Here is a 115343-nt window from a genome sequence, read left to right as displayed (position 1 = left end):
CAATCTGCTCAGGTTTTATTCCAGATTCTGAAAACACGCCTGCAATCACCGATAAAACGGAACCCCATATTTCATTGGCATTATGTTCAACCCAGCCAGGCTTTGGAAAATGCTGTGTGAACTCTTTTTGTGCGGTGTGCACAATCTCTCCTTTTTTATTAAAAAGAATGGCTCGTGAACTAGTAGTTCCCTGATCTAATGATAAAATATATTTTTCCATAATGGACTCCTCCCAATCTCAATCAATATTCTTATTTATGCAGCCACTTTAGAAGAATCAACTTCCCCCGGTTGTTTTTTGCCAAAGATATACGAAAGAATTAATACTATTATATTAACACCCAGCACTGCCCATAACATACCTGAAGCTTTGCCAGCAAACATAACTTGATAGAATGCAGATCCCATTAAGCCCCCGAGGATTGGCCCTGCTACCGGGATCCAAGCATATCCCCAGTTCGATTTCCCTTTACCTGCAATAGGAAGAAGAAAATGAGCAATTCGCGGCCCAAGATCACGGGCCGGATTAATCGCATACCCGGTTGTCCCGCCAAGAGACATGCCGATAGCTACGATAAGAAGACCTACAGCAATCGGGTTTAACCCTTCGGTAAATTGATTTGCTCCAATAAACATCAATCCCAATACAAGAATAAATGTGCCAATCATTTCACTCAATAAATTTGAAAATGTATGGGAAATCGCAGGACTGGTTGAGAATACAGCAAGCTTTGCCCCCTGGTCTTCTGTTTCTTTCCAATGCGGCAGATAGTGGAGGAACACAATAACTCCTCCCAAAAAGCCCCCCAGGACTTGGGCCAGAATATACCCCGGCACGTCAGACCATGGGAGATCCCCGCTAAGCGCAAACCCGACTGTTACAGCGGGATTCAAGTGTGCTCCGCTTATCGACCCTACAGCAAAAACCCCCATCGTTACAGCAAGCCCCCAGGCAATAGTGATAACAATCCACCCTCCATTAAAAGAGAAGGTCTTTTTTAAATTCGCCCCGGCAATAACGCCTCCTCCAAAAACAATCAGGATCATTGTTCCAATCATTTCTCCCATAAAAGCAGACATCTGAAAAAATCCCCTTTCCATTTTGGCTGGCCGGAAAACAAAAAGGAGATCCACGACAGATTAAGCCTTGAAAGGCTAAACTGTGTGAATCTCCTAATCTCCGACACATAAATTAACTTGTTAAACCTAGTATACAAATCTATGAAAACGTTGTCAAACTCTCCAATAACATTTTTATGAAAACTTCTCCCATAATTCAATTTTTGAAGTTGTAATGGCTGCGGCTCCTGCATCAAGCGCGCTCCTCACTTCTTCTTCTGAACGGATGAGTCCTCCTGCAAAAATAGGGGTATTCAAACGTTCGTTAACTTCTCTGATCATCCATGGCATGGCTCCCGGCAAAACTTCAATATAGTTCGGCCTGGTTTTCTCGATTAATTTATAACTCTTTTCGAGTGCATGCGAATCAATGAGGAAAATCCTCTGAACAGCAATTACTCCCTTTTGCTTAGCTTTCAGGATGACGCTGGATTTAGTAGAAATTAATCCATGAGGCTTATATTCCTGGCATATATATTCGACAGCATAGTCATCGCTTTTCAATCCATGAATCAGATCGACATGATAAATCATTTTTTTATTATGTGCCTTTGCCATCTGTGAAACATTCTTCAGCTGTGAAATATGCATATCAAGAAATACACCAATTTCATAAGTGCTTTTCAGGAATTTTTCAAATTCTTTCATATTGGATGAGGCCGGCAAAATTTTTTGATTCATTCTTTCCACTCCTGTTTCTGTTATTCCCCTATGTTATTAAGAATGAGTTTATTTCTCAATACCCATTATATATTTTTACGGTACTCATAATAGCGGAACCCGATGATCATAATTATAAGCCAAGCGCCACCGGCTGCAAAACCAGCAATTACATCACTTGGAAAATGAACACCTAAATAAATGCGGCTTAGTCCAATCATTATGATAAAGCAGCATAGCATAAAGGTCCATGCAGCCTTCCAGCGCTTTCTTTTTGCCAGATGAATGATTATATAGGCAAGTGAGCCATAAAAAATAAAAGATCCCATCGAGTGCCCGCTCGGGAAACTGAATCCGTGCTCTTCGATCAGAGGTTTGATATCCGGTCGCTCTCTTTTAAAAATCCATTTCAGCAGCAGGTTAAATAGTGCGCCGAATCCGGAGGAAAGAACCATGAACCAGGCAAGTGATCTCTTTTTAAACAAGAACAAACCTACAGATGCTATAAGCACAGAAAAAGCCAGCCACTTTACCGACCCTAAAAAAGTAACCACACTCATATATTCTGTGATCCTGGGAGAAATAAAAGCCTGTACGTAATCGATCACAGACTCATCGAAACGAGTTAACTCATTTTCCTTTAATTCGTCCACTATTTCTATAAAAAGCAGCAAAAACCCACCAAGTACTGCAGCTGCCAGCGCTAAATAAAAAATGCTTTTCAATGTTAAATTTTTCAATTCCATATCTTCAAATCCTTTTTCTTAAGGGATTACCACCCATTCGAGTTATATGAACATTTTTTCGAAGGTTATCCATAAATTCCCTCGATTTTTCTTTATTATGCTGTTCTGCAGTAAAAAACCGAGTTTGCATCAGCAAATTCGGTTTCCATGCATCATGCTTGCTTTTTAACTTTAGTCTTTGTAGAAGCACGCTTCTTTTTAGCTGCAGGTTTTTTTGCTGTTGCTGCATCACCGGGCTTCGTTTTATCAATTGATGCCTGCAGGGCAGCCATAAGGTCAGTAACATTTGCCGCAGGCTCTTTTTCAACAGGTGTGACTATATCTTTGCCAGTCCGTTTAGCTTCGATAAGCTCCAAAAGGGCCGTCCGGTAGTCATCATTATATTTTTCAGGTTTGAATTCTGTGGTTAATTGATCAATTAGCATGATGGCCGTATCAATTTCTTTATCTGTCACATTATCTTCTGCAGGGACATTTGGCACATCAGCAGCCTTACGTACTTCATCAGGGTAATGGATCGTTTCCATGACAAGAGTGTTTTCATATACACGGACTACAGCCAGCTGCTCTTTGGAACGGATGATGATTTTTGCCAGACCTACTTTTTCAGAAGTCTCGAGGGCTTTTCTCAGAAGAGAATAGGCTTTTCCACCACCGTCTCCAGGGGACATATAGTAAGTGCGATTGTAATAAATCGGATCAATTTCCTGGATTTTTACAAAGTCCATAATTTCTACAGCTTTATCCTCATTTTCCTGTTTCAGCTTTTCTAAATCCTCATCCTCTAAAACAACAAACTTTCCCTTTGTGTATTCATAAGCTTTTACAATATCTTCGTTCTTAATTTCCACTTCACAAACAGGGCATGTTTTCTCATACTTTATTGGCGAATGGCATTCCTTATGAAGATTTCTAAGCTTAATATCCTTATCTTCTGTAGCTGAATGCAGCTTTATTGGTATATTCACCAGCCCAAAACTGATGCTTCCTTTCCACATTGTATGCATAGTCTGACTCCCATTCATTTTGATGTAGTAGTCATAATTTGTGTATTTATAAAATCTGAGATACGCAAAAAGAATTGGAAACTGAGTAGTTTTGGCGGGAAATGCCAACACTATAATGACGAATGTAAAGGAGGCCAAATTAAATGAGACCTATGCTTCCTACATTAACTTTCGATGCTCCCAAAGAGAAAGAATGGCTGTTTGAAGCAAAATATGATGGTTTTAGAGCGATCCTGCACTGGGACAAGGAACTCAGACTGACAAGCAGGAACGATAAACCTTTATTGGATCTTTTCCCGGAGATTAAGGCTTTTTTGGAAAATCACAGGGATAAATTCGAACCGCACCTTCCGCTTGTATTAGATGGAGAACTGGTCTTGCTTGAGAATGCCTATAAAGCTCATTTTGGGTCCATTCAGGTCAGGGGCAGAATGAGATCTGAAAAAAAGATTCTTGAGAAAGCTAAAACAGCTCCCTGTCGTCTCCTTATCTTTGACATCCTAATGTTAAAAGGCAAAAAGATTCGCGATAAAGAGTACACTGCCAGGAAAGCAGAGCTTGAAGCTTTGTTTAAAGACTGCAATTTGCCTTTAAAACCTGACGAAAAGGATGGCAGATTGATACAATTAATCCCCCCATACCGCAGTTTTAAAGAACTTTGGGAAAAAATTGTCCTTCATGACGGCGAAGGAATCGTGGCAAAGCAAATCAAAAATAAATGGGAAGAAGGAAAGAGATCCTCTTTATGGCTGAAATTCAAAAACTGGAAATACGTTTCCTGTTTTATAACTGCTTATGAAAAATCAAATGGCTACTTCTATGCAGGCGTTTACCAGGGGGATTCTGTAATAGGAATCGGACAATTTCTATTTGGATTGAAGCCCGATGAAAAACAAGCTCTTTTTCAAATAATCAAAGACAATAAAACGGATGAAAACAATCAATTTATATATGTAGAACCAGCAATTTGTGTGGATGTTAAGTATCTGGAGATTTATGAGGAACAAATGAGGGAGCCGCACTTTCATCAGTTTCGTTTCGATTTGAAGCCTGATGCCTGCACTTATGATCAATTTATACAGCAGCAGAAAAATCTGCCTCCCGAGATAGAAATCACCCATCCGGAAAAGCCATTATGGGAAACACCAGCTATACAAAAGATTGATTATATTCACTTTTTAAGAGAAATTGCACCCTATATGCTGCCATTCTTAAAAAACAGGCTGCTAACCGTTATCAGGTATCCGCATGGTATTTTTGCAGAGCCCTTTTACCAAAAAAATTGCCCGGATTATGCACCGGATTTTGTGGAGACGGAAATGTCAGAAGGTATTGATTACATAGTCTGCAATAATTTAAAAACACTTTTGTGGCTTGGCAACCAGCTGGCTTTTGAATATCATATACCGTTCAAAACGAATGCAAGCACCGGGCCAAGCGAAATCGTATTTGATCTGGATCCGCCTTCCCGGGAAGCTTTTCCGGTGGCCATTAAAGCTGCTGTTTATATTAAAGAGGTGCTTGATCAGCTGAAGTTGGTAAGCTTTGTTAAAACATCCGGCAATAAAGGGCTGCAAATTTACATTCCCCTTCCGGAAAATACTTATACCTTTGATGATACACGGCTGTTCACAGAGTTCATTGCCCAGTATCTCATAAACAAAGACCCGGATTCTTTTACCATTGAAAGACTAAAGAAAAACCGGGGCGGTCGGCTTTATGTGGATTATATCCAGCATGCAGAAGGAAAGACAATCATAGCCCCCTATTCACCCAGAGGAAATCAATCAGCAACAGTTGCGGCTCCCTTGTTTTGGGAGGAAGTTAACGAAAAGCTGACTATGGAAAGATTTCAAATAACCAATATGATAAAAAGAATAAACAGTGATGGCGATCCTTTTAACACTTATTTTCAGACAAAGGAAATTCAGCCTTTTTCACCCGTGCTGGACTTTTTAAAGGAGCACAATAAAAAAGGATAAGGCTTTGGCGCCTTATCCTACAACCAATCTTTAAGTACTGACTGAGCATATTCCTGAAGTTTAGCATATTGCTTAATTTCTCCAGTATATTCCTCTTTTGGGGAAAGGGAAAACTCTGCAGGGTTTTCCATGCTGACTTCTGCTTCACAGCGGTAAACATAGCTCGCATTCCCAATTAAGTCAATGGTCTGCCTGCCATTCTTTTCATGGACTACACAGCGCACTTTTCCTCCATTATTATAAACCTCTACAGGCTCTTCTATTTTATTCAGCCCATTCATGCAAGTTACAAGTGTCGAAGCGGACATGGCCGTGCCACAGGCATTGGTAAATCCTACTCCCCGTTCAAATGTCCTTACATAAATTTGCCCTTTTTTTAACGGCTTCACAAAGCTGACATTGACTCCATCAGGAAAGAATTCATTCGGCCCGTTCAGAAATTCGCTGATATTTTTTTGAAGGTCAGATGCTATTTGCTCTTTCTCCACTAAAGATACAAAATGAGGATTAGGAACTGCTAAGGCTGTGAATTCTAAATCATCTGATATCCCGGTGACTTTTTCATTAATTACAGTGTCTTTATCGAGTACTAACGGAAGATCCTTCAGGTCAAACGAAACAGGTGAAATTTCAACCAGATACGTCGGAATGTCTTCAAAGATGTCTTCCTGCTTTTTCACCTGCAGATCAGCTTTCATGGTCTCAATGATAGCTTCTTTCAGCCCAAGAAGTTCGCAGACATAACGGGCTACGCATCGCAATCCATTACCGCACATCGAGGCCTCTGACCCATCCGGATTAAAAACACGCATCCTTGCATCTGCTTTATCGCTTTTTAATACGAAAAGAATTCCATCCGAGCCAAGCTCAGTGCTGCGGTCGCAAATAGCTCTGGCAAGCTCCGCACGATTATTTTCTGTAAAATGATACGTATTGGAAATCTCATCTATAATAAAGAAATCATTTCCTGATCCATGACATTTCAATAATTCAATATTCAATGTAATACCTCCAGACCAATAGTCATTCAACTTATAAATAAGAGTGCCATAAAAGCTTTTATTATTCAATAAGGTTTTCTGTTTAATATAGACTTTAGAATATAATTCTATAATACTTGCATCTTTAATTTGTAATCCTTTCAGGGTTTAGCAGCTGACTGGCCCAGGCTAATGCTTCTGAATAGATCTTAAAAATAGTTCTTTCATCAACGCTCAGCTTATTGCACATCTCACTGATTCTGCTCCATTGTGCTTTCTCTACTGCTATGGCAAGATCAAGTATTTCTTTAAGATTATTATTTTCTCCTTGGAGTGCTTCACAAATATCATCCTGCAGTGGAAGCTCATCAAGAATTTGCTTCATCGGGATACTAAGCAATGAATCCATCAATGAAAACATCCCAGTCATAAAATAGCTTGACGAAACGCTTTTTCCGGTTCTGAGTCTGCCAATTTCCTCACACATTTTTGCACGAGTCATGGAAAACCTGATGGTCTCTTCGGCCAATTGCGAGTCTTTTACAATATTTTCCCTTACTGCCAATACATAGATCCACTTTTCCAGTTCGATCAATCCAAGCAGAACTATTGCCTGCCGGATTGAATTTATCTTTTGCTTAGGACGATAAGCCGGTGAGTTTATCAGCTTAAGCAATTTATAGGACAGGGATATGTCACGCTCTATTAATTCGGTTATACGGTCGAGACTAGGCTCCTCCTTTGACAGGTTTTGGATCATCTCATAATAGGATTGAAAATATACCGGTACATCATGTGTCGACATAATCACAGGCTTTTCAAAAAAATAACCCTGGAAATAATCATATCCCTTACTTTTAGCTTCCTCGTATTCCTCTCTTGTCTCAACCTTTTCAGCTATTGTTTTTATTCGGAGCTGATTCACAAGCATTTCTATTTTTTCGCGCATCTCCTTTGGAGTGTTAAGAAAATCCACCTTTATGATGTCGGCATATTTTAGCAATTGCCTTGCAAAGGGATTAGTTTCATTGAATACATAATCATCCAGGGCAATCTGATAGCCAAGCTCCTTTAAATCCCTGCATATCCTTACAAGCTCCGCACTTGGCTCTACCGTTTCAAGGATTTCGACGACAATTTCCCGAGGCCTGAAATAGGCAGGCACTCTCAGCTTAAGCAATTTTTCCGTAAAATTTATAAAACATGGCTTTCCTTCAGAAAGCTGGTCGATTCCAATATTTAAAAAACTATTAATGATAACCTCAGCCGTAGCCTGATCTTCATTTATATCAGGAAAGGCATTCACCTGATTATTTCTATACAAAAGCTCATAACCAAACACTTCTTCCTTTGAGTTGAAAATTGGCTGTCTTGCAACAAACACTTCCATTGACATACCTCCGAAAAACCTATTACTATAGACTTATTTTAACTCAGGTTAGTTAATCCGCGTGTCGAAACTTGCTGAATAAATAGGAGTTTTTAAGTTTTTCGCAAGATCTTCCCTTTTTCAGATAAAGAAAAAGGATGCCTCATATAAGGGGCATCCCATTATCTATATTAACTAATCACATGAAAAACAAAGTTAAATAAAAACAAAGCAGCTATAACATATAAAGCAAAAGAAACTTCCTTTGCTTTCCCTATCGAAATCTTTAAGATTGGATAAAGAATGAACCCAATGGCAATACCGTCTGCAATACTATAAGTGAACGGAATCATGGCAATGATAAAAATTGCCGGAAAGCTTTCGCTCATATCCTTTAAATCAAGATTGCGGATGTTCTGAAGCATCAGTCCGCCAATAATGATCAGAATAGGGGCAATTGCGCTGTTGGGGATCAGCTTAATAACAGGAATAAAGAAAGCGGATAGCATAAACAGCATACCGGTTGTAACTGCTGTCAATCCTGTACGTCCTCCTGCAGCCATGCTTGCTGCACTTTCAACCGTTGCTACAGTAGGACTTGTCCCAAAAATCCCGGACAATAAAGCGGAAACAGAATTCGCCTGAAAAGCACGCTTAAACTGTTCCGGCCTGTTAATAAAACCAACATGCCCATGGACTAATCCGATATTTTCAAATACCAGAACCATTGTCAAAGAAAAAATCGCAATCCAAAAAGTGACGGAAAGCAAGTTATCAAATGACATTGCTCCAAATACTTCCATATAATCAGAGAGTGCGAATGACTTTTCATCAGTCTTTTGCACATTTATCAGCCCAAAAGCCCATGCGATCAGTGTCCCTGCAGCAACAGTAATTAAAAAGTTGCCAGGCACATTCCGCATGAATAAAATGATTGCCAGCAGGAACGTTAAAATTGTTGCAAGCACTTGCGGGTCTCCAAGTTCACCTAAAGCAATAATGGAGTTTGTCCCTTTTTCAACGATTCCGCCTTTTTCAAGTCCGATCAGCATCAGGAAAAGTCCCAGTCCCACCGTTATCGCTTCTTTAAGTGAATGAGGAATCGATTCACTTAATGTCTTAGCAAATCGTGAAAAAGCCACGAAAACAAAGATCAGACCGGATATAAACACTACAGCCAATGCTTCCTGCCAGGATAAGCCCATGGACTGAACCATCGTATATGAGAATAAAGCATTAATTCCCATACCAGGCACGAGGAGAATTGGTACATTTGCCCAAAACCCCATGATCAGACACCCGACCACCGATGTTATAATGGTTGCAAAAATAGCTGCTTCCAAAGGTATCCCTGCTTCAGAGAGAATTAGAGAGTTGACTGCGATAATATAAACAATCGTAAAAAAGCCGATTGTCCCAGCCATAACCTCCTTTTTAACAGTTGTTCCATTTGAATTCAGCTGAAAAAGCCGGTTAAACCACTTAATCATATTTACTACCTATCTATTCAATTAGCCCTCTCCCTACCCGCTCTCCCCGCGTGTAAAAATACGGGTGAGCCACAAGCAGTATTTTATCAAAAAAAAATCATTCTGCCAATAGAAAGGTCAGACGTCTGTTCAGATGAATCAAAAAAAATCAGCGAGAATGATCCCGCCGATTTTGATAGATAACAGTGCAGCATTATACGCCTGTTACGTTTAGGTGCCGCTTTGGCAAACATATGAACCACTATTCCATTTTATGTGCCACTTTAACTCATTTATGTGTATGAATCAAATTATATCTGCCACTTCTTTATAATGTATGAAATCTTATTCACCATCAGATAACTGTCTGTATAGATTGCCCATTTCAATGGCTCCGACAGCCGCTTCCCATCCTTTGTTTCCTGCTTTTGTGCCGGCACGTTCAATAGCCTGTTCAATCGTGTCAGTTGTAAGTACGCCGAAAATAACAGGAACACCGCTTTGCAATGCTATGTTCGAAACTCCTTTTGCCACTTCCCCGCTGACATAATCAAAATGCGGAGTTGCACCGCGGATCACCGTGCCAAGTGTAATGACTGCATCATATTTACCTGATTGGGACAGCTTTTTAGCTGCAAGCGGGATTTCGAATGCTCCAGGAACCCACACTACCGTCACATCTTCTTCACTCACTCCATGGCGCTTTAGGGCATCTTCCGCTCCGCTTAATAGCTTGCCAGTTATGAATTCATTAAAACGTGATACAACAATTGCCATTTTTAATCCTGTTCCTACTAAATGTCCTTCGATAACCTTTTTCAACTCTAATCGCTCCTTAAAATTGTAATAAATGCCCAAGTTTAGTTTTCTTTGTTTTTAAGTAATTCTCATTTTCTGTTTTAGCAGGCATTTGGAGAGGAACCCTTTCGGCAACCTCCAGTCCATAGCCTCCAAGTCCAGCAATTTTCCGTGGATTATTAGTCAAGAGGCGCATCTTTTTAACTCCCAGATCTCTTAGAATTTGTGCACCTACCCCATAATCACGAAGATCGTCCTTAAACCCGAGCTTATGATTTGCTTCAACAGTATCATAGCCCTCTTCCTGCAGCTTATAAGCTTTCAGCTTATTGATTAGGCCAATACCGCGTCCTTCCTGCCTCATATATAGAAGGATTCCACGGCCTTCCTTCTCAATCTGTGCGAGCGCTGCTTCAAGCTGGGGTCCGCAGTCACATCGGTTAGACCCGAATACATCTCCTGTCAGACACTCCGAGTGAACACGAAGCAATACGGGTTCGTGTTCATCGATTTCACCCTTTACTAAAGCAACATGGTCTTTTCCATCCACAGTGTTCGTATAGCCGACAGCTTTAAAATTTCCAAATTCTGTCGGAAGCTGTATTTCCACTTCCCTTTTTACAATAGAGTCGTGTTTCAGTCTATACTCGATTAGTTGTTGAATTGTGATCATTTTCAAATTAAATTTTTCTGCTACTTTTTCAAGGTCATCCACACGCGCCATTGTCCCGTCATCTTTCATGATCTCACAAATAATTCCTGCTGGAGCAGCCTCGGCAAGACGAGCCAGGTCTACTGCTGCTTCAGTATGGCCTGCTCTTCTAAGAACTCCCCCTTTTTTCGCAACGAGCGGAAAAACATGTCCCGGACGGGAGAAGTCTGAAGGTTTGGCACCATCCTCAAGCATTTCCTTGATTGTGAAAGCACGCTCAAAAGCACTGATGCCTGTAGTCGTTTTTTCATGGTCAATACTGACAGTGAAAGCTGTTCCATGACTGTCAGTGTTCACCTCTGCCATAGGATTCAGTTCCAATTTTTCAGCAAGCTCCTCTGTAATAGGTGTACAGATTAAGCCTCTGCCTTCCTTAGCCATAAAATTGATGGTATCCGGTTTCGCATATTCTGCGATTGCCAGGAAATCCCCTTCATTTTCCCTGTCTTCATCATCACAGACTATGATGACTTTTCCTGCTTTTAAATCTTCCAGTGCCTCTTTTATTTCACTGAACATCGTTTAATACCACTCCTTTTGCTTATTATAAGAAGCCGTTATCCCTAAGGAATCCTTCTGAAATGCCTCCTTTAGGCTGCGTGGTCTCCTGCTGCTGCCTGTTCACAAAGGTATACAGATACTTGGCAAGCATGTCGAATTCGAGATTAACAATGTCGCCAACTGTTTTGAAGCCCAGTACCGTTTCACTGGCTGTATGAGGAATGACCGAGACAGTAACGGTATTGTCTTCATTGCCGAATACAGTCAGGGAAATCCCGTCCACTGCGATAGAGCCTTTCATGATAAGCAAGTGGCTTAAGGCAGGAGGTACAGATATTTGAATATAAATGGCATTTTCACTCGCTGACTTTTTGAGAATCTGACCTGTTCCATCCACATGCCCTGTTACAAAGTGACCGCCAAAACGGCCATTTGCCCTCATTGCCCTTTCCAAATTGACCTTTGATCTTTCTTTAATAGCTGAAAGCGATGTGCTTTTGAACGTCTCCGGCATGACATCTGCTGAAAATCCATTTCTGGCAAATTCCGTAACAGTGAGACAAACACCATTTACAGAAATACTGTCTCCCAATTGAACATCTGATAAAATTTTGGAGGCCAGAATTGTCAGTTTCATCGCTTTTCCTTGCTGAACTACTTTTTTTACTGTTCCAAGCTCCTCGATAATTCCAGTAAACATTATTGCTTGGCCTCCCTCAGTGGTTTTGCGGTAATTTTAAGATCGCTGCCAACCCTTTTAATCTCTGTGAACACAAGCCTAGTTGCATCTTTCACAAAGTCGGCACCAACACCCCCAATAAATGGAATCGCCTGATTGCCGCCAATAATTTTGGGAGCCATATAGAGAATTATTTGCTGAAAGCAGCCTTCTTTTATAAATGAAGCATGGATCTCAGATCCGCCTTCAACAAACAAGGTCATAATGTTTCTTTCACCTAAATTTTTCAATACATCTTTAATCGGCACCTCATTTGCAGGAAAAGAAATGACTTCTGCATTTAGTTTCCTTATTTCCTCTGCTTTTGAGGCATCAATTTCGCAGCCGGTAAAGATAATGGTCTTAACAGACTGATCGCGGATGACATTTGCATCAGCCGGAATTTTTAGATTTGTATCTAAAACTACACGAATGGGATTTTTTCCGCCTTGGGGCAGCCTGGCGGTTAAAAGGGGATTATCGTGAATGATGGTATTTATGCCTGTAAGTATAGCGTCATGTTCATGCCGTAGAAGGTGTACATCCTGCCTGGATTCTGGAGAGGTAATCCATTTGCTGTCACCGGTTTTTGCAGCTGTTTTCCCATCAAAAGATGAGGCTGCTTTAATGGTTACGTATGGTGTCTTTGTTTTTATAAAATGAAAAAATGGTTCATTGAGAGCATCTGCTTCTTCCTTCAACAGGCCGGTCACCACTTCAATACCGGCATCCTGCATCCTTTCAATTCCTTTTCCTGAAACGAGAGGATTGGGATCGGCAGAAGCAATAAAGACCCTTTTAATTCCTGAATTAATAATTAAGTCTGCGCAGGGCGGAGTTCTTCCAAAGTGGCTGCATGGTTCAAGAGTGACATAAATATCAGCGCCTTTAACCCTTTCTCCAGCCGCAGCTATCGCATGGACTTCTGCATGGGGTGTTCCCGCTTTCAGGTGAGCACCCATTCCCAGAATTTCACCGTTTTTCACAACAACTGCACCCACCTGCGGATTCGGACTGGTTTGGCCTTTAGCTGCCGCTGCCAGACTGATGGCTAACTTCATATATTCCTGATGGATCAAATTTTCTGCATCCTCCCTTCCTTACTATTTCTCCAAATTAAGTATAAAACGGCAAAACCCCGTACACCAGATAGGTGAAACGGGGCAAAAACACATGACGAAATAAGCGTTTAAAAAGACTTTTTTTAACGCATCATTATAATCATTCCTTCTCCCATCCAGACTTTCACTGTCGGCTTTGGAGTTTCACCAAATCCACCGGGTTTATAAGAAAAGCTCAAGCGCCTCGTTCACCCCCGACAAGCACAAGACGAGCCTCCCAGAAAAGGCGTCTTTTGCCTTTTTGAGAGGATTGGCTTGTGACCTCGAGGGGGTAGGCGCTGCTAGACAATAATTAGAAAAGCTCAAGCGCCTTGCCTTATAAAGCCGGGTCACGGACTAAGAGGGCGTACCCTCATCACCGCCGGTTGGGAATTTCACCCTGCCCCGAAGGAAATCCTATTCTATTATAGAAATCTTACCATGAATTATCACATTATACAAAGAGAATTGTTTTTGAAAGAATTGAAACCTTTACTTCGATACGCCGTATAGTTAATTATAGAAAAAGGAGAGGACTTTTATAATGGAGGAACCAAGAGAACATCTTATCAGCGAGTTAAGAAAATGTGAAGAATGGGAAAAAGAACAAGGTGATTTATGGTTTTGGGAGAAGCTGGGCAGACTCCCTTTTAAGCTTATTGATAGATTTACACCTGAGTTCATACATAAAAAGGTTGGAGTGATCCTTGATGAGCTTGGGACATATATTCAATCAGGAGGAAGATATTTAAGTTCAGCTTCCGCGTTAAAGAATTATTATCCTGGACAAAACATTCATACCTTGCAGGATGTAGAAGCCCTGCCCCTATCAATAATGGATGTAGCCGCTGAAAGGCTAAGCTCTAACCGTAAAAGAGCAGCAGCATTGCAGGGTGCGGGTACTGGTGTCGGAGGGATTTTTACCCTGACCATTGATATCCCCCTGCTTCTTGGCATTCAGCTGAAAACTCTGCAGGATATCGCGATTTGCTATGGCTTCGATCCTGCTGATAAAAACGAAAGAATGTTCATTGTAAAGATTCTTCAATTTGTTTCCAGTGACATTGTTGGAAAAAAAGCCATTCTGCAGCAGCTTTCCATGTTCGGTTCTAAAGAATCAGGGCCAAAAAGGGAAGTCGTTTCCGAACTTCAGGGATGGAGAGAGGTTGTGTTTTCTTACAGAGATCAAATTGGCTGGAAAAAACTTTTCCAACTGATCCCGATAGCCGGACTGTTGTTTGGGGCTTTCATCAATCGATCAGCCGTTAATGATATTGCCGAAGCAGGTATTATGCTATACAGAAAAAGAGTAATCGTTAACCGCCTTTACCAGAATAGGATGACAGAAATAAAACCGGAGAGCTGAATGGCTCACCGGTTTTATTTAAGGAAGCTTTTTGATTTCCTTCTCCATATATTCTTCATTTAAAGCTCCCAATACTTTTTCTCTGATAACACCATCGGAATCAATAAAATAGCTTGTAGGATAAGCCATTATATTATAGTCAGAACCCACAATTCCCTTTACATCCATAGGAATTGTAAAAGTCAGACCCAGCTCTTTCACGAACTTCTCAGCGTCTCCATTATTCTTTTCTGTGTTTGTAAGATTTACGGCTAAAATATCAAATTTATCATCTTTGTACTTTTGATAAAGCTTCTCCATATGCGGCATTTCTGCACGGCAGGGAGGACACCAGCTAGCCCAGAAGTTTAAAAGGATTGCTTTGCCCCTGTAGTCGCTGAGCTTTACCGGATTTCCTTCCATATCTGTCAGTTCAAAATCCGGAGCAAGATTTCCTTTTTCCAGACCAATAGGCAAATCCTCTGGATCTTTTATTTTATCGTATTTTTGCATTTGTCCGGCCTGCTCTACTACTCCCTTTTCTTTAAGAATGGTTTTGTCTACAATAAACAGCAAAAGAACAATAACTGCAGCAGCCAGTAAAAACTTTTTCATTCCAACACCTCAATACTGATTTCCCTGTAAGCTGAATTTATCATACTATATGGGGAATACAGAATCTACATATGTGCACTGGATTTTAGTGATTGTGATATAGAAAAAGAGCCGCAAAAATGGCATAAATTCTGCATTTTTCTTTTGGAGCCAGACTCTCTTTAAAAGAGAGCACCGGTGTATTTGGATCCTTAAAACGCTCTCCCCACTCAAGTGGCATCCACCCTTTGCGAAGGCGGGCAGCTCTATGCGATTGTTCATCCAGAACCTGCAAATCCGTGTGTAAATAGGTTTTAGGAACTGTATAATGAATAGCTCCATTTTGAAACACGACAGTGGTTCCAATTTTTCTTATTTCGATTGTTTCCCTGTATTCATCATTTGAGGAGATAATTTCGATGCCACTCCTGCGGATTAAGATGGAAACTTCAAGATTTTCTGCTTGGTCATAGATCCCCAGCCTCGTTGGAAAGATACGGTCAAGAAAATAAGGCAGAAACCAGCGGATCTTTCGCATTTTCATATCCCTGATTTCGCCTATTTGACTTCCATCAGGATCAAACAAAACCATCCTGAGAGAAGGGGCAGGCAAAAAAGCGATCAGCACATTTGAGTACTGCAAAATAGGCAGAAGGGCTTGTCCTTGGTAATAGTACTTACTTAACACTGCCTCATCCGCCCTTTGCTTATTCAGCAAATACATTTGATGGCATAAAAAACTATAAAAAATAAAAGGGATTAATAGAATAATGAAATGTGTGCCCTGAAATTTATTCATAAACAACAACAAGAAAAAAAATGGGGGCACTAGTGCTGTGAGGCTTGCATTTAAAGAGATATCGGCTGTTTTTTGGTAATAGTGCTGGATATTCATCAGTATGTCTCCCCTGCTATATTTGTTTCTCTTCTTTATTCTATTAATCAGGTCCTATAAAAATGAATTCTGAAAGGATTTTATTGTCGGAAGCTCTTTTTATTTGCAAAATTCCCTCAAAAATAAAGCTGACGGAAAGTTTCCGCCAGCTTTATTAATTGAATTATTTTAACGCATTAACTGCATTTATTAGCCCGTGGCCTGACTGCTCATCATACCCAGGCTTAAAGATATCTTCTGATGAAGTTTGAATGATGTGCTTAACTTGTGCGGGAGAGATTTTGTCTTTTCCATGTTTTGCGATGATCACACCAGCAAGTGCCGCAACTTTCGGGGCAGCCATTGAAGTTCCTCCCTTATAGCCATAGCCTCCGCCAGGGATTGTCGCTAATGCCAAGTAGGTACTATCCCTGCCAGCTCCGGTATTTGGATCATAGTTTGGTCCCAAGTCCCCGCCTGGAGCCATAACATCAATTTTGCCGACACCATAGTTGGAATAGAAAGCAAGATTCTTTAAAGCTCCGCCTGCAGACACCCGAATCATCAGCTGACTGCTTGGACTTCTGTGTGTGGCACCATTATCAGAACCAGAAAGTTTCCCCGGACTTTTTAAATCAACACTATCATTCCCTGCTGAACCAACTACAGTTACACCTTTTTGAATCGCATATTTAATAGCTCTGTTAAACATTTGCACGTCTGCTACAATATCCTTCGTTGCATACTCAGGATTCTGGAACCAGTCATATCCGCCAAGGGACATGTTGACAACATCGACATTATCATCTGCAGCTGTCATTAAAGCTTCGGCAATATGTGAAGTAGCTGCTCCCCCTTCAGGACCGAATACACGGTAAGCCGCTACCTTTAAGTCTGGTCCAACACCCATTGTTCTTCCTTTTGCTGCAATGGATCCCGCAACATGTGTACCATGGCTGTTTTCATCCATTGGATCTGGATAGCCGGGAACAAATGATTTACCATATGCATAATTTTCTTTCAGGTCAGGGTGATTATAGTCAATACCTGTATCGATTACCCCAACAACGATATCTTTGCCATCAGCAGACTTTCCTGTTCCTCCTGGAAGATTCCAGGATACACCATCATTTGTTACTTGTTTGATATCCCACTGCAGACTGTTATATAAATCCGCACCATCTAATGGAAGATCTGCTTCCACTGCAGGAGCTTCTGGATATATGACATTTTCAGTGCCAGCAGCCGATACAATAGAAGACTTTCTGATTTCATAAAGAAAATTAGGATTAGATGAAGAAACTTCAACTGCTCCTAATTTATTCAGCTTATTCTCTACTTGCCCTCCAGCCTTTTTCACTAAATCAGCATACCCTGAAGGAAGCTTAGCTTCATCTTTAAAAACAACCAAATAGTTCTTTTCAGCAGCTTGGGCTTGTCCTGCGCCTGCAGAACACGCAAAAACAGCTGAAGCACATAACGCAAAACTTAACGCACCCGTTACGATTCCCTTTTTCATGTTCATTTTGTGTATTGACCCCCTTATAATTTCTAATTTTCATTATATTCAATATAAATTAACCAGCAAATCTTTGTTATTCGACACACTCCTGTGCAGAATAAGCAAAAGACACAACATAAAACTCATGTTATTAATATTAAATTCCATATATTCACACCAATTTAGGTATATTAGCACTATATACAACAATACCCTTATATTTTTCTATTTCCTCAATGTCGAAAAGATAAGTGTTTTGTCCTAAAACATAAAAAACCGCATCGTGATCGATACGGTTAAAATGAGATGATTCTTTCAAATGATTTTCTTGCATCTTCGTAACCTTGAAGATACAACTTTTCCAGTTTTTGAGGATTTCGTTCCATCCTTCCCACTGTTAATGGTTCCTGCGGCTGGACGACAAGGACTGTCCCCTTCTTTTCTTCCTCTTCTACATAGCGCAGGGTCTCGTTATAGGTTCGATACCGATTTGCCAGTGCTTTCTGCAGCCCTGTGTAATGCGGGTATTTCCTTTTTACCATAAAAGCAAATTTCGAAGGTCTCTTTGAGTATCCCCTGTTTCTTGTTAAAATCACTATATTTTTTTTGAAACCATCCTGCTGTGCTTTTTTGATTGGTATTGGATCACTGATCCCTCCATCCAGGAGGACCTTGTTTTTATAATCTACCTCAGGAGCAATAAATGGAAGGGAACTGGATGCTTTTAAAACCTGGAGCATATCTTTCCCATAGTCTTGTTTACTAAAATAGACAGGTTTGCCTGTATGGCAATCTGTTGTTCCAATTATAAATTCAGACTGGTTATTATAAAACACTTCGTAATGATATGGGACAAGTTTATTCGGTATTTCATCAAAAATAAAATCCATTCCGAAAAACTGACGCGATTTAAAGTAATTGCGCCATGAGATATATCTGGGATCTGTTACATAATCCACATTAACAATTCTATTCCTGCCCTTTTGTTTGGACAAATAAGAGGCTGCATTACATGCCCCTGCAGAAACACCGATAACATAAGGAAAGCTAAGATCCTGTTCAAGAAAATATTCGAGAACCCCGGCTGTATATACTCCCCGCATTCCTCCCCCTTCAAGCACAAGACCCGTTTCACTAATCACCCTGCATCTTCCTTTCTGTCTTTTAAAGCTATACTACCAAAATATCAGCCTCTCAAATACAAATTTGCCCAAAAGGAAGGAACTTGCATGAATTCATGCAAGTTCCCTTCGTTTAAAAATCGCAATCGATGCAAACATCGAAAATATAATGATAATGACAGATACAATGATACTCGGCAATAATTCATCGGGGAAATGACCGCCTATGAAAAAGGAATTTGTATAAGCAAAAAGCAGGGCCGGACTCCACTCCAGCACGTGAGAAAGCGAATTGCTTACAAGAGTTAAAATGACTATTGCCCCAATAGTAAAAAATCCAACCGCTCCAGGCGATTTAATAAAAGTGTTGAAGAGAATTACTATAGTGATAATAAGGGTAAGCCAAATGCCATAAACAAAAAAGGATTGCAGAAAATCGGAAAAAGGAATAAATTCAAATAATACGCCCACATAGTACCAGGAGAGGAAGTAACCTAAAAAATATGATAACCATATTAGGATCATTAAACTGGCCCACTTAGCTGTTACAAACCCGGTGTATGACACAGGCTTTACAAGGATTAGCCCTGCAACACCGCTTTTCCTTTCACCGGCAATGGTTCCCATTGCAATGAAAACAATAATTAGCACACCAAGCGTATTATACTGGCTGAGAGCAGCAGCAAGTGCTTCACCTGCTGAAGGAACAGGAAGCTCGATAACTGCCCCTTCAGGCAGCCCGCCAATTGAATCAATGATTTGAGGCAAATAGTATAAGGTCAGAGGCTCTTTTACAGCTATTAAAATAAAAGTCAGCGGCACCCACACCCATTTGAAGTTTCTGGCAAGCTCCAGCATTTCTTTTTTTAATAAAGTCACCCATTGCTTCATTTCTTCACCACCTTCATGAAAACATCTTCAAGGCTCGTTCTGCTGATTTCAAACTTAACCAGTGGCCATTTCCGATTGGTTATTTCAAATAAAAATAAAGCCCTTGCTTCTTCAATATCCTTTACACAAAAGCTTGCACGATCTCCGTCCAATTCCATTGAAGTTACTTGCGGAAGCAGTGACAGTTCTTCAGCATATTCCCGGGCATCTTCTTTAAAAACCAAGTCAATCTTGGCTTGCTGATGTTTGGTTCTAAGGTCTGTCAATGTTCCAGACTCAACCAGTTCACCATCATGGAGGAATAAAATTTCATCGCATATTTCTTCTGCATCGTTTAGAATATGGGTGGAAAACAGGATTGCAGTTTCTTTTTTCAGCCTGTTCAACAGCTCCAGCACTTCCCTGCGCCCAAAAGGATCAAGGGCAGAAACCGGTTCATCGAGCATGACTAGCTTAGGGCGGTGAATAATCGCCTGAGCGATGCCAAGACGCTGCTTCATTCCTCCCGAGTATTTTCCAATCCGGCGGTTTTTAGCTTCGGATATACCGGTAAGTTCAAGAAGGTCCGCTGCTCTGGCTTTGGCTTCTGCTTTGGAAAGGCCAGCAAGCTGACCCGCGTATTCAAGAAATTCTTTTCCTGTCATCCAGTCATAAAAAACAGGGAATTGAGGAAGATAGCCTATTAATCTGCGAAAATCCGATTTTTCTCCCCCTTCATACACGATCGAACCGGAATCGGGCTTCATCAGACCTGCAAGCATATTTAGTGAAGTTGTTTTTCCTGCTCCATTTGCTCCAAGGAGGGCAATACACTTTCCTTCCGATAATTGGAAGTCCAGGCCTTTTATGACTTCCTGATTTCTGAACCGCTTTTTAAGATTTGTTACCCTAACAACCGGCATAGTCAGCTTCTCCTTCCGAAAATAAAGTAAATGATAGGCCCAATCAGATTAATAAATAAAATGACGAGAGCCCATACCCACTTTGGTCCATTTGCTTTTTCTATTTTTATCAGGTCTATGATGGCAACCGCCATTATAATAAGCTGAATGAAGACAATCGGAGCAAAAATTGCCCAATTAATACTTTCAAATAATTCCATTATGATTTCCTCCTTAAGTGTTTTGTCATTCATATGACGTTCAAGTGCATAAATCGTTCAGTTATTTTTTCAAATAAAAAAACACTCCAGTAAAGGGGTGCTTCAAAAGTTAATTGACGGCTTAATCCGTTTCTTTTTCATAAACAGCCATCATCTGTTTGATTTCGTTTGTTACCTGATCAAGGAGTGAGGATGGTGAAAGCACTTTAGCCTGGCTGCCCCAGTTAAGAAGCCATTTGACAAGCCCATCTCTCACTTAAAGCATTGAGCTATATCGTCGAGCGTATATTCGTTTTCTTAATCGGTCTGCTCCCTCAAAACTTCCATTAGATTGAGCATGCGCTGTTTATCGAGTCTATTCATTACATCATCCCATCCCCTTATAATTATCCATTATAAAGAGCCCAGCGGCAACAGCCCTGGACTCTGTTTTTGGCATCCAGCCCCAGCGCCTCCCCTTCATGGTCACAAGCAGGTCCGCCCAGAAAAGCAATGACACCTTTCGGTACAAACCGACTTGCGCTTGAGGCACAAAGGACAAGGAAGGCTTCGTCAGCTTAACATAGCACCACCACAGCTTTTGGGAAGACGTACGTTCCTCTGTAACCATGGGGCTTCTGCTAACGCATTACTTTATTAGCCTAAAAACTAAAGGTATTCGGTATTCCTTCCCTTCATATGCCTTAACTGCAGCTACTATCGTAAAGATAAACACAAGAATCCCCACGATCCAAATCGTAATGATTCCAATTAATACGATCATTAACACTACGCTGATTGCACTGTAAATCGAATAGGAAATTAAAAAATTAAAATATTCCTTTCCATGGTAATCTACAAACTCCGAGTCATTCTTTTTCAAAAGCCAAATGATCAGCGGTCCGATAAAAATGGTAAAGAAGCTGGTCACATAGATAGCGGCTGCTATAAGCCTTTCATCATTGGAAGGCATCTTATAGTCATTCATTGTGTTTCCTCCTAAATTTCTTCAATATAATTGGATGATTCTTTTATATTATTTACGATATTCATTCAAAAAGGTTTCATGTATTTTTATTTTCCAATCCCCCTGCAGCTCAATTTCCTGTTCTCGATTAGGACAACTTGAATACACATGTTAAAGACAGGCATTGCGCATAGCTTTGCCTATTCTTATACCTGCCTAGGAAGGTGATATACACATGATGTCAAAGCTGGAGGCTTTCATTCTGGGAATCATCCAGGGGCTTACCGAGTTCCTGCCTATTTCCAGTACAGGGCATTTATATTTGGGGAGACATCTTTTCGGGCTTGATGAAGCTGGCCTCTTCCTTGATACAATGCTGCATATAGGAACTTTACTGGCCGTTCTTGTCGTTTACAAAAATGAATTGCTTCAAATAGTAAAGAATCCATTCTGCAAGCTATCGATGCTGCTGATTATAGGGACGATTCCAGCTGTCATTGTCGGACTGCTTCTGAGTGACATGTTCGATTCAATTTCTAAATCCGGAGTTACTATAGGCTGGGAGTTTCTATTTACAGGGTTTATCCTCTGGATTGCTGATAGTGTTAAAAAAGGCGCAAAAAAGATGGACAGCATTAGCTACGGAGATGCCTTATTTATTGGGACTTTCCAGGCAGCTGCCATTTTTCCGGCAGTCTCCAGATCCGGCTTAACAATTGCAGCAGGTCTCTTTAGAAAGCTTGACAGGGAAACAGCTGCCTATTTTTCCTTCCTGCTCTCCATTCCAGCCATCGCGGGCGGCATTGTCATGCAATTTGGCGAACTGTTATCGGGCCACACAGAAGCCATAACCCTTAGCAGCATGTTAATGGCGACATTGTCATCGGCTATATTCGGCTATGCAGCAGTCGTTTGGATGATTAACTTTCTAAAACGGAAATCATTGAAGATATTTGCTGTATACGTTTGGATTTTAGGGTTCTCCATAATCTTTCTGCAAATGACCGGGATTTTTTAATTTCTAAGGGGCGATATCAAAATGGAAGGAATCATTTCGAGCATTTTTGAAATACTTTCCCAGCTGGGTTATGCCGGCATAGCACTTGGCTTAATGGTTGAGATAATACCAAGCGAGATAGTCCTAAGTTATGGCGGCTTCTTAGTCAGCACCGGTGATATCCATTTTACAGGGGCACTGCTTGCAGGAATTGCAGGGGGAACATTTGCCCAGCTGTTTCTATACTGGCTGGGGGCATATGGCGGAAGGCCAGTTCTTGATAAATACGGGAAATACTTGCTGATTCAGAAAAAGCATTTGGATGCATCAGAGAAATGGTTCGAAAAGTATGGAACAGGAGTCATCTTTACAGCCCGATTTATTCCAGTCATCCGGCACGCCATATCAATCCCTGCCGGAATAGCCAAAATGCCGTTATCCATTTTTACAATCTATACAATTGCAGCCATGGTGCCTTGGACGGTTCTCTTTTTATTATTGGGAATGGAGCTGGGTGACCACTGGAGAGACATCAAGGAATATGCAAAACCACTTATATTGCCGATCATAATCATCGCTTTGAGTTCCGGGATGTTCTATTTTTTATATAAGAAGCGGAAAAGTTAAATCAGTATATCCACCAAAAGTGTAGAATGCTAATTTTACACTTTTTTATTGGCTCATTTTTTAGAAATTGTGTTTTTCCCCTAATAATGTTGTGTGTTAATTTCCGCTCAAGACTGACAGTAACTCCGAAAGTAGCTTTTTAATTTTTTCAATTTAAAAACTGTTCACACTTCCTTTCCATTTTTGTAAAATAAAGCAAATATCTAGAATCAAAGGAAGATATTATTTATGAAAATTCTATTAAAAAATGCACTCATTTATCCTGTCACATCCCCCACCTTCCATGGGGATTTAATAGTTGAAAAAGGAAAAATCCTAAAAACAGGCAAGAACTTAAAGTCTGATTCAAATGTAAAAATTATTGACTGCCACAGCCACCACCTGCTTCCCGGTTTCATTGATGTCCATACCCATTTGGGTCTATATGATGAAGGCACAGGCTGGGCAGGCAACGATGCCAATGAAACAATTGAACCTTTAAGCCCTCATATCCGGGCGATGGATGGAGTATACCCTTTAGATCCCGCTTTTGCTGATGCAGTGAAGTACGGCATAACAACTGCCCACATCATGCCGGGAAGTGCTAATGTTATTGGAGGAACAACTTCTGTTATTAAGACTTCAGGGAAAAATATTAGCAAGATGATTATTCAGGAAACAGCAGGGCTTAAGATTGCCCTTGGTGAAAATCCAAAACGGATTCACAGTCATGGCAACAAGGATTCCATTACAAGAATGGGGATAATGGGGATGCTGAGGGAAGCCTTTTATGAGGCTTTACAATGTGATAATCCTGACTCTTTAAGATTTGCACCGCTTGTTAAAGCACTTAAAAGAGAAATTCCTGTAAGAATACATGCACACAGGGCCGATGATATCATTTCTGCCATCCGCTTTGCAGAAGAATTCAATCTCGACCTTCGAATCGAACATTGTACAGAAGGCCATTTAATTGCGGACGAATTAGAAGGGTTGAATTTAAAGGTCTCAGTGGGCCCTACTCTGACAAGAAGATCGAAGGTTGAATTGAAAAACAAAACCTGGAAAACGTATCAGCAGCTGACCGAGCATGGAGTGGAAGTCTCCATCACTACAGATCATCCATACACCCCTGTACAATATTTAAATATGTGTGCAGCTATTGCAGTCCGGGAAGGTCTTTCCGAGCAAAAAGCCTTAGAAGGAATCACCATTCTGCCGGCAAGAAACCTAAGAATTGATCATCAGCTGGGAAGCATCGAGGAAGGAAAAGACGCTGATTTAGTTTTATGGAATCATCACCCATTCCACTTTCTTGCCAAGCCAAAATGGACCATGATAGGCGGCCATTTTGTGTACAGAGAATCGTAGAATATTGTCGAATATCGCTGGTGTTTTTTGGCTTTAAATCGTAAAAAAAATAATTAAAAAACCTATTTCCTTTTTGAATTTTTTTTAGTATTATACCTAAAGTGAAGTGAAAATTTTTGCTTCTTTAGGATTACAATCAAATATCGGAAACGATAGAATAGGGAAGGCAAATGGTGCGCCACCAGTTATCTGGTTCTAGTGGGTTCGATTCCCACCCCGAAATTTTTTAGCAGCATAATAAAAAATTTCGAGGGTGGACCGAAGGCTCTATTTGGCATGGAGTAGGACTGCCCTCAATTGGAGGGATAACCTATGCTCAAGAAACGTGATCTTCACGACTGCCATGCTTTATTTGATTTGATGACGCACCCTGATGTCTTCCCTTTTGTTCGCCAAAAAGCCAATTGTTATGATGAATTTATTTTTGTTACAAAGCAGACAATCGAATCCGAAGAGCGCGGTGAATTGATTTCACGAACAATTCTTGATGAATGGGGCGCTCCGATTGGGACGATTAATTTGTATGACATCCAGGACAATGCCGGCTTCCTCGGCACATGGCTTGGAAAGCCTTATCATGGCAAGGGGTATAACAAGTTAGCAAAAGATTCTTTCTTTGAAGAGCTCTTTTTCGAAACTGGCATTGAAACGATCTTTATGCGGATCCGCAAGGAAAATATCCGTTCGCAAAAAGCTGCAGAAAAACTTCCTTATGTCATTCTTGCAAATGAAACAAGAAAGTCTGTTTATGATCAGCTGAATGCTAATGGTGATATTTATAATTTATATGAGATCCCAAAAGATTTATATACTCTTCATGTGATGCGCCATGGAGCAGCAGCCCAAGAATCGTCCCAATTACTGGAGGCTTAACAGAAAGTGCAAGCATCTTGCCCACCCACGGCACCTCAATGGAACTGGCTGCAGGAGCTGGATACTGACGAAGTAAAAATTTTGAACTCTATAATAAATACGCAAAGCACTTGCATTCAAGCAGGTGCTTTTTTTCAATTGATAAGATTTGATTCCGGTTCATCTGTTTTTTCTCTGATTCCATGCTGTGCCAGCAATTGTTCCAGTTCTTCGTTGGTAAGGGTTTCAAAACGCCCGTCTTTGAATGAAACTTGAGTTTGATTCGGATTTATCCTATTTGTATTAAAACTCATGGTTATGCCTCCTTCAAGCCGAGTATAAATTGGCTGTCTTTAACTTCTATACTCGCCTATGGAAGGATTTTTATTCCTTATTATACAAAAGTTCACATAATTGAAAAATATCGTCCTGCAATATGCAGGAACAAGCCGGGAATGCGCCCCATTTCTTTCAATATGATATAATTCTTTAGTCACTTTAAAGAAAGAGGAAATAATACATGAATCAAACGTATAGCAAAAAACAAAAGCTGCATATGCTGCTGGTGATTTTAATCCCTATTTTAATAACCCAGCTGGCAATGTACTCCATGACTTTTCTTGATACATTAATGACTGGCCGCTATAATTCTGAGGACCTGGCAGGTGTAGCGATTGGCTCCTCCCTTTGGGTACCTGTGTTCACAGGTCTCAGCGGCATTCTCCTTGCTGTTACACCGATCGTGTCCCATCTCGTGGGAGCAAAGAAACAAAGTGAGGAAGTTGCATTTTCTGTTATTCAGGGTGTTTATCTTTCCATTATTATGGCTGTCATTGTATTTGCCGGGGGAGCACTCTCCTTAAATCCAATCTTAAGTGGAATGAATTTAGAAAACAGGGTTCAGGATACAGCTTTTAACTACCTGGCAGCCTTAAGCACAGGGTTGATTCCCCTGTTTGTCTACAATGTTTTGCGTTCATTTATTGATGCTCTTGGAAAGACCAGGGTCAGCATGATCATTACGCTTCTTTCATTGCCGATCAATGCTGTGTTTAACTATATCCTTATTTATGGCGAATTTGGATTCCCGGAACTTGGAGGAGCAGGTGCAGGGTATGCTTCAGCTATTACTTACTGGCTGATCATGCTCATTTCGTTTTATATTATTCATAAACATTCACCATTCTCGACTTATGGAGTTTTCAGGAAAATACATGCTGTTTCTTTCGGCAAATGGAAGGAAATCCTGCTAATCGGGATTCCCATCGGCTTATCTATTTTTTTCGAAACAAGCATTTTCTCAGCAGTGACTTTATTAATGAGCACTTTCGAAACAGCTGTTATCGCAGCTCACCAGATTGCCCTAAATTTCGCATCACTTCTTTATATGATTCCTCTCAGCATCTCAATGGCATTAACAATAGTTGTGGGCTTTGAAGCAGGGGCTTCCAGATTCAGGGATGCTAAGGAGTACAGCTGGATTGGTGTCGGCATTGCTGTTTTTATGGCTTTAATTTGTGCAGCTATCCTTCTGGCTTTCCCAAGGGAAGTGGCATCTATTTACACAAAAGACGAAAAAGTATTACAATTAACAGCTGCTTTTCTTGTATATGCTATGTTCTTTCAGCTGTCAGATGCTATTCAGGCACCTGTCCAGGGGGCGCTGCGCGGGTATAAGGACGTAAATGTCACCTTTATGATGTCCCTTATTTCTTATTGGATCATCGGGCTGCCATTTGGCTATTATCTGGCCAATCATACAGACTGGGGAGCATATGGATATTGGATCGGCTTAATTACGGGGCTTGCAGCCGGAGCCATAACTTTAACAGCCCGCCTGATCAATCTGCAAAAGAGGAAATACCCGGCATATATGAAAGCGAAGTAATATAAAAAGGCGGAAGAACACGGTTCTTCTGCCTTTTCATTTTCATTCCTGATAAATTTTGCCGAGAACGTCTTTCCCTCCTGTAACCGGGATTATACTGCCAGTGATAAAGTCGGATTTTTCATCGGTTAAAAAGCTGATTACACGGGCAATATCTTCACCAGTTCCCGGCCTTCCGACTGGTGATGCACTTTCATAAGCACCTGCCGCTTCTTCGATATTTTTTTCCTTCCATTCACCCGTAATATCTCCTGGGCAAACCATATTAGCGGTAATGCCATTCCCGGACTCTTCCAATGCAATCGATTTCGTTAATGACGCAGCACCTGTTTTGGCAGCGGCAAAAGCAGAACGATATACCCATCCTGAAGAATATTCTACGCGATCAAACCCAATCGTTATGATTCTTCCCCATCCAGTTTCCCGCATTTTCGGGATAAACAACTTTGACAAATAAAATACCGCATTTAAATTGCCATTAATCAGGTAATTCCATTGTTCGAAGGTGTAATCCAGCATCTCTTTTCGTTCATGTACGTAAGGTCCGGCATTATGAATGAGGATATCGATGACCGGAAATTCATTTAAAGCAGCTTCAGCCATCATTACACAATCATCCGTTATAGAAATATCTCCCTGCAAAGCAATGTTCCTGGTTCCATATTTGCCGGACAGTTCCCCGCATAATGAGACAGCTTCCTTTTGACTGCTGCGGTAATTAATCACCAGATCAATGCCTTTAGCGGCAAGCATGAACGCGGTTCTTTTTCCGATTCCTGTTGCTCCTCCCGTGATTAAAGCTGCTTTATTTCTCACAAAATTACCCCTCAGTATTTAATAATTTTTATATACTCCAATACCAATATAGTAGTAATTACATTGAATTATTGCAAATAATAAGAAGTTATTTCCTCTTCTGCCAAAGGCGGAACATTAACGGATAGGCAATTATCTGCATAGAATATATGGCTTAGTGATGAACCATCAGCTTCATTGGCAGTTTTTCAGGAAAGGATGAGAAGGATGTTTCCATGGAACCTTTTTCCATTTAATAAAGATATGAAAAATCCTCCCCATCAAATGAAACCGGAGGATATTGATAAATATGTAAGAAGTATTATGGGGCAGATGTTCCCTCAAAGTATGCATGGGATGAACGGAACTCATGATTTTATGAAAGGTTTTCATACAGCAGCCCCTGGAGCTGGCCAGCCAGGTTCTGAACCGCTGAATGCATCCGTCTTTGAAACTCATGATTACGTTTTTGTAAGATTCCCTGTAAAAAATGATGATTGGTTAAAAGAAATGAAACTTTACCACACATCTAACCAAATGATCATTGAACACATTCCCGGTAAAGACGATAAGCATATCATAACCCTCCCTGCAATTGTCAGGAAAAAAGGATCATCAGCCAGCTGTAAGGAAGGGTATATGGAGATAAAAATTCCTAAAAACATTGACATGCAGTTTTCAGAAATTGATGTAACAGAAATATTATAAAGGAGGGCTCATTTTGGAACTGGAAAAATGGAAAGAGTTAATCAAAATGTCCGCACAATATCAAGATCAGGATTTCTGGGAAAAACTTATCTCACCTGAAGTTTCCAATCATAATAAAAAACTTTCTTTGTCAGGGCTGGAGCAGGAAAAAATCAATCGTTTTCTATCCAGTCAGGACATTTATCCGCGTTGTGATGTATATGAGTATAACGGAAATATCATAATTGAAGCAGAACTCCCCGGTGCATGTAAAAATGACATTAAAGTATCTCTCGTGCAAAATGAACTTATCATTAAAGGAACATGCTCAGCATTTCAGCAGCACTTGCGCTATTTTCTGAAAGAAAGACATAGCAGAGCTTTTGAAAAAGTGCTGACCCTCCCGATGCCTGTTGATAAAAATTCGATAAAATCATCGTTTGAGAATGGGATTCTTTCTATCTCTCTCCCCATCTTATTTGAAGAAGAAGAAAAAATACCTATTAAGGTACAGAGTTGAATAATACCCTTAATCAAGCAGCTTATCATAGCAGTAAAATGGGTTGTCCCGATCCATCCAGATTGTGCCTGTTTTGACATAGCCGTTCTTTTCAAATAATTTTTGAGCCTTTTTATTCAGCGAGTATGTATCTGTTCTCATATACGGAATCCCGTTCTTAACTGCATGTTTTTCAGCAAATTCAATTAATCTGCTCGCTATCCCTTCCCCTCTGATTTCCGGATCTACGGCCAGACGGTGAAAAACGAAGCAAGGCTCATCTTTTCTCCAGGAGGCATTTTTATATTCCTCCGCCTGGATTTGATCGACAGTAATGGAACCTGCGACATTTCCTTCATAGATGGCAGTGTATAGACTGCCTGCTTCCACATCAGACAGAAAATCCTGTTCACGGGGATAAGTACGGTTCCATTGATCATTCCCCTCAGATTCCATAATGCTGACTGTTTTTTGGACAATTTTCATTATCTCCGTTAAATCGTCTTTTGTTCCTTTTCTAATTTCCATTTACATCACCTGTTGTTTTTCATTTTTAACAGCCATTACTAATGTTCCATTGAATGATTGAATACATACATGGACCGGAAGTAAATACTATAATGAAAATTAACTCGGGCGAGTGGCAAAAAATCACAAAAAAAGACAGCCTAAAAAGGCTGCCTTTATTCATTCAAATATTATTTCCCGATGAACATTTGTGTCCAGTAGTTACCGTCAGCAACATGGCCAACACCAAGGTGAGTAAAGTTGGCATTCATGATGTTTTTACGGTGGCCTTCACTATTCATCCAAGCTTGTACAACTTCTTCAGGAGATTTTTGCCCCATAGCAATATTTTCGCCCGCTGTAGTGTATGAGATGCCGAATTGCTTCATCATATCAAATGGTGAACCGTAAGTTGGGCTGTTATGGTCAAAATATCCTTTTGATTGCATATCACGTGATTTTTCACGAGCTACTTTGCTTAGTTCTTCGTCCAATTTAAGTGCAGGCACTCCTGCTTTCGCACGTTCCTGGTTAGTTAATTCAAGTACTTTTTTCTCGTAAGCACTTACTTCAGAAGATGCAGGTGCAGCTTCTTTTGTTTGTTCTGCAGGTGCTTTTGCTGTTTCTTGTGCTTTTGCCGGCTGCTGTGCTGGAGCTTGTGCTGGCTGCTGTGCTTGTGCTGGTGCTGCCGGTTTTTGCTCTGCTGGTTTTTGTGCTTCCTGTTTATTTACTTGGACATTATCCCAGTTAATATTGTAGTTTTTAAGGTATTTTTGAAGAATATTATTAATTTGCTCCTGGCTTAGGTTACCAGATTGAGAAACTACCATTTTTTTAGCTTGTTCAGGAGTAGGACAATTTGAAGCTGCGTCCGCCTGGTTAGCTCCTGGTGCTGATACTAGTAAAGCTGCTGCCGCTGCTACTGAGTAAATAACTTTCTTATTCATGTATAAAAATCCTCCCTGTGTTTGTTTTCTTTGTTGTGTGGTGCTGTGTGACTTGCACAATCATCATAACACAGGGTTTTTCGTAATATTTATGGACAGATTTTACAAATTCTTGAATCCTGCACAACCGATCGACTTAGAAACTAGTAAAATCAGCTTAGAAATTTTCATATATCCCTATTTAAAAGGGTTTATACTTGCTTAAGATGGGTATATAACTTTCTGTCTATTTTTGTCTTTATTGGCAGACGCATTACCCAAATACCATTTATATACTAATAGATCACTATTGACAGGTTTTTAGCCTGATAGTATTCATTACTTTTATTACACTGGTGTAACAAATATGATAGGTATATGTACCCCTTAATGGGTATATATGCCCCCAAAGGAAAAATTCCAGCAGGATTAACCGATCCAAAACAAAAAAAGCAGCCAATGCTGCTTTTTAATGGCTGCCATGATCATTGTCATCCATATCTTCTTCCTGGCTGCCTGATTCTTTTTCAGGTGCACTGGGCTGACCAATAACAAATTCTTTTTTAGGCATATTATGCATTCTTCGTGCCGTTACATGTGAGTATATATAGTAGGTTCCTTCTTCTTCAAAGGTTTTCTTGAGCCGATAAATTCCATGACCAGCATGTTCAACAAGAACTTTTTCATGCTCTGTTGCATTTGCTCTCCAGATTTCAAACTTTACCTCGTCTGCATCTGTGACCTCTTCTTCTCCATATGTAACTTTTGCTTCAAAAACTACAGGTTCATTTGCTTCTGCTTTTTCAGGATTAATGGATAACTCGACATCCAGGAATTGCGGTTCTTCCTCTGTTGTTTGATTACCATTGCTGCAGGCTGCCAGGGTAACCATGAGCATTAGCGGGAGCCAGATATTTAGTAGCTTCTTCATCTTAAATCTCCTTTATCCTATCTTATTTCGAACAGCGGCAGCACAATTTTAACCGTTGTTCCTTTATTTAAATCACTTATAACAGTCAGCTCACCATGATGGAGTTTAACCAGCTTTTCTGCAATGGCAAGTCCAAGGCCTGTACCGCCATCAGATCTTGTTCTGCCTTTATTCACTCTATAAAACCTTTGTTTAATCTTGCTTAAATGTTCTTCAGAAATCCCAATCCCTGTATCTTCTATTTCAATCACACATTTATCTTTCTCTTGATATAAACGGATGCTAATACCGCCTTCGTCTGTATAACGAATTGAATTGTCCATAATATTTTGGATAATCTGTTCAACCCTGCCTTCGTCACCGTTAATGATGACTTCGGGATCCAGGCAGTATTGTAAATCCAAATGTTTTTCACGAAGGACATGCTTATATTTTTCAATAGCATCCTCTATTAGCTGCCCCAAAGGCAGCGCCATTTTTTCGAGTTTATATTCGTCAGATTCAAGCTTCGACAAATCAAGCAGATCTCCCACCAAACGTTCCATCCTTTTAGACTCCCTATGCATTAGCTGCAAATATTTTTGTCTGTCTTCCTCAGTTTTTGCCATACCGGACAGAAGTGCTTCACTGTAGCCCTTTACATAGCTGATGGGAGTTCGCAGTTCATGGGAAACGTTTGCGAGAAAATCCTTTTTCTTTTCGTCTTCTTTTTGTATAGATGAAGACATATGATTAAATGCATTTGCCAGCTGGCCAATTTCGTCCTTCGAATCAATATTCAAATGAATATCATAGTGTCCCTTTGAAACATGATCAGCTGCAACTTTCATATCCAATAGAGGCTTTGTCAGCTTTTTAACCAGCATGGTACCTAAAATAATGCTGATGAACGTAAAAATCATCGCAGCAGCCAGCCATAGGTAGGCAAAATCATGGGTAATCTCTGAAATTTTTGCAAGGGGAACATATAAATATATGATACCCTCCAGCCGATTACCATCGAGAAGGGGAATAATAACACCCATTATTTTCCGGTCAAACCTTTTTTCATAGCCCAATTTTTCAACCGCTCTGCCTTTAAGAAGCTCTTCCCGTTCTTTTTCACCTATTAGTGTCTGGTAGTCAATTTCAAACGGCAGACAGGCACTAAGCTCTCTTGGATTGTTAACAATAAAAACCTCTGTTTCTGATTTTGAATTATACCAATCGATTTTTTCCCTTAGACTCTCTGTCAAAGGCCCTCCCTCGTACTCTGACGAGAGGTTTCGCCCTTCAGTCAGCAGGGAATCTCTTACATCTTCCACATATATTTTTTCATAAAATAAATAAGATAAAAAATAGGAATATAAGATCGTAATGATAATCGCTGCTGTCACGGTCAGCCACATTTTTTTTGCCAGGCTATTGGTCAAAAATTTCATTCACATGGCACCTCTAATTTATAGCCTACTCCCCAGACTGTTTGGATATAGTCCCCAACCCCCAGTTTCATTCTCAAGGTTTTTATATGAGTATCCACCGTTCTTAAGCTTCCTGTATAATCTATACCCCATATGTATTCAAGAAGCTGCTCCCGCCTTAATGCCTGGTTTTTATGTTCGTAAAAAAATAGAAGCAATTCATATTCTTTAAGAGTGAGCGTGACCTGCTTCCCCTCTACTGTTACCTTGCGTGCTTTTTTGTCAATTGTGATTTGCCCAATCTGCACAGAATCCAAGTCATCTTTTAATCCGCCAGTTCTTCGGAGTACTGCATTTATTCTGGCAATAAGTTCTCCAGGACTGAATGGCTTGACGATATAGTCATCCCCTCCTAACTGGAGTGCTTTCACTTTATCCCATTCCTCTCCCTTGGCAGAGAGAAATATAATAGGTACATTTGATTTTTTCCTGATCTGAGAACACACTTCAAATCCATCTTCATCCGGCATCATTATATCTAGAATAACCAAGTCTATCATATTATTTCCAAGTATGCCGTATGCCTCAACGCCGCTTTCTGCTAAAAAGCATGTAAATCCTGAATTCCCCAGGTACATCTCAATCAAATGCCCCATATCAGCTTCATCATCAATTATCAGGATATTCAGCATGTCATTCACCACTTTCCCTAATCACTATCTTAAACGGGCCCTCTCCAACCTTAATTTTACTAAGCGTTTTTAAGCTTTTCGGCTCCAGTAAATGTAAATCATTGCTGTCATAACCGGCGACTAGAAGAATATCTTTGGCAATAGCTAATTCAAAGGGATTTGCCCCAACAGAAACTGAGGCAGCTTCCTCCCCGGAATCATTAATTTTGTATAACATATTTGAACCATGGCTTAAGACATATACATGATTTTCTTGTCCTAGGAAATTAACCGGCATCGAAGCAGCTGGAATTTTCTTTTTTAACTTACCGGTATCAGTGTCATACACATGGATATTTTGTTCAATCTCTGCACCTTCTCCATGTCCGCCAATCCATATTTCACCGTTTCTCTCATTAAGCCACGCACCGGATGCTGAAGGATGAATTGTAAATTCTCCGCTTCCTGCTTTTGATTTAAGATCAATAATTCCCAGTTTTTCATGATTAAAGCTAAGGACAAATAACTTATTTTCCGCAGCAGATTCGAGGAGGGTAAGCGGATCTCTTTCCGTCTTGACCTGTTTTTCCTCTTCTCCATTTAGATTAAAGAACCGAATTTTGTTTAAATTTTGATCTGCAAAAGCTATGTCATTAGTATCAAGCATGATGCCATTAACGATACCTTCTCCTGTTTCCCAGCTATCAATCAATTTACCTTCCTTTAAGGAATAAAGATCAGCCGTTTCAAGCTGTTTTCCATATAGCAGGATGGAGTCATTGTCCGGGAGAATCAAAGCGCCTGTATAAGGTTTTTCCATAGCCCACTCTGCTGCCTGCTCTTTTTTTTCCAGGTCCACAAAAGATATGGTCATATCTTTTATATTCACTGTAGCAGCAAAGCTGACATCCTCAGGGATTTCAGGCAGTCTCTTTTCTGAGCAGGAAGAAAGGAGGGCCGTTGTGATCCATAAAAAGACAAGCCAATATATTTTTTTTGACATATCATTTCTCCTAATTACTATCTTAACTTTATCTTACATTAATATTGTGAGATAAATGTGAAAGGATCCTGAAATCTGCAATAAACCTACACATTAAAAAAAGGAGGCATGAACCTCCCTATTTCAACCCTTCCGCTTCATGGATATGCATCTGGATAAGTGCGGCTTTGGATGTGTCATCCATGTCTGAATGAGTAATTCTCTTAACCGCAAGGAAAAATTTTTCATAGACAGACTTACGGACTCTTGGATGTGAATTTTCATCCTTTAGTTCCCTGGAGATTGCTTCTTTCAAAATGATTTCTGCATTAGTGTCCTCTTCTAGTTTCCGGTTGTTCCAAAGCTTCCGGTATTCATTCAGAAGCTTTTCATATTTTGGACTCATAACTTGCCACATCCCTTCCAAAACAGGAAACAATTAAATTTCCTTAGATGTATTTTTACATAAATAATTTTGTAAATGCAAAAAATACAGCTAATATGCGAGAAAGGAGAATGAGTTATGAATTCACCTTATCGGTGTCCAAACTGTAAAACCAACAGAAGCCGATTCAATATTATTAAACAGGTGCCTCAATCCATTAAAATGGATCCTCAGACAGGGAATGTTATGGAAGAGTACAGCAGTGAACAGCTGTCCCCCTTCCATATGCCATATAAGGGCCCTGATAAAAGGGTGCAATGTGCGGCTTGCGGACTTGTTGAAGACGAGCGGACATTCATCAAATTTGGCGAAAAACAGTGAAATAAATAAAAGCCTGAGATTCTGTTCTCGGGCTTTTATTCATTCACTAATTTATTTTCCATTAAGAATCTTTTATTATCCACTTTCCATGGATCTGCCTGTGAAAAGCGCACAAGATAAATCTTGCCCCGAAAATGCTGTCTGCCGCGTTTTTTTATGAACCAATCTGCTTCCACTGGAACTTCCATGCTCAGCTCATCTGCCAAATCCTCCGCCGGAAGAACGGGCATCGCACTTAACCTGACATTCTCAATTTTGGGCAGGAGTTTATTCCAGTCTATGGGTTGAAGTGAAATCGGCTGGACTATCCTTGCATCTTGCTGTTTAAGTCCGGCCATGAATGCGCTGATTATTTCATATGGATTGGCATTATAGAGATATCCATCAAGCTTTCCTGCCGCTTTCAGGATCATCAGCTTGTGTGATAAATCCATAAAGTTAGTTCGATGTGTCGTACTGCCATAAAAATGAATGCAGAAATGACCTGGAAAATTATTTTTCAGTGCACCTCCGCCATGGGGCATACCATGCATGGAAGCCGCTATCCATTGATTTCCATTAATAACTATAATGGCGCGCCTCTTCCAGCTCCATTTTCCGCCATAAATACTTTTCATTATTTTAGTTTCTTCAGCATTTAATGGCTGGACATCTGCATGATGGCTGCCCGCACGCCTCTGAACCTTAAACTTCTTTCCCGTTTCCACATCCAGAACGGTAAATTTACTGTATTTCGGCAATATCCCATTCACTTTCTCCCATGGCAGCATCTCAATCCGCCAGCCAATCCCCTCTTTACTCGCAGTTGTGTGCGTTCCCCCTGCAAAAAGAAGAAAGATGAATATAATGACTATGTTTAATGTTTTCATAAATTCCACTCATTTATATGTTTTTTTCGGTAAGGCATTATATAATGAGTTTCCCAAAAAAAGGTTTTATTCATTCATTCAAGCAAGAAAAAAATCGCACCCATTGAATGCGATTCCCTTTAAATTCCCGGATTAATCAGATGCTTCTAAGATTTTTAACCTTTGTTCGATTTCTGCCCAATCAAGATTTTCTCCAATAAACACCATATTAAGAGGCATGTTTATGTTTTCCTGCATATAGAGCGGCATCCCATAAGAGAACTGAAAAAGAAACGGATACTGTGATGAATGCAGCTTCATATACCCTTTTATTCTGTACACAGTGTCTGGAAGCCCTCTAAGAAAATCCTCAAAATCAGTCTGATTGACAGGTTTTTGAAACTGATAAACGAACGTGCTAAGCTTAAGATCAGTAAAAACATGTGACTTGGAAGCCTTGCTCTTTTTCGCGGAGGACATGCCTCTTACCTGCTTCACAGCGATCTTTGAGTATGAAGTTAAGATGGTGTATGCCTGGCTGTTCAGACCCTGAACCTCCATTGTAAGCCGGGCCTGTTGCGCCTCAGAAAGTTCGTCTGCTTTATTTAAGAGAATTAAGTCCGCATGCCGAACCTGCTCAATTAAAAGCTGCTGCACCTGAGGGCTTAACATATTTCGATTAAGCCACCTTGGACCGTCAACAACAGAAATAATACCTTTTACCTGCATCCTGTCAGCAAAGAGTGGGGAAAGGATGCTATCGAGAACTTCAATTGGATGAGCAGCCCCCGTAGTTTCAATATAGATCGCCTCCGGCTTTTCAACCATCAACAATTCCTGAAGCTGGGCTTCCAGCTTATCTGAGATAGTACAGCATATGCAGCCATCAAGCAGCTCTTTTAATGGCAAATCCTCATCAATTGCGTCCGAGTCAATTGAAACTTTCCCTAGCTCGTTCATCATCACTGCCACTTTTCTGCCTTGCTTTTTTTCATCCTGCAGCAGCTGCTTTAAAAGCGTCGTTTTCCCGCTTCCCAGAAATCCTGATAATATATATATTTCTGTTTTATTCATACATTTCCCCTTCTTCACAATCTGACAGCATTTCTTCAATCATAAGAATCATTTTCTTTTCTATTGAATCTATATCCAGATTAGTTAAATAGCCAACGGAATGAAACATTTCCTGCTTGCATTTCCAAATGGGAATATAAGCATTTGGAAAAAATTCATCCTCTGTCTCAATTCCCAGTTCCAAAATAGACTCATAATCAACTTCAAACACATCGTCCTCTGATGCACGCCGGCCTTTTATTGTCCGAACCAAGTCCACCACCAGATTTCCCTCTTCAGTTTGAAAGTCTGTTTTGTACGTATTAAGAAGTTTTTCTGCAAGCTTTTCACATTTTTGTTCAATATCTGATATTTGCCTGCGGATCTCTTCATTAAGCTTCACTACCTGCTTCAAAGGATCACCTCTTTATAGCTGTCCTGTCTAATGACCCATTTTATATGATTTTACCAGTCCATACAAACCATATGCCATATTTGCTATAATTTCTATTAAGGGTGGTGGAGTAAAAATGCTGGAAAATACCGGAGAAAGGATCATACCCGAGCAAATGCCGGTTACTAACGGAATGCTTCTGGAACATTTGGCACGTTATTATTTTGCCCTTTATTATGCTAAAGGGAGAGTGCTTGATATTGCCTGCGGAACAGGGTACGGTTCAAAAATAATGGCAAAAGCCAAGAAAAAAGAAATCAATGGAATTGTAGCAGTGGACATTGATGAGGAAACACTGAAGTATGCCAGACAGCATCATTATCATCCTCTCGTGCAATATGTAAAAGCAAATGCGGAAGATGAAACCCTCCCAGAAGAATTAGGATCCTTTGATGTGATAACGAGCTTTGAAACCCTTGAACACGTGGCATCAGAAGAAATATTTCTTAACAATCTTTTTAAAATGCTGAAGCCAGGCGGCACTCTCATTTTATCCACGCCATTCGGAGCCGGGAGAGGAAAGCCAACAAACGAGCCTTTCCATTTTCACCAGCTTACTGAAGATGAATTTATTGATCTGTTCAAGTCTTACGGTGAGACTGAATTTTATTACCAGAGAAGTGTTCTCGTTGAACCAAAAAGAGAAGGCAAACACTATCCTTTTGGGATTGCAGTTTGCAGTAAAAGTAAATAGGAGCCCATTGGCTCCTATTTGCTTTTAAAAGTGCCTTCTTTTTCCGCTATCTCTTTTCAGCATCGTCCAAAAATTGCTTAAGCGCTTCCGAATTCTCTTCAAAATCAAGCTGTAGAACCGAACCGGCATGTTCATATGTTTTATTTTCATAACTATCTTCAACAGGTAACCTAAGTGTTTCAATATCAGTAACAGGATTCCTTAAAAACTTCACACCCAGTGATAATGCTTCTTCAGGTTTCAAGTCGGTATCAACGTATTTCATTGCCTGGCTGATAACTTCCGGAAACCTTGCTAAACCGGCAGGTGATGCGAATTGGTTCATCACTTCATCTTTAAGAGCAATCAAAATCTCCTGCTGCCGGTCTACTCTCCCAAAATCACTTTGTCCATCATGGCGAAATCTCACATATGATAATAAGTCGCTTCCTTTAAGCTTCTGTTTCCCCGGCTCCAGATCAAGTCCCATATCTTCAATCATGGCGGAACTGACTTCAGCTTCGATTCCGTCCGGTGCAATGGCATCAAGCATTGCAGGAAATCCCTTAAAATCAATTATAGCAGTATGATCGATATGGACTCCGAAGTTTTGTTCTATTGTATTCTTTAATAAATCCTTGCCGCCTATATAATAAGCATGATTCAATTTGCTGTACATATATTGATAATCCGGTATTTTTACATAGCTGTCCCTCATTAGAGAAACCAATTTAATGGACTCTCCTGAAGGATCATAGCTGGCCAGCAGAATGGCATCCGAACGTGATTCCTCTTCACCTCTGCTGTCAACACCAATCAGCAAAAAGTTTTTCGTTCCATTTTCACTCGCTGAAGGCTCTTTATTCTCCTTGTCGGACTCACCGATCTCTGTCTCCTGCCCTGTATTATTGTTATCTTTTTGCTGAAAAGATGTGCAGCCGGAAAGTATAGCTGCAGCAAGTAAAAATAATATGATTATTTTTTTCAAGAAAATCACCCCTGCGCTGCTTTATAGAAAAGTTTACTACCATTGTGGGAAAGAGAAACGCTTTATATACCCTTTTTCTGGAGCATCATTACTTAAACTATCCCCACCTGCTAGTGTTAGCCTGAAGAAGGAATTTCTCCGATTGACAATGACAGAAAAAGCTCTCCGAATCGGAGAGCTTTTGAAATTAAGACCCTATTTGTTTCTTCAGCACTTCAGCTGCTTTTTGAATTTGCGTATCATTTTGATCAATTTTTTCACGAAGTTTCTCCATCAGTCTAAGAGTAGACTGCCCTGATAATACTCCATTTTGATCAAGCTTTTCAGCGGCCTGGAATGTCTTGACAGCATCTTCTGTCTTATCATCAAAGAAGCCGTCTACTCTTCCAGGATCATATCCTAAAGCTTTTAGCATTTGCTGTGCTGCTTTAACCTGAGCTGAAGAAGCAGAAAGCTTTAATTCAGTGTCAGGATTAATAAATGGCAGTGTAGCATATTCCGGCAATGCCACTTTGTGGTCAGGCGTTATTCCCTTTTTGTGAATCCAATTTCCCTCCGGTGTCAGCCATTTTTCAGTAGTGAACTTCATGTTTGACCCATCGGAGAAGTCCTGTGCACGCTGGACAGTGCCTTTTCCAAATGATTTTTCACCGATTAACGGGACATCTGCTGATTCATGTACGGCCGCAGCAAGAATTTCTGAAGCACTGGCACTTCCTTTATCAATCACAACCACTAATGGTATATTAGGATTTTCTTCTTTCTTTGATTTTATTTCTTCTCTATTTCCATTGCGATCTTCAATTTGGAACAATATCTCGCCATCCGGGACAAACAGGCTCGAGATTTCCACTGCCTGATCGAGAAGGCCGCCAGGATTTTGGCGAAGGTCAAGGACCAAACCTTTCATGCCCTGTTTTTGCAGTTCATTTAAAGTTTCCACCAATTCTTTAGAAGTATTTTCTGAGAAGGTAGTAATCTGAACTTTTGCAATACCATCTTCAAGCATTTCCCCATAGACGGTTTCAAGCGGAATAGTGTCGCGTGTAATGGAAATATTCATAGGCTCATCTGTGCCGGGACGCTGAATTGCCAGTTCTACTTTAGTTCCTTTTTCCCCTCTGATCAGCATAACAGCCTCTGTTGAGCTCATCCCTTGAAGGCTTTTTCCATCAACTGAAAGCACCTTGTCATTAGGCCTAAGCCCGGCTTTTTCAGCAGGTGAACCCTTCAATGGGGATACTATGACTATGTAGCCTTCCTGTTCCTGGATTTCAGCTCCGATTCCTTCAAAAGAAGATGAAATACTTTGATGAAAACTTTCGGCTTCTTCTTCATTCATATAGTCCGAATATGGATCATCCAGCGCTTCAAGCATACCGTTAATTGCACCATTAATAAGTTTATTCTGATCCACTTCCTGGAAATAGTTTGCTTTAAGGGTATCATAAGCTGTATATAGCTTATCAAATTCCCTTCTCTCGCTTGTTCCCACATCTACTGCCTTTTCGTCTCCAAAGGCAAGTGCAAAGGTAGTAATTCCTGCTGAAAGGAACACAATAAAAAACAGCAGCATAACAAAATGAAACTTTTTCATGCGGATAAAACCTGAATGGTTATTATCTGGTGCTTCAGAAGTTTCTTTGTTTAAATCTTCATTTTGCAAACTTTTCACCACTTTCGTCACCGTAAAATAACTATGTACAATCCTTATTGATTAGAATAACATTTATCGAAAAAATAACAAAGAAAAATGTGTGTAAAGCTTGAAAGAGCGCCAGCATAATCTGCTTGGCGCTCTTTCTTTTGTCAGGCTACTCCATAGCCCTGGTCTTCTATCGCTTGTTTTAAATTTTCCATATCAGATTTTTCAGGGTCATATTCGATTTCTGCATAGTCATCGTGAAAGGCAATCGCGACGCTTGCCACGCCATCGATGGATAGAAGGGCATTTTTGACGGCCTCTTCACAATGGCTGCAGGTCATGCCTACCACTTTAAGTGAAACTTTTTCCAAAGCATATGCCTCCTTTTTACGAGTAACCTTAGTTTTATTAATACCTCATTTAAATAGGCTTATAAACATCAGGTAAACAGACAGCCCGCCATGCCATACTTAACCACATTGTAAAGGCGTTTGCTCAGTAAAATAAAAGGTTAATGTTTTGCAGGCATAAACATATTTTATTATATGGTGATTCAAAAAACTCTCCAAATCCTGTTCCAGACCTTTGCTCTCCCATCACTTTCTTAAGGGGTGATTTATGATGTTAACAGCCGCAATATTGTGGATAAGCTTCTCATTTTCTCTAATCAGCATAATAGCCGGAATCTTGAATCAGTCATGGAAACTTGCTCTATTAAGTTTTTTTCTCCTGCTGCCATTGGGATATGTCTTAACAGGGGAAGAAAATGTGCTTCGTATTCTGTCAGCCCTCCCCGCTGTACCCATTATTTTAGCAGTTATATTTTATTTTCAATCAAGAAATTTAAAGGAGAAAGGCAAATAAAAGAGGCCATCTTGGCCCCTTTTATATTTTTTTGACAATATCAAAATACTCTTCCAAAGTCCATTTCTTTTCATAAATGACCTTCGCAGCCTCATGGCCCACATAGCGGAAATGCCAAGGCTCATATTTATAGCCTGTGATGGCTTCCTTCCCTTTCGGATAACGGAGAATAAATCCATAGCGATGTGCGTTTTCAGCAAGCCACTTTCCTTCTTTTGTTTCCCCGAATTCTTCAGAAAGCTCAAGGCTTGCACTTCTGCTTGAGATATCCATTGTAAGTCCTGTCTGATGTTCACTGCTTCCGGGAATAGCCACAGCCTGCACAGCTTTTTCTTTGCCAACTCTGCTTACTTCTGCATCAAAAACTTCCGATTGACGTGTAAATGAGCGATAGCCGGATACAGCAAATAATTCCACACCTTCATTCAAAGCTCCAGTAAACATCTTCTCCAATTCTTTAGCTGCGTCCTGGCGCATATAGCTCTTTTCCAAATCTAATTTCCCGTAAGAAAATGCAACATCCGGGATTATTAGCTGGGATGGCTCATAGCCATCCGGAAGGCTGAATTGTTTATTAACCAGTACCATCACATTATCAGGATTCTGGATTATATTTCTTCCATCGACAGTTTTTATATCATTAAAATATGAAGCTTCCAATGAAAGAGGATCCTTTTGTATATCTTCTTTGTCTTCATTGCCTTCTTTTCCGGCACTGTTTTCTTCTTTGTTTTCTGGTTCGGTTTCTTGAGTAGGTTCCTCAATGCTTTCATCTTTCCCAAGGAAAGGAATTTTTTCAATAAGAGGCTTTGCTTTATCCAAATACGGATCTAGCTGGCTGCAGCCGGAAAGCAGAAGGCTGAGAGTCCCTGCCATAATTAAGATCTTCTTCATTCAAACTCACCTGTCTTTTTATTTGGCTATTTCGTATAAATTGTTGTTTTCGCATATCAATATTGTCCGTTGATTGCAGCGAAGGGATGCTCAAGCGTTCTGTGGAGCGGGCGCCTGAGCCTTCTCGACGCTTTGCGTCTGCGGGGTCTTACCTCTCCGCTTCTCCCGAAGGAAGTTGGATCCTAGCCTGCACACCATGCATTTTCGAGTATCTCGCAGTTTCCGCTACAATCAAGCCAGTAAAATAATACAATTAGCAATAAACTTTACGAAAACAGCCTTTTATTTCTTTGCAACATTACTATTTTAACACTACTCGTCAACTAGTCCAAAATTGTGTTAAAAACAGGACAAACGGCACAAAACATCCATTTTACGATTAAAACACAGCAAAAAAATAAAACTGGCTCAATGAACCAGTTCCATTAATATTATTACTTAACAGCAGCCTCAAGTGCCACTTCGATCATTTCATTGAAGGTGGTTTGTCTTTCTTCAGCAGTTGTTTCCTCACCTGTCAGGATATGATCGCTGACAGTTAAAACAGATAGTGCTTTGCGGTCAAATTTCGCTGCAAGAGTATATAGAGCCGCCGTTTCCATCTCGATCGCCAAAATTTGATACTTTGCCCATTTTTCAAGTTCCGCATTGTCATTATAGAACATATCAGCTGTAAAGACATTTCCGACTTTAAGGTTTAATCCTTTTTCAACACCTGCATCATAAGCTTTTTTCAATAAATCAAAGTTCGCTGTTGGCGCAAAGTCAACCCCTCCGAAAGTGAGCCTGTTCATTTGAGAATCTGTAGAAGAGCTCATCGCCAGGATTACATCGCGAACCTTTACATCTTTTTGAATCGCGCCGCACGTTCCTACTCTAATCAGGTTTTGAACATTATAGCTTTGCATCAGTTCATTAATATAGATGGAAATGGATGGCACTCCCATGCCGGTACCCTGAACTGATATGCGCTTCCCTTTGTATGTTCCTGTATATCCAAACATGTTGCGGACTTCATTGTAGCACTCCGCATTTTCTAAAAATGTTTCTGCAATATATTTTGCACGCAGAGGGTCTCCGGGAAGCAGGACCGTTTCCGCAATTTCATTCTCTTTAGCACCTATATGTACGCTCATAAATCTAACCTCCAAATTAGTTCTGAATCCTCTGTAAATGCTTCCATGTCACACTATACCATATGTGCCATCAGTTAGAAACTAATAAACAGGCATGTTTTTTCTTAATGCGGGAAAGATAATTTTAGCTTTTCCAAAGGAGGTTGTAATCATGCCGCAAAAAGGAATGAGCAAAAAACTCAGGCAGGCAGTCCAGCATGCCAATGAAACCAATCCATCTTCCAGAGCTAACACAGAGCCTCATACATCCAAAACAGTTAAAACAAAAAGCAACCGATAAGCGGAGGGATATAAGATGGGCAAAAAGCACCGCAACCGTATAAATTCTCCAAAGAAAAATAATCACATTCCTGCAGAAGCCATTGCTGCAGAGCAGGAAGCGCACGGCAAGGAGTTCACAGCCAATAAACGCAAAAACAGCCCGGGATCACACATAACTGAATAAAGTATTTAATAAAATAAAACAGGAGAGCTGCAGGCCCTCCTGTTTATTATTTAGCGTATATGTATCCGATTAATTTCTTCCCAGCCGCCCGGCTTAAGCTGATAATAAAATTGACCTCTTCTTCCTTCATCAATATAGAGTATATCTCCTGTGGATATAAATCTGCCGTCAAAATCTCCGGGTATCCGGTCATGCACATTAAACTTTCTAAAAACAGATTCAAGGCATTCCTCATGAGTTAAAGCTTGGACATTTAGGCGATATACTTGCTGAAAGCCTTTTTTGCCCCTGAATTCAGGTGTTTGAAAGATCGTAACATCGTACTCTCTTCTTTTTATTCTTGTTAATTCCTTCAGCATATGGCATCCCCCTCTTATTTCAGCATCTGTTATTTTGGATGAAAACAATACATCAAGTGACTAGTCATCTATCCACTAAGTTCTTAAAATCGTATTCCTGCCAGTTGCCTATTTTCTGCAAACCATTTTTTATTACTATTAAATTAGCCATTTTTCTTGTCGTTTCCTCCATCAAAGAAATACTATTTTTGTCGATTAACAGCGTTCCCCCCTATGAAAACGCTTACAAAAATCTTTGTACTGCATATAATGTATAAAAATCTTTTCTGGAGGTGAAAGAAATTGCTGGTAACGAAAAAGCCCGTGTTGCTTTCAATCCTAATTGGATTATTATTAATGACTTTTTCCTATTTTTTTCAGCCTCTCATGCCATTTAAATCTATTGCACACAGAGGCGCATCTGCACATGCACCGGAAAACACGCTTGCATCTTTTGAAAAAGCTATTGAAATGGGATTTGACTATATCGAGTTAGATGTAAGGCTGAGCAAAGATAAACAGCTGGTTGTTATTCATGATGCGAATGTTCAGCGTACTACAGATGGTGAAGGGCTAATTGAGGAGTTGACAGTTAATGACTTAAAAAAACTGGATGCAGGCTCCTGGTTTTCTCCTGAATTTGAGGGTGAAAAAATCCCATTATTGACGGAAGTATTAAACCAAACGAGCGGAAAAATAGGAATTATCATTGAAATGAAAGCACCTGAAAATCAGCCGGACATGACAGGAATTCTCGCAGACATACTAAACACTCACAAATCCGACAGTCAGATAAAAGTCCAATCCTTCCATATTAATGAAATGAAAAGGTTTCACGAGCTGGCTCCCGAAATTCCTGCAGGGCTGGTGCTGAGCAAACACCTGGACTTGTTTCATTTGGCATCCTACCGCGATTTTACCTCTTTTCTATCTGTTCACCATCTCCTGCTTTCCAAGTCCTTCATTAATCAAGCTGAATTATTCGATTATGAGATATATTCGTGGACCATCAGCAAACAATACCAATATGCAGACATGCAGAGGCTCGGTGTTCACGGCATTATTTCCGGAGATGAGAAGAGGATTCCGGATTCTATTATGTACGCACTTATTACTCCCTTTTTAAAAGGACAGGATTTAATTAAAACACTTTTGACATAAAAGCTATAGCATTCCCAGCCACCAAAGAAAAAACGATGGGTGATGCCCATCGTTTTCGCAATGAATTAAGCATATTTTGCAATAGCCGACAGAAGCTTTTGCTGCATATAAGGAATATCCGCATTTGAAACAGTGATACGGACAAATGTTTCATCCATTTCCATTGCTTCTGCAAGAAATCCCCCTAATCCTCTTGCCTTACGGTCAACTTGCATCATAACCTCAATCTCTCCGTTTGACTGTGGAAAAAATACAATTTCCAATTCATCAAGCTTTCCTCTGAAGGGACCGGAGACTGGAACAAATTCAAACTCCTGGATAAACGGCAGCCTTCTGCGCAGCCGGTGAGGAGCCTGTTCGCATTCTGCTTCCCGCAACCTGAATCCCATGCTTGAAACAGCGTTCAATACAGAATCCATCAGCGGAGTTGGAGCTACACGAATATAATCCTTATCTGCAGGATCCACCGCGTTTTTTATATCCAGTCCTGTCGCCACCCATATTTTCGTTTTGCCAAAAGACAAAGGTGTATCAGCTGGAAGGTTAAAGGTAAAAGGAATTTGCTTACGTTCATTCGCAGCCAGGATAAAGGATTGAGCGAGCCTGAAACGGTCAATCAGACCGGAGACCGTATATTTTTTATCATCTGATTCTTTAATGTAAGTAGTATTCACTGAAAGGTAAATATCATCGATTTTCTGTTCGGCGCTTCCCCCTGTTATCTCAACCACGCCTCTGAGGGCTTCGCCCGGTACTGCTGAATCCTTTTCAAGTTTCGTATCCACTTTTGCTGATCCAATTCCCACACTTGCCAGGACCTTATTAAAAAATGACATATGCTTCTCTCCCTGTTTCTTATTTTAGGCTCTTTTTTTAAAGTTTGTTGTTGTTTTTTAATAGTGATTCCACCCGCTGATTGCAGCGAAAAACGCGCAGTGAAGATCCACTCAGCAAATTTAACTTACTTATGAAAAAGCAACAAACTTTACGAAAACAGCCTTATTATTTTAAGTTCTTTACCTTATGGAAGATTGCCTTCCTGCCGATATTTTAACACTGCCGGAGGTCTTAGCCATAAATAAAGCAAAGCACTTATTTTACTTAGATATACGTACTTATAACAAGAAGGTTTCATTTTCAGATGAGGCAGCTTATATTTTTTTGGGAATTGCTGTATCCGCTGTACTTACAATCAATGCTGAGCGGCTTGTTATAGCATGCTTAAATTATGTAATATACATATTCTGCTGCTCCGCAAAAAAATGACGAGCACCATTCCTCGTCATTTTTCTATATCAGTCATCTTCAATTTCTTCATCAATGATGCACTTTTGAAGCAGGTATTCAAACGTGATATCAGCAAGTTCATCCAATTCTCCTTCAGTAGGCACATATCCCCTTTTTGCCAGCTCATGAAAGAAAAACTCAGCAATTTCTTCTGTGTCTATTACAACTTCTATTTCCTTCACAGCAACGCCCCCTTTGTACAAAATGTATGAAGCACTCCCTGGATTCATGCAGAACAACTTACGAAAAGTCAGATTCTTTATTTTAGGCAGCTCTTTTCTAAGACATTGTTGTTTTTTGATTATGAATTCTGCCCGTTGATTGCAGCGAAAGGCACGCAGCGAACCCGCGGGGAGGAATGCGAGCCTCCTCGGCCTCGCCTGCGGGGTCACACTTCCCTCTCCTACCGCAGGACATTGAATTAGCTCCTCGATTGGACACCGCACGAAGGAAATGCGTCAGCATTTTCGAGGATCAAGTGCCCTCAGCGAAGATCAGCATATTAAACTAGGTTATGAAAAAGCAACAAACTTTACGAAAACAGCCTTATTTTATTTTCGATGCATTTTTCTTCAGTTAGGACATACATATAGGATAAACAGCCTGCAGCAATACATTTTATAAAGAAATTGAGGAGGCAGCGACATGTCAAGTATATCCAGACTGGTCCTACTAATTAAAGAAGATGTCAATAGTGAAAAAAGCTCCCTTATAAATCTTTATAGCAATCTATTAAATGCCTGGTTTAAGGTCATTATATGGTTTGGAATCCCATTTTTACTGTATCTCCTGGTCACCTGGCTATAATAAGCCCTAATACTTCCTTGCCTGCTTTTCACACCGTGCTCTTATCATCATTGTTGGCGATATGCTTCAGCTTTCTGAGTATAACCCGCATGATATGCTTATACTCTTCATCCTGAAACATCTCATAGAGAATGCGATAATCATTATAGATATCAAGCAAACCATCAATCAGCACTTTTCTTTCTTTTATTCCTTCAAGCAATTCCTTTTCTGCCTTGCGGAATGAATGTGCTGATTCCTTTAAATCAGGTAGCTTTTCTTTTTTGTTAATCATATAAAGGAGCCCCAGCTTTTGAATAAAAGCATCAGCACTTTCAGCATCCGCAACAAGTGTCAGCTCTTCTTCCCCTGCTTCCAGCCATTCCCCGTCATTAATTCTCGAAAGCTCATAAATAACATCTTCCCATGCATCTTCTTTGTATCTCCAAATTTCCGTCCTGAAGCCTACGATTTTAAAAAGATCCGAACCATACCCCTTGACTTGGACAAGGTCGCCAAAAAAGTATTTATATTCGATGTCAATATGCTCCTTTTCCATAATCTCACCTTCATACTCAGACAGCATTTGAAGGCTGGATTCCATATATAGACCTTCACTTTTATTGACTTCATAGACGTACATATCATCTAGCCACTTTACATCTGTTACTTTTCCGACTGTACCATAAATAGTGATCACGACTGTATCACCGACTTTGTACTTGGGTTTTTTCTTTTTGCTCATTTCCTCCATCCTCTCAATGACTGAGTCGTGAGTAGTGAATACAATAGTATATGCACTTTTTATGAAAATCGTCCGTACGTTCATCACAATCAATCAAAAAGCAAAGATGCAGTTTTTTATAACTGCAGGTCTTAAATTCATAGATTATTGTTTTATTAATGAATACAGCCCGTTGCTTTCTGCAGAAAGTGGCGCCCCGGCCTAGCCGAAGATTCCCCTTCTGCTCATGTCTTGTGCCCACAGAGAAGAATAACTCAGTAAAAGCAGCATTATACGAAAAGGGTCAATAAAAAAAGGCTCTTTTCTAAACCATTGATGTTTTTTGATTATGAATTCTGCCCGTTGATTGCAGCGAAAGGCACGCAGCGAACCCGCGGGGAGGAATGCGAGCCTCCTCGGCTTCGCCTGCGGGGTCTCACACTTCCCTCTCCTCCCGCAGGACATTGAATAAGCTTCCTTGAATAGACACCACACGAAGAAAATGCGTCAGCATTTTCGAGGATCAAGTACCCACAGCGAAGATCAACTCAGCATATTAAACTAGCTTATGAAAAAGCAACAAACTTTACGAAAAGCAAAAAAAAAACACTCCAGAACCGGAGTATTTTTAAGGAATCATTCAACTTTCGATAAGAACATACAATTGCCAGGCTTCATCAAATACAGACATGCTTTCCATGTACGAACCGTTCAACTCCAGATAAGAGCTGATTTCTTCATAATCATATGACGTTTTCGGAAAGCTGTGGTCCTCGTATGCGTCATTGGCAAAACGGCTGATACTATCTTTTGGTGCGGGATGTCTGTATTTCATTAAAAAGTGATAGAAAGTTTTTGACATACTAACCTCTTCCCTTTTATTTTGTCGTTCATTAATGTATTACCTACTATAATCGAATTGTGCTAAGTTCGTCTACTTATACATATTAAAAACAGCCCGCATTTCTGCAGGCTGCCATTTTTTTCACTTAACTTAGGAAGAGAAATCAAAGTAATTTCGCTTGAGCAGCCTTGGCTGCTCCATCAATTTTTCATAATTTATTTCTTTTCCGATCTTCTTCACATCGATCAAAAACAGCTGGTCCTCAATGGACTTAACAAGCTCATCTGACTGATAGACCATATTACAATCCCTGCAGGTAACAGAAGGCGTCTCATGTATTTGGATGGCCCTAGTTCCATCAGGGAGTTCCCAATAAACCGTTTCACTGCTTGCATTTATATTTTGGCTTTCACACCAGGCACATTTACTTCCCATTCCTCTCCTCCTATTCCTTGGCAGCTGCAGTTTGCGAATTCGCTTCTGCTGCAGGGCTCTGCTTTTTCTGCTGAGCATTGAATTTCTTTTCCTTTAATTCATCCCGTTTATCACGTTTATCTTTCAAGGAACTGTGCTCAGGATCGCTGTCATATTTTTCGCGGCGGTCCAGTCTTGCCAGGTCTTCAGGCACCAGATTGAATTGCTGGTCATTCATTAGAGCGGCAATACCCACATTTGATCTTTTCTCTTCCATATCTGGATAAATTTCTTTAAAGTAGTCTTCTGCACGGCCTGGAACATAGTTTTCAGGCTCAGGATAAGTGGTGATTACACCTTCGAAATTACGAAGTACTACTTTGTCAGCACTTTGGGAGATTAAATAATTCGGCTGCAGTGAAATCTTTCCGCCTCCGCCAGGCGCATCGACCACAAAAGTCGGAACAGCATAGCCGGATGTGTGTCCCCTTAACCCTTCAATAATTTCAAGCCCTTTGGAAACGGGAGCGCGAAAATGACCAATGCCTTCAGAAAGATCACATTGATAAATATAGTAAGGACGGACCCGGATCTTAACAAGGTCATGCATTAGTTTTTTCATAATTGGAACACTGTCGTTTATGCCAGCCAAGATAACGGACTGATTACCCACAGGCACACCTGCATTGGCCAGCATCTCACAAGCTCTCTTGGAGTCTTCGGTAATTTCAATGGATGTGTTAAAATGTGTATTTAGCCACACCGGATGATACTTTTTCAGGATATTGCATAGATTCTCGGTAATCCGCTGAGGAAACACAACCGGAGCCCTCGTTCCGATTCTGATGATCTCAACATGATCGATGTCACGCAAATTTTTTAGAATGTATTCAAGAATATTGTCATTGATTAAAAGGCCATCACCGCCTGAAATGAGAACATCTCTTACCTGAGGAGTATTCCTGATATAGCTTATTGCCGCATCCAGCTGTTTTTTCGGAACACCCATGCCGATTTGTCCGGAAAATCTTCTTCTTGTACAATAACGGCAATACATTGAACATTGATTTGTTACCAAAAATAAGACCCGGTCAGGGTAGCGGTGAGTTAATCCCGGAACTGGCGAGTCTTCATCCTCGTGCAGCGGATCTTCAAGATCATATTTAGTTTTATAGATTTCGTTTGAAATAGGGACGGATTGCATTCTCACTGGACAGCGCGGGTCATCCGGATTCATAAGTGAAGCATAATAAGGTGTTATATTTAAAGGGATCGTTTTTACAGAAATTCTTACTCCTTCCTCCTCATCAGGAGTAAGATTAATCACCTTTTTCAAATCATCAACTGTCCGAATGGTGTTCGTCAGCTGCCAGAGCCAGTCATTCCATTGTTCTTCTGTGACATCCTTCCAAAGCTCAATATCTTTCCAATGCCGATCCGGTTTATATAAAAAGTTCTTCATCTGAATTCCCCCTTTAAGAATTTCTATAACATAGACATTGCAATTTTTATGCCAATTCAGAATATTTAGTACTATTATATGAAACCCTTTCGGATTGGCGATTATTAGCAGCAGTTTGGAATTTTTCATTTTCTTCAACAAAAAAGGTGCCGGTTATTTGGCACCTTTTTGAGTGTTACTGACTGGGATTCTGTGATTTATCACAATATCATACTTAGCCAGTTTATATTGCAGCGTCTGACGAGGCACCTCCAGCAGCTTTGCGGCTTTTTTTATATTTCCGTTTGTCTTTTGCAGAGCTTTTTCGATTAATGCCTTTTCCTGCTTTTCCATACTCGCCTTTAACGGCTGAACTTTTATTGGAAAATCCTGTTTATACCTTCGAAGCTGCTGTTTCATAATAACCGGCAAATCCTCAGCTTTAAGATAGTCTTCCTCACAGACATTCATCATGTATTCGATTGTATGCTTTAATTCCCTGACATTTCCAGGCCAATGATATTGCCTGAAAAACTCCAGCACTTCGTCCCCGATGCCTGAAAGGCTTTTGTTTAATACTTGATTAAATTGTTTAATAAAATGATATGCCAGATATTCAATATCTTCTTTTCTCTCCCTTAGAGGCAGGAGGCCGAAAGTGAGAACGTTCAGGCGGTAAAATAAATCCTTTCTCATTTGGTTCTTCTCAAGTGCCTCCACTGGATGAATATTCATAGCTGCAATCACCCGTACATTGACCCGAGAGCTCTTTGGACTTCCAACTCTTCGGACAATGCCATCCTCGAGCACCCTGAGCAGTTTAGCCTGCAGCTCAATCGGCATGGCATGTATTTCATCCAGAAAGAGTGTCCCGCCATCGGCTAATTCAAAAAGCCCCGGCCTGTCTACCGCTCCTGTATAGCTCCCTTTAGCAGTCCCAAAGAGAATACTTTCAAGCAAAGACTCCGGAATAGCTGCACAGTTCTGGGCAATAAAAGGCCCTTCCGTTCTTGAAGAAGCATGATGAAGCCCCTGAACAAAGAGCTCCTTTCCGCACCCGCTTTCCCCAAAAACAAGAATGGAAGAATCGGACTTTGCCAGTTTAGCTGCTTCCTTTTTAATATTTTTCATTTCATTATTTACAGTTAAAAGGCTATCGAGTGTATATTGAACATTTTTGGCAGCAGTCTTTTTTTTGACCGGCTGTTTGATTCTTTTTCGTAAATCCAGAAGACTTTCGGAAAGAAGCTTCAGCCTGGAATAGTCCTTAGCGATCTCGACAGCTCCCGCTAACTGCCCATTTACAGTTATCGGGAGAGTTGTATTAATGGTTTCTATCTGAACACCATGAAAGTTTACATAGGACTGAGTCTGATTATATATCGGAGTTTTGGTTTTCATTACTTTTAGTAAAGTGCTTGTCTCTTCATTCAAGGAAGGAAATACTTTCAGAACGGGTTTTCCGATAACCTCGGAAACCGCCAGGCCATCGTGCCTTGCTGCTATTTCATTATAAAAAATAGTAATTCCATTCAGATCCACAACATGTATTCCCTCATCAATGCCCTTTAATATGGCTGCCAGAACCTCTTTTGAGATACTTTGAGTTTCATTCATTAAATCCCCCCAGTTTATGTATATGACAAGGTGCCGAAAACTTGTCAGGATAGTGCTGAAAATTCGGCACTTCTTTTTGGTTAATCAGAATATGCCAAATTCTTAACCCAAACATTCATATTTTCCAGTTTATCAAAAATGTAACAGTTGTTGAGCAGCCTGCCCCGATAGGAGTATCCCAGCTGATGCAGAACAGCATTCATGCCAAATGACAGCGCCCTCGCAATGGAATAGGCACAAAATATACCCTGCGACATTAACTCTTTTTCTAATCTTTCAAGGAGTATTTTCATTAAACCATGTTTACGATGTGACGAAAGCGTTGCACAATCTGTCAATTCTGCGTTTTTATAAAATAAGTTGATTTCCGCCGAAGCAGCACTGACAAGGTCTTCCTTATAGAGAAATGCGTAATAAATGGTGCCTTCCCGGATTGTCTTTTTAATATATGAGGGATCATGAAGAGGTGTTGGATAAATCTTAAATACTTGACGGTATAGTTCAGCCAGTTTTTCTGCTTCCTGCTCCGTTATTTTAATAAGCGTATATTCAGAAGGAGGCATACTGACATCTGGATTTTTCTCAAGCGCGGTTACATTTTTTACGATGCTGTCCTCAGAAATCCATTGTCCACTTGTCCTTCTTTCATCAGTAAAATACTTGCAAAAAAAGTATTGATCAGAGCCCCGAAAATATCCGTCAATAACAGCTTCGCACTGATAGCCCAATGAGAGCAGATCTATATAATTTTCAGCTCTTCCCCTAAATATTAATTTCTCAAACTGAAAATCTTTTGCTGCTTTCTCTGCTTCGTTGACGGTTTCTGCCAGGCTCCCTGCATAATCATCTACCCTTAATCGCTTATTGAATGGATCAAGATAGAACTCAGCCACTAAGTTTTCATTTTTTATAGTTTTTACTGAAGCAGTATGATTCATAGCTAAGACTCCCTTCTATTAATAAAACTGCCCGGCCAGGCGGCCAGGCATTGTGGTGGCATAAAGAATTCACGGTAATACAGCCAATAAATGAATCACCCGTCAAACACATTCATTTACCGGCTGAATCAGTAAATCAAATTTCTGTCCCTCACCTTAATCGATTTTAAAACTGATCAGCTTTAACTCTGTCATTTCTTCAACAGCATATTTGATTCCTTCCCGTCCCATTCCGCTCATTTTTACTCCGCCATACGGCATATGGTCTACACGGAAGGTTGGGAAATCGTTTACCATTACCCCGCCCACCTGCAGCTCCTTTGCTGCTTTAAAAGCTTTGTTCACATCATTAGTGAAAACCCCGGCCTGGAGGCCAAATTCTGAATCATTCACTTGTGCAAGAGCCTCTTCAAAGCTGCTGAATGAATTAATATGAACAACTGGTGCAAATGCTTCCTCACATGAAATTCTTTCGGATTTGCCGACATTCAGCAGGACGGTTGGATACAAGGTATTCCCTGTCGAATTCCCTCCGATAGCAAGCTCTGCTCCGTTTTCAACGGCACTCCTGATCCAGCTTTCTGCGCGTTCAGTGTCACTTCGGGAGATCATCGCTGATATATCAGTATCCTCATTGAGCGGATCGCCGATCTTCAGCTTCCTGGCTTCCTCAACAAAACGCTCGGTAAATGTCTGGTACAGGGATTCATGTACATAAATGCGCTGCACGGAGATACATACCTGACCCTGGAAGGCAAATGCTCCAGCAGCAATGCGCGGGACAATTTTCTCCAAGTCTGCATTCTCATCCACTACAACTGCCGAATTGGAACCCAATTCAAGAGTTACTCTCTTTAATCCTGCATGTTCGCGGATCTGCCGGCCTACTGCGGGGCTCCCTGTAAAAGTAATCATGGATATGCGGCTGTCTTCAACAAGTACATCCCCTACCGTTCCGCCGCTTCCGGTTACCACATTCAGCGCTCCGGCAGGAAGCCCTGCTCTGTGAAAAATATCAGCGATTTTATATGCGGACAATGGCGTTTGAGAAGCAGGCTTTAAAACAACCGTGTTGCCGGCAGCAATAGCCGGTCCCACTTTATGGGCAACCAGGTTCATTGGAAAATTGAATGGCGTGATCGCGCCAATAATCCCTAGTGGCTCCCGTACCGTATACGAAACTCTGCCTTCGCCTCCCGGGGCAGCATCCATCGGAATCGTTTCTCCATAAAGCCTGCGCGCTTCCTGTGCAGCGAAGGTATAGGTCATGATGGTGCGGTCAACTTCGCCTCTTGCAGCCTTTATCGGCTTTGAAGCTTCGAGCGAAATAATCTTGGCGCACTCCTCTTTTTCCTCCTTCAAGAGGGCAACAGCATTTTCCAGTATTTCAGCCCGTTTATGGGCAGGCATCTCTGCCATTGTTTTTCTGGATTGATCTGCTGCATCGATGGCTGACTTCACATCGGAAGGAGCTGCCATGGCAACTTCTGCAATTACCTCCCCGCTAAAGGGGCTTTTTACTGCTTTGTAGTTTTCTGTTTTCTTGAACTTTCCGCTGATCCATAAATGTTGTTTCAATGGAATTCCTCCTTATTTGCAGCATTCACCTATTACTTCTTCTAGTACGGAAAATCCTTCATTTAGCTGCTCATTAGTTATAATAAGCGGACTGAGCAAACGAATAATATTGCCATATAAGCCGGCGCTCATTATGATTAAGCCGCGCTTGTGTGCCTTCGACAGGATTTCCTGAACAATTTCTTTATTTGGCTCCTTTGTTTCCTGGTCTTTAACAAATTCAATGGCACACATTGCTCCTAAAGAACGCACTTCACCCACTTGTTTATATTTTAAAGGAAAATCAGAAAATTTTTCAGTGAAAAGACTTCCGATTTCAGTGGCCCTTTCTAATAACCCTTCTTCTTCAATTGTTCGAATTACCTCTAAAGCGGCCATACACCCGAGCGGACTGCCTCCATAAGTTCCGCCTATTTCACCGATATTCGGTGAGTCCATTATGTCAGCCCTGCCAGTAACCGCGCTGATCGGCAACCCGGCACCGATCGATTTAGACATCGTCATAAGATCGGGCACAACATCATAGTGCTCCATTGCAAACATTTTGCCTGTCCTGCCAAATCCCGTCTGTACCTCATCAGCGATAAAAAGGATTCCGTGCTTTTCACAAACCTGTTTTACACCCTTAACAAAACGAGATGACGGCATTACGAAGCCTCCTTCGCCCTGAACAGGCTCCATAATGACAGCAGCGATTTCTTCAGGCGGCACCTCGCTCAAAAAAAACGTTTCAAATCTACTAAGTAAGGCATTGTCATGGTCCATTTCCTTCAGGCCCTCACTCCGGTAATAATAAGGATATGGCCATTTATACGTTTCCGGAGCAAATGGCCCAAATTCATATTTATAAGGTTTTACTTTGCTCGTTAAACTCATGGACATATAGGTCCGCCCATGAAAGCCCCGTTCAAATGATATAATTCCTTTTCTGCCGGTATATTTCCTTGCTATTTTGACTGCATTTTCCACAGCCTCTGCTCCGGTGCTTAAAAAGAAGGTTTTCTTGCTATGATTGCCAGGGGTAATGCTGTTGAGCTTCTCTGCCAGCTTGATATAAGGCTCATACATCATGACATGGAAGCATGGGTGAAGGTATTGATCAATTTGGGCATGAAGGGCTTCAACAACCCTTGGCGGGCAGTGTCCAACATTCAGTGTCCCAATTGCCCCTGCAAAATCAAGAAAAGTATTTCCATCGATATCTGTCAGAAGTGCTCCATCCCCTTTAGCTGCAAAGGTCTGCATCGTGTTAAATGGACCCTTTGGAACATTTTGCTCTTTTTTAGCCAATAACTCCTTCGCTTTTGGCCCCGGTATCGCTGTTCTTATATTAATCGATCCCATCTTTATTTCTCCTCTCCCTGATTAGTGCCGCACCATTCCAGTATGGCCAGAGCAATAATTTCAGCCGCTTCAAAAACCTCATGTAATGAAATAAATTCGTTAACATCATGTGCGGCCTCCGTCACGCCAGGACCGAAGACTACAACAGGTGTATTACCCACTTTGGATAATATACCTCCATCCGTGCCCCATGGTGATGCTTCAACAGCCGGCTGCCTTCCTTTTACAGCTTCAAAGGATTCCGATAGTACAGTCATTAAAGGATGATCCTGCTCCAAGTCACCAGGCTGCCACCGTCCCCCAAACCATTCAACTTGAGGAGGATTCATTTTAAGCCACTTATCATTTTTTGCTGCTTCCTTCAGGCAATCCTCCAGCTCTATTTCGGCTGATTTCATCTCTTCATCCGGTGCTACCCCCATCCTTCCCTCTATAACCGCAATATCCGGTACTGAGGAAGGCCATTCTCCGCTGTATAGTTTTCCAATATTAATAGGAATCGGAATAGGAATCTTTGAAAAGAGCGGGTCATCAATTCTAAGATTTCTAACCTTCTCAAGCTCCTGTATCTTTGTAATCATATACATTGCTTTTTCAATGGCATTGATGCCTTCATATCGGGTTCCCCCATGTGCTGAACGCCCTTTGACGGTTATCCGGAACCACATCGAGCCCTGCTGTTTTGGGAAGATCTTCATATTTGTCGGCTCCGGAATGATTGCCCCATCAGCTGAATACCCCCTTAGGACTGCAGCCAATGTACCTGCCCCGCCGCTTTCTTCCTCTATGACACTTTGAAAAATCACATCGCCTTTTAGCTTAATTCCAAGCGCCATAATGGCTTCCATAGCAAGCAGGAGCGAAACTGTACCGCCTTTCATATCGGTTGAACCCCTGCCAAATAGCTTTCCATCTTCAATTCTGCCGCTAAATGGATCATGCTCCCAATCATTTCGGTCTCCCTCTGGAACAACATCAATATGACCATTTAAGATGATGGATTTCCCTCCGCCGGTCCCTTTCAAAACAGCGACCACATTCGGATTCCCGGAAAAATCCTTTCGATCTGAACAAAAGGCAGGATGTTTGATTAAATCCTCCTTGCCTATTTCCCAAATATCAAGAGTTAGTCCAAGTTTGCGGCATTTTTCAATGATGACGGCCTGTGCACTGCTTTCATGTCCGCGGATGCTCCCTTCCTGTACCAGCTGCTGAAGAAGTCTTGTTCCTCTTTGCTTATTTTCTTCCAGCCATTGTTTAATCTTTGCATGAGTATTCATGTTCTCACTCCTTTTTTGAGACCAAAGCATATAAATCTATCAATTAATCACTCTCACATTCTCAGCAATTGCAAAGCTGCATCCGGTTTTTTCCCTTACCTCATCTATAGAATGCGGCGCAAACAAGTCAGCCAATGTGAGTCCATGAGCTGATATTTGAAAGACAGCCATCTCTGTAATAATCATGTCCACACACCGGGCAGATGTAAGAGGCAGGGTGCACTCTTCCACAATTTTTGAGTTTCCGTATTTGTCAGTCTGGTTCATAAGAACAATGACTTTTTTTGCCTTTTGGGCAAGCTCCATGGCACCTCCCATGCCAGGGACTTTTTTTCCCGGCACAATCCAATTGGCCAGATCCCCTTTTCCGCTAACCTCCAGAGAGCCCAGAATCGTCAAATCAACCCTTCCTCTGCGTATCATCCCGAAAGCAACCGTGCTGTCGCAATACGAAGCACCTTTTACAACGGAAACTGGAAAACCTCCTGCATTACAGAGGTTTTCATCTTCCTTCCCTTTCTCCGGACTTGGCCCCATTCCTGTAATGCCATTTTCCGCATGAAACATTACATTTGTCCCTTCAGGCAAATGATTGGGAACAAGCGAAGGAATGCCAATGCCGAGATTGACAATCATCCCGTTTTTTATTTCCTCTGCGGCACGTTTGGCTATACGATTTCTGCTTTCTACTCCCAGGCCCATTTCCAATTCACTCCTTTCGAAGGTACAATATAATCGACGAATACACCGGGTGTTATAATTTCATCAGGGTCCAGACTGCCAAGCGGGACAATTTCCTCCACTTCCGCAATTGTCATATCACCAGCCATGGCAACAAGCGGATTTGTATTTCTGGCACTTTTGTCATATATCAAGTTCCCGTAAGGATCAGCTTTTTTAGCAAAGACAATCGATATCTCTGCAGTAAGAGCCGGCTCGACAAGATACTTTTTACCGCCAAGACTGCACGTTTGTTTATTGCCGGCAACAATGTCATTATCCAAGCCAATATCGGAAAGGATAGCAGGTATGCCCACTCCGCCGGCACGTATTCTTTCTGCCAATATCCCCTGCGGTGAAAATTCCACTTCCATCTTTCCATCTGTCATTAGCTGGCCGGCAACGGGATTTGAGCCAATATGAGAAGCAATCATTTTTTTTGCCCTTCCCTGGCTGACCACCTTCCCGATCCCAATATGGGGAAAGCCTGAATCATTGCCAATGAGCGTTAGATCTTTGAATTCTTTATCCAAAATGCCGTCAATAAGGGAAGGAGGGGTTCCAATACCGCCAAAGCCGCCAAACATAATAACCATTCCGTCCCGAAAATGCTTCATTGCGTCATCAAGTTCAATGATTTTATTAAATGTGTTCTCCATTGTTTTCAGCCTCTTCCTCACCAGAAATCAAATGATTTTCTGAGAAAATCTGCAAAGTCTTATCAAATCGCTTTATCAGATCGTCGATTTCCCTTTTAGTTATAGTCAGCGGGGGTGCGATCAGTACGGCATCCCCATCTATCCCATTTGTGCCTGCACCTGCAGGGTAAATAAGCAGACCCTGTTCCTGTGCTTCCTTTATCAACCTCTGAGTCAGACCAAAGTTCTTTGTAAAAGGCTGTTTTGTCACGGGATCCATAACAAATTCAAGCCCTGCCATGAGCCCTTTTCCCCTTACATCACCAATAAAGGGAAATTTGGATTGCAGCTTAGTCAACTTATTTCTTAAATACACTCCTTTGCTTTCAACTTCCGGGATAATATTATTTTTTTCAATATATTCAAGCACTGCCAGGGAAACTGCACATGACTGCGGATTGGCACTCAAAGTATGACCGCTCATTATGCTTTTTGAACCTGCCAATATGGGCTCCATAACTTCATCACTTACAAGAGCAGCTGCAATGGGAGCATACCCGGCTCCCATTCCTTTACCAAGGGCGACAATATCAGGCTTTACATTCCAATGCTCACAGGCAAGCATTGTGCCTGTTCTGCCAAATCCAGTCATAACCTCATCAGCAATAAATAATATGCCATACCGATCACAAATTTCTTTAATGATCCGGTAATAATCCTTTGGAGGTGTTATTGCACCCCCTGCAGCCCCAATGACCGGCTCTGCGATAAACGCAGCAATGTTCTCTTGCCCTATCCGTTTAATGATGGTTTCAAGTTCATGGGCACACAGATAACCGCATTCAGGCGCTTCCAGATTGTAGGGGCACCTATAGCAATATGGCGGATGAATGACTGGGAAATCCTCCAGCAATGGTATAAAGCGAGCCCTTCTGCCCGTATGTCCTGACATTGATAAAGCTCCCAGTGTAATGCCGTGATAGCTCATCCACCTCGAGAGCACCTTTGTTTTTGTCATAATGCCTTTTTCCTGCCAATACTGAATAGCTATTTTCATAGCCGTTTCAGTGGCCTCAGACCCGCTGTTCACAAAAAAGCTCCAATTCAAATCTCCAATCGCAGCCTCCGCTATTTTTTTAGCAAGCTTTTCAGCACTTTCGCTTGTAAATTGCGATCGATAAACAAAGGAAACTTTTTTGGCCTGTTCATGCATTGCCTCAATAATTTCCTCCACACCATGGCCAATATTAGCTGTTATCGCGCCTGATGATGCATCCAGGTATTCCTTTCCGTACGTATCATATAAATAGACGCCTCTTCCATAATCAATGATCGGGTACTGTGCATCAAGCATCGGCTTAATTAAGTTCGACTGGTTCATCAGCTTGCTCCCTCCACCTGTAATTGCGAAATTTGCCTGCGGCTAATCTATATCCGCCGATGGCTTCATGAGCTTTCACAGCAAATCTTCAATTCTGCAATCCAAATATCTCTACCATTTGGCAATATAGTAAATTGTATGAAGTCACTTTAGAAATCTTTCATAAAAGAATTTTACAGAGTAATCTATTTTTCGCTGAAAAAAAGCAGCCGCACACTAGCGGCTGCTCAAAATTTTTTCCTATTTCTGTTCAATCCAAATTTCACTTTCAGAACCCTGTGCTTTTATAACTGCTTTACCTCCAATTGGAATAGTAGCGTAAGGCTGTACATGGCCGATGTTCACATTTGCTATTACAGGAATGCCTTGCAGCTCTTTTTTGGATTCAATAATTTTCTTCAGTGCTTCTTCTGTCACTTGAGAATTTTTCTGAAACCTTCCAATGAGAATTCCTTTAATATCACGGGCATCAGGCTGATGCAGAAGAGATTGGAGATCCCGATCGAAGGTAAGAGCATGTGATTCCTCATCATCTTCAATAAATAATATTGAATCCTTTAAAGATGGCATGAACTCTGTCCCTTGCAGCAGGTTAAGCGTACATAAATTCCCTCCGATTAATCTGCCTTCTGAATCCCCTTCCTGGATTGCGATATACCCATTATTTCTGATGAAATGCCTGTCTTCCTGGTCGAGATACCATGGATCATCACTCCAATGCGTTGATGCAGTAATTTCATATGGTGCTTCATTTGTGACTGCATGAATAAAAGACTCCAAAGTGAACTCAAACCCATGCTTCACACCGAAGCTTGAAAAATGAGGCCCTGAATATGTGATCAATCCCGTTTTTTTATAAATAGCCCCCTGCAGTGCTGTGATATCACTAAATCCGCAAAATACTTTTGGATTGCTTTTTATTAACCCAAAGTCTATGTAATTCAAAAGCTGGTTGGCGTTATAGCCGCCGATCACGGTCAAAATCCCCTTTACATTAGGATCAGTGAAAGCATCATGCAGCTCTTCAATTCTTTCTTCAATAGACGTACTGAAGAACTCATCATGCTCTTGTGCGTTTTTGCCGTATGTCACTGTGAACCCAAGCTGATTCAGCTCTCCTGGGCATTTCGCAATTGTTCGCCTTTTATAATGGCCATACTTCTGGATGGTGCAATAACCCGGATCTCATCACCGGGCTTCAATCGCTCTGCAAGCATCGTGTCCTCTCCTCTTTCGCTTTCAGACTTGTAGATTGTTTTACATTTTATCAGATGGACGATTGTTTGGAGCTAACTGTTTGTATGTATTGAAAAGCATATTAAAAAAAGGCCAGCTTTTCAGCTAGGCCTTCTGCTCTTATACTAATGCAGGTTCTCTTCTTGGTGCATTACTTGCCTTTTCGATAATATCCCTTGCAATCCAGACACCGCAGGCACCTGCCTGTGCAAGTCCTCTGGTAATGCCGGCACCATCCCCGCCAACATAAAGTCCGCTGATTTCCGTTTCGAAACGGTCATTCAATTTCGGACGTGCAGAGTAGAATTTCGCCTCCACCCCATAGAATAAAGTATGTTCTGATGCAAGGCCTGGAGATACATGGTTTAAAGCCTCAGTCATTTCAATCAGGCTTTTCATTGTATTATACGGAAGAACAAGTCCCAGATCGCCAGGGACCGCTTCCTTTAACGTTGGCTCAAGAAAGCCTTCCTTAATCCTCTTCTCAGTAGATCTTCTGCCTTTTAATATATCTCCATACTTTTGAACGATGATTCCGCCGCTTGAAAGGCTGTTGGCAAGCCTGGAAATTTCATGCGCATATTCATTTGGCTTATCAAACGGTTCAGAGAATGTATGGGATACAAGCAGCGCAAAATTAGTATTAGTGCTTCCAAGCTTAGGGTCTTTGTAAGCATGGCCATTCGCAAGCATGATTCCTGAGTGGTTTTCTACTACAACATGGCCGGAAGGATTGCTGCAGAATGTCCGCACTCTTGTACCGACAGATGTATTAAATGTGAACTTTCCTTCGTAAAGGTGTTTATTGATCTCTTCCATGACAATATCAGAAGTTTCAACCCGCACACCAATATCGACCTGATTATTGATGATTTTCAGGCGGCGTGATTTGAGGAGGTTTGCCAGCCAGACTGATCCATCTCTGCCTGGTGCTACAACCACCTTATCAGCATGAATTTCATTTCCGGACTTAAGCTTAACACCCATAATGCGATGGCCTTCGGAGGTTTTTTCAGTAATGAGATCTTCAACCTCTGTCTTATAGGACATATCAATTTTTTCTTGCAAATACTCATATATGCTCTTCAGGATTTCAAGATTCTGCTCGGTACCCAAATGTCTAACCTGCGCACGAAGCAATTTTAGTCCTGCTGCATATCCGCGGCGCTCAATATCCCTCACTTCATCAGTCATTGGATCTGTAATGCTTTCAGTAGCACCGTGCTTCAAATTAATTTCGTCTACATATTTTATTAATTCTACAACTTGTGAGTCAGGAAGATAATCGGTCATCCAGCCGCCAAACTCACTAGTAATATTGAATTTTCCATCTGAATAAGCCCCTGCTCCGCCAAATCCGTTCGTGATGGAGCAAGCAGGCAAGCAGCCGGCAAATTCTTTTCTTCCTGCTGCCGGCGGGCACTTAGCTATCTTTTTCTGTAAAATCGGACAATTTCTTTTATAAATATCATGGCCTTTATCAATTAATAAAATTCTTGCTTCAGGCATCTTCAATGTTAATTCATAACAAGTAAAAATTCCAGCCGGCCCAGCACCGACAACAATAACATCATAATTTGTATTCATCGTCCTTTTCCTCCAGACGCATTATTCGTTAATTTCATCAACCAAAGGTAACTATATCAAATACAGAAGTGGAGGTCAATATTTTTACGAACTATTAAATATATAAATTTACATAATGTTCGTCTTTAGAATAATTTATGTAAAATTCGCGAAATACACTCTGCCCCAAAAACAAAGGCTGCTCATTACGAGCAGCCTTCACAAGTTCCATTTATTTTACCAATTTCCGCAGCAGCATGCTCCGATAATAATTAATAGAATGAACAATACGACGATCAGGGCAAATCCGCCATATCCCCCACTTTGAGCACCAGCAACAGGATAGCCATATCCAGGATAACATTGGTCGTAGCCGGCACCAGCAACTGCACCTTTATACATAAATAATCACTCCTCAACAAGATTTCTTGGGCATTTTCAATATAATGTATGTATGGTGAACTTGACCCGCATGTGCATATGCCTATTTTTATAAAAAAACGCTCCAACTCCATTTTAAAACCTTCCCCCTTAGCCATTATTAGGGTACGATAATTATATGGGAATCAGAAAAGAAGCGGAGGATTCAAACCAATGAAGAAAAGAAAGATTGGCATATATTTTTTTATCATCACTTTTATATATGGTTTGTATCATTTGTTTGATAGCCTGTCTAAAGTTGAAGGGGCAAACCCCACTAACGTGTATCAAAAGCTTTCGTCAAAAGAGAATATCAATTACCTGATAATCGGGGATAGCATCGGCAGAGGGTCAGGTGCGACATCCAAATCATCAGCATGGTTTACAAGGCTTGAGAAACATCTTCATAGTGATTTCGGGATTAAAGCCAAAAGACATTCCATCGTCCAAAGTGGTGCCACTGCCTTCGAGGGTTTATACAAGCTGCAGCAATCCGAACATTTAGGGGAAATTGATTTAACTTTTATCGTATTCGGGGAGAATGACCGCAAATATATGGATGATAAGCAATTTTCATATTTCTATGAAGGGCTTATCCGGAAAACGAAACAGCTCTACCCTGATACTGAGATCATAACTATTACAGAAAACCCGCTTGATAATAATGCGTTCGCTCAGGCGATTTCTCATATTTCCAACCATTATGGCGCAAAAAATATTGATATGAGAAAGCCTTTTGAACAATCGGGATTACCTGCAGAGGAACTGACAAAGGATCTGGTCCATCCAAATGATGACGGCTATAAAATATATGCAGATACTTTGATAAAGAAAATAAGCGAGTTAGCCGGCAGTCATGCAGAAATTGCAGAGCTTTCTGCTCCGATACATGAAAATACGGACATCGAAATAGCATCCATCCCACATGTCACAGATATTTACGGATCATTTATTCACAAAGACGGCATTTGGGAAAGCCGCAAGGCGGGTGACAGTCTTGAATATCAATTTACTGGCCCTTTCCTTGGGGTTGATATGATTCGAAGCGAAAAAGGCGGGATGATGGATGTTTTCATAGATGATGTGTATATTACATCCTTATCCTCCTGGTGGCCGCTGACTAAAGAAAGATATCAATATATTGCCAGTGATCTCGAAGACGGACAGCATTTAGTGAAATTTATTGTAACAAACGAAAAATCACTGAATAACAGCACTGACGATGCCGTTATTCAAATTTCCTCCATCCTAACCAGAGCAGACCAGTAAAGAAAAAAACATCTGAGCTGTTAACGCCAATCGTAATGAATGACACGAAAAAAGCCGCTAAATAATAAGCGGCTTTTTCTCATTATTTTGCAGTAACTGTCATTACTGCAGATGTACCTCTTGTTACGGCTCCTGATGCATTTGTCTCAAGAGAAGCGACCTGGTCACCATTGGTGATTATCATTGGCGTTACTGTGCTCTTTGCTTTTTCTTTAACCAGCTCTAAATCAAATGTGACAAGCTTATCACCTTCACTGACCTTTGAACCCTCGGAAATATGGGTCTCGAATCCTTCTCCTTTCATGGAGACCGTTTCAAGGCCAATATGGATCAAAATCTCGGCACCATTCTCAGCACGAATGCCAATTGCATGCTTGGTAGGGAACACTTGAACTACTTCTCCATTTACCGGGGAAACAACCACCCCTTCTGAAGGTTCAATTGCAATTCCATCCCCCATCATTCTTTCTGCAAATACTGGATCAGGCACCTCTTCCAGATTAACTGCTGTACCCGTTAAAGCAGCCTTAACCTCAATTGATTTTACTGTTTCCTTTTTGCCAAATAATTTCTTAAACATAGGAGCACCTTCCAATTCTTAGTTTTCGTTATTAAATAGCTTCAGATATTTTTTATAGCCTTCTTCCTCGAGTTTTTCCTTAGGAATAAACCTGAGTGCAGCAGAATTGATGCAATATCGGAGTCCCTCGGGACCCGGACCATCATCAAATACATGACCAAGATGGGAATCGGCTGATTTGCTTCTCACTTCCGTTCTGACCATAAAGTGACTGCGGTCTTCTTTTTCCACAACTTCTTCATCCTGAATGGGTTTAGTAAAGCTTGGCCATCCGCACCCTGCGTCATATTTGTCTTTTGAGCTGAAGAGTGGCTTGCCGGAAACGACATCGACATAAATGCCGTCTTTAAATTCATTCCAATATTCATTGCGGAAAGGCGGCTCTGTGCCATTATTCTGAGTTACTTCATATTGCATGGGATTAAGTTTCTGCTTTAAATCTTCTCTATTTTTCGCCATTATTTTTCACCCCAATGGTTCTTAATAAATGCCTTTCTTCCAGAGCCGGTTTGATAGGCATCGTATCTTTCCGGGTTTTTTTTGTAATAATGCTGATGATAATCTTCCGCGGGATAAAAGTCTGAAGCAGGCAATATCCTCGTAACTATCGGTTTTTTAAATGGACCGGTTTCTTCGAGCTTTTGTTTTGATTCTTCTGCCAACTGCTTTTGTTTCTCATTGTGATAGAAAATCGCAGTCTGATAGGATTGGCCGCGATCATAGAACTGCCCGCCTTCATCTGTTGGGTCAATCTGCTGCCAATACAAATCAAGCAGCTTCTCATATGGGAAGACCACAGGGTCAAATGTAATTTGAACCGCTTCATAATGGCCAGTCGATTCCGAACAGACTTGCTGGTAAGTCGGATTCTCTACATGCCCTCCGGTATATCCGGATAGTACTTCTTTTATTCCAGGCTGTTCATCGAAAGGCTTTACCATGCACCAAAAGCAGCCTCCTGCAAAGGTTGCCTTTTCGTATTGTTTTTCTGTCACTCTGCTCCACCTCTTTCCGGCACTTTTCTATTCTTTTCTATTCTTTACTTTTTCCCTTAAAAAGATGATTTAAAGCTATATACATAAGATTAATGAAAAGATTCATTATATGCAAAAGAAACCCCTTCACAGAAGAGGTTTCTGAATCTTTAAATTCTTTTACTCCGTGCTCCAGCACTTATTTTTTTCCAGCGTTTACGTTCTTCTGATTGTGCGCGTTTATCCTGCTTTCTATCCAGATAGGCGAGTTCCTTAAGAAGCTTCTTATAGCTGTTAAGACGTGCCCCTGATATGCCGCCTTCTTCTATTTGCCTGCGCACGGCACATCCCGGCTCATTTTCATGTGTACAGTCCCTGAATCTGCAATTTTCTGCCGCTTGTTCAATGTCTGTAAAGCTTTCTGAAAGTCCGCTTTCGCTTTCCCACAGCTGAAGCTCTCTCATTCCTGGAGTATCAATTAGAATAGCACCATCTGGAAGAAGGATGAGTTCCCTGTGAGTAGTTGTATGCTTTCCTTTGTCATCACTAATTCGGATATCCTGTACCTTTTGCTTTTCCTCGCCAAGAAGGTAATTTGTCAGTGTGGACTTCCCAACACCTGAAGAGCCTAGCAATGCGATTGTTCTTCCAGGCTCTAAAAACGGTTTAAGCAGGTCTATTCCCTTCTCTTCCATCACACTGACTGTGATCACAGGAACACCCATGGCAACGGTGGCCACTTCCGCAAGCTTTTCCTCCAGATTCTCACATAGGTCAGCTTTGGTAAGAACAATGACAGGAGCTGCCCCGCTTTCCCATGTTAAAAGCAAATAACGTTCTATTCTCCTTAAGTTTAGATCCTCATTAAGAGAATTAACCAGGAAAATAGTGTCTACATTTGCAGCTACAATTTGCTCTTCCGTATTCAACCCTGCTGTCTTTCTTGAAAACTTGCTTTTTCTAGGAAGGACAGCATGAATTGTCCCCCGCTGTTCATTTGCTCTTTCTTTGATGACAACCCAATCACCTACAGCAGGATAATCCTCCCTTGAAGAGGCATCGAAAGAAAATTTCCCTGATACTTCACAGAGGATTTCTCCGTTATCTGTCCATACACGATACATTCTTTTATGCTCTAATGCCACCCGGCCTATCTGATATTCTTTATTTTCATACGCTGAAAAAGCTTCTTTAAAAAAGGCATTAAACCCAAGTTTATTAATTTTCAATGTTTGTTCCTCCATGCTTTTTGAAATTTTTTTTACATACAAAAAACCATAGGCAATCAGCCCATGGTTTGATCATGCAAAGTTCAATAAGCAGAAAAAAAACAAACTGGTCCGCTCGATTAAACGAATTCCATTTGGGCTGTGCCTGAATTATTTACAATGAGCGTATTAGCATAAAGTTCTCTTGTCATAGCACATCACCCGCTTTCGTTTATTTGTTTATATTATATGGAATATTGCACCAGAAGTAAAGCCCTATTATTCTCAATGTGTCATTCGACCGGAGATGAGCATAAGTTATTTAAGCTGTTTAGGAGGGAAAGTTATGCCTATTGGGAGAGACCATCATTGGTACTTACTAAAAGCGGCAAAGTATGACCCAATGGCACAGTATTTTAAATACATTGATCCAGTACAGCATATTGCTTATTACCAAAAATATTTACTTTGCCTTAATCAGGCTTTTCAAATGATGCGTACAAATAACCAGGTGCCTTCTGCTGCTCGTAACGGAAAGCAGGCTAAAATACGGCTATTCCACGGTTCGCCTGATGCTGGCCCGAAACAAAAAAGGAACCCCTCCAAAGCTGTGAAGGGTTCCCTTTTTCTCAATTCACGGGCACAAGAAGGGTAAAACGAATATCATCCTGCTTTAAATTGAACTCATCCACTTTTACTTTCACATCACTCTTCAGTTTCATTTCCTGCAGTGACACATAAATTCTTTCTTTCTTAGGCTGAATGGTAACACCTTCCGGAAGTTTGTAGCGGTCTTTTACCAGCTTCAGAACATGTGAAACAGGAAGATTCAGCTGCCCGACAGATATAGACTTTTGCTGGAGTACAACATCCCCATTCTCCAAAGCCTCAGGTTCAAATGACAGTTTCATCTGCAAATCCTGGCTGAAGAAAGGGATTGTGCCATATAAATCCACTTCATCATTTAGAAGGACCTTGTAATCTATTGCTCCTGTCAGTCCTTCTTTTTCAAGATAGTGGTTAATGACTCTATTCAAATCCTCTTTATTTGCTTTTATATTAAAAGGAACGTAATTATCACTATTCAGGGTAACTGCTGTGTAGTCTTCATCATCTGCCGGCATACTGATAATAATAAACAGCGCAGCCAAAACAAGTGCATTAATGGCCAGCAGACCAATAAATAGCTTTTTCCATTTTCTATCTTTCAATCAGCTTCTCTCCATTTCTTTCGGCTTTCCTTTTATATGGAATATCTTTCAGCACTTCCTCTGTAAGGATTTGATGGACCCGGCCAGCTATTAATTCATATCCTTTATCATTTGGATGAAAATAGTCAGTATATAAAAGGTTATCATCGGTATTTTCAAATATATCAGCTATTTCAACAAAATAAGTCCCTGGATAATTTTTCAGAATATCCTGGCTTGTATCATTCCAATCTCCAAGGATGGAATTAATTTCCGTTATTTCTGAAAACCATTTTAAAAAGGGATTATATAATCCTATTAAAATTATTTTACTATCTGGGTTTACCTCTTTTATTGACTCTAAAACCTCAGTGAGATTTTGTTTATAGATTTTTTTTTCCTTGGCAAAGGCCCTCAGCTTCAGGTTTGAAAAATTATCACGGACCACTTTCATAACGTCATTGCCGCCAATGGTTATAATCACCGCGTCTGCATTCTTCACAACATCTTTTACTTCATCTGTCTCCAGCTTTTTCAATAATTGATCGGAACGATTGCCTTTAACACCGAAATTATAAAAAACAGCGTCTTGAACACTTTTGTCTTTTTCCAGTGACATTTCAAGATAAGGTACGTAACCTCCACGTTCAGTACTGTCTCCAACCCCCTGTGTTAAAGAGTCCCCTACTGCGGCAACAGTAAGGTTTCGGGGAAAGAAATCCACAGGTATTTCTTTTTTAACTGCCAGGCGGGTTTCTTTTTCAGAATGAATTAAATCACTATGGTTAACAGAACTGCAGGAGGCGAGAAGCAGCATAATCAAAAAGATGAAGGTGAATTTTTTTATCATACTATCACCTGCCCATTTTTCTCATTCATATTATAACATGTAGCTTAAATATAAAAAGAATCAGCATTTTCCCTGCAGCAGCATGGAAAAAGAAAAATAGACCTCGTACAAGGTCTATTGCAATGCTTTAATATCATTAATAATTTCATCTAATGGAATTTCATTAAGGCCAGTATAATATTTCATTACTTTTCCATTCTGGTCTACAAGATAAAAATCTGTTCCATGGATAACCTGATCACCGGTTTGCGGCTTTTTCACAATGGCTTTAAAGTACTCCATAGCATATTTTTCAATTTCTTCCTGTTCATACCCGGTTAGAAAATGCCAATTGCTGAAATCCGCATTGTATGTAGATGCAAATTCCTTTAAAACTTCAGGTGTGTCAACTTTTGGGTCCACACTGAATGAAACAAATTCAATATTTTTAATGCCTTTCTTCTCAGCTAAATCCTGAAGCTTTTTCATATTAGCTGTCATGGGCATACATACATCTTCGCAATTGGTAAAAATAAAGTCCGCTACCCAAACCTTGCCTTTAAGATCCTTCAAACCAAATTCTTTATTGTCCTGATTTGTATACGTGAAATCGGCCAGTTCCCAATTTAACGCATCTTTTATGCCGCTCTGCCCGCATGCGGAAAGGACAATAAGCATAATAGCAGAAACCATTATAGCAAAGACTCTTTTTCTCATAAATTCACCTGCTTTTATTAGTTACGATGCTAATTGTAGCAAATATTCATGAAAGAAGAAAGAAGTACATATGACAAACTTGTGAAAAGGAGACTCTCATTCTATTAAAGGGAATTCGTACAGATAAAAAGTCCTAAGAAGGGGCTGTTTTATGATTTGTCATAATCTCATAAAATGTTCTGATGAAATTTGAATAATTAAATTGCACAGCTATTCGATGGATCGGGTATTTCATCTTGTCTTTGGAAAGGAAATTTCTAAAGTCTCCGATGCTCTGGCCAAAAGCCTCCCCTTTAGCAGTAATGATCTTCACGGGCACATCCTGATATTGTACGTCAGCCCCATCAAGCAAAGCCCACAATGTAACGAGATCGTGCAAGGGACTTCCGCTTATGCCGGGGTAGGCTTGCTTATAAAAATTGTAATAATAGTCAACCATCGGCTTAAGGATTAGTCCTACTTTATTTTGCACTTTCTGATAATAGGCATCTAGAGTGTCGATAAGTGCAGGAGTAACAATTGCAGACATCGTTACATCCAAAGGAAAGACATGAATTTTCTTAGGTGCATTGGCAAACACTACATTAGCTGCATACGGGTCGCCATAAAAATTTGCCTCAGCCACTGGTGTCACATTGCCTGGAGCATTGAATGCCCCGCCCATAATATAGAAGTCACTAACTTTATTCATTAGTGAAGGATATAGGATAAATGCTGCTGCCAATGAGGAAAGTCTCCCAACATTTACTATTAAAATATCATTTTCAAACTTCTCGATCAGTTTCTTAAATTCATCAAAGTTTTCAAACATGTCATTGGAATTCTCCAGGGCTGGAATAATCGGCCCCAGCCCTTCTACCCCGTGGACATCCGGATAAAACACCGGAACATCCCCGGTTAAAGGCAATACGGCTCCGCTGAATATAGGAGGATCTTCTCCGGTTAATTCACTAAGGTAAGCTGCATTTCGGACGGCATCTTCCCTGGAAACATTCCCATAATCAGCAACAATCCCTACGATATTGATATCCTCTGAGAAAAAAGCAAATATAACTGCAACAAAATCGTCAATTCCAAAGTCACTAAAAAGCAATACATTTTTTCTCTTCAAACTTACACCCCCATAATTCATTTTATTCCGGGGATAATTGAGAATGGCAAATATTTTCAATTAGTCTAGAAGTTTTAAATTTAATTATTGCCAGCTGCGGATGCCAAAAAATTAACTCCGCAAAAAAACGCATAGCTCGGTTAGCTATGCGTCCTTTTTATTTATCTTCCAGATGATACATAAACCCAATTGCACCTGGTCCTGTATGTGTACTAATAATTGGAGTTGTGTCTTCTACTTCAATCTCTGCACTTATATCCAGCTCTTCGATCATTGTTCTCAGTTTAGAAGCCAGCTCAAGGCCTTCTGCATGCACCAGGCCTATCCCCTTAATGGTTTTCCCTTTTATATCCCCGGCAAATTGCCTGGCCAGATACTTGGCAACCTGAGTATGGCTTCTTACTTTAGCAACAGGTGTGTAAACCCCGCCTTCGAGCGATGCAATAGGTTTAATATTCAGCAAAGATCCAATCATGGCTTTGCCTTTGCCGATTCTCCCGCCTTTAACGAGATTTTCCAAAGTATCTACTACAACAAACAATTTAGTGTTAGCACGAACCGTTTCCAGGCGGTTGACAATTTCCTGAACAGCTTTTCCTTCCCTGGCCATTTTTGCTGCCTCTATTACCTGGAAAGCCAGTGCTTTGGAGATATACCTTGAATCTACTACTGTAACATTTGCATGTGACATAGCTGCCGCACTTTCAGCTGATTGGACAGTTCCGCTCATTCCTCCGGTCATATGGATGGAAAGAATTTCATAGCCCTGGTCGCCAAATTTGTCATACACCTCTGCGAAGACTCCCGCTGGAGGCTGTGAGCTTTTTGGCAGTTCGTCAGATTCTTTCATCTTTTTCATGAATTCAGCCGGAGTAATATTTACCCGATCCAAATATGTATCTCCTTCAATGTGAATGGATAGAGGAACAACTTCAATATCGAATTCTTCAATCAATTCTCCTGATAGATCCGCAGTTGAATCAGTAACAATTTTTATCTTAGCCATTATGCCTTCACTTCCCTGCATTTACAATTAGTTCATATTATACATTTTAGCAAAATACAAATAAAGCAATAAATATAAAGGTTTCTTGGTTCTCCTCAAGCAGACAAAAAAATACCGGCTTACTGCCGGCATCAATGTTGTTAAGCGTTATTTTTCAATTCAGGAGCCTTAAAAATCTCTTCATAGACCGGCCATTTCAGGACTCTTTTTAAATATTCCCTAAAGGAATGATTCTTTAAAGTCCTTTTATTGGCGTTAGTGGCCGCAATAAAGGTTTTCAAACGGACTTGGATCATAAAATAATAAGGGCTATCTTTTGCCAACACAGGAATTTCAGTAATTTTTACCTTCTGTCCAACATCATTTTTGAACTCTAGGCTTTTAAATAGCAAAATATCAATCCTCTTTTTCACCCGTTTGTTTATATTATACCCCAATTAAAGCTCGAAATGTGTCTGATTCTGCTATCTCATTAATTTTTTTATGATGCTATTTCGTTTGGTTCTCTTCTAAATGATTGTTATTTTTGTTTGAGTATTCTGCCCGTTGATTTCTGCTCCAGGCATTTGCTTTCCGAGGGGAGGAATGCAGCCTCCGCTACAATCAACTCGGTAAATATTAAGAAGAGGCCTCTCCTGAACTCTCCTGCTTTTTCAGCTTTCTTTTATAGACAATTTTTGATAAGTTGATGCTTATCTCATAAAGCAGCAGCAAAGGAATGGTTACAAGAATATCAGACATAAAGTCTGGTGGTGATATAATGACCGAAATTACAACAAGAACAAAATAAGCATACTTCCTGATTTTTGTAAGGACATACGGATTAAGGATCCCAAGCGAAGTCAGGAACATGATGACGACAGGGAGCTCAAATAAAACTCCAAAAGGCAAAGTCATATTCATGACAAAGCGAAAATATTTATCCGCAGTAAAATTGGCCTCAAACATTTCTCCCCCAAGCTCCACAAGAAAGCTTAATACGGTTGGAAAAATGACAAAATATCCAAAGCAAAGGCCTGTAATAAACAGAATAAACAATGCAGGGACATAAGAAAGAGAAATCTTCCGCTCAGCAGCTGTCAGGGCAGGCTTGACAAACAGCCAAATCTGTATTGCCAAAACAGGTATCGTCCCTGCAACAGCAATAACTGTAGCAAGCATAAAATAAACCCAGATAATATCACTTGGGCCCAGAACGATCAATTTAACGTCCAGGTCTCTTACCAGCCACTTATATATATCCTCCACAAACACGAAACCTGCAATAAAAAAAAGGATAAATGCTGATGCCGTAATGATGAGTCTTTTTCTTAATTCATCCAGATGTTCGACTAAATTTAATTCTTTTTCTTCCATACAAATCTCCTGGTCATTTTATAAAAAGCCGGGCTTTGGCCCAGCCAGTTTTTTATAGCCAAAACAAAAAGGTGCAAGAGTATATCCTTACACCTTATTTAACCGTTTTTTTCTTAGTATCCTGTTCAAGTTCATCCATCACGTCACTTGTCAGGTCTCTGGTAGATTTTTTAAATTCTCTTAGTGTTTCACCAAAAGCCCGGCCAATTTCCGGCAATTTTTTTGGACCAAATATGATTAACGCCAAAACAAGGATTAAAATTAATCCTGGAACACCGATATTTGAAAGCATATTCACATCTCCTTTAAATTACTTCCCTTTGGAATCTAATACGATTATAGTACTTTTTAAAGGAAATGTCACAGATATCATAAAAATTCATATTTCAGTCACATATCTTTAATATGGATCTGCCAGTCATCCTGGAATTATACAAGCAGATGAAAAAGGTTGCTGTCTTTGTTTATCTCTTTGTAAGAAAATCCCTTTTTATTCATTCTCACAATAAGGTCGCTGTAGTCCTCCCTATGCTTCAGCTCAATTCCTACTAGGGCCGGACCATTTTCTTTATTATTTTTTTTCGTATATTCAAAACGTGTAATATCGTCCGTCGGGCCAAGCACTTCGTCAAGGAACTCTCTTAATGCCCCAGCCCTTTGTGGAAAATTCACTATGAAATGGTAAAGCAGTCCTTCATAAAGCAGGGAACGTTCTTTAATTTCCTGCATGCGTCCTATATCATTATTGCCGCCGCTGATCACACAAACAACATTCTTTCCCTTAATTTGATCCCTGCACATATCCAATGCAGCAATCGGCAAGGCTCCGGCAGGCTCTGCCACAATCGCATGCTCGTTATATAGTTCAAGGATTGTCGTGCATACCTTCCCTTCAGGAACCATGAAAATATCATCAATAAGCTCATTGCAGATGTCAAAGGTTTTTTCACCTACACATTTTACTGCCGCCCCATCTACAAACTTATCAATTTCCCCAAGGGGTGCCACTGTTTGTACCCTGATGGCTTCGCTCATAGAGGGTGCTCCTTCAGGTTCAACTCCAATCATCTGCGTTCCCGGCGAGATGCTTTTTATGTAAGTGCTGAGTCCGGCCATCAATCCGCCTCCGCCAATGCTTGCAATAACAAAATCCACTTGTTCTTCACAATCGTTAAGCATCTCAACTGCTACTGTTCCCTGTCCTGCAATCACCATTTCATCATCAAATGGATGAATGAAAGCCCTGCCCTCTTCCGTTGCACACTTATGAGCTTCGTGATAGGAATCATCAAAAGTGTCACCTACAAGGATGATCTCCACTGAATCTCTCCCAAAAAGCTCTACCTGACTCACCTTCTGTCTCGGTGTAGTCGCCGGCATGAAGATCTTCCCCTGAACTCCAAGGTGTCTGCATGCATAGGCAACTCCCTGTGCATGATTCCCTGCACTTGCACAGACAACCCCATTTTCAAGCTCCGCTTCAGTTAATGATTTCACTTTATAGTAGGCGCCTCTTAATTTAAATGAGCGGACATGCTGAAGGTCTTCTCTTTTTAAATAAACATTGCACTCATACTTCTCTGACAGGCGTTCATTTTTCTGTAAAGGTGTATGGGCAACAATATCCTTTAGCTGCTGGTATGCAATCAAAATATCTTCCAACTGCACCCATTTTTTTGTCATTACTTTCTGTTCCATTTTGCCACCCTCTTCTTTACAAGTTATTAATTTGTACATTATACCATGACAAATCATGATTTCAATCCGGTTTTTATAAAATTTACATTTTTCCAATTATTTTATGGGTAGAAACGGATCAATCTGACATATAATAAGCAAACGTTATTTTTATAACTCAAAGGGGTGCAAGAATGGAGTTTTCTTTATGCAGTCTGGATAGCGCTTTGCCTGTGGAGGTTACAGTGGATGAAGATAACGGAAGGTATATGATTCGGAAGAGCGATACGAGTGGAGAGTACTTCAACAGTGCAGATGAATTAATAGAGTGGGTGAAAGCTAACTTTACCGCAGAAGAGTTTTGTGATCCCGGAGAATATCACGGAATGATTCAGAAGCTCACAGATTATTTAGTGGATCCGAATTTTTAACTTACCGGCTAAAAAGGCCCTGACTAAACGGGGCCTTCTTCTTATGAAGCGATTTTTCTGTCCGAAAGACTGCTGCAGATTATTGCTCTTACTTCCTGTGCGAGGAACCTTGCATCCATCTCTTTAACGAGCTTGGCATTCACAGGCCTGCACACTCTGATTTCTATTTTAGCCGGCTTTATTACTCTGCCATTCTTTTCAAAGGCATCTGCTGTCCCTTTAATGGATATTGGCACAATTGGAACACCTGCATCCTGTGCAAGCCTGAATCCGCCTAATTTAAAAGGCGCTACCTGTCCTCCCCTGCTTCTCGTTCCTTCCGGAAAAATCAGGAGTGTATGCCCCTTTTTTAAAAGCATCGCAGCATTCTTTAAAGAATTGATGGCACTGGTGCGATTGCTGCGATCAATAAAGACACAGTTCATGACTTTCATCCATGAAGAAATGATGGGTGCTTTCCTCACTTCAACTTTCGATATAAAACCAAAAGGTTTATTAATAGTTGCCAGAAGGGCTGGAATATCAAAATCCCCTTCATGGTTGCAAACAATGACGACCGGCCCTTCCGGAATGAACTCCTGCCCTGTAATTTTCACTTGGGAGCCTGATATTTTCAATACTGTCCTAGACCACTTTTGTGGCACATTATGGATGATTCGGTCGCGTTCCTCAACAGGGTAAGTTGAATTCAGGTTTCTCATCCGTGATAGTGCAGGAAGGCTATAAAGTAAATATCCTCCCGTATAAAGAAAAAAGGTTATTAATCGAAGCATACATACCTCCGTGTGTTGGGATGGTTTACATTATATAATATAATAATCATTTCCCTCTTACTATATGTCAGCAGTTTAATTGGTCAAAAAAGCAGCCCGCAAGTGCGGACTGCTTTAAAGGTTATTTTCTTTTATAGATAAGGAATTCAAAATCATACGGATTTTTCTCATCCCTTGTACCCTTCTCCCTTGAAAGGAGTTCCCATTCTGACATATCCAATTCAGGAAAGTAGGTATCCCCTTGAAACTGGTCATAAATCATAGTCAGATATAGACGATCAGCTGCAGGAAGAATGGCTTTAAAAATCTCTGCACCGCCAATGACAAAAATTTCATCTTCCTTCTCACCGCTGTACTTCAACAGTTCTTCAATTGTATTAACTACAGTGCATCCTTCGCAGGAGAAGGACGTATTCCGGGTTATAACAATATTTTCTCTTCCGGGCAGAGGTCTCCCGATTGAATCCCAAGTTTTGCGTCCCATGGCGATCGGATGCCCCATTGTAGTTCTCTTGAAAAATTTTAAATCCTCCGGCAAATGCCAGGGAAGTTTATTGTCCCTGCCGATCACACGATTCTCATCCATTGCCCACATTAAAGAAATCATACACTCACAACTCCTTTAATATGAGGGTGCGGATCATAGTCTTCAAGCTGGAAATCATCAAACTTAAAGCTGAAAATATCTTTCACCTCAGGATTAATCTTCATTTTTGGAAGCTTTCGGGGCTCACGGCTCAGCTGAAGGTTTACCTGTTCAAGATGATTCTGGTAAATATGAACATCACCGAAAGTATGGACAAATTCACCAGGCTCCAGATCGCATACCTGCGCAACCATCATAGTCAATAAAGCATAGGAAGCAATATTAAACGGCACGCCGAGAAAGACATCTGCAGATCTCTGATAGAGCTGGCAGGATAACTTTCCATCTGCAGCGTAAAACTGGAACATGCAGTGGCAAGGCGGTAAAGCCATCTTTTCAATTTCCCCGACATTCCACGCATTTACAATCAGACGGCGGGAATCAGGATTTGTCTTTATTTGTTCAATCAAGCTGGAAATCTGATCAACTGTGTTTCCATCAGCACCAGTCCAGGATCTCCACTGATGTCCATAAACAGGCCCGAGATTCCCTTCTTCGTCTGCCCACTCATTCCATATCCGAACACCATTTTCCTGAAGGTATTTTACATTGGTATCTCCATTTAAAAACCATAAGAGCTCGTGGATAATAGATTTCAGATGCAATTTCTTAGTAGTAACAAGCGGGAAGCCCTCCTGCAAGTTAAAGCGCATCTGATACCCGAACGTACTTATTGTACCTGTGCCTGTACGGTCCTCTTTTTTAGTGCCATTTTCCAGAACATGCCTGCAAAGATCCAAATATTGTTTCATTTCAACCCAACCTTTTTTATATACTCATTGCTATTGTACACAATTTCCGTTCATTTCACAGGTAAAATCAGTTTAAATCTTTTATAAAATCATAGGTTTTCGGAGCATTTTCTCTTAATAACTCCCTTGATTCCCCTTCTGCAAAGTACATGGCAAAAGCCTCAGCAAAATATTCTTCAGGGAAGGAAAGAAGATAATTCTGGCCCGGGAACAATTTTGCTTTTTCAGCTTTCCATACAGAAAGAAACTTCTGATTAAATCGAATGCCATTGTAAACATAACGATCCACAGAATGGGCAAGTTCATGAAGCTCCAGATTAACGGATCCATGACCTTTTCCTCTCTCACTGAAGCCTATTTTCACAAGGACTGTTTTTGACCCGCCAATCCCAGGGACATCATCCCAGGTGGTATTCCCCGTATAGCCGCGGGGGATTACCCCTTCGAGATGCTGGGCTGTAGGATTATCCGTAAGTTTTCCGACGAATAATTTCACCCTGATATCTTCATCCTCAATTTTGGAGAGCAGGGATGCGGGCAGATGATCCACCCTGGAAATCATTTCTGCAGCCTCTTTCTCATCAAAAGGTTCAAGAGGCACAATGAAGATCTCACCAAGCTGGCGGGGAGATTTCAAACTGAGAAACTCTTTAAGCTGGGAGGAGTGAGGGTAATCCTTTAATTTCATGCCGCCCATGGCAGCCTGAGAATTCCCAAGCAGCGCAAGGGAAACGATCATTATTGTTAATGTAAGTGCCATTTTGCGCATGTTAAAAGCCCCTTCTGCTAATCTATGTTGTATAATTTGCGGGCAATAGAGCTATTTGAAGTTTATAAGCTGCGGAACTGCCTGAATGGAGAAAAAATCTTTAACCGTTCTGATAATCTATTAAAATTATAACATATGAAGGGAGGTTTAGAAGGAAACAAATGATGGGAAAATTAAATGAAAATTCAAAAAGGACCCGAGTTGGTTCGGGTCCCTGCCAAGCTTAATCTTTATTAAGAATATGAACGTACAACGTCTGACAGGCCTGGTGAAGCTGTTCCAGTGCCTATTGCAGCGAACTTCCAATCGCTTCCATGTCGATAAATCTCTCCAACTATTAAGCTGGTACTGCCGCTGTAGTTGTCTGTCAGATTGTAATGAATCAGTTCCTGATTGTTGCCGGAGTTTACCACTCTGATGAATGCATTTTGGATCATACCGAAATGCTGTTTTCTTTTAACGCTGTCATAAATGTTTACAACGAATACCATTTTGTGAATGTGTGCAGGCACTCTGCTTAAATCAATCAGCACCTGCTCGTCGTCTCCATCTCCCGCACCTGTCAGATTATCCCCAGTATGCTGGACACTTCCATCACTGCTTTTTAAGTTGCCGAAATAAATGACATCTTTATTGCTCTTAAGTTTCCCATTTTCACCAAGCATGATAACAGAAGCATCACAGTCGATATTTGCTCCGCCGCCCCCGCCGAATAAAGATCCAAGGAGACCGCCGCCCCCGCTTTTTTGTACTGGATCCCAGCCTAATCCTACCATAATTTTTGATAATCCCGGATTTCCTTTAGTTAAGTCGACACGCTGGCCTTTTTGAAGATTTATTGCCATATCAATTCCACCTCATTATTATAAATATTTTATTTAAAAATGATCAGCTGCCTAACCCTGCTGCTTCATTTTTTTAAAATTGTCCTGCAGATGTTCCAGTCTCCTGGTTCCTTCTTCACGCAGACGCTTGTTTTCTTCTTCTATTGATTTTGTCTCCTGCATACCTTTCATGATGATATTCCAGGATTCCTCAATCGTTTCAATCTTAATGCTTGGACCGCCTGCCAATCTTGCAATGTCGGCACTTTGGTTTGAAATATTCTGTGCATTGCGCACCAGCATTTCATTTGTCCGTCTGTCCAGCTCGCTCATAGAATCAGCAACAAGCTTTTGCCTTTTGGCTGCAACTGCCTGAATCAGACCGTTTTTAAAGATTGGGATGGTGGTTACAAATGCAGAATTGATTTTGCCGATCAGCTTAGTATTACCTCTCTGAAGCAGCCGGATTTGCGGTGCTGTCTGAAGAGCAACCATTTTAGCCATTTCAAGATCATACACTCTTTGCTCCAGTAAATCGATGGCATTTCTTAATGTATCAAGCTGCATTGAAGCCATTTGATCCCCCTGAGCTGCCCGCGCTTCCAGCTGGGGAAGCTGATTGGCTTTTAAATCATCGGCTTTCATTTGTCCTGCAACAGCATATTTTTCGAGTGTCAGATAGTACTGGTAGTTTTGCTCATACATTTGTTCAAGCATGGTTGTGGAATCGACCATTTCACTTTGGTATTTGGAGATTTCAACATACACTTTATCAATTTCCGAACCCATTGTCTGATATTTTCCGAAAAGCTTTTCAATCATTTTTTCTCCGCGCTTGAAAAGCTTGCCAAAAATGCCTTTTGGCCCCTGCTCAAAATCCTTCTTGTCAAATTTGTCCATAATTCTGCCGAGCTGCTTTAAAAGTTCACCTGAATCTTCAACCTTCGTAGTTCTCATGTTATTCAATATCTGGTCAGAGAAACGGGAAATCTGTACAGCAGGCTCTTTGCCGAATTCAAGTATTTGAATTTGGTCCTTCTCATCAATGGACCTGGCCAGGTTTTGCACCTCAGGCTCCTGCCTTAAAGCAAGCTTAATTTCTGATACCTTATTTTCAGATAATTTATCATCCTGCAGCTGGGCAGTTAAATTTATATCTGTTGATTTGGTCGGATTCATTTTCAATCACCCTTTAAATTTTTTAATAATCCTTGAAATAGAACCTTTTTTAGAAAGGATGGTTCCTTAAATTCCTGTTCAAAAACAACATCTTCGAGCCAATGAACATCATATAAATCTTCCTCAATAAAGTTTTCAATGTCATTATGGCCCGGCGGGTTATACAATACAATGTCTATGCCAAACTGATTAAGCAGCAATAGGAGTGCAGCATCTGTTCTTACCATCGTCCCGTTCAGCTCGTTGTTGTACAGAATGATCTTAGGGACTTCCTGAGAATAATCGAATTGCTGCATCAATTTCAGGATACTTGGAGGGATTTGCAGGCTTTGGCTGAAGAGATAAATTTTCAATTCTTCTTCCGATTCTCCCGGCAGCGGCTTTAAGCGCGGACGTGCACACATATTCCTAATGGCCTTTGCAATCCCATTTTGAAGGCCGCCAGGAAGCTGCTGATACCTCCAATAATGCCCTGAAATGATTTTTTCAGGGTCAAGCTTCCCTTCTCTACCCAGTGCATTGCGGTAATGGAACCGAAAATCATTATTGACACTGTTTGTAAAGGGAAATCTTCTTATCAGCAGACTTTCTTCATATTGGCTGATCGTTTGAATGCGATCCCAGTATTCCTTGCGGTTCCTGCTTACTCCCTGAATCTTTGAAAAAATGGATGGTATCATGACCCTGCCATCTTTCACCTCGAAGTTTGGGCGGATCATGGCTTTCTCTTTTATTAAAATAAAAAGTTCATCATAAGTGGTTTTTAAGGTCACAGAGGAAGGAATATACTCCCTGAGCTGCCATGGTTTATAAAGGCCTGAACCCTCATGGTTAAGAATGGTCTCTATTTCCCTGGATGCTCTATAGGCAACTGTAGCACTCCTTCTCCTTTTTTCCTGCGGGAAGGGTTCCGGCTTTTTCTTTTCAGGATAATGATGTACAAAAGAATCCTGAACTTCCGGGCCCATCTCTGCAAAAAGGTCTTCACCTGAAGGGGAAAAATAAAGAATATCGCATCCCATTTGATATAAGTAATTCAAAAAATAATAATGGCTCTTTTTCGCATTACCGTACCACAGAACTTTCGGCATACCCAATTTCGGGTCAATATCTTTAAGTTCTGTGTCTAAATGATTAGCAGACCACTTAATCACATCTACAAGCACTCTTCTTATATCCTGGTTTTTTAAACCGCCTGCTTCCTTTTCAGAAAAAAGGTTCAGCATACTGATCATCGCTTCCCTTATTTTCCTGTGCATAGAAGGAGAGGAAGATTTAAGCAGCAGCTGTTCGCCATCCAGAAAAGCAGCAAATCGGTTTATGGATAAATTCTGTTCCCGGTTAATATTCAGGACTTTTTGTATCGCCTGGAACTGCTGGTTATTAATGGTTTTATCCAGATGTTCTTCACTGAGGAGGAGAAGCCCGGAATTCTCAGTGTGAATTAGATCAAAAAGACGATTATAATATTCATCTTCATCGGGAGGAACTCCAAGAAACCTGGCAACAATTTGGCCAACATGCAGCGTTTGCTGTTCCTCTCTGTAACTTTCACGTTCATAATTAAGCTTTTTTAACTGAGAGCTCCAGTTCTCATATGTAACCTCTAAAATGTGAGTTTTAATTTGACTGTACGACAAGTTCAATTATTATCCCTTCCCTCTATGAGCGAAAGATGCATTCTTATCATTTCATTCAAAAATTGCGCTTCAGATCCCGGATAATGGCACGGGGCTATTATGTAAACTTATTACTATCATATCATAGGATTAGAACCTATTTCTAAAATGGTTTACTTTCTTTACGAATTAACAGGAAGAAAGTTTCATTTCAGCATTATTTTTTTCATAACTGATCCGCCTCTAAAGGACTTTTTCACCTTTATCCCTGTCCCCGCATAAAGTGGAGTACTCTGTAAGAGGAAGGTGAAACAGTATGAGGCTGCTTTTTCGAAGAGTAAGATATCGTGGGATTGAGCATGATCTCGATATAATCAGGGATACTTTATGTTCAAGTTCCTTTGTTTTTATAGACATCTTTTTCTTGTCAATAATTCTTGCCGTCTTCTCTTTTGCCCATAACCAGTCTATTTCCATCAGCAGTTTAATCTTTTCAGGGAGCTATACCTTTTGCGTCTGTTTATTTATCGTTTTAAAAAAATGGCTGAGGGACCAGCCGGACTAAACTCTTTCTTTGATACTTTTTAAAATATTATTTAAAATTTCTTCCCCTGCCGCGGTCCCTATATTTGCAGAAATCAAGTAAGGAGATGAGATGGGCTTCTCAGCAGCCAGTTCACCATGGGCTGGGACGTATGCATAGTCGCAATACTTTAAAAAGTCATGGTCAAGCATGGAGTCTCCTGCTCCATATACCATACTTACACCTTCCCGTTCCTGTATAAACTTCACAGCCTCTCCCTTACAGATGGGATTTGGCATAAAATACAGCTTTCTGCCCTGATGAGATATTCTCCATCCAAAGGATTCCGCCAGATCAGCAATTGTTTTTTTGGCCGCATCTGTCAGTTTCTCTTCAAGAATATAATAAAAGAAAAGATTTTCCGCCATTTTTATTTTCCCATTCAGTTCCAGGCTTTTTGATTTGTCCATCATTTCCTCAAGCAAAGCACACTCTGCCTTCAGCCGCTTTCGAACTCTATCCGACCATTCTTTGAGAGCTTTTCCATGATAATGGATATTTGCGCCATTGGATGTAACAGTGTACGGAATGTTAACGTCATCCTGAAAAATAAAAATACGCTTATATTGTTCATACGTTCTCGTTGTAACAGGCACAAAGAGCATTTGAGCAGATACCGCTTTCAGTAATTGCCGAGCTTCGTCTGTCATAAAGGCAATTTCCCTGCCATCTTTACGCTCTGCACTTATTAGACCTTCTCCTGACTCCCTAAAATCAGCAAGTGCTTTATTTGAGTAAATGAGTGTCCTGTCTAAATCTGATGCAAACATCCTCATGAGTTTTCTCCTGCCTTTTTAATTAATCCGCAGCAGGTATAACTCATATCCGGATAGTGAATAATCTCGACATTCCTCTCCCTGGCCAGCATGACAATATGGCCAACATATGGACTTTCCGGATCTCTCATCAGAATTTTCCACGGAAGCCTTCTCAGAAGAACTCTGGTAGTTTCACCAACTCCCGGTTTTACAAAGTTAATATTTTCAATATTAAATTCTTCCTTTATTCTCTGAATCTCTTCCATCCCTTTAAAACTTGCTTCCCCTGGGTTTTCCATGATCCTTTTCGCAAGATCGAAAGCTTCCTGCTTAATTGCCGGGAACTCTTCTGCTATAGCTGAGAGATATAGGTTTGAAACATCTGCTTCCTCCAGCTCACTGTAATATTTGGCTCCATGGAAATCTTCCGGTCCAATTAGGGATTTATTTAATACTGTTCTGCTGACCAATCCTGAAACAGTTGAATTGAGGCAGGCACTTGGAATTAGAAAATCTTCCCTCGTTCCATATAAAGTGGTGCAATAACCAGGATCAGCGAGAACGGCCAGCGTATCATCGAGGGGAACACCATAAGCTTCATGGAATTTTCTGCAAGCCTTTGTTAATTCAATGGAAATAGCCCCTTTTCCTGTCCATCCATCCACAAACTGAATTTCGCAGCCGGGATGTGACTTTAAAATATGTTTTATCGCATTTTCGTCAATCCCCCGATCCCTGATAATAGAAATGCTGTAGTGCGGCAAATTTACACCATATACTTCAAAAAGATACCTCTTAATCAGGATTCCTACAGGTGTCCCTGCCCTTGCGAGGGAAACCAGCACAGTATTCCTGCCTTTTTGCTTCCAAATCTGCTCAGAGACCGCTCCTGCAGACAAAGCGGTTTTCCGTTTGTAACCATCAAGTGTTTGCCAAAACAGGGTAAGATATTGTTCAGGCGGCTGGTACTCAATAGGAAGTGTTTCACTGTAATGCTGGCCAGACTGAATGTTTTTTTCTCTTTGCTCAACCGAGCCTTCAAGTGAATATCCGCTTAAATCCTTCAGTAAAAATACAACATCATCTTTACTATATGAACCAAATTTATCAGCAATTCTATTCATTTCTTCCACCCCCGTTAAAGCAGACAACTTTAATGTTTTGTATATATTTACTTAATTGATTAATAAAAGGCATTAGCGAATCTTTCTCCGGTTCTCTTTCAAAAAACAGGAATGCTTCTTCATAATAATCCTCTGGAATGTTATAAACAAATTGTGCCATTTCAAGGTCTTCAGGATTTTGAAAGGATATCCCGTATTGCGCTCCATAGTCTTCATCATTTCTTACAAAAATAGGACTGCGTGTTGTTGAGTGAAATTTTATTCCTTCACCCATTAATGAGGCTAGCTTCATCGGGATATACATGAATTCCCCGGTTCCAAGACATAGCGTTTTCCTTCCATCCCGTCTTTGGGATAGGGATTGGCCGATCTCGGCTAATGACACTTCCAGTTCAGCCTGGCTTTTTGCATCCAGTCCGAAACGGCCAGAATCTTTTAAATAAGGAGCATTTCTGATTTCACCATTTAAAGTAACCGATGGTTCATTGACCCTGCTTAATAGTTCGGGGAATTCTTTGTTTATATGAATATTGGAAATCTGTCCAGTATGTCCTCTCGGTTCGTCCTCTGACTGGCCTATATGCACTTCTGGAGACCCCTTAACATCGATCTCCCCTTTTAGAAGAGACACATTGTTAATAATAATGTCCAGTTCTTTTTCCAAATCATCAAACTGCAGCTGATTTCTTTCGGAACGCCAGTCGAGAATGGAGACGACAGTATATACTCTTCTGGGAAAGCGTTCATGAATGGAGCGGATGATATTAATGGCTGTTTTTCCTGTAGTCATTTCATCATCAACAAGAATGATCTCTCTCTTATTATTCAAAAGATCTGCATCAGCATAGCATCTGTGTGATGTAGCATGAGAATGTTCTTCTTCAAATGTTATGACTGAATTCTGATTTGCCAGCTGTTCTCTTGTAGTATGAAAATAATCTGCACGTTTAAAAGATTGAAAGAAAGCATGTCCCAAAGCAGTCGCAGTTTCTGCGAATCCGATAATTACCGGGTTATCATCTTCTGTAATAAAAGGACTGCTGCTCATTATGCCTGAGCCGGTTTTATATGCGGATAAAAGATCTGCGGCCGTTCCGGTCTCCACCTTCTTAACCTTCTCCATATAACGGCTGGCAAGCAGTTCTCCTGTCAGAAGTCCTATCTTCGGGTCAATAGGTATGTGTTTCCCGAGTACCTTGCTGACAAATAAGAAAGATCTTTTCTTATTTATTCTTGCAGCCATGACAAATAAATCCTCAGGGAGCAGATTATAAGGATTCTCGGTTATATAAATATCAACAGTTAATGAGTTGAGTATCTGAATGGAATGTTTCGTTTTTGAGTAGGTCAATGTATGTGATCTCATCCTGCAGCACCCCGTATACTTCTGATTTTAATAATATTTTTTTAGCCCAATATAAATGGGGTTTAATTTCATTCATTTTGTTCTGGTAATCGCTTTTCATAACCCCTTTTTTCCCTCCGGCCTGACCCGCGATGCTCTGTGCATCCAGATACTCTTCAAGCGTAACAGTATTCAATGCCTGTACAGGCCTGATATGGGTTGGATGGATGATGGTTTTCCCAGTTAAACCATTTGAAATATCCATGGCGATTTCTCTAATGAAACCATCCATATGCCGGTCGATTAATTCCGTTCTCATTCTCAGGCCATCCTGTCCCAGACGCTCCCTGAATGGCGTTTGTCTGATCTGTGGCTTAAGAAGGCGCTCTTTTGAAGAAAAATATTCCCAGACCGGACCTGAGATGACATAAGGCCTGTCAGCACGAAGGAAAATATTAATAATATCTGATATACAATCTCTAATCACAGCAATATCGTAAACGGTCGTATCAGAATTTCTTCGTATCCCGTAGAGTCCGCTAAAATCCGTTGCCCCAATTCTCACATTTAAAATCAGCTCAAAATTTTGATCCAGTACTTTTTTTATGTGGATTAACTCTTCAAGCCTTGTTTCTTTATGAATAATTTCTACTGTCTCAAGAATCGGCATGGCATATAAACAATAACCAAGAGAATTGAGGTCTTTAATTGCCGCTAAAATTTTGCTTCCTTCAGCAGGTGAAAACTTAGGCAGGACAAAACCAGTCAGAAGATGCATCCCATTTGGAATTCTGCTCCTAAGTCTCATAAGCTGATCATAGCTTCTGATTCGCACGAAGATCAGAGGGAGATCTTCCTCTTCACAAAGGCCCTTCGCAAGGTCAAAGCTCAAATTTTCCAATTCCCGACAAAGCAGATCTTCTGCCATTTCCACTTCATCATCACCAATTGCATCTTCAAGGCATATGACCATCGATGAAAGTCCTGAATGCTTTTTAGACAGCAGATCCTGGTGTATATTTGGCCTTGTTGCCGGCATATATAATGTTGCTCCAAGTGCATATGCTAAAAGCTCCCTGTCGGATCTCTTGTTAAAAAAGCCAGGCTTTTTATAGAACATTTTATTTATTTTTTCATCCGGAAGATCGGAAAATAGTCTCATTTTCGCAGCTCCATTCCTTCATTAAATTACTACTTTCTTCCTTTTTCACCCAAAAAAAGATAAAAATAAAAGGGAGCGGACAAGTGTCTGTTCCCTTCTAAATCTATGCAATTACCTATTTAGTTTGATCCCTGATCGGCAGCTTCTTTCTTTGCGTTCCTCGCATGGACAATGAAAGTAATAGCAAACACGATAACCAATACGATAAAGAAGTAAATATGGTCAATGTGAATACCAGCAGCACTCGCAAGCATTTTAGCTGCAATAAGGAGGATCAGAATATATGAGCTTGTTTCCAGTTCCGGAACCCTGTCAATCAGCTTCAAAAATACTCCTGCAACACCACGCATCATGATAATACCAAGCATACCGCCTATTAACAGCACCCAGATTTCCTGGCTGACTCCGAGTGCAGCCAAAATACTGTCGATTGAAAATGCAATATCCATCAATTCAACTGCAATGACAGTTCCCCAGAAAGTACCGAAAAGGCGGATTAATAACCCCCGCTGGTTAATCCCTTCTATTGCCTCTTCATCACCGGCTTGCTCGGCATTCCGCTTGTCTATAAAATACTTGATAGCAAGCCAAGCCAGATAGGCAGCACCTAAGACCTTGATGTACCAGAATTCAATTAAAAATACACCGATGCCGATTGCAATAAATCTGAAGAAATAAGCACCTAAAAGACCGTAAAATAGAGCTTTCTTACGCTGTTTTAGAGGCAGATGTTTTACCATTACAGCTAGAACAAGCGCATTATCAGCAGATAATAAGCCTTCCAGAATGACAAGTGTACCTATCAGTGCCCAGCTTTCTGGCTTTGATAAAGCTTCCACCCACATTTCCCAGTTAAAAAACTGAGAATATGTATGTAAAATAGATTCTATTATTTCCATACTATATAATTCCCCCCGCTGATGATGAATGCTTTTTCATATAAAAGACCCGGCATTGCCGAGCCTTATTATGCAAATATACCTCTTATTTATCCAACCTGTAAACCAAAATCTTTTGCCAGTGCAGCCAATCCGCCCTGATATCCGCTTCCAATTGCACTGAATTTCCATTCTCCGTTATGTCTGTATAATTCTCCAACTACAAGTGCAGTTTCAATGGAGAAGTCCTCCCCAAGGTCATAACGGATCAATTCTTCGCCAGTGTCTTCATTCAGAATTCTTGCATAAGCATTTGAAACCTGTCCAAAGTTCTGGTTGCGGGCTTCCCCGTCATGGATGGTGATTGTAAATGTAATGCGCTGAATATTAGCAGGCACACTCGACAGATCAATTTTCACCTGCTCATCATCGCCATCCCCTTCACCTGTACGGTTATCTCCAGTATGTACAACAGCCCCATTGGCACCTGTTGTATTGTTGTAGAAAACAAAGTCGCTTTCAGAAGTTACTTTTCCAGTATCTCCAAGCAAGAATACGGAAGAATCCAAATCAAAGTCATTTCCGCCATCATATTTGTTTGTATCCCATCCAAGCCCCACCACTACCTTACTCATTCCAGGATTTGTTTTTGTTAAGTCAACTTTTTGTCCTTTTGATAAGCTTACTGCCATTTCAACTAACCTCCATTATGTAGAATACATGTATTTACGGTATAAATCATAAAAAGATTCGTAAACCACAAAAATATTTTTTCATATTCGCAAGTTTATTTCAATCTTTTAACTCATCCATTTTGGCGGGGTGTTTTTATTCCAATAAATCGACCCTAACTCATGATGAGCCTGAAAACTGTCATGGTGTGTGTGATAATGAAAATTAAACCAGTATCCCTGCTGAGGAGGATGGTCCCTTCTCACATGGAAGCGAATGACATCTTCGTTTGTCCTGCTGTTAGTTATGTGGAAGATTTTTTCCGATAACCCGCCTCCCGGAGTCTCAGTAACCTTTAGTTCTGCAAGGCTCTCTTCCGGGAATTGCACTGCCACCTCCTGGATGGCTTTCTCAATTTCAGGAAGGATGACCTGGTTAAACTCATCTTCAATAACAGGGCCTATCTTTGCTCCAAATTTCTCATACGATTGTGTCTCAGCTTCGGCAAGCATTTGCCTGATAAAGTCATTTTTATCAAAACTGCTATCTTCCTCTTCAGCAAGTTCTGTGCCCTTTTCTGAGTTTTCCACATCTGAAGCTCTGGAGGCTTTTAACTGATTCGTATTTTCATAAAGAAATGCCTGAGAAGGAGTGACGAGGCCAAACGTTAAAATGGTAACAAGTACAACAAAGGATTTTCTCAGCCAATTCGGCATCTTTTTCACCTTCCTTTCTCCTAAGCAAGGATTTTTTTAAATATGCCGCTGCCTTCAATATTAAGGGCAGCTTGCCTTAAAACGTCTTCGGGCTGTACAAGAGCAATTCGAACGTATCCCTCACCCCCTGGTCCAAATGCACTTCCAGGAGTTACGACTACACCGGCCCGGTTCATTAAGTCAATAGCAAAATCCTTGGAGCAGCTGTACCCGGAAGGGACCTCGGCCCACAAGAACATTGACCCCTCAGGTCTGCTGATATCCCAGCCGATAGTTTCAAGATCTTTTATTAATACATCTCTTCTTTTTCTATATGTCTCTCTCAATTCCTGCAAAAAACCGGACTGATCATTCAATGCTTTCACCGCAGCTGCCTGTACCGGCAGAAATACCCCATAATCCAAATTGGATTTGAAGTTGGCCAGCAGCGCAATAAGCTGCTGATTACCTGCGGCATATGCCACCCTGCAGCCAGCCATATTAAAGCTTTTTGAAAGTGAATTCATTTCAATCCCTACATCAGCAGCACCTTCAACAGCCAAAAAACTTAAAGGCTTCTTTTCATAATAAAGTTCTGAATATGCAAAATCATGCAATACAGCAAAACGGTATTTCTTTGCAAGCCGGACCGCTTGAAGAAAAAGTTCCTCTGTCGCCATTGCCGGAACAGGGTTGCCAGGGAAATTCAAAATCATTAATTTCGTGTTTGCAAGGATTTCTTCAGGGATCTCATTAAAATCCGGGAGGAAGCTGTTCTCCTTTTTTAAAGGCATTCCGTACATTTGCGCACCTGCCATTGCTGCACCTGCTGAATATGCAGTGTATCCGGGATCAGGAACAAGGATATAATCACCCGGATCACATAGAACCATCGGCAAATGAACCAGCCCATCCTGAGATCCCATTAAAAGCTGCACCTCTGAAACAGGATCGAGATCCACTTCAAAATTTCGTTTATAATAGCCGCTGACTGCGGTATTAAATTCATTTGTACCTGCTAAAGAGTACCCGTATAGCTGTGGTTCACGGGTTCCTCTTGACAATTCCTCCATAACAAAAGCAGGAGGGGGCAAATCAGGACTGCCAATACTCAAATCAATTACCGAAAGACCGTCTGAAAGTTTCGAATTTTTAAGCTGGGCCAATTCGGTAAACACGCTCTCTGTGAAAGAAGCCATTCTTTTTGAAATAGGAAATTCCATTGTATCCTTCCTCGCTATGTATCTCGACTCTATTTTTCTATTATACTTCTTTTTGAACTAAATTTAAATTGATTTCATGATTTGGCAAGAAGAACAATAGAAATGTAGTAATACATTAATTGCGGATTAATTTGCAGCAAAGCGGGGAATAATAAAACAAACCATGTTCTTCAAGTCCGGAAGAATGAATAAGGGGGAATTTATCATGGATTGGTCGGTATTTTTTGTCATTGCCAGTCTTTTGCTGATGGCTTATTTTGTTTATCTGGCTATTGCAGATTAAATAAGAAGGTGCCTGGTATTAACTGGCACCTTTTCTTATTTTTCAATTATGCCAAAATGAAATTTCGATGACTTTCTTTCAATTACTTTGAAGCCATATTGAGCAAACCTCGAACTTCTAAAGTGATCTTTCAGGACCACCCTTTGCCTCGCTGCTCTTTTTGCATGAAAAATAACTTCCTCTGTCAGATCCTCGTAAACTGCAAAGTTCCTTAAAGCTTTAATTCCCTCTGACTCAAGAATTTCTTCTTCAAACATTGGATCAAAATAGACAACATCATAACTCTCCGGCGGCAGTTTTTTTAAATAAGGCAGGGCCATTGTTGCTTCAACATTTATTCTTCCCATAGCCTGATTCATAATCTCAAGTCCGGAGTTCCACTGCCTGAGCCCGTTCTCCACAAGGAAAGAAAGGTGTTTATTTCCTTCAAGTCCTGTAACTTTACCTTTACTCCCCGCAGCATAACTGGCTGTAATGCTGTCAGAGGCGAGCCCCAGGGTACAATCAAGAATACTGCTGCCTTCTTTAATGCAGGCAGCTTCAAGGAAAGGATCACTCCCTCCTTTTAGGAGGCGCTTAACTCTGAACATTGCTGAACTGGGATGAAAGAAGAAAGGCTGGGTTTCGCCGATCGGATAAAGTTCCAGGCGCTCTTTTCCAACTACCATGCAATCTTCAGGCACCTGTTTCTGAATGTCTTTTACTGACCTTTTATTCCTGTCGATGTATTCAGATCCCAAGAGTTCTGCAATGTTTCTTGCTTTTTCCTTCATAGCTTCATTGGTGCGTCCGGAAGTAGTAATTATCATATATGTTCACCTGATTTTCCTAAACTCTCTATAAAAAAAGGGTGCCATAAGACACCCCCTTTGTTTTATTCTCAGCAGTTCGCCTCAAAAGCCGCAAGAAGATTCTCCATGATTGCTTCCATGGAATGATCTTCAATATCATAACGGTGGATGAAGTGTACAACTTCCTTCCCTTTTAAAAGAGCCATAGAAGGCGATGATGGCTCATATCCTTCAAAGTACTCGCGCATTTTGGCTGTTGCTTCTTTGTCCTGTCCTGCAAAAACCGTCACTAGATGCTCAGGCTTCTTTTCACTTCTTAAAACTGCCTGTGTTGCTGCGGGGCGGGCAAGACCAGCTGCACAGCCGCAAACGGAATTCACGACAACAAGAGCTGTTCCTTCAAGATTTTCCATGAATTGCTCTACATCTTCTGATTCCGTTAGCTCTTTAAAGCCTGCCTGGACAAGCTCCTCACGCATCGGTTTAACCATTTGTTTCATATATTCTTCATATGCCATTGACATAATAATAGACTCCTCCTTAACATGCACTTTGTAAAGTAAGCATACTATATCACACGATCTTTATGCAATTTTTCTATGCCGGATATTATTTGATACTGCTAATACAACATTTTCAACAAGAAAGCCGGCCCAAAAAGGACCGGCTTTCTTAATATAATTAAATTTTCATAACGCCGCCTGTGCTGGCATTTGTGACTAGCTTTGAATAACGGGCAAGATACCCTTTTTTGACCTTTGGCTCGAAGCCTTTCCAATTAGCTTTGCGCTTTTCGAATTCTTCATCTGAAATTTCCAGATTGATGGTACGATTATTTAAATCCAATTCAATGATGTCTCCATTTTCCACAAATGCAATGGGTCCGCCTTCAGCAGCCTCCGGTGAGATGTGCCCAATGCTTATGCCGCGGGAAGCACCCGAGAAACGTCCATCTGTAATAAGCCCAACTTTTGCACCCAGGCCACGGCCGACAATCTGTGAAGTCGGTGCAAGCATCTCCGGCATTCCAGGGCCTCCTTTAGGACCCTCATAACGAATAACAACAACATGCCCTTCCTTCACTTTCCCAGTAATGATTCCGGACAGTGCATCTTCCTGCGAATCAAAGCAGATAGCTGGTCCTCTATGGTATCCGCCTACTGACTCATCTACTGCCCCCACTTTTATAATTGACCCTTCAGGAGCAAGATTTCCAAACAAAACTGCAAGGCCGCCGCGCTCAGAATGCGGATTCTCCAAAGTTCGGATTACCTTTTTATCCAGAATCTCACTGCCAGCTACATTTTCTCTTAGCGGCTTTCCGGTAACTGTCAGACACTCTCCATTCAGCGCGTCCGGCTTTTTAAGCAATTCATTGATGATTGCACTGACTCCGCCAGCATTATGAACATCTTCAATATGATAATCTGACGCTGGAGCGATTTTGGCTAAATGCGGTACCCGATTGGCGATCTCATTGATACGTTCAATCGGATAGTCAATTTCTGCTTCGTGAGCAAGCGCCAATGTGTGAAGAACTGTATTAGTTGACCCGCCCATTGCCATATCCAGGGCAAATGCATTGTCAATGGCGTCAATGGTTACAATATCACGCGGTTTGATGTCTTTTTCAATTAATTCCATCAGCTGCTTGGCTGAACGTTTAACGAATTCCTTTCTTTCTTCTGATACGGCCAGAATCGTGCCATTGCCAGGAAGTGCAAGTCCCAGCCCTTCTGCCAGGCAGTTCATGGAATTTGCAGTGAACATCCCGGAACAGGAACCGCAGGTCGGACATGCTACCTGCTCAATTTCCAAGAGCTTTTGTTCATTTATTTGGCCCGATTCAAAGGCACCTACCCCCTCAAACACCGAACTTAAGGATAATGGCTTACCGCTTGAATCAACGCCTGCTTTCATTGGACCTCCGCTGACAAAAAGGGTTGGAATATTGACCCTCAATGCTCCCATCATCATTCCAGGTGTGATTTTATCGCAGTTCGGGATACAGACCATTCCATCAAACCAATGGGCAGAAACAACTGTTTCAAGTGAGTCTGCAATGATCTCACGGCTTGGCAGAGAATAGCGCATGCCGATATGGCCCATTGCAATGCCATCATCCACACCAATGGTATTAAATTCAAATGGAACTCCGCCTGCTTCACGGATTGCTTCTTTTACAATTTTACCGAATTCCTGCAAATGCACATGCCCAGGAACGATATCAATATAGGAATTGCACACAGCAATAAATGGTTTTCCGAAATCTTCTTCCTTAACACCTGCAGCACGAAGCAGGCTTCGATGCGGCGCCCGGTCTGTCCCTTTTTTGATCATATCACTTCTCATCTGTGAGCCAGTCATAGTATGTACCTCCCGTTTTACCCTAGATTCATAATCTCTTATTCTATGGAAAAAATTAACTAACCTTCTGCCCCCTAAATATTTTCTTTCCAATATAGACCCTTTTTCGGATAATTTCAATAATTATTGCAAATTTAATAAATTTTTTCGCTTTAAATAAATAAAACTGTAATGCGTGTGAGTATTATAGGCATTAAATCCAATCAAAAAACCGCTCAGATCTAATATCTCCTGAGCGGTTTTTACATAAATTATTTCTCATCTTTATTCCGTGATTCAGTCATTTGTTTCCAAACTGAACCCTTTGCTTCTTCTCCATGCTCAATTCTCTCAATAGCCAGCTTGATCTGCAGACTGACTTCGAATTCCGGGTCGTCTTCTGCCGCCTTTAGAGCAGGGAGCGCACTTTCATCTCCCACTTCGTAAAGGAACATCGCTGCACGCCAGCGTACAAGCTTGCTGTCATCCTGCAATGCTTCCTTCATGGCGTCCATGGCTTCTGCAAAACCCAGGTCTGATAAACAGTCCCCTGCTGTGCGTCTTACAGTGACCGTTTTATCCTTCAACGCTTTGTAGAGGAGGGGAAGAACACTCTTATCCTCAATCATGCCAAGATAAACCGTTGCAAGTCTTCTGATTGACGCCTTCTCATCTTTAAGCGCTTTTTCCAGAACAGGCAGGTCCTCAAGGTCAGGGTCATCCATCTGCTCGAGTTTTTGATAGCGCTCCCGCCAATCCGGGGAGTTCAAATCTTCGACTGTGAGTTTAAGACGGGAACGCACATGCTTATCCTCAGTTTTATCCGGATTTTTAGCCATTTTCACAAGGGTCTGGAGTCTTTCCCCCGGATAGGCAGCCATTAATTCCTCTACAATATCATGGCCAACCTGATCGAAGTCTCCATAGCGGACTCCGAATTCCTTCCACTTGCGGACCATGACAACATTATCAGCAGGATCCTGCGCCTCTGAAACAGCTTTGATAAAGTTTTCAGGGAGTCCGAAGCGCTTTTCTTCCGTGCCGTCAGTCAATTTTACCTGCATGGGAATTCCTTTATACATTTGGACTAACACTTGGACTTCCCCAAAATGTTCATCGATTCTATTGTCTTCTGTGCCTTTATCTTCCACATCCTCGCCAAAAGCAGATCTTACTTGAGGCAGAAGCTCTTTCCAGTCGTATTTCGCATTTCTTTCAACAGCCAGGAAATCGGCAACATGGTAAACCCCTTTGACTCCTTCAATTCCCAGGATATCCAGAATAATCTTCGGAGCTCCTTCTTTTTTATCCTTTTTATAGTTATTGGCTTTCCCCATCGGAAGCTCTTCATCAAGAATAACCTTCATTGTATTTGGACTTGGTGTTGGTTCGATTGCTTTTATTCTCAAATGTATCACCCTTTTTTATATATTCACGTTGGTAACTGGTTTTATTTTACCATAAGGAGAATTTCGAGGCATTTTAGCTGTTTTAATATAGGTTCTTACTTCAAAGATTGTTGCTTTTCGCCAATTCACCGCTGCAGGATGCGTGCGCTTATCCTCGACGCTTTGCGTCTGCGGCGTCTCACACTTAAGTTCCCATAGCGAAGATCAGCTCAGCAAATTAAACTAAGTTATAAAAAAGCAGCAAACTTTACGAAAATAGCCTGCATATAAAATTAACCCGGAGATTCCCCCCGGGCATGTCACTATTCATTTTCAGCTGCTTCTGATAGATAGCTCCATCTCTCTATCAGATACTCCAGTTCTTCATTCAGTTTCGTTTCTTCGTCTACTAATGCCTGGCCTTTTTCAAAGTCACTGCCAATATTGGCCATCTCTGAGGCAATCTCTTCGAGACGGGCTTCAGCAGCCTCAATTTTTCCCTCTATTTCTTCCCATTCCTTTTTCTCTTTGTAGCTCATTCTCTTTTTCTTCGGTTTTGCTTCCCTCGTTTTTTTAGGGGCATAGTCAATTTCCTGAACCGGTTTGGCACTTTCGCTTTCTAGAAATTCACTGTAGTTTCCGTAGTAGAATTCGATCTCGCCCTCTCCTTTTAACACAAGCAGCTGCTCAGCCACTTTATCCAGGAAGTAGCGGTCATGGGAAACAGTAATGACTACGCCTGGAAAATCATCAAGGTAATCCTCGAGAACTGTCAGTGTTTGAGTATCAAGGTTATTGGTCGGCTCGTCAAGAAGAAGAACATTAGGCTCAGACATTAAAATCTTGAGTAAATAAAGTCTCCGTTTTTCCCCGCCGGAAAGCTTGCGGATAGGCGTGCCATGAGTATACGGCGGAAAAAGGAAACGCTCCAGCATTTGAGCCGCTGAAATAGTTTTTCCATCTGAAGTTTCAACTACTTCAGCTGTTTCTTTGAGGTATTCGATCATGCGATTACTCTCATCCATATCTTCGCTTTCCTGGGTATAGTAAGAGATTTTTACTGTCTGCCCTATAATACGCTCACCTGAGTCCAGCGGAATTCTGCCTGCCAGTATGTTAAGAAGAGTGGATTTTCCTGTTCCATTTCTTCCAATAATCCCTATTCTGTCCCCCGGTTTCACGAGAAGATCAAAATGATCCAGAATAGTTTGTGAGCGATACTTTTTTGTAGCAGCTTCAAGTTCAAATACTTGTTTACCAAGACGGCTGCCGCTTAAGGACATATCCAATTTTTCTGAGGATTTAACAGAAGAGAGCTGGCTGTCAAGAGTTTCAAACCGCTGGATTCTTGCTTTTTGTTTAGTGGTGCGGGCTTTTGCACCTCTCCTGATCCACTCAAGTTCCCTTCTGAAGAGATTTTTCTGCTTTTCGATAGTGGCTGTTTCATTTTCCTCTCTAATCGCCTTTGCTTCAAGGAATGCAGCATAATTCCCTTTATAGCTATAGAGATTTCCGCCCTCAAGCTCAAACATTTTATTTGTCACCTTATCCAGAAAATAACGGTCATGTGTCACCAGAAGCAGTGCGCCCCTATATCTGCCAAGATATTCTTCCAGCCATTTAACTGATTCAAAATCAAGATGATTCGTCGGCTCGTCAAGAATCAGCAAGTCTGGTGACTGGATCAAAGTCTGTGCCAGCGCAACCCGCTTTTTCTGTCCTCCCGAAAGCTCTCCGATTTTTCTGCTGAAGTCCTTAATTCCCAGTTTTGTGAGAATCGTTTTGGCGTCGGTATTTACTTCCCAGGCGTTAAGTGTATCCATTCTTTTTTGCAGTTCAAAAAGACGGTCTTGGATGGCTGGATCTTCAGGGTGCCGGTTAAGCTCCAGCAGTGCTTGTTCATATTCCCGCTGCAGCACAAGAATTGGCGCATCTCCTGCAAAAACCTGCTCAAGAACGGTTAAATCATAATTCAGCTCAGGCTGCTGTGCTGAATAGGAAATAGTGTAGTCTTTCGGTTTGACTATTTCGCCGGAGTCCGGCAGGTCAACCCCCGCGATTACTTTCAGCAGGGAGGATTTTCCCGTTCCGTTTACACCGATCAGACCCGCCCTTTCCTTTTCAGCGATTGTAAAGGATATATTGTTAAAAAGTTCTTTCTCCCCGTAGGTTTTTGTCACATTTTCCACAGAAATCATCTTCATGCTTGACCATTCCATTCTTTAAAAAATTGATGCAGAAACTGTTCGATAAATTCATGCCGCTCTTCGGCCATTTCCATAGCAGCGTCAGTATTCAGCAGATCTCTCAGCTTTAAAAGCTTTTCGTAAAAATGATTGATGGAGGATGACCTTCCATTCCGGTATTCCTCTTCAGACATTTCCTTTCTGATAACAAGGGAAGGATCATAAATCAGCTGCCCTTTTTTGCCTCCGTAGGCAAATGCTCTTGCAATTCCCACTGCACCTATCGCATCCAATCTGTCCGCATCCTGGACTATCTGGGCTTCTGCACTTAAGACCCTTATGTTATGGCCGCCCTTAAAAGATACTGAATCAATAATTGCCTTAATGCTGCTGGATGCTTCCTCGGAGATCTCGAGTTGCTCAAGAAAGTCAGATAGCTTCCTTTCCCCTGCTTCTCCGGAGGTGTTCAGCTTGGCATCCGGTATATCATGGAGCAAGGCTGCCATTTCGATTAAAAAAGAATCTCCTTTTTGTTCCTTTTTCGCTATGTAAAGGGCATTTCTGCGCACCCTTTCAATATGATGCCAGTCATGCCCGGTTGTATCATCACCGAGAGTATTCCGGACAAATTCCTCTGTTTTATGTATAATTCCCCGATTCATTATTCCACCTGCTTTCAAATCCACATTCCATTTTAACATTAGTCATAAAAAGAAACGATGGCAAGGAATTCCCTATCAACGCTGTTCGTTGATTTCCGCTCAAATTGCTGGCTTTTATTGTAGGCTGGGCCATCTTCTGACCCTAAAGGGCGCCTTTCGGTAGGTGTCTGTCGAAACCTGGGCCAGCTTCGGACACATAAGGAGCAAATCGGTTGGTCTGTGTCAGAACCCGAGCCATCATTTGACACAAATAGGTCCTATCCGGTGTTCTGTGTCGGAACCTATGCCATCTTCTGACTCAAATGGAGCTATTCCAGTATTCTTTGTCAGAACTTTGGCCAACTACGGACACAAATAGGCCCTTACCAGTGTTCTGTGTCAGAACTCGGGCCATCTTCTGACTCAAATGGAGCAAACCCAGTGGTCTGTGTCGGAACCGGGCCATCTACGAACACAAAAGGGAACATACCGGTATTCTAAGCCGGAATCTAACGAAAACCGTCATGTTAAAAGATAAAAAAGTGCAGAAAACCAGTATTTTTGATTTCCTGCACCTGAGCTTATATTATATTATTTCAGGCCATTCAGCCAGCTGATGCCTAGTGTATGCTCTCCAGCATGGACTCCAATGGTGGCTCCTAAGGAATAGCATCCAAATTTGATGCCCGCAAATTCTCCCTGAAGTTCCTTCTTCCATATCTCCGCTTCTTCCGGATGCAAACCGTACAAGATGAATACTTCCTTCAGCGGGTTTCTCTCATGTGCGCTCCTCAGCAGCTTCACTATTTTATCTTTTGCCTTTCTCTCGCTCCTGGCCTTCTCTCTTACGCTTAATTCTCCATCGTGAACTGAAATAATCGGCTTTACATTAAGCATACTTCCCAAAAAGAATTGAACCCCGGACATCCTGCCGCTCCTATGAAGCTGTTCAAGACTGCCAATGAGGACATAGGTTTCTCCCGTATCGCGGAGCATCTTAAGCTCGCTGATAATGTCTTTAGTATCAAGTCCTGCCATTGCCAGTTCCATTCCTTTTAGGATCAATCTTGTTAAAGGATATGATAATATCTTGGAATCCAGGCTGTATACCGGTATATCAACCATCTGGGCGGCCTGTTCACTTGAAGAAACCGTCCCGCTGAGCTTTGCCGATACAAGCACAGCGATGATACAATCATAATCCTTCTGCAGATTTTCATATAAGTCCCTGAAAGCACCGATGGATGGCTGGGAAGTTTTAGCCGGGGTTTCCAGGTTTTTTAACGTTGCATATAGTTCTTCAGGTGTTAGATCAACACCGTCTGTATATTCTCTTCCATCCATAATGATCGTCATTGGAATCTGGTACAGATCAGGATGGTTTCTTAACTCATCATTCAAAAAAGCCGTGCTGTCTGTTACCCATGCAATTTTGACCATTTAAGCCCCCCCTTTTAAGATATTTATACGTGTATGTATGTAAATAAGACTATTAAAGGGCTGGAAGTGAAAGATATCTCTTCCAGCCGCTCTCTCTATGGCAGAAAAGGCTTGATTTTAGGAAAAACCTTTACAGCGGTATTATAGAAAACATCTGCATGATGCTCTTCAGGTATGAGTTCTTTTATAAATTTAATATAAGGACCCACAGGCGCCAGCGGCCAATCCGTTCCAAAAAGCAATTTATCGTAAGAATCCGCAAATACTAAAGCATGCCTCAGATGGTCCAAAAATCTGCCTTCACTGCGCTTCTTCAATTCTTCTTTTGTCCCAACAATAATGCCTGAAAGATCGGCATAGACATTCCGGTTCTTGTATATGATCTCAGCCCCGGTCAGAGTCCACGGATCTCCAAAATGGGCCATCATAAAATTGATATTCCGGTGTTTAACAGCTACCTCGTCAATAGCCAGGGGATGAGAATACTTAAGCAATCCCCTTTCGGAATAGGTATCACCTGTATGAAATACAACTGGAGCCCCATATTTTTCAGCGAGTGCATACACGGGTTCATATACCTCATCATAGGCGTAGAAAGGATAATATCCCAGGTAAATCTTAATGCCTGCAACAGCAGGCTTCTGGAGTTCATCCTCAAGCCTTTTCAGAGCATCTTCTCCGAGATCATATGGATTGATTCCGGCGCAATAAACGATATTGGCAGGCACCTTGTCTTCCAGGTCAATCCCCATGGGTGTTCTGGCTTCATAATCCGGAAACCCCATATTATCTGTTTCAGTAAGTCCCATCGCGATGCTCAGAACTACATTGGCATTTTGGAACTCCTTCTGGTGCCCGTTATATGAATAATCAACAAATGAGATTTCATCTGCTGTCTGATGGAATGATTTAATATCTGAAAAGTGAATATGTGCATCTATGACTTTCATAATCTCTCCTTTAGCGGAATTCCAGATAATGCAGGTTATTAAGGATTTTGCCCTTAAAGCTTCTTTCATCAAAGACAATAAAGCCCGGTTTGGTTAATGGCACTGCATTCCTTTCCAAAATAACTTCGAAAGCTTCTTTATTCATATATGCCCCCAGGAATTCAGCATCTATACTTTTCATTAAATACATTTTTTCGGGAGAGCGGGAGCTGCTAACACAGGATCCTTCAATATTAACAAAGGATTGCTCCTCAACTCCAGCCTGGTAGGCTGATTCAGCATTTTTTCCAGTTAATTCAAGAGTAAGATCCTTTAAGGGGCCACCTGATATAAATATATCTGTTATCCATTTTTCATTTAACAGATACTTCCCTCCTGCATCGGTTACCTTTACCCAATAAGCAAGGATTGGCACGCCCGGCAATAACGCGAAATATTGTGTATAATCGAGTCCTTTCCAGATGGTATGCTCGGCAATTTTAGTATGAATGGCCAATACAGACCAATCGTTTTCATACGAATCTTTTACATTGATAAATTCTGCAGAAGATTTCTCCTTCAATAGCGAAAACCCACTCATTTGGGATGGAAGAGTTTTCATGCCTCCGGCCCACGGGTTCCACCATCCCTTGGCAACCAGTTCAGGAAAAGAAGAATCAAGCCATTCATTTTCTTTATACGCTAATGAGAATAATCCAGGATAAAAATCAGGTGCTGCTTTTAAGCTAATAATGCCGTTATCCATTTTATATACCGTCTTGCCGCTTTGCTCTTCAGTTGATATACTGACTTTCCCCCTGGGCATCAGCAGAAAATCTTTTACATCCATCTTACCGCTGTCAAGTGAAATCTCGGCTTTCACAAGAGATAAGGGTTTCATGCCATCAATAGGAAAATTCGCTTTAAATACCTTTAGTTCCTGTTCCTGGCTGAAATTTGCGGATAGTTTTTTATTTTCATTTAAATAAACATCTATCGTGCCGTTGAGATAACTCGATCGATGAGTTTTAAGAGTAAACTCTGCTTTCTGTTCCTTTGCCACCGGATTTCCCCTATTGATAATGAGCGCTTTTTCAAGCTTTACTATTTTATCAGGTTCAGCGGCCGCTCCTGAGAATTGCTGCATTTCTTCCCAAGTCCGGAAGGCTCCAATGGATAAATAGCCAGGGGCCAATACCACTTTCTGCCCCGGTTCAAAACAGCCAGTCTCCTGCTGATAATAAAATTGCCACCCATCCGGACTTGAATGAGCACTATTTGGCCAGCAGAATCCAATCGGCTCGCCATTATGTTTGTCGAAAAACCAATTTCCGGTTATGCTTTCAGCTGGTATTTCCATAAACCCCAATTCTTTAACATTAGAAAACTCTATCACTTCATTCTCCAGCGGAAAATATGGATGCTGCATTTCATGATATAACGGCTGGCTTATAAACAGGTTTTCAAACTTTTTATTCCCTTCATTTATCAGTTCAGACCAAATTTTCACAAGGCCTTCACCATAAAGTGAGGTATACAAGTTTACAAGAATCCCTGGAAAAGCTTCAGACTTGAAAACCAATTTAAAAGTAATAGCCGTATCATCTATGAACCAATCTGCTGCCAGAGGCTTTGCCTTTGAAAATTCAGTTGAAAAGGGCTTGCCAAGCTTAGGGACAAAAAACGCAAAAGGCTGGTTTACACTTTCGTTCCTGCCGGCTGTGATTTTATAATCCATTTTCCGAATATTCACCTGGCAAATCCCATTGCAGATATGCCAGTATTCTTTTGACTCTCCTCCAAATTTCCGGCCGAAGTTTTTAAGGGGGATGCCAACCGTGCTGCATGTGAAAGAATGATCTTGCCCATCCTCCCTTATTGCTGAAACCGATATTTCAGGCTGATAAAAGCCATGTTTCTTTACAATAAAAGGCACCTTCAGCAGCTTACGCTCTTTTTTGTGGAGCTGTATCTCATACTCCTGCTTCTCCAATTCAACCAAATCGCTTTCAGGAAAAGAAAGGTGAAATACTGCATCCTCATCCAGGCTGTTTTCTACTTCCATTTCGAATTCTGCTTCCTGATTCAAACCCCTGAGATTTCCTTTAGAAGCTCCTGTTATTTTGGCAGGCTGCTTTGGAAGAAGTCCAAGACGTAATTCGCCTCCTTCATCATTTACCCAAACCTTCACATCCAATGAAGGATGAGTTTTCCAGACACTGGGCTCTTCCCCTTCATGCACAATGAATTGTCCGCTAATAACAGCGTCGCTTTCGACTGTCAAATCGTGCTCGAACATTGATTCGACTCTTCCATGATTTTTCCCTTGAGCCTTAAACGAAACAGGATTTCCGGTTTTATTCACAAGTTTGAGCTGAAAGTTATGAACCTCATTTTCAATTACTTCATGATGGCTCATGCATAGTTCTATAAGATATTCATTCGTTTCGATTAAACTTATTCCTCTGCCGGTCCTTTCTAATCTGACTCTTGCAGACACTTCCCCGCTTTGCCATTTATACTCATAAAATGTAAATCCATTTTCTTTGATTCCATCTGGCTTCACATCGATGTCTCTCAGGCTGCTGTCATACCAATCAAGCTTCTCCAGTACAGGCTTTAAAAGCGGAGTCTGGTGAACTGCGGGAATAAAATTCATTAAATGGGTTGTGTCATCCCTGTCTTCCCAGAAGAAGCCGCATTTCTTATACAGCGGGACAGCTTTCACATTTCCCGGCCATGTATAGAGATCAAGGCGCGGCCAGCCCAATTCAATTGTCTTTTGCAGAGCTTTAAGTACCAGCATTTTTCCAATTTTCCGCCCATGGTAATCCGGCCTTACATTTAAAAGAGGGATATACAGGGATCCCGTATCCTCTTTGTATTCTGACAGCCCGCAATAGCCTACTACTTCTTCACCATCAAGGGCCAAGTATAAAGTAATATTGCCATTATTCGCTTCCTTCGTTTTTACTTGCTCTTCAGTCATTACACTGGTATCTCCGCCCCAGCTGTCTCTGCTCAAGTTCCACATTTTTGCGATTCCTGCAGCAAATCCCTCATGGTACTCTGCAATGATTAATTTGTCTGTACCTTGAATCATCCCTTTGTCCTCCTGACTAGGTTACGCATTGTCTACCCTTCTCCAATCCCTTTTGCGCAAAGATTTCCTTAATCATTTGCCTCTCCTCCTTTTTTAGTATTCGGAATGTTTTTCCATTCCTTCTTAATCGTATTATCAGAGAGGTTAATTGTAAATATAATTTTGAATCTTCCGTAAAAAATATCACAAAAAAAACGCCTTGCTTTTAATAGCAAGGCGAGCAGGTTCTACAAGTAAATTTTTCTCAAAGCACCCATAGAAGCTGTCATATAAGTAATCATTTCATTCAGGTCATCAATCTGCTCTTCCTGGACCAGGCGGTTAAAAGAAATGATGGTTTCGATTTCGGCCAGCTCCTGCCTATTTTCGGGTCTGTATTTCACAGTCTGTTCGATATTCCGTCCACTGCCCCATATTCCTCGCAGAACTTCCCGGATTTCCTGAAATTTTTTATGATCCTTCAGATGTTTAATTATAAAATTCACTAATATACGGCATCCTGCCTGCATTTCGGATTTACGTTGAGGCAGTAGCTCAGCTGCAAGATTATCAAGTCCCGCTTCCATTATAAAGGTACAGTAAATCTCCGCCATGCCGTCAGCATGATCTGTAAAAGTAATGTCATATCTGCGGCACATTTTCGCTGAGTTCATAATATCATTCCGGTCAACTATTCTAATTTCTCCGCCAAGGTCCCGGTCATAAAATCCGCCTTCCATTACAACCTTCATATTTTCAAAGGCCGTTGGGTCAAACATGGTAACCCTCCTTAAAACAGGCCTACTGCATTTCCATCTTCGTCTACATCCATATTCATGGCTGAAGGGGCTTTAGGCAAACCAGGCATTGTCATTACATCACCTGTGAGTGCTACAATAAATCCTGCACCAATGGATGGCTTCAGCTCACGTATTGTAATGGTAAAATCTGATGGTCTTCCCAGCTTTGAAGGATCATCAGATAAAGAATATTGTGTTTTAGCCATACAAACCGGCAGGACACCCCAGCCAAAACTTTCAAAGTCTTTTAGCTGTTTTTTGGCTTTGGTTGAGTATTCAACATTATCTGCGCCATATACCTTCTGGGCCACAGTTAGAATTTTATCTTCAAGCGGCAGCGATAAATCATACAGATGATTAAACTTCACTGCGTTTTGATCCAAAATGTCAAAAAGTTTCTCTGCGAGCTCAATTCCGCCCTGTCCGCCTTTTTCCCAAACTTCTGTCAGGGCTACCGGCATGCCTTCCTTACTGCAAAGGTCTGTGAGGGTCGCAATTTCATTCTCGCTATCGGTAATAAAACGGTTAATGGCCACTACATACGGAAGCCCGAAGCTTTCAACTGTTTCAACGTGCTTCTTTAAATTAGCAAAGCCCCTGGTGAGTGCTTCGGTATCTTCTTTGCCTAATTCATCCTTTGACAAGCCGCCATGCATTTTTAAAGCTCGGATTGTAGCTACGATTACCACTGCTTCAGGGTCAATGCCTTCGTTCCTGGCTTTAATATTCAGGAACTTTTCAGCGCCAAGATCCGCACCAAAGCCTGCTTCTGTCACTACATAATCAGCGAGCTTGGAAGCTGCAGAAGTTGCAATCACACTGTTGCAGCCATGCGCAATATTGGCAAACGGGCCGCCATGAACCAATGCCGGTGTATGCTCAATAGTCTGTACCAAATTAGGTTTAACTGCTTCTTTAAGCAGCAGAGTAAGAGCACCTTCCACCCCTAGATCGCTCACTGTTACAGGCTGCTTATCATAATTGTAGGCTATAACCATTTTACCCAGTCTTTCCTTCAGGTTCTGCAGATCTGATGCAAGACATAAAACGGCCATAATTTCTGAAGCCACAGTAATATCAAAGCCATCCTCTCTTGGAACACCTTGCAAAGGACCACCCAAGCCAATCACTATTTTCCTTAATGCACGGTCGTTCAAATCCAGAGCACGCTTCCAGACAATTCTTCTTTGGTCGATATTTAACAAATTCCCCTGCTGAAGGTGATTATCAATCAAGGCCGCCAATGCATTATTGGCTGTTGTAATTGCGTGAAGATCACCTGTAAAATGCAGATTGATGTCTTCCATCGGGAGAACCTGTGCGTAACCCCCGCCTGTTGCACCGCCTTTAATTCCCATAGTTGGCCCCAGGGAAGGTTCCCTCATTGCAACCATAGCCTTCTTGCCAAGTCTGTTAAACGCATCTGCCAGTCCGACGGTTACCGTGGACTTTCCTTCCCCTGCAGGTGTTGGATTAATGGAAGTGACAAGAATTATTTTACCGCTGTCATTCGTACTTAATTTTTTTAAGGCTGCTGCGGATATTTTTGCTTTATACTTGCCGAATAGCTCCAGATCATCCTCAATGAGTCCCAGTTTTTCTGCAATTTCCTTAATGGGCTTCATGGCTGACGCCTGAGCAATTTCTATGTCTGATTTCACGATCGGTTTCACATTCACTGATATCCCCCCAGAATCCGTTATGTATAGGTTCCTACAGCTTTATTGTACCATCTCTGAAACAAAATATTGTCATTTACTTTTGATATTTTTGCATTTTCACACAGTAAAGCATTGATACAATTTTGAATCGTCTTTATAATGAGTTTAATTGAATTTTTGTACAGGGAGATGATCACTTGCCGATAAAAATTCCTAAGCTGCTTCCTGCCAGGGAGATCTTAGAGGAAGAGAATATATTTATCATGGATGAGGACCGTGCCAAACAGCAGGATATACGCCCATTAAATATCCTTATCCTGAATTTGATGCCTGAGAAAGAAAAAACAGAAGCCCATCTTTTAAGACTACTTGGAAATACGCCTTTACAGGTAAACATCTCATTTTTAAAAACTGCCACTCATCAATCAAAAAATACCAGTCCCATGCATCTCGAACAATTCTATACTGCGTTTGAGCAGGTTCGAAATAGAAAATTTGACGGGATGATTATAACCGGCGCTCCTGTAGAGCTTCTTAATTTTAATGAGGTTGACTATTGGGAGGAGCTGACTGCAATCATGGAGTGGACAAAAACAAATGTTACCTCCACCCTGCATATATGCTGGGGAGCACAGGCAGCATTATTCTATCACTTTGGGATCGGAAAATATGAGCTGCCTGAGAAATGTTCCGGTGTTTTTCTTCATGAAGTACATGACAGAAGGGAAAAACTGCTGAGGGGCTTTGACGATATCTTTTTTGCTCCGCATTCCAGAAATACAGATGTTTATGAGGAGCAGCTGCTGAAACATCCGGAAGTAAAGCTTCTGTCCTCTTCTGAGGAGGCTGGTCCTTTCATCATGAGCGCGAACGGCGGCAGACAAATTATGGTAACTGGCCATCTGGAATATGAAGCCTGCACACTCGCAGAAGAATATACAAGAGACAAAAGCAGAGGGCTGCAGGTTCCTATACCCAAACACTATTTTCCGAATGATAATCCTGACAGGAAACCTCATAATAAATGGCGCTCACATGCCCATTTAATGTTTTCTAATTGGCTGAACTACTATGTGTATCAGGAGACTCCTTACGAGTGGGATTGATAATCCAGCAAGCGGAATAACTTAATATGCAGTTAAAAACATGAAAAAGCCGGTTTTTTAATAAACCGGCTTTTCTTAGCAAAGCGCTTATGCTATTCCTTATGATTGCTGAGCATAATACACTTCTTCAAATGGCTGGACCACTACAAAGCCGCTGCCTGAAAACTTCATTTGTATCGACTCTCCACTCCCTCTTCCAAGGAACGTTTTAAAAGAGATATCTGTAACAAATTCCGGCTGCAGTGACCCTGACCAAGCAACTGTCGCATTCGGATCAGTATATACGGGGTTATCAGGAGTAACCAAAAGTGTCAGCGGCTCATAGTGGGAAGTAATAGCTACCATTCCCGTCCCTTCTAAATGGACATTGAACAAGCCTCCTGCCAGCATGCCTGCCATTCTCTTCATTAATTTAATATCCCAGCTGATGGAAGGCTCGAAAGCAAGGAGATCATTTCCATTTACAAAAATGGAATCCCCAGCCAGATTCAGAATTGAGATCTTTTTGCCCTGGTCTGCAAGGTATAGCTTTCCGTTGCCTGTTGCTTTCATTAAAGCGGTTCCCTCTCCGGTGAGTGCCTTTTTGAACATCTTTCCTAAGCCATGCTCGAGAATACCTTCGCGCTCAAACTTTATCTGGCCGCGGTAGGAGACCATTCCGCCCGCCTTAGCCCAAACCTGGCTGGTTAGATTAATTTCGAGCATCCTTGGTGTCTCCAGTTCAAAAAGCCCTTCACCTTTATCCTGCTGTTTCGTCTGGTTTACAAACTCTTCAATTGAATATCTGCTCATTCTTTTGTCATCCTTTCCTTTTTCTGCTTTCAAGCATAAAGATCCACATAAAAGATAATGATTGCTTTAACTCATCAGTCAGCGAGCCTTTTGAAAGCTGCTCTGATGCTTTTTTATATACGCCCAGTTCATCAATCTTTGACCATCCATTTTCATGTGCAAGCTGTTCAAATTCCCACGGCATCATGGTATTGCAAATAACTTCATCCTTATAAAGCCTGCGGTAGCTGTTAGCCCGCGGTGCGGCCGTGGGGCCAAGAATCCCTATACAAGCCCTTCCGCCCGGCTTAACAATTCGCCGAATTTCCTGTAAAACATCAAGCGGGCTCTCGGTCCATTCCAGTGAATTAATCGCAAGAACCGCATCAATTGCATTTTCCTCGAGCGAAAGCTCTGAAATGTCTTCCTTCCTGAAAACCGCATCCGTTTCAGCGTTTAATTTTTCAGCTTTATGTATCATCTCTTCTGAGACGTCAATCCCGGTAACCTTATAGCCAGCCAAAGCAAGCTTGTAGGAGCCGTAACCATCTCCGCACCCAAGATCACAAACAGCAGATTCTTTTTTGACATGTTTTTCGAAGAAGGAGATGATATCCTTTCGGCTTCCTTCCTCCCACATTGCCCTGCTCTTTGCATTCCATGATTCTGAATTTTTATCCCACAGCTTCTCTGCTTCTGCAGACCAATTGAAAGTACTCATTCTATCCCTCCGTCTAAGCATACGATTGTTTATAAAAAAAGTTCCCAATATTTTTAATTCGCTAAGATTCTCAAAAATACCTCTGATTATATAATGATAAAAACGTCAACAATATTGGTAGAAAATGAATAAGGAGCGTTTTGTATGAACGGCGAGCAGCTGACAGCAGTCTACCGTAACAATAGTGGTGAAATCATTTCATTCCAAACATCCGGAGGACGAATCATTTCTTATCGCAAAGCACTGATGGAGGCAGAACAAGGTATTATTGAAGGTATCCATATTTATGAAAGCGAAGATGGCTCTATACAGCTAAATCCTTCCGAAGCATCATCTTTTGATGATTTTCCAAGCCTCTATTAATTATTAGCCCTATATGAAAAAACCTGACTCAAAGCAGTCAGGTTTTTACTGTTCTTCTTCATTTTTACGCTGGATTTCCCTCAGCACTCCGATGCGGCTATCATCCTCCTCAAAAAATTGAACCAAGTCGCCCACCCGGTCGATGGCATCCCAGCTCAGATGATGTTCAATGCCTTCCACATCTTCATAAATATTTTCTTCTTTGACTCCAATAATACGCAGGAGCTGTTCTAAAAGTTCATGCCGGTATACAAGCCTCTTGCCGATTTTTTTCCCTTTTGGTGTTAATACAAGCCCTCTGTATTTTTCATATACAAGATACTCATCCTTATCAAGCTTCTGGACCATTTTTGTCACAGAAGATGGATGTACTGAGAGAGCCTCTGCAATATCAGAAACCCTTGCATAACCTTTGTCTTCAATTAACATATATATTTGTTCAATGTAATCTTCCATACTTGGTGTTGGCATTACGCAACCTCCTGCCACTTAGAAAAGCGCAGAGCGCCTGCCGATGGGCGCTCGGAGCTAGACAATCTATTTTAGAAAAGCGCAGAGCGCATGTTCATTTAATATCTCCATAAATAAATATAGGACTTAGACGATTTTACTACAGTTGGAAAATGGAGACAAGGAATTATGCTAAATCCGGTAAATTCAGGTTTTTTGCGGGAAAAGAAATTTGACTCTGTTTTCTTTTTGATCCCAGGATAATTTAGCTGAAAATGTTTTATCTTTTCCTTTGCTCGTAAATCCTTCAACTAATTCTGTTTCTCCGTCCTTTAATAGCTGTTTGAGCAGTTTTTGAGTCATTGTCTTACCCATAATGCTTTTGGAGATAGTGAAAGTGCATTTGGTCTTATTATAATTGGAACAGCCATAAAAGCTTCCCTTATCCACAACTTTACCATCACATAGCATGCATTTTCCCAGATTCGCTGACCTTTTTTGCTTGAATTTGCCGGGAGTGAATCCCTCTTTATCTTCTTCTGAGAATATCCACTTTCCTGCATGTTCAATAGAGGCAGAGATTAAATGCCCTACCATTTTATTGGTCTGCTCCATGAATTGTTTCGGGGATGCCTGACCATCTGAAATGTCCTTTAGCCGCTGTTCCCATTTTGCCGTCATTTCAGGAGAAGCAAGTATTTGTGTTCCTATTGCTTCTATAAGGATTTTTGCTTTTGAGTTTGCATATACAAGATTTTTCTTTATATCGATGTATTTGCGCTCCTTCAGCATTGTAATGATTCCCGCTCTTGTGGCTTCTGTTCCCAGGCCTTCTGTCTTCATCAGAACCTTCTCAAGTTCCTTATCCTCAATATGCTTCCCCGCCGATTTCATTAGTGTAATCAGCTGGCCTTCAGTATACCTTTTAGGCGGCTGGGTTTTGCTTTCTTTTACATCAGCCTTCAACACTGTTCCCTGATCGCCAGCCTGCAGTAAAGGCAGTGCCGGATCCTTTTCCTTCTCCTGCTGAGGAATCACTTTTCGCCAGCCTTCCTCAAGCTGGACTTTCCCCTTGGATAGAAACAATGCTCTTCCATCCACAAGAGTCTTAATCGTTGTATATTCTGATACAGCTTTTCCATAATGAGCAGCGATTAAGCTCCTCACGACCAGATCATAGAGAATTTTTTCTTCCGAAGATAATCTTCCCAGGTCCGGCACCTGTTCCGTCGGAATGATGGCATAGTGATCAGTTACCTTCTTGTCATTCACATACCGTTTATTCTGCAAAATCGAGCTTATAGGCAAAGGGAAAAATTCCTTATACTCCTCTTTTGCTTCCATTTTTCTGAGGATTTCCGGAAACATTTCAGCTTCTCCTGCGGTTACATGACGGGAGTCTGAACGAGGATATGAAACGATTCCTTTTTGATAAAGCTTTTGCAGAACATCCAGTGTTTTTTTAGGAGGGAATTTGAACCTGCGGTTGGCTTCTGCCTGCAATGCCGAAAGATTATACAGCATAGGCGGAAGGAATTCTTTTTTTTCAGCCTGCACATCTTCTACCTTTGCATCTTTATCTCTGCAAAATGCCGCAATCTTTTCGGCAAGCTCTTTAGTCTTAATTCTGGCCTCTCCATCTTTTTCCCACTTACCGGTATATTTTTTCCCGTTTACTTTAAATTGTGCGTTTACCTCCCAAAAAGGTTCGGAAACAAAGTTCTGAATTTCATTTTCTCTTTTTACGATTAAAGCAAGTGTGGGTGTCTGAACCCTTCCTACTGAAAAAACATCCGAGAAACCTTTCTGCTGCAGAAGAAGACTGTATAAACGCGAAGCATTCATCCCAACGACCCAGTCGGCACATGCTCTCGTATAGGCTTCATAGTATAAATTTCCTGTGTCGCTTTCATCCAGCAGGGCGAGAAAACCTTCCTTTATGGCTTTTGGAGTCAAAGAAGAGATCCATAGCCTTTTCATAGGAACTCTAGATCCGGTAAGCCTTAGTATGTTCCGGATAATAAGCTCTCCTTCTCTCCCTGCATCCCCTGCATGGATAATTTCTGTTAAATCGGGATTAGAAGCAAGCTGTTTGATTATATTAAATTGCTTTGCTTTATCCTTTGTCACTTCATATTGAAATTGCTCTGGAATGATTGGCAATGTGTCCAAAGACCATTTTTTCCAATCCTTTTTATATTTTTCAGGGGCAGACAGCTGGCATAGGTGGCCTATAGCCCAGGTAACATGAGCCCCCTGGGGGAATATATCATTTGGAAAGATTTCAATATATCCCTGGTGTTTCTTCATTTTAAAAATAGAAGCCAGCGTCATACCCTGATCGGGTTTTTCCGCGATAATCAGTTTCATACTTTAGCTCCCTTTGTGTTGTAAGAACAAAATATAGATATCTATTTTAATATTAACCTAAAAATTTAGCAAAGGGAGTTAAAATACCATTATAGATATGAAATTTTAAAAAACACTTGTGTTCCAATATGCAAACAAAAGAAGAACCCTCTGACAGGATTCTCCTCTGCTTTTTATCTTTTCAGAATAAAACTTGTTTGTGCCGGTACTTCAATTGTTTTTGACTGATATATCTTTAAGGTTCCTAACCCAGCCTGCTTTCCGTCTGCAAGCAAATGCCAAGGGCTATTGGCTGGAAGTGATATCTTGACTGGTTCTGTATTTGCATTATGGATTACTACAATCTCTTTGGCTCTATCTTTTAGGCCTTTAGCATCCAGTCTGTATGCAACTGTATTATCTGGAGCATCAATAAATTCAAGCTTTGACTGAATATCCTCTGCTGTAGTCATTCTGAAGGATTTATAGTGCTTTCTCAGCTTTATCAAACCTTTGAAGTAGTCTACTTCCCTGCTGAATTCAGTTCGGCGGTCCCAGTCTAACTGATTGACACTATCAGGGGATTTATAGCTGTTGTGATCCCCATATTTTGTCCGCATGAATTCCTGGCCGGCATGAACAAAGCTGACACCCTGGGATGTCAAAATGATGGAAGAAGCCAGCTTATGCATTTTCTTTTTGGATTCTTCTGATGCATCCGGATTGGTCAGTTCAAGCTTATCCCAAAGAGTATGGTTGTCATGGGCCTCAGCATATGTCACCACCTGTTCAGGATCCTTGTATGTGGCCATTGTGGCCGGATACTCCAATCCTGCTGCAATTCCTTGCTGAACAAAGCTTTCCAAGCCTTGCTTGCCATTTACAAAACCTTTATCCCGTTCATCAAACACACTGCCTTTTAAACCATCCCGGATGCCATCATTGAAATGGCCTATACCAGGCATATCTTCGGCATTTTTCTGATTGGCTTTTCTTTCTGCAGCCAGTGGTGTGTTTAAATCCCAGCCTTCTCCAATCATAATGATAGAAGGATCAATTTTATTCAATGCCTTTCTTACTTTATTCATAGTTTGAGTGTCATGAATCCCCATCAAGTCAAAGCGGAATCCGTCAAGATTATATTCTTCAGCCCAATAGGCAACAGAGTCGATAATAAATTTCTGAACCATTTTCCTTTCTGAAGCTGTATCATTGCCTACCCCTGTGCCATTGGCAAGTGTTCCATCTTCGTTATAGCGGAAAAAGTAGCCTGGTACAAGCTTGTGGAAACTGGATTCATTTACTGCAAAAACATGATTATATACAACATCCATTACAACCCTCAGCTGCTCATTATGGTATTCCTGAATCATTGTCTTCAATTCTGTAATTCTTGCAGATGGATTATATGGATCAGTAGAATACGAACCTTCCGGCACATTATAGTTTTTAGGATCATAGCCCCAGTTATACTGTGGCTGGTCCAGTTTTGTTTCATCAACTGTCCGGTAGTCATAAACCGGAAGAAACTGAACATGTGTGACTCCAAGATCTTTTATATGATTTAAACCTGTTTTTTCTCCTGTAGAATTTGTGGTGCCTTTCTCAGCAGCCCCAAGATACTTCCCCTTATGCTTTATGCCGCTGTCCTCGTGAATGGAAAGGTCCCGGACATGAACTTCATAGATAATAGAGTCCTCTGGATTCTTTAACTTTGGCTTCTGTTTATTCCACTTTTTAGGATCGGTTGAATCCATGTCCATTACTACGCCCCTGTCGCCATTTACCGTTACAGCCCGCACATAAGGATCGGTGGCTTCTGTCCATTCTTCTCCAATTTTGACTCTATAATTGTAAATCAGCCCATTTTGATCTCCTTTAAGAATTGTTGACCAGGTGCCTTTTTCACCTCTTTCAAGAGAAATTTCTTCGGCGGTCTGATCATTCCAGCTGTCATAAAGCACTATCGATGCTTCACTTGCTGTAGGGGCCCAAACCCTAAAGGCGGTGTGTTTTTTAGTATACTGATTCCCCAGCTTTCCATCATAATAGAAAGCATCATCAAATTCCTCCGATCTGACAATATTCCCGATCTTCACCACTGCCTCTCCAAATGAAACTGCAGAGATTTTATATGATTGCCTGAAATCCAATTTATCTTCCGTTATTACTCTTACTTTATTTGTAAAATCCTTTTCCTCATCCCCGTCAAAAGGGACCACTTCTTTAATTTTGGCATTGTCAATTTTAATTATGGATTCCCAAGCTCTCCATTCGAATGGAAAATTAGTTTCAAGTGTAATTTGATTAAAGGTATCCATAGAAGCATTCACAATTTTAGGATCTTTTTCAATATAAGCTGGATTGTAATAAATTCTTTCTGTTCCCTGAACAATCCATACTTCTGCATTCCCCATATCATCAAACTTTGTAATAAAGCGATCACCAAACTCCTTAACGGCCCAATCATCTCCTTGCATGCTCTTCCTGACTATAAATCCAGCCTTTGTCATACCTTCCGGGTTTTCAAGTTCAAATTCAGCAACTTTCCCAAAATCAT

The 115343-nt window shown here is 41.0% G+C and carries 120 protein-coding genes, 1 pseudogene and 1 riboswitch (2 of these 122 running past the window's edge); of the genes and pseudogenes, 20 read left to right on the top strand and 101 right to left on the bottom strand.

Annotated elements, in window-relative coordinates:
* The 5 genes from glpK to ku all read right to left on the bottom strand — a co-directional run.
* On the bottom strand, nucleotides 1-220 hold the 5' end (the start) of the coding sequence (glpK, locus tag NSQ49_RS21085) for a glycerol kinase GlpK (protein ID WP_159870316.1). It extends 1271 nt beyond the left edge of the window; 220 of the gene's 1491 nt are visible here — the first part of the coding sequence; the start codon lies at nucleotides 218-220; its stop codon lies off the left edge, out of view.
* Between the two features lie 35 nt (nucleotides 221-255).
* Nucleotides 256-1080, bottom strand: coding sequence for an MIP/aquaporin family protein (locus NSQ49_RS21080; RefSeq protein WP_159870314.1), 825 nt, complete (start codon nucleotides 1078-1080; stop codon nucleotides 256-258).
* 174 nt (nucleotides 1081-1254) lie between these two features.
* Nucleotides 1255-1800: a glycerol-3-phosphate responsive antiterminator gene (locus NSQ49_RS21075; protein ID WP_159870312.1), complete on the bottom strand. Its 546-nt coding sequence runs from the start codon at nucleotides 1798-1800 to the stop codon at nucleotides 1255-1257.
* 65 nt (nucleotides 1801-1865) lie between these two features.
* Nucleotides 1866-2525 (bottom strand): phosphatase PAP2 family protein, encoded by a 660-nt coding sequence (locus tag NSQ49_RS21070; RefSeq protein ID WP_159870309.1) that lies wholly within the window; start codon nucleotides 2523-2525, stop codon nucleotides 1866-1868.
* Nucleotides 2526-2677: 152 nt separating this feature from the next.
* A complete protein-coding gene (gene ku, locus NSQ49_RS21065; RefSeq protein ID WP_159870306.1) occupies nucleotides 2678-3532 on the bottom strand; it encodes a non-homologous end joining protein Ku in 855 nt (284 codons plus the stop codon).
* A gap of 143 nt (nucleotides 3533-3675) precedes the next feature.
* Here ku and NSQ49_RS21060 point away from each other — a divergent pair, with 143 nt between their 5' ends.
* Nucleotides 3676-5514 carry a DNA ligase D gene (locus NSQ49_RS21060; protein WP_159870303.1) on the top strand — a complete coding sequence of 613 codons (1839 nt, stop codon included), beginning with the start codon at nucleotides 3676-3678 and terminating at the stop codon, nucleotides 5512-5514.
* 17 nt (nucleotides 5515-5531) lie between these two features.
* On the opposite strand, the gene dapF is transcribed toward NSQ49_RS21060, so the two are convergent.
* From dapF to ribD, 7 genes are all read right to left on the bottom strand, one after another.
* Nucleotides 5532-6515, bottom strand: coding sequence for a diaminopimelate epimerase (dapF, locus tag NSQ49_RS21055; protein WP_159870300.1), 984 nt, complete (start codon nucleotides 6513-6515; stop codon nucleotides 5532-5534).
* 124 nt (nucleotides 6516-6639) lie between these two features.
* Nucleotides 6640-7884 (bottom strand): EAL and HDOD domain-containing protein, encoded by a 1245-nt coding sequence (locus NSQ49_RS21050; protein ID WP_159870297.1) that lies wholly within the window; start codon nucleotides 7882-7884, stop codon nucleotides 6640-6642.
* 170 nt (nucleotides 7885-8054) lie between these two features.
* Nucleotides 8055-9353, bottom strand: a complete 1299-nt coding sequence (locus NSQ49_RS21045) for an NCS2 family permease (RefSeq protein ID WP_159870294.1) — start codon at nucleotides 9351-9353, stop codon at nucleotides 8055-8057.
* A gap of 324 nt (nucleotides 9354-9677) precedes the next feature.
* Nucleotides 9678-10154, bottom strand: a complete 477-nt coding sequence (gene ribH / locus NSQ49_RS21040; RefSeq protein ID WP_159870291.1) for a 6,7-dimethyl-8-ribityllumazine synthase — start codon at nucleotides 10152-10154, stop codon at nucleotides 9678-9680.
* 13 nt (nucleotides 10155-10167) lie between these two features.
* Nucleotides 10168-11361 (bottom strand): bifunctional 3,4-dihydroxy-2-butanone-4-phosphate synthase/GTP cyclohydrolase II, encoded by a 1194-nt coding sequence (locus NSQ49_RS21035; RefSeq protein WP_159870288.1) that lies wholly within the window; start codon nucleotides 11359-11361, stop codon nucleotides 10168-10170.
* Nucleotides 11362-11386: 25 nt separating this feature from the next.
* Entirely contained in the window at nucleotides 11387-12043 is a 657-nt protein-coding gene (gene ribE / locus NSQ49_RS21030) for a riboflavin synthase (RefSeq protein ID WP_159870285.1), read from the bottom strand.
* The gene (ribD, locus tag NSQ49_RS21025; RefSeq protein WP_159870282.1) at nucleotides 12043-13140 is read right to left on the bottom strand and encodes a bifunctional diaminohydroxyphosphoribosylaminopyrimidine deaminase/5-amino-6-(5-phosphoribosylamino)uracil reductase RibD; all 1098 of its coding nucleotides are present in this window, start codon (nucleotides 13138-13140) and stop codon (nucleotides 12043-12045) included. The genes ribE and ribD overlap by 1 nt, the downstream gene beginning before the upstream one ends.
* Nucleotides 13141-13282: 142 nt before the next feature.
* Nucleotides 13283-13578, bottom strand: a riboswitch (FMN riboswitch).
* Nucleotides 13579-13705: 127 nt separating this feature from the next.
* Between ribD and NSQ49_RS21020 the strand changes: the two genes are divergently transcribed.
* Complete coding sequence (locus tag NSQ49_RS21020) at nucleotides 13706-14527, top strand: EcsC family protein (RefSeq protein ID WP_159870279.1); 822 nt, start codon at nucleotides 13706-13708, stop codon at nucleotides 14525-14527.
* Nucleotides 14528-14545: 18 nt separating this feature from the next.
* On the opposite strand, the gene NSQ49_RS21015 is transcribed toward NSQ49_RS21020, so the two are convergent.
* The 10 genes from NSQ49_RS21015 to NSQ49_RS20975 all read right to left on the bottom strand — a co-directional run bounded on the left by NSQ49_RS21015 (nucleotide 14546) and on the right by NSQ49_RS20975 (nucleotide 21556).
* Complete coding sequence (locus NSQ49_RS21015) at nucleotides 14546-15121, bottom strand: TlpA disulfide reductase family protein (RefSeq protein ID WP_159870276.1); 576 nt, start codon at nucleotides 15119-15121, stop codon at nucleotides 14546-14548.
* Between the two features lie 85 nt (nucleotides 15122-15206).
* Entirely contained in the window at nucleotides 15207-15788 is a 582-nt protein-coding gene (locus NSQ49_RS21010; protein WP_236566326.1) for a hypothetical protein, read from the bottom strand.
* Nucleotides 15789-16158: 370 nt separating this feature from the next.
* Nucleotides 16159-17499, bottom strand: coding sequence for a S8 family peptidase (locus NSQ49_RS21005; RefSeq protein WP_159870270.1), 1341 nt, complete (start codon nucleotides 17497-17499; stop codon nucleotides 16159-16161).
* A gap of 272 nt (nucleotides 17500-17771) precedes the next feature.
* Nucleotides 17772-18617, bottom strand: a complete 846-nt coding sequence (locus NSQ49_RS21000) for a patatin-like phospholipase family protein (protein WP_159870267.1) — start codon at nucleotides 18615-18617, stop codon at nucleotides 17772-17774.
* Nucleotides 18618-18710: 93 nt separating this feature from the next.
* Nucleotides 18711-19487 carry an ABC transporter permease gene (locus NSQ49_RS20995; RefSeq protein ID WP_159870264.1) on the bottom strand — a complete coding sequence of 259 codons (777 nt, stop codon included), beginning with the start codon at nucleotides 19485-19487 and terminating at the stop codon, nucleotides 18711-18713.
* The gene (locus NSQ49_RS20990; RefSeq protein ID WP_159870261.1) at nucleotides 19484-20389 is read right to left on the bottom strand and encodes an ABC transporter ATP-binding protein; all 906 of its coding nucleotides are present in this window, start codon (nucleotides 20387-20389) and stop codon (nucleotides 19484-19486) included. The genes NSQ49_RS20995 and NSQ49_RS20990 overlap by 4 nt, the downstream gene beginning before the upstream one ends.
* Nucleotides 20390-20391: 2 nt before the next feature.
* A complete protein-coding gene (locus NSQ49_RS20985; RefSeq protein ID WP_159870258.1) occupies nucleotides 20392-20589 on the bottom strand; it encodes a PLDc N-terminal domain-containing protein in 198 nt (65 codons plus the stop codon).
* A 121-nt stretch (nucleotides 20590-20710) separates the two neighbouring features.
* Nucleotides 20711-20845 carry a WYL domain-containing protein gene (locus NSQ49_RS26740; RefSeq protein ID WP_251283595.1) on the bottom strand — a complete coding sequence of 45 codons (135 nt, stop codon included), beginning with the start codon at nucleotides 20843-20845 and terminating at the stop codon, nucleotides 20711-20713.
* 111 nt (nucleotides 20846-20956) lie between these two features.
* Nucleotides 20957-21199, bottom strand: a complete 243-nt coding sequence (locus NSQ49_RS20980; RefSeq protein ID WP_159870255.1) for a hypothetical protein — start codon at nucleotides 21197-21199, stop codon at nucleotides 20957-20959.
* An 18-nt stretch (nucleotides 21200-21217) separates the two neighbouring features.
* Nucleotides 21218-21556 (bottom strand): DUF4870 domain-containing protein, encoded by a 339-nt coding sequence (locus NSQ49_RS20975; protein ID WP_159870252.1) that lies wholly within the window; start codon nucleotides 21554-21556, stop codon nucleotides 21218-21220.
* A gap of 217 nt (nucleotides 21557-21773) precedes the next feature.
* Here NSQ49_RS20975 and NSQ49_RS20970 point away from each other — a divergent pair, with 217 nt between their 5' ends.
* The 4 genes from NSQ49_RS20970 to NSQ49_RS20955 all read left to right on the top strand — a co-directional run bounded on the left by NSQ49_RS20970 (nucleotide 21774) and on the right by NSQ49_RS20955 (nucleotide 25382).
* Entirely contained in the window at nucleotides 21774-22553 is a 780-nt protein-coding gene (locus NSQ49_RS20970) for an undecaprenyl-diphosphate phosphatase (protein WP_201306610.1), read from the top strand.
* Between the two features lie 21 nt (nucleotides 22554-22574).
* Nucleotides 22575-23159 carry a DedA family protein gene (locus NSQ49_RS20965; protein WP_159870246.1) on the top strand — a complete coding sequence of 195 codons (585 nt, stop codon included), beginning with the start codon at nucleotides 22575-22577 and terminating at the stop codon, nucleotides 23157-23159.
* A 228-nt stretch (nucleotides 23160-23387) separates the two neighbouring features.
* Nucleotides 23388-24509 carry an amidohydrolase gene (locus NSQ49_RS20960; protein WP_159870243.1) on the top strand — a complete coding sequence of 374 codons (1122 nt, stop codon included), beginning with the start codon at nucleotides 23388-23390 and terminating at the stop codon, nucleotides 24507-24509.
* Between the two features lie 312 nt (nucleotides 24510-24821).
* Nucleotides 24822-25382, top strand: coding sequence for a GNAT family N-acetyltransferase (locus NSQ49_RS20955; protein WP_159870240.1), 561 nt, complete (start codon nucleotides 24822-24824; stop codon nucleotides 25380-25382).
* A 134-nt stretch (nucleotides 25383-25516) separates the two neighbouring features.
* Here NSQ49_RS20955 and NSQ49_RS20950 read toward each other — a convergent pair whose 3' ends face one another.
* Nucleotides 25517-25675 (bottom strand): hypothetical protein, encoded by a 159-nt coding sequence (locus NSQ49_RS20950; protein ID WP_201306607.1) that lies wholly within the window; start codon nucleotides 25673-25675, stop codon nucleotides 25517-25519.
* A 206-nt stretch (nucleotides 25676-25881) separates the two neighbouring features.
* Here NSQ49_RS20950 and NSQ49_RS20945 point away from each other — a divergent pair, with 206 nt between their 5' ends.
* Complete coding sequence (locus NSQ49_RS20945) at nucleotides 25882-27249, top strand: MATE family efflux transporter (RefSeq protein WP_159870237.1); 1368 nt, start codon at nucleotides 25882-25884, stop codon at nucleotides 27247-27249.
* A 42-nt stretch (nucleotides 27250-27291) separates the two neighbouring features.
* Here the strand turns inward: NSQ49_RS20945 and NSQ49_RS20940 are convergent, their stop codons facing one another.
* Entirely contained in the window at nucleotides 27292-28065 is a 774-nt protein-coding gene (locus tag NSQ49_RS20940; protein WP_159870234.1) for an SDR family oxidoreductase, read from the bottom strand.
* A gap of 207 nt (nucleotides 28066-28272) precedes the next feature.
* On the opposite strand from NSQ49_RS20940, the gene NSQ49_RS20935 reads away from it, so the two are divergent.
* Complete coding sequence (locus NSQ49_RS20935) at nucleotides 28273-28752, top strand: Hsp20/alpha crystallin family protein (protein WP_159870231.1); 480 nt, start codon at nucleotides 28273-28275, stop codon at nucleotides 28750-28752.
* A 13-nt stretch (nucleotides 28753-28765) separates the two neighbouring features.
* Nucleotides 28766-29251, top strand: coding sequence for an Hsp20/alpha crystallin family protein (locus tag NSQ49_RS20930; RefSeq protein ID WP_159870228.1), 486 nt, complete (start codon nucleotides 28766-28768; stop codon nucleotides 29249-29251).
* A gap of 9 nt (nucleotides 29252-29260) precedes the next feature.
* Here NSQ49_RS20930 and NSQ49_RS20925 read toward each other — a convergent pair whose 3' ends face one another.
* From NSQ49_RS20925 to NSQ49_RS20895, 7 genes are all read right to left on the bottom strand, one after another.
* A complete protein-coding gene (locus NSQ49_RS20925) occupies nucleotides 29261-29758 on the bottom strand; it encodes a GNAT family N-acetyltransferase (protein WP_159870225.1) in 498 nt (165 codons plus the stop codon).
* A 170-nt stretch (nucleotides 29759-29928) separates the two neighbouring features.
* On the bottom strand, nucleotides 29929-30684 hold the full coding sequence (locus NSQ49_RS20920; protein ID WP_159870222.1) for a CAP domain-containing protein: 756 nt from the start codon (nucleotides 30682-30684) through the stop codon (nucleotides 29929-29931).
* A 448-nt stretch (nucleotides 30685-31132) separates the two neighbouring features.
* Nucleotides 31133-31594, bottom strand: a complete 462-nt coding sequence (locus NSQ49_RS20915; protein WP_159870219.1) for a FixH family protein — start codon at nucleotides 31592-31594, stop codon at nucleotides 31133-31135.
* Nucleotides 31595-31611: 17 nt separating this feature from the next.
* On the bottom strand, nucleotides 31612-33015 hold the full coding sequence (locus NSQ49_RS20910; protein WP_159870216.1) for a sensor histidine kinase: 1404 nt from the start codon (nucleotides 33013-33015) through the stop codon (nucleotides 31612-31614).
* Nucleotides 33012-33686, bottom strand: coding sequence for a response regulator transcription factor (locus NSQ49_RS20905; protein ID WP_159870213.1), 675 nt, complete (start codon nucleotides 33684-33686; stop codon nucleotides 33012-33014). Before NSQ49_RS20905 ends, NSQ49_RS20910 begins: the two co-directional genes overlap by 4 nt.
* 1 nt (nucleotide 33687) lies before the next feature.
* Nucleotides 33688-34668: a WD40 repeat domain-containing protein gene (locus NSQ49_RS20900; protein ID WP_159870210.1), complete on the bottom strand. Its 981-nt coding sequence runs from the start codon at nucleotides 34666-34668 to the stop codon at nucleotides 33688-33690.
* Between the two features lie 118 nt (nucleotides 34669-34786).
* Nucleotides 34787-35053, bottom strand: a complete 267-nt coding sequence (locus NSQ49_RS20895) for a hypothetical protein (RefSeq protein ID WP_159870207.1) — start codon at nucleotides 35051-35053, stop codon at nucleotides 34787-34789.
* 117 nt (nucleotides 35054-35170) lie between these two features.
* On the opposite strand from NSQ49_RS20895, the gene NSQ49_RS20890 reads away from it, so the two are divergent.
* Nucleotides 35171-35413 (top strand): DNA alkylation repair protein, encoded by a 243-nt coding sequence (locus NSQ49_RS20890; RefSeq protein ID WP_159870204.1) that lies wholly within the window; start codon nucleotides 35171-35173, stop codon nucleotides 35411-35413.
* Between the two features lie 35 nt (nucleotides 35414-35448).
* On the opposite strand, the gene NSQ49_RS20885 is transcribed toward NSQ49_RS20890, so the two are convergent.
* The 3 genes from NSQ49_RS20885 to NSQ49_RS20875 form a co-directional block, all read right to left on the bottom strand.
* Nucleotides 35449-36282, bottom strand: a complete 834-nt coding sequence (locus NSQ49_RS20885) for a hypothetical protein (protein ID WP_159870201.1) — start codon at nucleotides 36280-36282, stop codon at nucleotides 35449-35451.
* A 132-nt stretch (nucleotides 36283-36414) separates the two neighbouring features.
* Nucleotides 36415-37335 (bottom strand): CobW family GTP-binding protein, encoded by a 921-nt coding sequence (locus NSQ49_RS20880; protein ID WP_159870199.1) that lies wholly within the window; start codon nucleotides 37333-37335, stop codon nucleotides 36415-36417.
* Nucleotides 37328-37729 carry a hypothetical protein gene (locus tag NSQ49_RS20875; RefSeq protein ID WP_159870196.1) on the bottom strand — a complete coding sequence of 134 codons (402 nt, stop codon included), beginning with the start codon at nucleotides 37727-37729 and terminating at the stop codon, nucleotides 37328-37330. Before NSQ49_RS20875 ends, NSQ49_RS20880 begins: the two co-directional genes overlap by 8 nt.
* Nucleotides 37730-37844: 115 nt before the next feature.
* Between NSQ49_RS20875 and NSQ49_RS20870 the strand changes: the two genes are divergently transcribed.
* Nucleotides 37845-38462: a class I SAM-dependent methyltransferase gene (locus NSQ49_RS20870; protein WP_159870193.1), complete on the top strand. Its 618-nt coding sequence runs from the start codon at nucleotides 37845-37847 to the stop codon at nucleotides 38460-38462.
* 46 nt (nucleotides 38463-38508) lie between these two features.
* Here the strand turns inward: NSQ49_RS20870 and NSQ49_RS20865 are convergent, their stop codons facing one another.
* From NSQ49_RS20865 to deoD, 5 genes are all read right to left on the bottom strand, one after another.
* Nucleotides 38509-39429: an LCP family protein gene (locus NSQ49_RS20865; RefSeq protein ID WP_159871909.1), complete on the bottom strand. Its 921-nt coding sequence runs from the start codon at nucleotides 39427-39429 to the stop codon at nucleotides 38509-38511.
* Between the two features lie 187 nt (nucleotides 39430-39616).
* Nucleotides 39617-41095, bottom strand: a complete 1479-nt coding sequence (locus tag NSQ49_RS20860) for a lmo1851 family serine protease (RefSeq protein ID WP_159871915.1) — start codon at nucleotides 41093-41095, stop codon at nucleotides 39617-39619.
* A gap of 143 nt (nucleotides 41096-41238) precedes the next feature.
* Nucleotides 41239-41445 carry a heavy-metal-associated domain-containing protein gene (locus NSQ49_RS20855; RefSeq protein ID WP_159871912.1) on the bottom strand — a complete coding sequence of 69 codons (207 nt, stop codon included), beginning with the start codon at nucleotides 41443-41445 and terminating at the stop codon, nucleotides 41239-41241.
* Between the two features lie 514 nt (nucleotides 41446-41959).
* Nucleotides 41960-42832, bottom strand: coding sequence for a M15 family metallopeptidase (locus tag NSQ49_RS20850; protein WP_159863945.1), 873 nt, complete (start codon nucleotides 42830-42832; stop codon nucleotides 41960-41962).
* A gap of 434 nt (nucleotides 42833-43266) precedes the next feature.
* A complete protein-coding gene (gene deoD / locus NSQ49_RS20845) occupies nucleotides 43267-43968 on the bottom strand; it encodes a purine-nucleoside phosphorylase (RefSeq protein WP_159863948.1) in 702 nt (233 codons plus the stop codon).
* 151 nt (nucleotides 43969-44119) lie between these two features.
* Here deoD and NSQ49_RS20840 point away from each other — a divergent pair, with 151 nt between their 5' ends.
* Both NSQ49_RS20840 and NSQ49_RS20835 read left to right on the top strand, forming a co-directional pair.
* Complete coding sequence (locus NSQ49_RS20840; RefSeq protein WP_009332576.1) at nucleotides 44120-44248, top strand: hypothetical protein; 129 nt, start codon at nucleotides 44120-44122, stop codon at nucleotides 44246-44248.
* A gap of 15 nt (nucleotides 44249-44263) precedes the next feature.
* Entirely contained in the window at nucleotides 44264-44413 is a 150-nt protein-coding gene (locus NSQ49_RS20835) for a hypothetical protein (protein WP_201306521.1), read from the top strand.
* A 50-nt stretch (nucleotides 44414-44463) separates the two neighbouring features.
* On the opposite strand, the gene NSQ49_RS20830 is transcribed toward NSQ49_RS20835, so the two are convergent.
* The gene (locus NSQ49_RS20830; protein WP_159863951.1) at nucleotides 44464-44772 is read right to left on the bottom strand and encodes a YodL domain-containing protein; all 309 of its coding nucleotides are present in this window, start codon (nucleotides 44770-44772) and stop codon (nucleotides 44464-44466) included.
* A 282-nt stretch (nucleotides 44773-45054) separates the two neighbouring features.
* On the opposite strand from NSQ49_RS20830, the gene NSQ49_RS20825 reads away from it, so the two are divergent.
* A complete protein-coding gene (locus NSQ49_RS20825) occupies nucleotides 45055-45912 on the top strand; it encodes a glycerophosphodiester phosphodiesterase (protein ID WP_236566199.1) in 858 nt (285 codons plus the stop codon).
* 65 nt (nucleotides 45913-45977) lie between these two features.
* Here NSQ49_RS20825 and NSQ49_RS20820 read toward each other — a convergent pair whose 3' ends face one another.
* Both NSQ49_RS20820 and NSQ49_RS20815 read right to left on the bottom strand, forming a co-directional pair.
* Nucleotides 45978-46748: a sporulation protein gene (locus NSQ49_RS20820; protein ID WP_159863954.1), complete on the bottom strand. Its 771-nt coding sequence runs from the start codon at nucleotides 46746-46748 to the stop codon at nucleotides 45978-45980.
* A 459-nt stretch (nucleotides 46749-47207) separates the two neighbouring features.
* Entirely contained in the window at nucleotides 47208-47381 is a 174-nt protein-coding gene (locus tag NSQ49_RS20815) for a YozD family protein (RefSeq protein WP_009332582.1), read from the bottom strand.
* A gap of 463 nt (nucleotides 47382-47844) precedes the next feature.
* On the opposite strand from NSQ49_RS20815, the gene NSQ49_RS20810 reads away from it, so the two are divergent.
* The gene (locus NSQ49_RS20810) at nucleotides 47845-48006 is read left to right on the top strand and encodes a hypothetical protein (RefSeq protein WP_159863957.1); all 162 of its coding nucleotides are present in this window, start codon (nucleotides 47845-47847) and stop codon (nucleotides 48004-48006) included.
* Between the two features lie 28 nt (nucleotides 48007-48034).
* Here the strand turns inward: NSQ49_RS20810 and NSQ49_RS20805 are convergent, their stop codons facing one another.
* The 15 genes and pseudogenes from NSQ49_RS20805 to NSQ49_RS20735 all read right to left on the bottom strand — a co-directional run bounded on the left by NSQ49_RS20805 (nucleotide 48035) and on the right by NSQ49_RS20735 (nucleotide 64108).
* Complete coding sequence (locus NSQ49_RS20805) at nucleotides 48035-48730, bottom strand: hypothetical protein (protein WP_159863960.1); 696 nt, start codon at nucleotides 48728-48730, stop codon at nucleotides 48035-48037.
* A 619-nt stretch (nucleotides 48731-49349) separates the two neighbouring features.
* Nucleotides 49350-49571, bottom strand: coding sequence for a YozE family protein (locus NSQ49_RS20800; RefSeq protein WP_159863963.1), 222 nt, complete (start codon nucleotides 49569-49571; stop codon nucleotides 49350-49352).
* A 132-nt stretch (nucleotides 49572-49703) separates the two neighbouring features.
* Nucleotides 49704-49988 (bottom strand): YokU family protein, encoded by a 285-nt coding sequence (locus NSQ49_RS20795; protein ID WP_159863966.1) that lies wholly within the window; start codon nucleotides 49986-49988, stop codon nucleotides 49704-49706.
* 10 nt (nucleotides 49989-49998) lie between these two features.
* Nucleotides 49999-51429, bottom strand: coding sequence for a lysine 2,3-aminomutase (ablA, locus tag NSQ49_RS20790; protein ID WP_159863969.1), 1431 nt, complete (start codon nucleotides 51427-51429; stop codon nucleotides 49999-50001).
* Nucleotides 51430-51582: 153 nt separating this feature from the next.
* On the bottom strand, nucleotides 51583-53025 hold the full coding sequence (locus NSQ49_RS20785; protein ID WP_159863972.1) for a sigma-54 interaction domain-containing protein: 1443 nt from the start codon (nucleotides 53023-53025) through the stop codon (nucleotides 51583-51585).
* An 80-nt stretch (nucleotides 53026-53105) separates the two neighbouring features.
* Nucleotides 53106-53963, bottom strand: a complete 858-nt coding sequence (gene ablB, locus NSQ49_RS20780; RefSeq protein ID WP_159863975.1) for a putative beta-lysine N-acetyltransferase — start codon at nucleotides 53961-53963, stop codon at nucleotides 53106-53108.
* A gap of 156 nt (nucleotides 53964-54119) precedes the next feature.
* A complete protein-coding gene (locus NSQ49_RS20775; protein ID WP_159863978.1) occupies nucleotides 54120-55541 on the bottom strand; it encodes an aldehyde dehydrogenase family protein in 1422 nt (473 codons plus the stop codon).
* Nucleotides 55542-55553: 12 nt separating this feature from the next.
* Nucleotides 55554-56885, bottom strand: coding sequence for a 4-aminobutyrate--2-oxoglutarate transaminase (gene gabT, locus NSQ49_RS20770; RefSeq protein ID WP_159863981.1), 1332 nt, complete (start codon nucleotides 56883-56885; stop codon nucleotides 55554-55556).
* Between the two features lie 2 nt (nucleotides 56886-56887).
* On the bottom strand, nucleotides 56888-58165 hold the full coding sequence (locus NSQ49_RS20765; RefSeq protein WP_159863983.1) for a peptidase: 1278 nt from the start codon (nucleotides 58163-58165) through the stop codon (nucleotides 56888-56890).
* A gap of 39 nt (nucleotides 58166-58204) precedes the next feature.
* Complete coding sequence (locus NSQ49_RS20760; RefSeq protein ID WP_159863986.1) at nucleotides 58205-58867, bottom strand: 3-oxoacid CoA-transferase subunit B; 663 nt, start codon at nucleotides 58865-58867, stop codon at nucleotides 58205-58207.
* Nucleotides 58852-59544 carry a CoA transferase subunit A gene (locus tag NSQ49_RS20755; RefSeq protein WP_159863989.1) on the bottom strand — a complete coding sequence of 231 codons (693 nt, stop codon included), beginning with the start codon at nucleotides 59542-59544 and terminating at the stop codon, nucleotides 58852-58854. The genes NSQ49_RS20760 and NSQ49_RS20755 overlap by 16 nt, the downstream gene beginning before the upstream one ends.
* On the bottom strand, nucleotides 59528-60904 hold the full coding sequence (locus NSQ49_RS20750; protein ID WP_159863992.1) for an aspartate aminotransferase family protein: 1377 nt from the start codon (nucleotides 60902-60904) through the stop codon (nucleotides 59528-59530). Before NSQ49_RS20750 ends, NSQ49_RS20755 begins: the two co-directional genes overlap by 17 nt.
* Nucleotides 60905-61144: 240 nt before the next feature.
* A pseudogene (locus NSQ49_RS20745) lies at nucleotides 61145-62121 on the bottom strand (S66 family peptidase).
* Nucleotides 62122-62260: 139 nt separating this feature from the next.
* Nucleotides 62261-63727: an NAD(P)/FAD-dependent oxidoreductase gene (locus tag NSQ49_RS20740; protein ID WP_159863995.1), complete on the bottom strand. Its 1467-nt coding sequence runs from the start codon at nucleotides 63725-63727 to the stop codon at nucleotides 62261-62263.
* Nucleotides 63728-63943: 216 nt separating this feature from the next.
* The gene (locus NSQ49_RS20735) at nucleotides 63944-64108 is read right to left on the bottom strand and encodes a YjcZ family sporulation protein (protein WP_159863998.1); all 165 of its coding nucleotides are present in this window, start codon (nucleotides 64106-64108) and stop codon (nucleotides 63944-63946) included.
* Nucleotides 64109-64300: 192 nt separating this feature from the next.
* Between NSQ49_RS20735 and NSQ49_RS20730 the strand changes: the two genes are divergently transcribed.
* The gene (locus NSQ49_RS20730; protein WP_159864001.1) at nucleotides 64301-65395 is read left to right on the top strand and encodes an SGNH/GDSL hydrolase family protein; all 1095 of its coding nucleotides are present in this window, start codon (nucleotides 64301-64303) and stop codon (nucleotides 65393-65395) included.
* 82 nt (nucleotides 65396-65477) lie between these two features.
* Here NSQ49_RS20730 and NSQ49_RS20725 read toward each other — a convergent pair whose 3' ends face one another.
* The 4 genes from NSQ49_RS20725 to rsgA all read right to left on the bottom strand — a co-directional run bounded on the left by NSQ49_RS20725 (nucleotide 65478) and on the right by rsgA (nucleotide 68178).
* Nucleotides 65478-65975 carry a PTS sugar transporter subunit IIA gene (locus NSQ49_RS20725; RefSeq protein ID WP_159864004.1) on the bottom strand — a complete coding sequence of 166 codons (498 nt, stop codon included), beginning with the start codon at nucleotides 65973-65975 and terminating at the stop codon, nucleotides 65478-65480.
* A gap of 18 nt (nucleotides 65976-65993) precedes the next feature.
* Nucleotides 65994-66434 carry a peptide-methionine (R)-S-oxide reductase MsrB gene (gene msrB, locus NSQ49_RS20720; protein ID WP_159864007.1) on the bottom strand — a complete coding sequence of 147 codons (441 nt, stop codon included), beginning with the start codon at nucleotides 66432-66434 and terminating at the stop codon, nucleotides 65994-65996.
* On the bottom strand, nucleotides 66434-66970 hold the full coding sequence (gene msrA, locus NSQ49_RS20715) for a peptide-methionine (S)-S-oxide reductase MsrA (RefSeq protein WP_159864010.1): 537 nt from the start codon (nucleotides 66968-66970) through the stop codon (nucleotides 66434-66436). The genes msrB and msrA overlap by 1 nt, the downstream gene beginning before the upstream one ends.
* A gap of 149 nt (nucleotides 66971-67119) precedes the next feature.
* Nucleotides 67120-68178, bottom strand: a complete 1059-nt coding sequence (gene rsgA, locus NSQ49_RS20710) for a ribosome small subunit-dependent GTPase A (protein WP_159864012.1) — start codon at nucleotides 68176-68178, stop codon at nucleotides 67120-67122.
* 325 nt (nucleotides 68179-68503) lie between these two features.
* Between rsgA and NSQ49_RS20705 the strand changes: the two genes are divergently transcribed.
* Nucleotides 68504-68812: a hypothetical protein gene (locus NSQ49_RS20705; protein ID WP_159864015.1), complete on the top strand. Its 309-nt coding sequence runs from the start codon at nucleotides 68504-68506 to the stop codon at nucleotides 68810-68812.
* Here the strand turns inward: NSQ49_RS20705 and NSQ49_RS20700 are convergent.
* The 9 genes from NSQ49_RS20700 to ilvA form a co-directional block, all read right to left on the bottom strand.
* Nucleotides 68787-69368 carry a YpmS family protein gene (locus NSQ49_RS20700; RefSeq protein WP_159864018.1) on the bottom strand — a complete coding sequence of 194 codons (582 nt, stop codon included), beginning with the start codon at nucleotides 69366-69368 and terminating at the stop codon, nucleotides 68787-68789. The genes NSQ49_RS20705 and NSQ49_RS20700 overlap by 26 nt on opposite strands.
* Nucleotides 69358-70197 (bottom strand): SGNH/GDSL hydrolase family protein, encoded by an 840-nt coding sequence (locus tag NSQ49_RS20695; protein WP_159864021.1) that lies wholly within the window; start codon nucleotides 70195-70197, stop codon nucleotides 69358-69360. The genes NSQ49_RS20700 and NSQ49_RS20695 overlap by 11 nt, the downstream gene beginning before the upstream one ends.
* Before the next feature lie 114 nt (nucleotides 70198-70311).
* Complete coding sequence (locus NSQ49_RS20690) at nucleotides 70312-70893, bottom strand: SCO family protein (RefSeq protein ID WP_159864024.1); 582 nt, start codon at nucleotides 70891-70893, stop codon at nucleotides 70312-70314.
* Between the two features lie 133 nt (nucleotides 70894-71026).
* Nucleotides 71027-72004 (bottom strand): nucleoside hydrolase, encoded by a 978-nt coding sequence (locus tag NSQ49_RS20685; protein WP_159864027.1) that lies wholly within the window; start codon nucleotides 72002-72004, stop codon nucleotides 71027-71029.
* A gap of 157 nt (nucleotides 72005-72161) precedes the next feature.
* Entirely contained in the window at nucleotides 72162-73010 is an 849-nt protein-coding gene (locus tag NSQ49_RS20680) for a DegV family protein (RefSeq protein ID WP_159864030.1), read from the bottom strand.
* Between the two features lie 140 nt (nucleotides 73011-73150).
* A complete protein-coding gene (locus tag NSQ49_RS20675; RefSeq protein ID WP_159864033.1) occupies nucleotides 73151-73402 on the bottom strand; it encodes a DUF2535 family protein in 252 nt (83 codons plus the stop codon).
* Nucleotides 73403-73628: 226 nt separating this feature from the next.
* Nucleotides 73629-74366 (bottom strand): twin-arginine translocase subunit TatC, encoded by a 738-nt coding sequence (gene tatC, locus NSQ49_RS20670; protein WP_159864036.1) that lies wholly within the window; start codon nucleotides 74364-74366, stop codon nucleotides 73629-73631.
* Nucleotides 74367-74460: 94 nt separating this feature from the next.
* Nucleotides 74461-74658, bottom strand: coding sequence for a twin-arginine translocase TatA/TatE family subunit (locus tag NSQ49_RS20665; RefSeq protein ID WP_035331398.1), 198 nt, complete (start codon nucleotides 74656-74658; stop codon nucleotides 74461-74463).
* Between the two features lie 137 nt (nucleotides 74659-74795).
* Nucleotides 74796-76064, bottom strand: a complete 1269-nt coding sequence (gene ilvA / locus NSQ49_RS20660) for a threonine ammonia-lyase IlvA (protein ID WP_159864039.1) — start codon at nucleotides 76062-76064, stop codon at nucleotides 74796-74798.
* A gap of 173 nt (nucleotides 76065-76237) precedes the next feature.
* Between ilvA and NSQ49_RS20655 the strand changes: the two genes are divergently transcribed.
* Nucleotides 76238-76474, top strand: a complete 237-nt coding sequence (locus NSQ49_RS20655; protein WP_159864042.1) for a hypothetical protein — start codon at nucleotides 76238-76240, stop codon at nucleotides 76472-76474.
* 41 nt (nucleotides 76475-76515) lie between these two features.
* Here NSQ49_RS20655 and NSQ49_RS20650 read toward each other — a convergent pair whose 3' ends face one another.
* The 26 genes from NSQ49_RS20650 to NSQ49_RS20525 form a co-directional block, all read right to left on the bottom strand.
* Nucleotides 76516-77247 (bottom strand): lysophospholipid acyltransferase family protein, encoded by a 732-nt coding sequence (locus tag NSQ49_RS20650; RefSeq protein ID WP_159864045.1) that lies wholly within the window; start codon nucleotides 77245-77247, stop codon nucleotides 76516-76518.
* Between the two features lie 121 nt (nucleotides 77248-77368).
* Nucleotides 77369-77854, bottom strand: coding sequence for a dihydrofolate reductase (locus NSQ49_RS20645; RefSeq protein ID WP_159864048.1), 486 nt, complete (start codon nucleotides 77852-77854; stop codon nucleotides 77369-77371).
* Nucleotides 77851-78645, bottom strand: coding sequence for a thymidylate synthase (locus NSQ49_RS20640; RefSeq protein ID WP_159864050.1), 795 nt, complete (start codon nucleotides 78643-78645; stop codon nucleotides 77851-77853). Before NSQ49_RS20640 ends, NSQ49_RS20645 begins: the two co-directional genes overlap by 4 nt.
* A gap of 67 nt (nucleotides 78646-78712) precedes the next feature.
* On the bottom strand, nucleotides 78713-79414 hold the full coding sequence (locus NSQ49_RS20635) for an anthrax toxin lethal factor-related metalloendopeptidase (protein WP_159864053.1): 702 nt from the start codon (nucleotides 79412-79414) through the stop codon (nucleotides 78713-78715).
* Between the two features lie 233 nt (nucleotides 79415-79647).
* A complete protein-coding gene (locus NSQ49_RS20630; protein WP_159864056.1) occupies nucleotides 79648-80259 on the bottom strand; it encodes a TerD family protein in 612 nt (203 codons plus the stop codon).
* A gap of 51 nt (nucleotides 80260-80310) precedes the next feature.
* Nucleotides 80311-81417 (bottom strand): toxic anion resistance protein, encoded by a 1107-nt coding sequence (locus tag NSQ49_RS20625; protein ID WP_159864059.1) that lies wholly within the window; start codon nucleotides 81415-81417, stop codon nucleotides 80311-80313.
* 2 nt (nucleotides 81418-81419) lie between these two features.
* Entirely contained in the window at nucleotides 81420-83063 is a 1644-nt protein-coding gene (locus tag NSQ49_RS20620) for a YceG family protein (protein ID WP_251283597.1), read from the bottom strand.
* 534 nt (nucleotides 83064-83597) lie between these two features.
* On the bottom strand, nucleotides 83598-84395 hold the full coding sequence (locus NSQ49_RS20615; protein WP_159864061.1) for an HAD family hydrolase: 798 nt from the start codon (nucleotides 84393-84395) through the stop codon (nucleotides 83598-83600).
* On the bottom strand, nucleotides 84392-85501 hold the full coding sequence (locus NSQ49_RS20610) for a cysteine protease StiP family protein (RefSeq protein ID WP_159864063.1): 1110 nt from the start codon (nucleotides 85499-85501) through the stop codon (nucleotides 84392-84394). The genes NSQ49_RS20615 and NSQ49_RS20610 overlap by 4 nt, the downstream gene beginning before the upstream one ends.
* Nucleotides 85494-86867, bottom strand: coding sequence for a phosphoribosyltransferase family protein (locus NSQ49_RS20605; RefSeq protein ID WP_251283598.1), 1374 nt, complete (start codon nucleotides 86865-86867; stop codon nucleotides 85494-85496). The genes NSQ49_RS20610 and NSQ49_RS20605 overlap by 8 nt, the downstream gene beginning before the upstream one ends.
* Nucleotides 86797-88008 (bottom strand): HpcH/HpaI aldolase/citrate lyase family protein, encoded by a 1212-nt coding sequence (locus NSQ49_RS20600; RefSeq protein ID WP_251283599.1) that lies wholly within the window; start codon nucleotides 88006-88008, stop codon nucleotides 86797-86799. Before NSQ49_RS20600 ends, NSQ49_RS20605 begins: the two co-directional genes overlap by 71 nt.
* A gap of 119 nt (nucleotides 88009-88127) precedes the next feature.
* Entirely contained in the window at nucleotides 88128-88907 is a 780-nt protein-coding gene (locus NSQ49_RS20595; protein WP_159864067.1) for a TerC family protein, read from the bottom strand.
* An 89-nt stretch (nucleotides 88908-88996) separates the two neighbouring features.
* Nucleotides 88997-89578: a TerD family protein gene (locus tag NSQ49_RS20590; RefSeq protein WP_251283600.1), complete on the bottom strand. Its 582-nt coding sequence runs from the start codon at nucleotides 89576-89578 to the stop codon at nucleotides 88997-88999.
* A 108-nt stretch (nucleotides 89579-89686) separates the two neighbouring features.
* Entirely contained in the window at nucleotides 89687-90274 is a 588-nt protein-coding gene (locus NSQ49_RS20585; RefSeq protein ID WP_159864426.1) for a YpjP family protein, read from the bottom strand.
* 20 nt (nucleotides 90275-90294) lie between these two features.
* Nucleotides 90295-91476: an LL-diaminopimelate aminotransferase gene (locus NSQ49_RS20580; RefSeq protein ID WP_251283601.1), complete on the bottom strand. Its 1182-nt coding sequence runs from the start codon at nucleotides 91474-91476 to the stop codon at nucleotides 90295-90297.
* Between the two features lie 318 nt (nucleotides 91477-91794).
* A complete protein-coding gene (locus NSQ49_RS20575) occupies nucleotides 91795-92568 on the bottom strand; it encodes a class I SAM-dependent methyltransferase (protein ID WP_159864074.1) in 774 nt (257 codons plus the stop codon).
* 71 nt (nucleotides 92569-92639) lie between these two features.
* Entirely contained in the window at nucleotides 92640-93074 is a 435-nt protein-coding gene (locus NSQ49_RS20570; protein WP_159864076.1) for a BrxA/BrxB family bacilliredoxin, read from the bottom strand.
* Between the two features lie 157 nt (nucleotides 93075-93231).
* Nucleotides 93232-94902: a dihydroxy-acid dehydratase gene (gene ilvD, locus NSQ49_RS20565; RefSeq protein ID WP_159864429.1), complete on the bottom strand. Its 1671-nt coding sequence runs from the start codon at nucleotides 94900-94902 to the stop codon at nucleotides 93232-93234.
* Nucleotides 94903-95168: 266 nt separating this feature from the next.
* Nucleotides 95169-96305, bottom strand: a complete 1137-nt coding sequence (locus tag NSQ49_RS20560; protein ID WP_251283602.1) for a conserved virulence factor C family protein — start codon at nucleotides 96303-96305, stop codon at nucleotides 95169-95171.
* Between the two features lie 302 nt (nucleotides 96306-96607).
* Nucleotides 96608-98488 carry an ABC-F family ATP-binding cassette domain-containing protein gene (locus NSQ49_RS20555; protein ID WP_251283603.1) on the bottom strand — a complete coding sequence of 627 codons (1881 nt, stop codon included), beginning with the start codon at nucleotides 98486-98488 and terminating at the stop codon, nucleotides 96608-96610.
* Nucleotides 98485-99132 (bottom strand): HD domain-containing protein, encoded by a 648-nt coding sequence (locus NSQ49_RS20550; RefSeq protein WP_251283604.1) that lies wholly within the window; start codon nucleotides 99130-99132, stop codon nucleotides 98485-98487. The genes NSQ49_RS20555 and NSQ49_RS20550 overlap by 4 nt, the downstream gene beginning before the upstream one ends.
* Nucleotides 99133-99702: 570 nt before the next feature.
* Entirely contained in the window at nucleotides 99703-100551 is an 849-nt protein-coding gene (locus NSQ49_RS20545; protein WP_159864084.1) for a DegV family protein, read from the bottom strand.
* 95 nt (nucleotides 100552-100646) lie between these two features.
* Nucleotides 100647-101501 (bottom strand): amidohydrolase family protein, encoded by an 855-nt coding sequence (locus tag NSQ49_RS20540; protein WP_159864087.1) that lies wholly within the window; start codon nucleotides 101499-101501, stop codon nucleotides 100647-100649.
* Between the two features lie 10 nt (nucleotides 101502-101511).
* Nucleotides 101512-104583: a GNAT family N-acetyltransferase gene (locus NSQ49_RS20535; protein ID WP_251283605.1), complete on the bottom strand. Its 3072-nt coding sequence runs from the start codon at nucleotides 104581-104583 to the stop codon at nucleotides 101512-101514.
* A gap of 227 nt (nucleotides 104584-104810) precedes the next feature.
* A complete protein-coding gene (locus NSQ49_RS20530; protein WP_159864092.1) occupies nucleotides 104811-105341 on the bottom strand; it encodes a hypothetical protein in 531 nt (176 codons plus the stop codon).
* Between the two features lie 11 nt (nucleotides 105342-105352).
* Nucleotides 105353-107041, bottom strand: coding sequence for a formate--tetrahydrofolate ligase (locus NSQ49_RS20525; protein WP_159864095.1), 1689 nt, complete (start codon nucleotides 107039-107041; stop codon nucleotides 105353-105355).
* 179 nt (nucleotides 107042-107220) lie between these two features.
* Here NSQ49_RS20525 and metA point away from each other — a divergent pair, with 179 nt between their 5' ends.
* Complete coding sequence (metA, locus tag NSQ49_RS20520; protein WP_251283606.1) at nucleotides 107221-108129, top strand: homoserine O-acetyltransferase MetA; 909 nt, start codon at nucleotides 107221-107223, stop codon at nucleotides 108127-108129.
* A 99-nt stretch (nucleotides 108130-108228) separates the two neighbouring features.
* On the opposite strand, the gene NSQ49_RS20515 is transcribed toward metA, so the two are convergent.
* Nucleotides 108229-108921 carry an AIM24 family protein gene (locus NSQ49_RS20515; RefSeq protein ID WP_159864101.1) on the bottom strand — a complete coding sequence of 231 codons (693 nt, stop codon included), beginning with the start codon at nucleotides 108919-108921 and terminating at the stop codon, nucleotides 108229-108231.
* A gap of 7 nt (nucleotides 108922-108928) precedes the next feature.
* Complete coding sequence (locus NSQ49_RS20510) at nucleotides 108929-109621, bottom strand: class I SAM-dependent methyltransferase (protein ID WP_159864104.1); 693 nt, start codon at nucleotides 109619-109621, stop codon at nucleotides 108929-108931.
* 144 nt (nucleotides 109622-109765) lie between these two features.
* Here NSQ49_RS20510 and NSQ49_RS20505 point away from each other — a divergent pair, with 144 nt between their 5' ends.
* On the top strand, nucleotides 109766-109984 hold the full coding sequence (locus NSQ49_RS20505; RefSeq protein WP_159864107.1) for a DUF3892 domain-containing protein: 219 nt from the start codon (nucleotides 109766-109768) through the stop codon (nucleotides 109982-109984).
* 45 nt (nucleotides 109985-110029) lie between these two features.
* Here the strand turns inward: NSQ49_RS20505 and mntR are convergent, their stop codons facing one another.
* The 3 genes from mntR to pulA form a co-directional block, all read right to left on the bottom strand.
* Nucleotides 110030-110455, bottom strand: coding sequence for a transcriptional regulator MntR (gene mntR, locus NSQ49_RS20500; RefSeq protein ID WP_159864110.1), 426 nt, complete (start codon nucleotides 110453-110455; stop codon nucleotides 110030-110032).
* 186 nt (nucleotides 110456-110641) lie between these two features.
* Nucleotides 110642-112804 carry a DNA topoisomerase III gene (locus NSQ49_RS20495; protein WP_251283607.1) on the bottom strand — a complete coding sequence of 721 codons (2163 nt, stop codon included), beginning with the start codon at nucleotides 112802-112804 and terminating at the stop codon, nucleotides 110642-110644.
* Between the two features lie 173 nt (nucleotides 112805-112977).
* Nucleotides 112978-115343, bottom strand: partial view of a type I pullulanase gene (gene pulA / locus NSQ49_RS20490; protein WP_251283608.1) — the 3' portion only. It continues 559 nt past the right edge of the window; only the last 2366 of its 2925 coding nucleotides appear in the window; its start codon lies off the right edge, out of view; it ends in the stop codon at nucleotides 112978-112980.

This window comes from Cytobacillus sp. FSL R5-0377 (assembly GCF_038004385.1).
GTDB lineage: Bacteria > Bacillota > Bacilli > Bacillales > Cytobacillaceae > Cytobacillus.
The sequence above is the reverse complement of the archived record's forward strand: the minus strand, read 5'-3'. Positions and strand labels throughout refer to the sequence as shown.

What these genes read in the sequence shown, in the direction of transcription:
- NSQ49_RS21080 (WP_159870314.1), bottom strand. Translation starts at nt 1,080, where the DNA reads ATGTCTGCTTTTATGGGAGAAATGATTGGAACAATGATCCTGATTGTT.
- NSQ49_RS21075 (WP_159870312.1), bottom strand. Translation starts at nt 1,800, where the DNA reads ATGAATCAAAAAATTTTGCCGGCCTCATCCAATATGAAAGAATTTGAA.
- NSQ49_RS21070 (WP_159870309.1), bottom strand. Translation starts at nt 2,525, where the DNA reads ATGGAATTGAAAAATTTAACATTGAAAAGCATTTTTTATTTAGCGCTG.
- ku (WP_159870306.1), bottom strand. Translation starts at nt 3,532, where the DNA reads ATGCATACAATGTGGAAAGGAAGCATCAGTTTTGGGCTGGTGAATATA.
- NSQ49_RS21060 (WP_159870303.1), top strand. Translation starts at nt 3,676, where the DNA reads ATGAGACCTATGCTTCCTACATTAACTTTCGATGCTCCCAAAGAGAAA.
- NSQ49_RS21050 (WP_159870297.1), bottom strand. Translation starts at nt 7,884, where the DNA reads ATGGAAGTGTTTGTTGCAAGACAGCCAATTTTCAACTCAAAGGAAGAA.
- NSQ49_RS21045 (WP_159870294.1), bottom strand. Translation starts at nt 9,353, where the DNA reads ATGATTAAGTGGTTTAACCGGCTTTTTCAGCTGAATTCAAATGGAACA.
- NSQ49_RS21035 (WP_159870288.1), bottom strand. Translation starts at nt 11,361, where the DNA reads ATGTTCAGTGAAATAAAAGAGGCACTGGAAGATTTAAAAGCAGGAAAA.
- ribE (WP_159870285.1), bottom strand. Translation starts at nt 12,043, where the DNA reads ATGTTTACTGGAATTATCGAGGAGCTTGGAACAGTAAAAAAAGTAGTT.
- NSQ49_RS21020 (WP_159870279.1), top strand. Translation starts at nt 13,706, where the DNA reads ATGGAGGAACCAAGAGAACATCTTATCAGCGAGTTAAGAAAATGTGAA.
- NSQ49_RS21015 (WP_159870276.1), bottom strand. Translation starts at nt 15,121, where the DNA reads ATGAAAAAGTTTTTACTGGCTGCTGCAGTTATTGTTCTTTTGCTGTTT.
- NSQ49_RS21005 (WP_159870270.1), bottom strand. Translation starts at nt 17,499, where the DNA reads ATGAACATGAAAAAGGGAATCGTAACGGGTGCGTTAAGTTTTGCGTTA.
- NSQ49_RS20995 (WP_159870264.1), bottom strand. Translation starts at nt 19,487, where the DNA reads ATGAAGCAATGGGTGACTTTATTAAAAAAAGAAATGCTGGAGCTTGCC.
- NSQ49_RS20990 (WP_159870261.1), bottom strand. Translation starts at nt 20,389, where the DNA reads ATGCCGGTTGTTAGGGTAACAAATCTTAAAAAGCGGTTCAGAAATCAG.
- NSQ49_RS20985 (WP_159870258.1), bottom strand. Translation starts at nt 20,589, where the DNA reads ATGGAATTATTTGAAAGTATTAATTGGGCAATTTTTGCTCCGATTGTC.
- NSQ49_RS20980 (WP_159870255.1), bottom strand. Translation starts at nt 21,199, where the DNA reads ATGGTTACAGAGGAACGTACGTCTTCCCAAAAGCTGTGGTGGTGCTAT.
- NSQ49_RS20975 (WP_159870252.1), bottom strand. Translation starts at nt 21,556, where the DNA reads ATGAATGACTATAAGATGCCTTCCAATGATGAAAGGCTTATAGCAGCC.
- NSQ49_RS20970 (WP_201306610.1), top strand. Translation starts at nt 21,774, where the DNA reads ATGTCAAAGCTGGAGGCTTTCATTCTGGGAATCATCCAGGGGCTTACC.
- NSQ49_RS20965 (WP_159870246.1), top strand. Translation starts at nt 22,575, where the DNA reads ATGGAAGGAATCATTTCGAGCATTTTTGAAATACTTTCCCAGCTGGGT.
- NSQ49_RS20960 (WP_159870243.1), top strand. Translation starts at nt 23,388, where the DNA reads ATGAAAATTCTATTAAAAAATGCACTCATTTATCCTGTCACATCCCCC.
- NSQ49_RS20955 (WP_159870240.1), top strand. Translation starts at nt 24,822, where the DNA reads ATGCTCAAGAAACGTGATCTTCACGACTGCCATGCTTTATTTGATTTG.
- NSQ49_RS20950 (WP_201306607.1), bottom strand. Translation starts at nt 25,675, where the DNA reads ATGAGTTTTAATACAAATAGGATAAATCCGAATCAAACTCAAGTTTCA.
- NSQ49_RS20945 (WP_159870237.1), top strand. Translation starts at nt 25,882, where the DNA reads ATGAATCAAACGTATAGCAAAAAACAAAAGCTGCATATGCTGCTGGTG.
- NSQ49_RS20935 (WP_159870231.1), top strand. Translation starts at nt 28,273, where the DNA reads ATGTTTCCATGGAACCTTTTTCCATTTAATAAAGATATGAAAAATCCT.
- NSQ49_RS20925 (WP_159870225.1), bottom strand. Translation starts at nt 29,758, where the DNA reads ATGGAAATTAGAAAAGGAACAAAAGACGATTTAACGGAGATAATGAAA.
- NSQ49_RS20920 (WP_159870222.1), bottom strand. Translation starts at nt 30,684, where the DNA reads ATGAATAAGAAAGTTATTTACTCAGTAGCAGCGGCAGCAGCTTTACTA.
- NSQ49_RS20915 (WP_159870219.1), bottom strand. Translation starts at nt 31,594, where the DNA reads ATGAAGAAGCTACTAAATATCTGGCTCCCGCTAATGCTCATGGTTACC.
- NSQ49_RS20910 (WP_159870216.1), bottom strand. Translation starts at nt 33,015, where the DNA reads ATGAAATTTTTGACCAATAGCCTGGCAAAAAAAATGTGGCTGACCGTG.
- NSQ49_RS20905 (WP_159870213.1), bottom strand. Translation starts at nt 33,686, where the DNA reads ATGCTGAATATCCTGATAATTGATGATGAAGCTGATATGGGGCATTTG.
- NSQ49_RS20900 (WP_159870210.1), bottom strand. Translation starts at nt 34,668, where the DNA reads ATGTCAAAAAAAATATATTGGCTTGTCTTTTTATGGATCACAACGGCC.
- NSQ49_RS20895 (WP_159870207.1), bottom strand. Translation starts at nt 35,053, where the DNA reads ATGAGTCCAAAATATGAAAAGCTTCTGAATGAATACCGGAAGCTTTGG.
- NSQ49_RS20890 (WP_159870204.1), top strand. Translation starts at nt 35,171, where the DNA reads ATGAATTCACCTTATCGGTGTCCAAACTGTAAAACCAACAGAAGCCGA.
- NSQ49_RS20885 (WP_159870201.1), bottom strand. Translation starts at nt 36,282, where the DNA reads ATGAAAACATTAAACATAGTCATTATATTCATCTTTCTTCTTTTTGCA.
- NSQ49_RS20880 (WP_159870199.1), bottom strand. Translation starts at nt 37,335, where the DNA reads ATGAATAAAACAGAAATATATATATTATCAGGATTTCTGGGAAGCGGG.
- NSQ49_RS20870 (WP_159870193.1), top strand. Translation starts at nt 37,845, where the DNA reads ATGCTGGAAAATACCGGAGAAAGGATCATACCCGAGCAAATGCCGGTT.
- NSQ49_RS20850 (WP_159863945.1), bottom strand. Translation starts at nt 42,832, where the DNA reads ATGAAGAAGATCTTAATTATGGCAGGGACTCTCAGCCTTCTGCTTTCC.
- deoD (WP_159863948.1), bottom strand. Translation starts at nt 43,968, where the DNA reads ATGAGCGTACATATAGGTGCTAAAGAGAATGAAATTGCGGAAACGGTC.
- NSQ49_RS20840 (WP_009332576.1), top strand. Translation starts at nt 44,120, where the DNA reads ATGCCGCAAAAAGGAATGAGCAAAAAACTCAGGCAGGCAGTCCAGCAT.
- NSQ49_RS20835 (WP_201306521.1), top strand. Translation starts at nt 44,264, where the DNA reads ATGGGCAAAAAGCACCGCAACCGTATAAATTCTCCAAAGAAAAATAAT.
- NSQ49_RS20830 (WP_159863951.1), bottom strand. Translation starts at nt 44,772, where the DNA reads ATGCTGAAGGAATTAACAAGAATAAAAAGAAGAGAGTACGATGTTACG.
- NSQ49_RS20820 (WP_159863954.1), bottom strand. Translation starts at nt 46,748, where the DNA reads ATGTCATTTTTTAATAAGGTCCTGGCAAGTGTGGGAATTGGATCAGCA.
- NSQ49_RS20810 (WP_159863957.1), top strand. Translation starts at nt 47,845, where the DNA reads ATGTCAAGTATATCCAGACTGGTCCTACTAATTAAAGAAGATGTCAAT.
- NSQ49_RS20805 (WP_159863960.1), bottom strand. Translation starts at nt 48,730, where the DNA reads ATGAGCAAAAAGAAAAAACCCAAGTACAAAGTCGGTGATACAGTCGTG.
- NSQ49_RS20800 (WP_159863963.1), bottom strand. Translation starts at nt 49,571, where the DNA reads ATGTCAAAAACTTTCTATCACTTTTTAATGAAATACAGACATCCCGCA.
- NSQ49_RS20795 (WP_159863966.1), bottom strand. Translation starts at nt 49,988, where the DNA reads ATGGGAAGTAAATGTGCCTGGTGTGAAAGCCAAAATATAAATGCAAGC.
- ablA (WP_159863969.1), bottom strand. Translation starts at nt 51,429, where the DNA reads ATGAAGAACTTTTTATATAAACCGGATCGGCATTGGAAAGATATTGAG.
- NSQ49_RS20785 (WP_159863972.1), bottom strand. Translation starts at nt 53,025, where the DNA reads ATGAATGAAACTCAAAGTATCTCAAAAGAGGTTCTGGCAGCCATATTA.
- ablB (WP_159863975.1), bottom strand. Translation starts at nt 53,963, where the DNA reads ATGAATCATACTGCTTCAGTAAAAACTATAAAAAATGAAAACTTAGTG.
- gabT (WP_159863981.1), bottom strand. Translation starts at nt 56,885, where the DNA reads ATGGGATCGATTAATATAAGAACAGCGATACCGGGGCCAAAAGCGAAG.
- NSQ49_RS20765 (WP_159863983.1), bottom strand. Translation starts at nt 58,165, where the DNA reads ATGAATACTCATGCAAAGATTAAACAATGGCTGGAAGAAAATAAGCAA.
- NSQ49_RS20760 (WP_159863986.1), bottom strand. Translation starts at nt 58,867, where the DNA reads ATGGGCCTGGGAGTAGAAAGCAGAAATCGTATAGCCAAACGTGCCGCA.
- NSQ49_RS20755 (WP_159863989.1), bottom strand. Translation starts at nt 59,544, where the DNA reads ATGGAGAACACATTTAATAAAATCATTGAACTTGATGACGCAATGAAG.
- NSQ49_RS20750 (WP_159863992.1), bottom strand. Translation starts at nt 60,904, where the DNA reads ATGAACCAGTCGAACTTAATTAAGCCGATGCTTGATGCACAGTACCCG.
- NSQ49_RS20740 (WP_159863995.1), bottom strand. Translation starts at nt 63,727, where the DNA reads ATGAATACAAATTATGATGTTATTGTTGTCGGTGCTGGGCCGGCTGGA.
- NSQ49_RS20735 (WP_159863998.1), bottom strand. Translation starts at nt 64,108, where the DNA reads ATGTATAAAGGTGCAGTTGCTGGTGCCGGCTACGACCAATGTTATCCT.
- NSQ49_RS20730 (WP_159864001.1), top strand. Translation starts at nt 64,301, where the DNA reads ATGAAGAAAAGAAAGATTGGCATATATTTTTTTATCATCACTTTTATA.
- NSQ49_RS20725 (WP_159864004.1), bottom strand. Translation starts at nt 65,975, where the DNA reads ATGTTTAAGAAATTATTTGGCAAAAAGGAAACAGTAAAATCAATTGAG.
- msrB (WP_159864007.1), bottom strand. Translation starts at nt 66,434, where the DNA reads ATGGCGAAAAATAGAGAAGATTTAAAGCAGAAACTTAATCCCATGCAA.
- NSQ49_RS20705 (WP_159864015.1), top strand. Translation starts at nt 68,504, where the DNA reads ATGCCTATTGGGAGAGACCATCATTGGTACTTACTAAAAGCGGCAAAG.
- NSQ49_RS20695 (WP_159864021.1), bottom strand. Translation starts at nt 70,197, where the DNA reads ATGATAAAAAAATTCACCTTCATCTTTTTGATTATGCTGCTTCTCGCC.
- NSQ49_RS20690 (WP_159864024.1), bottom strand. Translation starts at nt 70,893, where the DNA reads ATGAGAAAAAGAGTCTTTGCTATAATGGTTTCTGCTATTATGCTTATT.
- NSQ49_RS20680 (WP_159864030.1), bottom strand. Translation starts at nt 73,010, where the DNA reads ATGGCTAAGATAAAAATTGTTACTGATTCAACTGCGGATCTATCAGGA.
- tatC (WP_159864036.1), bottom strand. Translation starts at nt 74,366, where the DNA reads ATGGAAGAAAAAGAATTAAATTTAGTCGAACATCTGGATGAATTAAGA.
- NSQ49_RS20665 (WP_035331398.1), bottom strand. Translation starts at nt 74,658, where the DNA reads ATGCTTTCAAATATCGGTGTTCCAGGATTAATTTTAATCCTTGTTTTG.
- ilvA (WP_159864039.1), bottom strand. Translation starts at nt 76,064, where the DNA reads ATGGAACAGAAAGTAATGACAAAAAAATGGGTGCAGTTGGAAGATATT.
- NSQ49_RS20655 (WP_159864042.1), top strand. Translation starts at nt 76,238, where the DNA reads ATGGAGTTTTCTTTATGCAGTCTGGATAGCGCTTTGCCTGTGGAGGTT.
- NSQ49_RS20650 (WP_159864045.1), bottom strand. Translation starts at nt 77,247, where the DNA reads ATGCTTCGATTAATAACCTTTTTTCTTTATACGGGAGGATATTTACTT.
- NSQ49_RS20645 (WP_159864048.1), bottom strand. Translation starts at nt 77,854, where the DNA reads ATGATTTCTTTAATGTGGGCAATGGATGAGAATCGTGTGATCGGCAGG.
- NSQ49_RS20640 (WP_159864050.1), bottom strand. Translation starts at nt 78,645, where the DNA reads ATGAAACAATATTTGGATCTTTGCAGGCATGTTCTGGAAAATGGCACT.
- NSQ49_RS20635 (WP_159864053.1), bottom strand. Translation starts at nt 79,414, where the DNA reads ATGCGCAAAATGGCACTTACATTAACAATAATGATCGTTTCCCTTGCG.
- NSQ49_RS20630 (WP_159864056.1), bottom strand. Translation starts at nt 80,259, where the DNA reads ATGGCAATAAATCTTCAAAAAGGCCAGCGTGTCGACTTAACTAAAGGA.
- NSQ49_RS20625 (WP_159864059.1), bottom strand. Translation starts at nt 81,417, where the DNA reads ATGAATCCGACCAAATCAACAGATATAAATTTAACTGCCCAGCTGCAG.
- NSQ49_RS20615 (WP_159864061.1), bottom strand. Translation starts at nt 84,395, where the DNA reads ATGAGGATGTTTGCATCAGATTTAGACAGGACACTCATTTACTCAAAT.
- NSQ49_RS20610 (WP_159864063.1), bottom strand. Translation starts at nt 85,501, where the DNA reads ATGAATAGAATTGCTGATAAATTTGGTTCATATAGTAAAGATGATGTT.
- NSQ49_RS20605 (WP_251283598.1), bottom strand. Translation starts at nt 86,867, where the DNA reads ATGAGATCACATACATTGACCTACTCAAAAACGAAACATTCCATTCAG.
- NSQ49_RS20600 (WP_251283599.1), bottom strand. Translation starts at nt 88,008, where the DNA reads ATGAGACTATTTTCCGATCTTCCGGATGAAAAAATAAATAAAATGTTC.
- NSQ49_RS20595 (WP_159864067.1), bottom strand. Translation starts at nt 88,907, where the DNA reads ATGGAAATAATAGAATCTATTTTACATACATATTCTCAGTTTTTTAAC.
- NSQ49_RS20590 (WP_251283600.1), bottom strand. Translation starts at nt 89,578, where the DNA reads ATGGCAGTAAGCTTATCAAAAGGACAAAAAGTTGACTTAACAAAAACA.
- NSQ49_RS20585 (WP_159864426.1), bottom strand. Translation starts at nt 90,274, where the DNA reads ATGCCGAATTGGCTGAGAAAATCCTTTGTTGTACTTGTTACCATTTTA.
- NSQ49_RS20580 (WP_251283601.1), bottom strand. Translation starts at nt 91,476, where the DNA reads ATGGAATTTCCTATTTCAAAAAGAATGGCTTCTTTCACAGAGAGCGTG.
- NSQ49_RS20575 (WP_159864074.1), bottom strand. Translation starts at nt 92,568, where the DNA reads ATGATAATTACTACTTCCGGACGCACCAATGAAGCTATGAAGGAAAAA.
- NSQ49_RS20570 (WP_159864076.1), bottom strand. Translation starts at nt 93,074, where the DNA reads ATGTCAATGGCATATGAAGAATATATGAAACAAATGGTTAAACCGATG.
- ilvD (WP_159864429.1), bottom strand. Translation starts at nt 94,902, where the DNA reads ATGAGAAGTGATATGATCAAAAAAGGGACAGACCGGGCGCCGCATCGA.
- NSQ49_RS20555 (WP_251283603.1), bottom strand. Translation starts at nt 98,488, where the DNA reads ATGAAGATGATTTCTGTGGAAAATGTGACAAAAACCTACGGGGAGAAA.
- NSQ49_RS20550 (WP_251283604.1), bottom strand. Translation starts at nt 99,132, where the DNA reads ATGAATCGGGGAATTATACATAAAACAGAGGAATTTGTCCGGAATACT.
- NSQ49_RS20545 (WP_159864084.1), bottom strand. Translation starts at nt 100,551, where the DNA reads ATGGTCAAAATTGCATGGGTAACAGACAGCACGGCTTTTTTGAATGAT.
- NSQ49_RS20540 (WP_159864087.1), bottom strand. Translation starts at nt 101,501, where the DNA reads ATGAAAGTCATAGATGCACATATTCACTTTTCAGATATTAAATCATTC.
- NSQ49_RS20535 (WP_251283605.1), bottom strand. Translation starts at nt 104,583, where the DNA reads ATGATTCAAGGTACAGACAAATTAATCATTGCAGAGTACCATGAGGGA.
- NSQ49_RS20530 (WP_159864092.1), bottom strand. Translation starts at nt 105,341, where the DNA reads ATGTTTGACCCAACGGCCTTTGAAAATATGAAGGTTGTAATGGAAGGC.
- NSQ49_RS20515 (WP_159864101.1), bottom strand. Translation starts at nt 108,921, where the DNA reads ATGAGCAGATATTCAATTGAAGAGTTTGTAAACCAGACGAAACAGCAG.
- NSQ49_RS20510 (WP_159864104.1), bottom strand. Translation starts at nt 109,621, where the DNA reads ATGAGTACTTTCAATTGGTCTGCAGAAGCAGAGAAGCTGTGGGATAAA.
- NSQ49_RS20505 (WP_159864107.1), top strand. Translation starts at nt 109,766, where the DNA reads ATGAACGGCGAGCAGCTGACAGCAGTCTACCGTAACAATAGTGGTGAA.
- mntR (WP_159864110.1), bottom strand. Translation starts at nt 110,455, where the DNA reads ATGCCAACACCAAGTATGGAAGATTACATTGAACAAATATATATGTTA.
- NSQ49_RS20495 (WP_251283607.1), bottom strand. Translation starts at nt 112,804, where the DNA reads ATGAAACTGATTATCGCGGAAAAACCCGATCAGGGTATGACGCTGGCT.